The sequence below is a fragment of the Lentisalinibacter sediminis genome (assembly GCF_040706615.1).
Taxonomy (GTDB): Bacteria; Pseudomonadota; Gammaproteobacteria; order Steroidobacterales; family Woeseiaceae; genus Lentisalinibacter; species Lentisalinibacter sediminis.
The window spans coordinates 115,344-228,930 of the sequence record NZ_JAPDRF010000006.1; the positions used below are offsets into that span (position 1 = coordinate 115,344).

The following is a 113,587-nucleotide window of genomic DNA, read 5'->3' on the forward strand; positions in this document are numbered from 1 at the left end:
GATTGGAGTTGGCGAGGTAAATCCCGCCCCGCCGCAGCCGCATCGGCTAGAGCGCGTCGGCGTCGGCGGCCTCGAGTTCCCCGGCGATTCCGACCGCCTGGCGGCGCGTCTTCAGCGAGGCCTCCCGGATCCGGCGGCGAAGCGCCTCGCGGTCCAGCGTTTTCTGGTACTCACGGACGGCCTCGCGGATGACCGCGCTCCGGGTCGTACCGAGGCGCTCCGCGAGCCGGGAAAGCAATTCGTCGAAGTCCTCGTCGGCTTTCAGGGTGATGGTCCTGGCCATAGATAATTCCGTATTATCAAATAAAGTATATCAGCAGCCGATGGTCTGACGGGCAGACCGCAGCCAGGACAAACCTGGCAGCCTGCAGGCACGACAGCGGCCTGCATAACTGCTTGATGAATCTACATTCGGCCTCCGGACGAGGCCGCCCGCCTATCCCCCGAGACCGAGCCCCACGTCCAGATCCAGCGGCACCTCCAGATCCTCCGCCGCGGGCAGCACCACGTCGATGGTCACGTCATCGATCGGTCCGACGACGATGAGGTTGGGACGCGCGTTGCCAGCCGGGATGTCTACGCCCTCCGATCCCCGTGCCACGAGGCGCAGCGGCCTCAGCCCGTCGCCGTAGCAATAGAAGCGGCTCACCTTCTGCTGCGGCGTGCCGCTGGCCGAATCGAGACTGCAGCTGAGCTGCTCGCCATCCACATCGAATCGGATGCGACCGAAGCCATCCCCCTCCAGCGACACATTCTCCAGTGTCACGGTCTGCTCGCCGTCGCCGGCGACCTGCAGGATGAGGTTGCCGTCGAGAGACAGGGCGCCGGCACCCTTCGACGGTCGTGCCGCCGTGACCGCGGTAATCAGAATTGCGTCGCCTTCCCGGTTCACGGACACACGGTCGTGACGGATGTTGCCGATCACACGGCTGACGACCTGTCCCATGCCCATGTCGTCGGGCGGCGGCTCCGCCTCCTGCAGCAGATTCTTGCCCTTGTCGTCGTTCCAGGACTCGATGGCGGAGTCCTCCGACAGGCCGAGGATGCGTTCATCCGGGATGGCGATCTGGAACTGCACCAGGGTGACGTCCGGCTGAAACCCGTCGGGGCTGGCGCGGATGATCTCCAGGCCAATCACTTCAATGTCCGCGGCAGCGGAGGCCGGGGCGGCCAGCACCCACAGCGAGGCCATCAGCAGAATTGGGTTCATGTTGTTCATCTTATCCTCCAAGCATCAAGGCCTGTCATGGGCGCCGGAGAGCGCTTCCCTGCGCCTCCACCTTCCCTGGATCGCTCTGCAATCTAGGCGTTCGCGAGGGGCAAGGCTTGGAAAAATCGGACATCCCCGGCCGGGCAGAACGAATAATATCCCGCCACCACCGCTTGAACCGACCGGACGGAAGTGCTTAGGTCTGGCCGGTCGGAACCCGGGACAGGCAACAGCGCATGGAAGGAACCACAGACGACCGCGCGCCGGAGGTATCCACCCTGCCCTGCGCCGAGGACCTCGCCCCCTTCGTCCATCGGCACATGCACGGGACGGGCCGCGACAGACGGCCGGCCAGCCTGCGCATCCCGCCGACCGGGGGCATATTCCTGAGCTATGTGCCCGGCTCGCCGCTGGCGGTCCGGTTCAGCGACCGGACCTACGAAGGGCGGCCGCGGCTTTTCATCGGCGGTCAGCTGCGCCGCGAGCAGCCGCTGCTGGTGAGCGACGGACGCTTCGAGCTGATCGGCACGGAGCTCACGCCCACCGGTTTCTACCGGCTGTTCGGCCGGGACGCGAGTACTTACACCGACCGCATCCACGACCTCTCGGAGCACTTTCCGCAGCACGCGGCCTGGCTGGACGCGCGGCTGGACGACGGTGCACCGCTGCCGGAGCGCATCGCCGTCATCGAGGACTTGCTGCGGAGGCTCGCCGGAGACGCGAGGGAGACGCCGCGGGTGGATGCGGCTGTCCGGTTGATCGCCTCCCGGCGCGGCGTGGTGAGCGTGGGAGAGCTCGCCGACGAGGTCGGTCTGACCAGCCGCCAGCTGCACCGCCGCTTCGTGCGCGCGGTGGGCGTCTCACCCAAGCACTACGCCAAGATCGTGCAGGTGAACGAAGTGTTCGGCGCGCTGCTCGCCGGTGACTACGAACACATCCGCGCACTGGCGCTGGACCATGGCTACTACGACCAGGCGCATTTCATCCGCGACTTCCAGCGCTTCGTCGGCATGAGCCCGATACGCTTCCTCGACAGCGGCTCGGCATTTCTCCGGACCTATCTGGGCAAGGCCTCGCGGCTGGAGGCGTAGGAGGGCCTGGTAGGAGGGGATTTATCCCCGATCCCGTAAACAATCGGGCCTGAAGGCCCTCCTACCCTTCAGTTCCGCGTGACAGTGGCGCCCCGGACCGGCATGCCGGCAGCGTCCACCGGCTGGCCCGTGGCGGTGTCCTCCAGCTCCAGGGCGGTGAGGTCTGCCGTGAAGGTGACGGATGCCGGGGGCGGGGGTGGCGGCGGTGGTGGGGGGTTGGTGCCGCCGTTGTCGCCGCCGCCTCCTCCTCCGCCACCGCAGGCGGTGAGCAACAGGGCGACGGCGGCGGCGAGTGCGGGGCGCTTCGTGCTGTGGATCGTGATCATGTCGGCCACCTTCAGAAGTCGTAGCTGATCAGGAAGCGGGTGGTGCCCTGTGGCAGCTCGAAGGGCGAGCCGAGCTGCAGGTTCAGGGTGCCGTCGTCCGCCGAGTAGGTACCGGAGCCGAGCCGGGTGTCGCCGGCGTCGACCGCGCCGTCGCCGTCCGCGTCCAGCCACAGGCTGACCCGCTGCACGTCGGCGGCGTCGTCGCCGGAGCCGGAGGCGCGGAGCGTCAGGCGCCTCAGCACCACGTCGGCCGTCGCGCTCGCGAGCTCGAAGCGGAGCAGCGGCACATCGGCGGCGCCGGCGTCCACCTCCCGGTCGGCGACGGCGAGTCCGGCGGCATCCACCGAGGGACCCGTGGTCTGAATGGCAATGCCGCCCGGATCGACAATGGTGCCGTTGCGCTCGCCGTCGGCGTCGTTGGGGCCGCCGTCCTCCAGCGTGAGCTGCGCGCAGTGGTGGCCCTGGGTGAGCCCGGGCGTGTAGCGCGCGCTGCCCGGTTCGGGGCAGATGCCCGGCTCGCCGGCGGCGGAGGCCAGTGCGTTACGTGCGTCTTCCACGAAGTCCTGCCAGCCGAGGTTGGCCACGTACTTGCGCCAGACGGCACCGGCAGGCACCGGCTCGGGCAGGAGGATCACCACCCTTGCGGTGTCGGCGGGCCCAAAGGCGCTGCGCACCTCGAAGTCGTGGATGCCGAGCGGATAGTGATAGCGCTCGTCGTCCACGTTCGAGGCCGGCCCGCCGTCGCTGCCGTGGTTGCGGATGTCGGTCATGGTCACCCGGGCGTCGTCGCCGCTTGCGAGCGCCGTGCGGCCGAGGGAGAGGACGTTGCCTTCCTCCGCCTGCAGGATCGCCGGGGCGCCGGTCTCGGCCAGCAGGTGATGCCAGTCCTCGCTCGGGTCCAGCCAGGCGGGCACGCCGTTGCGGTTGCGGTCGGCGATGCCCTCGGCGGCGTCGGCGACGCCGTCGCCGTCCCGGTCTCCGTCTGCAGCCAGGGCCGGTGCGGCGGGCACCACCCGCAGGTAGCGGTGCACGGTGGCGGAGCGGGCCGGCAGGCCGTCGTCGGTGGCAGTCACGACGACGCGGTAGGTGCCCGCGGCCACGCCGGCCGGGTCGAAGGTGAAGGTCCACTCGTCGAAACCCTCGGACGGCACCAGCGCGCCGTCGCTGGCGCTCCAGTCATAGCCGACCGCGTCGTCGTTCGGGTCGCCGCCCTCCACGCTGACCCGCACCGTACCGCCGTCGGCGACCACGGTCGTGCGCTGCTCGCCGGCCTGCACGATGTCGATGCTCGGGGTGGGCGCCAGGTTGGCTTCCGAGATGGTGACGACGGCCTCGTCGCCGGCGCCGAGGACCGCGTTGCCAGAGTCGCCAGGGTCGCCGAGGCGGATGACGATCGTCTCGTCCGGCTCGGGGAGACCGTCAGTGAAGGTCCGCAGGGCAATGATGGTCTGCGTCTGATCGCCGGCCAGACCGCCGCCCTCGAACCGGATCTCGGACTCGCCGCTGTCGAACTCGTAGTCCTCGCCCTGGGTGGCCGTGCCGTCGACGGTGTAGGGAACGACCACCGGGTACTCCGGCGCCGGGCCGTTCAGCCTCACGGTGAGAACGCGCTCCGTGCCCTCGCCCATCGCGAGCGTGCGGGTGGCGAAGTTCACCAGCGGCAGCACATCCACCTGCTGGGTGTCCGCGGCCTCGTTGCCGGCCGCATCCGTCACCCGCCAGGTCACGACGTGGCGGCCCGGCGGGAACGGTCCCTGCCGGTCCGGCGTGGCCGTGAGTGCACCGTCGCGGGCATCGCTCGCGGTCGCCCCGCCGAGCTCCACCGGCGTGTGCGGGCCGATGGCGTCCACGACGATGTCGGCGGGGGCCGTGAGCTCGGGCGGCACGTCGTCGGCAGCGGGGTCGCCGCCGGCCCGGAACTCGTCCGCGTTGCTGCGGCCGTCGCCGTCGGCGTCGGTGTCGGCGTCCGTGGGAACCTCCGGGTTCAGGCCGTTGTCCGCCTCCCAGGCATCCGGCATGCCGTCGCCGTCGGTGTCGGCGCTGTAGCGCTCGTCCTCGGGGAACGCGTCGTCGGCGTTGGCCACGCCGTCGCCGTCGATGTCGTCGTCACAGGCGTCGCCGATACCGTCGCCGTCCAGGTCCGACTGGTCGTCGGCCGCCGTGCGCGGGCAGTTGTCGAAGTCGTTGCTGGTGCCGTCGCCGTCGATGTCGTCGTCGCAGGCGTCGCCGACGCCGTCGCCGTCGAGGTCGGCCTGGTCGGTGTTGGCCGTATCCGGGCAGTTGTCCGCGCCGGTGGCGACGCCGTCGCCGTCCGGGTCGTCGCCCGGGTCGACGGCCGTGAAGGCATGGCGGTAGATGCGCACATAGCCGCCGTCGGGGTTCGGGCTCTGGGCGGTGGCGATGTCCGGGGCGCCGCCGGCGATGTCGTCGACGCCGTCGCCGTCCACGTCGCCGGGGATGGCGACGTAGTAGCCGAGCATGTCGTAGTCGATGTCGCCCTCGCCGGTCTCCGGGTCGGCGGTGAGGCCGCCCGGCCCGCCGCGGTAGACCTGGACGTAGCCGGCATCGGCGAGCCCGCCCCGGTTGGCACCGACCACGACGTCGGCGTAGCCGTCCCGGTCGAGATGGCCCATGGCCACCCGCACGCCGAACTGGTCGCCGTGGGTGTCGCCGGCGCCGCTGCCGTCGTCACGGCCGGCGATGGTCTGCACCGGCGCTGTGGTGCTGACGATCTCGTCGACGTCGGCCACCCAGTACTGCGTGGTGCTATCGTAGATGTGGATGCGGCCGCGGCCGCCGTAGGCGCCGACCACCAGGTCGTCGATGCCGTCGCCGCCGATATCCGCGCCGCTGGCAATGCTGAAGCCGAAGCGGCTGGCGGACTCCAGGGCCTGCAGCTCGAAGGACGCCGCGGGCACGAGCGCCGGCGCCGCCCAGTCGTTGTCCGCGCCGAGATAGCCCGTGACCTTCTCGCCGCCGCCGACGAGCAGATCGGCGAGGTCGTCGCCGTCGATGTCGGCCACCGCGACGGCGGAGGCCGAGAGAACGTCCAGCGCGTGGACCAGCGGCGCGCCGTCCGGACCGCCGGTGGTCGAACGGTAGACGTACACCCGGGCGCGCTCGCCGGCGACGTTGGTCAGCGCCACCAGGTCATCGACGCCGTCGCCGTCCAGGTCGCCGCTGGCGAGGAACGTGCCCAGATCGGCGCCGGTCTCGAGGCCTGTGAGACGCAGGTCCGGCGTCTCGTAGATCTCGCCGTTGTTGTAGCGGATGTCTATGGCGTTCTCGCTGGCGATGGCCACGTCCGGGTAGCCGCTGTCGTTCCAGTCGCCGGCGGCGACGGCGCGGCCGTAGGCGGTATCGCCTGCCCCGGCTGGGAGTTCGGTGAGACCGGATGTGACGCCATTCTGCGAGCCCCAGGCGATGAACGCGGCGCCGGCACCGTCGTATCTCAGCGCGCCGATCAGGACGTCGGCGTAGCCGTCGCCGTTGAAGTCGCCGCCGGCGAGCGCCTGGCCGAAGCGGTCGTCGGCGCCGGTCTCGGGCGCGGTCAGCCGCGCGCCGGCCTCGGCGGCCGGGCGCTCGGCCAGTTTCGGGAAGCCGCGGGCGCGGTATTCCTCTGCGAGCGTCATGCCGTCGCCGTCCTCGTCGGCCGCGGCATCGTCCGCCGTATCCGGGTCGTAGCCGTAGTCCGCCTCCCACTCGTCGGGCAGGCCGTCGCCGTCCCGGTCGTCGGCGTAGTCGGGGTCGTCGGGGAAGGCGTCGTCCACGTCGATGACGCCGTCGTCGTCGGCGTCGGCCACCGAGACGGCCAGGACCGCCACGTTCTCGTCGCGGATCTTCGGCCCGTCGTCGAAGATCTCGACCTCGATGGCGTAGGACTGCTCCTCGCGGGCGGCCTCGAGGCCGACGTACCCCACGAGCTCGATGCGCGTGGCCTCGCCCCGGGCGAGATCACCGAGCTCGCACTCGAGCCGTTCGCCCTCGGCGCAGCGCGGGTCGACGGAGACGATGTCGAGGCCGTCCGGGATGCCGAGGGAGACTCGCACGTTGCCCGCGACCAGCCCCTCCCAGCCGTCGGGGCGCAGGTTGGTCACCGTGATCGGCAGTGGGAAGGGGATCTCCGGATCCACCGCGTCGACCGGTGCGCCGAGTTCCGCCGTCACGACGGTGGCGTCGATGACCTCGACGGTGGTGGTGGCGACGGTGTTGTCGAGGCCGAGATCCGGGTCGTTGAACATCGTGACGCTGAGTGTCTTCGGCCCGACGCTCTCCCAGGTATGGCCGGCGATCAGATAGCCGATGCCCGGCGCGGCGGGCAGGTGCGGGTCGATCTCCCGGTCGTTCAGATCGCGGCGGCCGGAGTTCGCCCAGTCGGGGCCGGTGGCACTCGTGCCGTCGCCCCATTCGATGGAGAGAATCTCCTGTTGCTCGTCCGGATCCTCGTCCGGATCGGAATAGTCCGCCGTGACGGTGCGGCGGAATCCGCGCGCCGCCTTCAGGTCGTCGGGCAGGTCGATTTCCACCGGATCCGGCACCGGCCGGATCTGCAGCCGCACCTCGGCGTCCGTGGCGGCGCTCGCCACGCCGTCGCTCACGTTCCAGGTGAATCCGTCGTCGCCGCTGTAGTCGGGGTCCGGTGTGTAGCGCAATACCACGGAGTTGTCCTGGGAGGCGATCTCGGTCAGCGTCCCGCTGGCCGGTGCGGTCTGCACGCTGAAGGTGTGGGTATCCAGACCGCCGGTGCTCACGAAGCCGTCGGGGTCGTAGGAGCTCAGGCGGACGAAGATCGTGCCGTCCTCGTCGAGCTCGCAACGGACCGGCTCCGCCAGCGTCTCATCGGCGTAGCAGCGGGAGCGCAGGCGCTCCGGCGGCCGGAAGGCCCGGTCGACGGTGACAGTCACTTGGGCAGGCGCGCTCTCGTCGATGCCGTCGTCGACGACGTAGGTAAAGCGATCGACGTCGTTGTAGAAGTCGAAACGGGAGACGTATTTCACCTTCGCGCTGGCATCGGTCACATCGTAGAACGGCAGCGTCTTGAACACGTGGACGAAGTCGTCGCCGTACTCGCTGTCCGGTTCGATCACGAAGAACGAGGTGGAGTTGACCGAGAGGCGCTTCGGCTGCCCCATATTGCCGAGGATGAAGCCGGGTTCGTCGCCCTGGTTGACGCCGGTGCCGGTGGACTCGGCCTCGCCGGCGAAGCTCCCGTCCGGCCCGAAACGCTGCACGCGGAAGTTCAGGGTATCGGCCACGTAGAGCCGGTCGTTCGGGTCGAGCTTGATGTCGCGCGGCCCGTCGAACTGCCCCGGGCCCTCACCGGCCGTGGCCCAGTTGCCGTCCGCATCCAGATCCTGAATGCAGGTGTCGTCCGTGCACGCATACCCCCGGCTGGTGCCGCTTGCCTCGTCACAGCCGTTGTAGGGCACGCCGGTGTCCGGGTCCGCCTTGTTGGCGGCACAGCTCCCCATCCAGCCGACATACTCGCCGAGCTGCCACTCGCCGAGGGCATCGCGGATGGTCGGCGCCCACTTGTGGATGCGGTTCTTGCGCGGCTCCAGCACATAGACATAGCCCTCGCTGTCGACGGCGATGTCGGTGCCGCGCAGCGAGGTCTCGGTCAGGTCCAGACCGCCGATGATCGGGATCGTGAGATCGACGGGCGGGTCCGGGTCTTCCTCCAGCGTCGCGATGCCGGAGACGTCGAGGATGCCGATCTTCTGCTCCTCGGCCGAGAGATCGGGGTCGTCCGTGGAGGGGCGCAGGTGCACGCCGTTGAAGTGCAGCTCGTACAGGAGATCCCAGCCGGACTCGCCGACGACGCCTTTCACCTCCCGGCCGTAGATGACGTCCGTCTCGCTGTAGGAGGAGCGGCCGTGGGCACGTAGGTCGCCGAGATCGGCGTCGAGGCTCCGGAAGTTCAGGCCCTGGCCGAAGGTCGTGACGATGTCCTCGAAGATGATCCAGAAGCGGCCGTTGTGGTCGACGGTGAACTCGTCCCGGGGCCACTCGTTCGAACCCAGGCCCGTGTCGTCGTAGGCCGGGTCGGCGGTGGGATACAGCGCGCGCATTGCCAGGAAGTTTCCGTTCTCGTCCCAGACGGATATGCGCGGGATGGCCGGCAGCTCGCCGGGGACGTCCAGGTGGTTGATCGGTGTCTCGCCGCAGACGAAGAACTTGTCGCGAATGTAGTAGACGTTGTCGTCACTCACGTACACGTGGCTCGGCTGGTAGACGAAATCCACCGGGATCACGTTGCCGAGGTCGTCGGCGCCGGGCGTGCCGGGCCCGGCCAGGCAGACGTTCTGATTCAGATAGGTGCCACGCTCGCCGGCGAGCGTATCGACGAAGCCCTGGGCCAGATCGCCCAGCGGGCTGACCCGTGTGATCTCGTCACCTTCGCGGCGCTCGCCGACCGGCGTGATGCGGAAGTCCTCGATGAAGTAGGGATACAGCGGCGCCTCGAAATAGCCGCTCTCCGGCAGGCTCGCGATGCGGAAGTCCAGCGGGTCGACGCGGCCGTCGATCAGGTCGGTGTCCTCGCCCTGCAGCAGTATCTCCACGGCCTGGGAGGTGATGGTGGAAGCGCTCGCCGACTTCGCCTCGGGCGGCGTGTTGCTGCCCGGCCATTTCAGCGTCACCACCTGGGTGTAGCGATCCGGGTCGTCGGGGCCCGGCTCCGTCCGGTTGCCGGAGGCGTCGGTGGCCCACCATTGCACGATATAGCGGCGGCCGCCCTCGTCTTCCGTGGGTGCCGCCAGGCGCTCACCCGCATCGTTCTCCGTCACGGGCGCGGGATCCGCCAGGTCGACCACCCGGGGCCGGCCGAGGGGAAAGGGCTCGGCCGTCAGGTCGATATCGGTCTCGGAATAGCGCGCGAAACCCGGCGGCGGCACCAGAATCGGCGCCTGGGTGTCCACCACGCGGATGCGCTGGGTGAGCGTGGTCACCACGTTGTCGCCGTTGCCGAGCCAACGCTGATTGGCGGCCAGGGAATGCTCGGCGGTCTGGTACGGGCCGCCGACGCGCTCCCGGCTCTCCCAGGTCACGATACTCTCCTGGTCGATCGGCAGCAGTCGCGCATCGCTCTCGTCGGTCTCCGTGAAGAACGCCTTGCCGCAGTCGTCCACCGGTTCGAATCGCTCCTGCAGTTTCTCGCGCACACGGCCGAAACGCACGCCGCCGAAATCCGTGGCCTCGAGTTCGACGAGCTGCTCCTCGATGGGCGCGCTGCCGGTTCCGGTGTCGCGCAGATACGGCAGGTGCGTGTCCCACACCTTCAGCCACTGGGTGCCGCGATTGAGCGCCGTGATCTCGGAGATGCGCTCGTTCCAGGCGGTGGCGCTGATGTCCTCGTCGGCGGCGGCCAGTCCGGCGTCGATGGCGAGCTCGTAGAGCGTCGTGACGACCCGGCCGGTGAATTTCGCCGCGCCCTTCTTCAGCGCCAGTTTCGCCATCGCCGTCTTGGCCACGCGGCTCTCCGCGTAGGAGGAGATGGGGATGAGCACGCTCGGCAGGGCGATGTCGAGGACCGGGTTCATGTACATGTCGGCCTGCCAGCTGAGACGGTGCAGGCCCTCCGGGAATTCCGGGTAGATGACGCCGCCGGCGAGATGCTCGTTACTGACCGAGACGGTGATGTCGCCCGACGGGTGGAACACGGACGGTGCACCCAGATCGGCCCAGACGTCATCCAGCGGGTTGTAGGGGATGAAGTAGGTGCTGGCGTAGCTCTCCTCGATGCCGTCGTCGTTCGCTTCCCCCTCCAGCGGCATCTTGAACCGGTAGACGCATTCGTTGGCGAACTCGGAACCGCTGGCCGGTGCGTTCGGCGTGAGCTCCAGGTCCGCGGGCAGGCGCAACGACGGGGGCAGGAATTTCATGCCGATGTCCGTGCCGTAGCCGACCACCTCCGCGATCTGGTCGAAGGGCGGCGGCGCCAGCCCCGCCGGCACGCTTGCCACGTGCGCGCCGCCCAGTGAGCCGAGCGCCGCATCGAGCGCCCCGTTGTCGTCGGGCGTGCGCACGAGCACCGCGCCGCCGGCCGACTGCATGGCCATGACCGTCAGCAGCGCGCTCGCCAGCAGGTGGGCCGAGCCGAGGCGATGCCCCGGTGCACGATTCGTAGTGGCGCTGGATTTCATGTCGCTTCCCCGGTTTTCTTCTGCCCTTGTCCATGAAGGCGCAGAAAGCGGGGGAATCGTCTACCAATAGCCTGCGAATGGTCTGCGAGTCGTCGGCGAGCGGGTCCGCGGACGACTGCCGGCGGCGCTCCCGTTACCGATCCGGATCGTTCAGACGGACGTGCAGCCAGGCCTTGGCGAGGGTGAGATCCTGGGCCAGCTTGGCGCGCGACACACCGCGGGCGGCGGCCGCCTCCTCGTAGGTGAGGCCGCCGAAGAAGACGAGCTCCACGGCGGTGACCAGGTCGGCATCCTTGTCCGCGAGTTCGGCCAGGGCCTCATCGAGGTCCAGGATGGCCGCGAGCGGCTGCTCCGCGGCCACGGCGGCCTCGTCCAGGGTGACGTCCCGGGCACCGCCGCCCCTTTTGGCGCTGGCTTTGCGGCGCGCATGGTCCACGAGGATGCGGCGCATGGTGCGCGCCGCCATGGCGAAGAAGTGGCTCCGGTCCTGGTAGTCGAGTTCGATGTCGGCGAGACGGAGGAAGGCCTCGTTCACCAGGGCGGTGGCCTGCAGGGTGTGGGGCCCGGATTCGGCGCGCATCTGCTGGCCGGCCAGGCGCCTGAGTTCGTCGTAGACGTAGGGTGCGAGCTCGTCCAGCGCGCCGGCGTCGCCTTCGCGCCAGGCGTGGATCAGTCGGGTGATGCGCCCTGTGTCGCTCATCGCTTGGCCCTTGTGGCCCCTTGGAAGCCCTGGTCTATGACTGGTCTATTACTGGTCTATGACTAGTCTATTATCGGGGGATGCAGCACGACGGTACAGTACGGGCATGGCGAGCGGGGGCGACCAGCACTGGAGCACGCTGAAGGCCATCTTCGCCGAGGCGATGATGCGCCCACCGGACGCGCGGGAGGCCTTCCTGCAGGAGCGCTGCGGCGGAGACGAGGCGCTGCTTGCGGAACTCCTCGAGCTCGTCCGCGCGGGCAGCGAAACCGACGCCGGACTCCGCGACATAGTGGCGGATGCTGCCGGCGATGTCACCGCCGCCGACGGCATGCGCAGGCTCGGCCCCTACCGGCTGGTCCGGCGCATCGGCGAGGGCGGCATGGGCACCGTCTGGCTGGCCGAGCGTGCCGACGACCAGTACCGCAAGCAGGTGGCGCTGAAGATCCTGCGCGCCGGCGGCGATGCTTCCCTCGTCAGCCGCTTCCGCACCGAGCGCCAGCTGCTGGCGGACCTCGATCACCCGAACATCGCGCGCCTGCTCGACGGCGGCGAGACGGAAGACGGGCGGCCGTGGCTCGCCATGGAATACGTCGAAGGCCTGCCGATCACCGACTACTGCGACCGGCACGCTCTCGGCATCGAGGCGCGTCTCGCGCTGTTCCTCGAGTGCTGCCGCGCGGTGCAGCATGCGCACCGCCGGCTGATCATCCATCGCGACATCAAGCCGTCAAACATCCTGGTGGACGAGCGCGGCACGCCGTACCTGCTCGACTTCGGCATCGCGAAGCTGCTCCAGGCCGGCGGGCTGCAGCACACGATCGCGGTCACGCAGGATGCGGCGCGGATCATGACGCCCGGCCACGCCAGCCCGGAGCAGGTGCGCGGCGAGACCGTCACAACCGCCACAGACATCTACTCCCTGGGCATCCTGCTGTACCAGCTCCTGAGCGGTCACTTCCCGTATCCGCTGGAGCGGTCGACGGCCGCCGAGCTCGAGCGCGCCATCTGCGAGCAGGAGCCGGCGAAACCGAGCAGCCGGGTGACCGCGGCGCAGCCGGCCGCGCATGGGGAGACGGAGGACGCCGCCGACGTCGGGCGCGCCCGCGGCACGACCGTCGGCCGGCTGCGCAGGGAACTCGCGGGCGACCTCGACAACATCGTCATGATGGCGCTGCGCAAGGAGCCGGACCGGCGCTACGAGTCGGTGAGCGCGCTCATGGCCGACGTCCGGGCTTACCTGACGAGCCGACCGGTGAGCGCCCGCGCGGATACCGCGGGTTATCGGCTGGCCAAGTTCCTGCGCCGCAACGCGGCAGGCATGGCCGCGGCCGCCGGGGTAGTGCTCGTCATCGCCGGCCTCGTCGGCTACTACACCTGGCAGCTCGCCGCAGAGCGCGACCGCGCCCGCACCGAGGCGCGCGTGGCCAACCAGGCGACGGACTTCGTCGTCACGCTGTTCAACGCAGCCAACCCGAAGATGACGAATCCCGGGGAGATCTCGCCGCGCTCGCTGCTCGAGGAGGGCCGGCGGCGCATCGACGAGGAACTCGCTGAGGCGCCCCGTGTGCGCGGCCGCCTGCTCGGCGTGCTCGGGGAGGCCTACCATTCGATGGGGGATCACGAGACGGCGATCGCCCTCGGCCGCGCGGCGGTGACCATCTATGACGAGGTCTATGCCGAGCGCCCGGCGGAGGCCGCGCGCGCGAAGGCCGCGCTCGCCCAAAGCCTTGCCCAGGCCGGACAACGCGAGGAGGCCGCCGCGCTGTTCGAGGAGGCGCTGGCGGCCCTCCGCGCCGATGCGGACGCCGACGACGGCGCGCTCTCCTCCACGCTCAACCGCTACGGGAGGCTGCTGCGAGAGCTGGGCGAATACGACCGCGCGGAAGCGCTGCTCCGGGAGGTGCTGGCCATGGTCGAGACCGGCCGCGACGTCTCCGCGCGCACGTCGGTTGCCGCCCTGGTGAATATCGGCACCGTCCTCGCCGGCAAGTCCCGCTACGCCGAGGCTCTGGAGTATCTGCAGCGGGCGGAGGCCCGCTACGCGCAGATCGGCGGGTCCGCCGACTACTCCCGGGCCGCGCTGTACCTGTCGATGGGCAACTACGAGTCGCGTCTCGGCAATGCAGAGGCGGCGCTTGCGCATCTCGACCGCGCCGTCATGCTCATGAAGCGGACGTTGGGGTCCGAGCACGAGGATTACGCGGCTGCCCGCCTCGCCCGCTCGAACGTGCTGGGCCTCCTCGACAGGGACGACGAGGCCGAGGCGGAGATTCGTGCTGCCCTGGCAGTGCAGCGCAGGGCACTCGGTCCGGACGACGCCCGCGTGGGCCTCAACCATCACTATCTCGGCAGTTTCCTGTGGCGCAAGCGGGGCGAGTACGAGGCGGCCGTGGAGGAGTACCGGCAGGCGCTGTCCATCTACGAGGCCGGGCTGAAGGCCGACCATCCCTACAAGGTGTTCACCCTGAACGCGATCGGCTCCATCCGGCTGGCGCAGAAACGCTACGACGAGGCCGTCCAGCGGTTCGGCGAGGCGCTGGCGCTGGCCGAGACCGGCCTGCCGCCGGACCACCAGCAGGTGGTGTACGCATACCGGGAACTCGGACGCCTCTACCGCGAGCGGGGCGACCACGAGCAGGCGCGCGCGTGGTTCGAAAAGGGTCTCGACCAGGCGCGCCGCGACGGCAGCTACCTCTACACCTTCGAACCGCTGCTGCAGGACTACGCCGAGCTGGCCGATGAGCTCGGCGACGAGAAACTGGCCAACCGGCTGCGGGAGCAACTCGCCGAACTCGACGAAGGCTCATGATCCGCACGCAGGAGGGCCTTCAGGCCCGATCGCGCTGTCGCGCCTGAAGGCGCTCCTACAGGGTGACAGTAGGAGGGGCTTTAGCCCCGATTCATTACTGAAGGCCCTCCTACGACGTTCTCGAGAGGCGGTAGAGAAGGCGCAGCGCGTCTCCCGCCGTCTCGTCGCCCTCTTTCGACTGCGCCAGCAGTTCGTCCCACGTGGCTTTCGCGTAGCCGGCCAGCGAGACGGAGTCCTGGTCCAGCTCGTCGGGGACCACGGCGAGGTCGGTGGTGCGCTCGCGCAGCCTGAGGCTGGCGAAGAGTTCCCGCCGCGTCTCCATGACCTCGTCCAGCGCGCCGGCGGTGGCCAGGTTCACGCTGCCGGTGAACCCCACCTTCACCGCCGTGCGTTCCTTGCCCGGCAGGTCGTCGAGCCAGGCGCCGAAGCGTTCCACGTCGTCGGCGTCGTCGACGGTGAAGTGCTCGGCCACGAAGTGCCAGTCGCCGACGGCCAGCGGCGTGACCTCGCAGCGCCCGGCATCCGCGTCGACGAGCAGCGCCTGGTTCGGGTCCTCCTCCACGAAGTCGGTGGCCACCGGCGCGCCGGAGTACCACACCCGGCCGGTCTCGCCCACGGGCGTCACCGAGTGGCGGTCGCCGAGGGCAAGGTAGTGGAAGCGGCCCTCGCGGAGGGCGGTCTCGGCGCGCGCGAGACCGATGATTGCGGGCTGGGAGAGATCCGGCGAGAGGTTATCGGTCTGGCCATGGCAGACGGCGATGCGGGTGACGCCAGCCGGCGCCGGGTCCAGGGCCGCGGCGAGCTCGGCGCAGAGGTCCGCGTTCGGGTGTCTGGTGCGCCAGGGCGCGCCGACCACCTCGACGCCTTCCGCGCCGGGCACCGGGATCGGCGTCTGATCGCGGATGACGATGATGTGCTCCGGCGCGTCGCGGAACTCCTTCGTCGAGAAGATGGAGGCGCCGTCCAGCGGGTCGTGGTTGCCCGGCAGCAGGAATACCGGCACGGGCAACTGCTTCAGCGCCTCCAGCGTGCGCACCAGCGTCTCCCGGGAGATCTGGCTGGACTCGAACACGTCGCCGGCCACGACGATGAACTTCGCCTGGTGTTCGGCGGCGAGACGGCCGAGCGTGGCGATGGCGTCGATGCGCGCCTGGCTGAAGCGGGCGGAGGCCTCGGGCGTGAGGAAGGCCCGGGTCATGCCGAGCTGCCAGTCGGAGGTGTGGAGGAAACGCATGCGATGATCTTAACAATGTAGGAGGGGCTGGTAGGAGGGGCTGGTAGGAGGGGCTTTAGCCCCGATTCATTATCCAATCGGGCCTGAAGGCCCTCCTACATGGCGCCCAGGATAGCGCCCATCACCGTCAGTGCCACCACGCAGTAGCCGCCGTTGACCAGCCACAGCGCGGCCGGTCGCTTCTCGAACAGGTAGATGACGCCAAGGAACGTAGCCACCCAGCCGAGGCCGGCGGCGAGCCCCGCCATGGTGGCGAAGGCCATCGTGGCCTCGGGGCCGATGAACATCGCCAGGTTGACGGCGGCCGCCAGCATCAGCAGGAAGGAGACGCCGAAGACGAGTGGCATGCTTCGCTTTGCCAGGTCTTCCTCGGAGTAGCCGTTGGCGTTCATCCACGCCTTGCCGAACAGCGGGCCGTACCAGAGGCCGCCGATGATGAAGGCCGAAGCGGCGGCTGCGAAGACGGCCAGCCAGTTGATGGCGGGTGCTGGGTCCATTTTTTTCTCCCCCTGCTCTTGGAATCGGGCCTGAAGGCTCTCCTACTGTTGGAATCGGGCCTGAAGGCCCTCCTACAGTCGGTCGTAGCGTAGGCGAAGCGGCCGTCTGCGGATTGTAAAAAATTAACCTCGGCGGTCGAGGGGGAAGAAATTGGTCTGGGCGTCGAAGCCCTGGCGGAGGAAGTCGGTCGGGTTGAAGCCGCTGAAGTGGCGAAAGTCCCGGATGAAGTGGGACTGGTCCGCGTAGCCGCAGTGATGAGCGACGGCGCTCCAGGCCACCGGGCCTTCGGTCTGGATGACGCGCAGCACGTCGTTGAAGCGCAGTATGCGCTGGTAGTACTTCGGCGTCACACCGAGGTAGCGACGGAACTCGCTGATGAGGTGCTTGCGGCTGCCGGGGTAGTCGGCGATAGCATCCGCGTAACGCTCGCCGGGTTCCGCGGCGAGGCGTTCGACCACCTCGTGTATCGCCGCGGGCGCTGTCAGGTCTTGCCGGTAGCGCTCGTGCAGCCATGCCTCCGCCACCGTGAACTTCGCCTCCCGGGATTCCGCTGCGGCCAGGCGGTCGCGGAGTGCGGGCAGTTCGCCGTCGAGCACCTCGTCACCGGGCACCACCCGCTCGCTGAATGCATCCAGCGATACGTGCAGGAATGGCCGCGCCCCGGCCGGCCGGAACTGGATGACGAGCATCTCCGAATCCGGGTGTGCGGAGATGGAGATGTAGTGGCGCAGCATGCCGGACACCCAGCCGCCGCGGAAACCGGCCGTCGGCCGCAGGGTGTCGTTGTCGTAGGTGTGGCGCTCGATGCCGTCGAGTTCGAAGATCAGGAACACGTGGCCGCTGGGCACCACACGTTCGATGGAGTGGTCGGGCTGCCAGTCGCGGTAGTGGAAGAGCGTCTCGACATGACTGTCGACGGGGGCGGCAGGGGTGTGGAAGGCGATGTCCATTCGGGCCTGAAGTAATCGGGCCTGAAGGCCCTCCTACATCTTCTGGTCAGCGCTGGACCAGCTCTACGCGGCGATTGCGTTCGCGGCCCGCGTCGGTGGCATTGGCGAATGCCGGCACCAGTGGCCCTACCCCGTGCGGCTCGATGCGGGCGGGATCGACACCGTGTTCCAGGCGCAGCGCATCCACCACCGCGCGGGCCCGGTCTGTAGAGAGCTTGCTGTTGTAGGCGAAGGTACCCACCGAATCCGTGTGGCCGACGACATAGAAGGACTTGTCCGGGTTGTCGGCCAGGTAGGTCGCGATGACGGTCAGCGCTTCCGCAGACTCCGGCTTCAGCGTCGCCTTGTCGTGATCGAAGAAGATGCCGTCGAGGACGACCCTGCCGTATTCGTCGATATCGGCGCCGATGGCTTCCGGGTCCACGGCGACCAGCCCGGTCTCGGCGGCCTGCACTTCCACGATGTCGATGAGCGTGCCTACGTAGTCCGCGGCATGCTGCTCGACGCTGATGACGGCGTAGACGGTGCCGGCCGCCCGCTCCTTCCGTGCCACGATGGAACCGGCGCCCCCCGCCGAGGCGCTGCCCGCGAACATCGTGTTCACCTCGCCGGGCTTGCCGGGCGGGTTCTCACGGTAGAGCACCTCCATCCACTGGCGGCTGCCCGCCGCCACGCCCTTGCGATCCTCGGAGATGCCTTGCGCCAGGATCTCGAAGTCCTGCGCCGTCAGCGAATCCAGGTAGTTCCTGTACACCTCGGAGAAAGAGCGCCCCTCACCCTGCAGCCGGTAGAACGTGCGCGTGACGCGACCCTCCGTGTCGATCCATTCACCGATGGCGCGGTAACCGGTGACGGGGCCGACCGGCACCCGGTAGGGCATGTAGTTCTCGATCTGCTGCCAGCGGATCTCCTGGCCGGGATAGCGGGAGATCATCGGGTGCTCGGTCACGCCGTCGATGTCCTGGGCGGCAGCGGTGGACGCGGCGAGGACGAGCAGCATAGCCAGTGCGCAGAGCTTGTTCATGTTCTTCTCCTCCGCGGGCATTCTAGCGGATTTCACGAAGACATCATTTGTTCGGGGTACGCTTCACGGCATGGCAAGACGTGGAATCATGCTGGCGGCACTGCTCGGGGGTCTGCTGATCGCGTCAGTGGTCCTGATGCAGGATGGGGACGAGGCAGGGCGCCCGGCGCCCTCACCTCCTGCGGCGCCGGACGCGTCTGACATTCCGTCCGCCGTGGAGTCGGAAGTGGCGACCTCGCCGGCCCTGCCTCCCCGCCCGTCCCTGGCCGATCTGCAACTCGCCCTCGAAGCGGCGACAACCGAGCGGGAACTCGCCGAGGCCGCAGTGGTGCGAGCCCAGTCGGCGCTGGAAGCCGCCGAAGAGCAGCTCGAGTTCCGGCTCGAGCAGGGTGAAGACGCGGACGCGCTGGCGGCCGACGCAGCCGCCATGATCGAGGAGCCGTTCGCCGAATTGCAGGACGCGCTCCGGCGGCTGGATCAGGCCGAAGCCAGCGAGACAGCCCTGCGCGACGAGCTGACACGGACCGCTTCCGACTGACTCTCGGCTCGTCCGCCGACGCCCGTAACCAGTCCGTCGCACTCCGGTGACCTGGCGGTCACGCATTCTTCATCGATCTTCAAGAATTGCTCCGTATTTTCGGTAATGGCTTGCCGGCGGCCCGTGCCTGCCGCCCTCCCTTTACGCCTCGGAATGCAGCACTCCAGGAGAGAGAGAATGACAACGAGCGAGAACCCCCCCGTACCGGCCTCGACCCGGGACGACGACTACAGCGACATGGTCGACCAGCCGGATGTGTCCCTGGTCCGGCGTCCCACGGCCGGTGAACCCTACGAGAAGATCTTCCAGCGCCGCCTGGCCCGCCGCGACTTCCTGAAGGGCTCGGCGACGGTCGCGGCCGGCGTGGCCGTCGGCGGCGCCGCCCTCGCGCCGAAAGATGCCGAGGCCTTCGGCTGGGGCTGGTGGCGCAAGCGCTTCGCGGACACCAGGGACACACTCACCTTCACACCCATCGACGGCAGTACCCGCGACGCCGTGCTGCTGCCGCCGGGCTACATGCAGGACGTCATCATCCGCTGGGGCGACAGCCTCGACCGCCACACGCCCGACCTGAACACCGATGCCATCCCGCACGGCGAGCTCCTGAAGCCCGGCGCCGGCGCCGCCCAGGCGAATCAGTTCGGCTACAACTGCGATGCCGTCGAGTTCTTCCCGCTCGTACCGGGCACGCCCATATCCAGCCGCGGCTTCGTCTGCTGCAATCACGAGTACACGCAGCCCGAGATGAAGTACCCCGGCTGGCCGCTGTTCGGCCAGCAGGTACTGGACCCCGACTCGAACGAGAACCGTCCGGAGAGGCCTGAAGAGACCGCGGAGCGCATCCGGCAGTACGTGACCGACAACCCGGAAGTGGTCAGCGTGGAACTCGCGGCACACGGGATCTCGGTGGTGCAGGTCGGCCGCTACGGCGGGCGCTGGAAGTACCGCAAGGGTTCGCGCTACAACCGCCGCATTACCGGAGAGACCGAGATCGAGATCACCGGGCCGGCCGCCGGTCATCCGCTGCTCAGGACCTCGGCGGATCCGACCGGCCGCAAGGTCAAGGGCACGCTGAACAACTGCGCCGGCGGCGCTACACCCTGGGGCACCTACCTCAGTGCCGAGGAGAACGTCGACCAGTACTTCGGCAACTTCGACGCGTTCGCGGCGCGCGCCACAACGCCCGAGGAGCTGAACGTCCTCGACGCTCATGCCCGGCTGCCGCTGCCCGGCGGCCAGTCCAACCGGGGCTGGGAGTACGTGGAGACCCGCTTCGACGTGGACGTGGAGCCGAAGGAGGCGCTGCGCTTCGGCTACATAGTCGAACTCGACCCCTACAATCCGAAACTGAAGGCGAAGAAGCGTACCGCCCTCGGACGCTTCAAACACGAGTGCGCCACGACGATCCTCTCGAAGGACAATCGCTGCGTCGTTTACTCGGGCGACGACGCGCGCATGGAGTACATGTTCAAGTTCGTCAGCAGGGACCGCTACGACCCCCGCGCGCCGCGCCACAAGGCCATGGATCTTCTCGATGAGGGCACGCTGTACGCCGCGCGGGTGAACGACGACGGCACCGGTGAGTGGCTGCCGCTCGTGTATGGCAACGGGCCCCTGCACGAGGGCAACGGCTTCGCGAGCCAGGCCGAGGTGCTGATAAAGGCACGCAAGGCGGCGGACCTGCTCGGCGCGACGCCGATGGACCGCCCGGAGGACTTCGAGGCCAACCCGAAAACCGGCAAGGTCTACTGCGCGCTGACCAACAACACCCGCCGGCAGAACAGCGATGCGGACGCCTCCCGCGGCTTCCAGGGCCGGGACGTCAATACCTTCCCGGACGCATCGAACCCTCGCGGTCCGAACCGCTTCGGTCACATCCTCGAGATCACCGAAGAGAACGACGACAACGCGGCCGAGCGCTTCACGTGGGAAATCTTCCTGCTGGCCGGCGATCCGCAGACCACTGTGGGAACCTACTTCACGGACCTCGACAACCTGGTCATCGACCCGGCCACCAATACCGCACCGGGCGAGAACGACGTGTACTACGCCGGCTTCGACGATCCCTCCCAGGTGGCCCCCATCGGCTCGCCCGACAACGTGGGCTTCGACAACGAGGGTAATCTCTGGATCGTCACCGACGGCTCCCAGCCGCGCGGCACCAACAACGGCGGTTTCGCGGTGCCGACGGAGGGGCCGAACCGCGGCAAGCTGCGGCAATTCCTCTCCGGTCCCGTGGACTGCGAGGTCTGCGGCGCGGAGTTCACGCCGGACAACCGCACGATGTTCATCAACATCCAGCATCCCGGCGCGACCTTCGCTGCCGCCGGCGAGCCGACCCTCGAGAACCCGTCCAGCTACTGGCCGGACAGCTCGCGGGACGGCGGACCGGTGAAGCAGCCGCGACCTTCCCTGATCGCGGTCAGGAACGGACGGTTCGGCTGGCGCCGCGTCGGCGAGTAGCCATGGAATCGGATCGCGGCACGAAGAGGGCGCCCCGGGGCGCCCTCTTCCCTTTCCGGGCAGCGGAACCATGAACGAGGCCGGCAACCGGTCCGGGGATTTGCTGCTGCGCGGCGACCGGGTTCCCGACTTCTCGCTGCCGAGCGCCGACGGGCGGACGCTGCTGTTCTACGAGTACGCCACCGGAGGCCCACTGCTGATCGGCGCCTGCGCCACGGGCTGGGATGCCGCAACGCGGACGGCCTTCGCGGCCGCGGTCCGCGAACTCGCCGAGGCGTGGAACTGGCCGAGCATCGTCGTCTGCGACAGCGGCAGCACCGCCAACGGATCTGCCGATCACATCGTACTGATCGACTCCGGCGCCCGCCTCCGTGCTCGTCTGTTCGGCGGCGTGCTGAGCGAGAACGAAGGCGTCTGCGCGGCCACCGATGCGAATCTGCGACTGCTCGACGGTTGCGTGGTCACCGCGGAAGAACTGGTGGGGGAGTCGCCGGCGCCCGAGATGCGCGCGATGGTCGCCGAGGCCAGCGGGCAACTTGCCGAGGACGAAGACGCCGGGATGGCGGCACCGGTTCTGATCGTGCCGCGGGTTCTTCCGGAAGCGCTTTGCGCGGAACTCTGTGACCGCTTCGCGGAATGGAACCCGCTCGAATCCCCGATGCCCGGTGACGACGGAGCGTCTTTGCGGACCGATTCCGCGCGCAAATCCCGGCGCGACGCCACCATCGACGATTCGGAACTCGAGCAGGAAGTGACCGCCTGCATCGCGCGCCGGGTACTGCCTGAGGTGTCGAAGGCCTTCCATTATCGGGCGACACGCTTCGAGCGGCCGAAGCTCGTGTGCTACGCCGCCGACGGCGCCGGCCACTTCGCCGCGCATCGGGACAACACCGCACCCGCAACGGCACATCGGCGGTTTGCACTCACACTGAACCTCAATGCCGGGCACTACCGGGGCGGGGCGCTGCGGTTTCCCGAGTACAGCCGCACCCGGGAATACTCGCCGCCGGCCGGCGGCGCCATTGTCTTCTCCTGCAGCCACGCCCACCGGGTCACGCCCGTCACCCGCGGCGAACGGTATGCGCTGGTAAGCTTCATGTTCGCAGACGAAGCGCAGCGCCGATAACCCCGCTGTAGGAGGGCCTTCAGGCCCGATCCCTGGCCCGATCCCTGTTCCGATCTCTGGCGCGCTCTCTGGTCCGAGCCCTCGTCCGATTAACCGGACCCGATCAAACCGGGCCCGGGATCGGGGATAAATCCCCTCCTACATTGATAAACTGCCGCCATGTTGTTCGTCATCATCGGCACTCTGCTCGGCGGGCTCTTCGGGGGCCTGAAGGGGCTGCTCATCGGCGCCGCCGTCGGCTGGCTGGTCGGGCGAGGCGTCCAGCGCTGGCTGATCGGCCAGCTGAATGTGGTGCAGTCGCAGCTGCTCGACTCCACGTTTTCGGTGATGGGTGCGCTGTGCAAGACCGACGGCGTGGTCACCCGCGAGGAGATCAACGCCGCCGAGCGCATCTTCGACATGCTGCAGTTGGGCGCCGACCAGCGCCGGGATGCCAAGGCCGCCTTCAACCGGGGCAAGCAGCCGGACTTCGACCTGGACGCGGCGGTGGACGCCTTCGCGCAGCTGAGCCGGCGCCAGGGGCCGCTGATCCAGCTGTTCCTGCAGCTGCAGGTGATGGCCGTGGCGGCCGACGGCAAGGTGGACCCGGCCGAGCACGACATGCTGGTGCGGGTGGCGCGGCGGCTGGGCGTCGGCGAAGGCGCCGTCGCACAGCTCGAGGCCCTGCTGCGCACCGCGTCGGCGGGGCCTTCGGGCGCACCCGGCGGGCCGCCCGCCGGCAAGCGGCTGGAGGATGCCTATGCGGCGCTGGGGATATCGAAGGATGCCGGCGATGCCGAGGTAAAGCGTGCCTACCGCAAGCTCATCAGCGAGAACCACCCCGACAAACTCGCCGCCCGCGGCCTGCCGGAGAGCATGCGCGCGGTGGCCGAGGAGCGCTCGCGGGAGATCAACGCCGCCTACGACCTCATCAAGGAAGCGCGAGGCATGTAGGAGGGGCTGGCAGGAGGGGCTGGTAGGAGGGGCTTCAGCCCCGATTCCGCAAGAAGCAATCGGGCCTGAAGGCCCTCCTACCTCTCGAATTCGATGCGCCAGGTCTCCGTGCGGGGCCGGTATTCGCCGGCGTCCATGTCGTAGGTGGAGACATCCAGGTCCACCGTCAGGGTGACGGCATCGCGCGGCTGCTCGAGGAACAGGTACTCGATCAGGTCCTTGTAATGCATGTGGTCGAAGGCGGAAGGGTCTCGCAGCCGCAGGCCGCGCCAGCGCTCGGCGAAGATCTCGTCCACGCCGACGCCGTCTATCTCCGTGATCATCATGTCCGGCGCGAAACCCATCTCGTGCAGGTAGGGTCCGTGACCCGTGAAGTGGATGCCCGCGGGCCAGGTATTGCCGTCGATACCGGACAGCCGGGCGGTGGCGAAGCCGCCGGGGCCGTTGCCGCCGATGTAGGGTGTCGCGCGGATCTCCGCCAGGCGCTCGGCCGAAACCTGCAGGGTACGGTCGGCGCCGGGGCCGCAGGCGGCCAGGGTGGCGGTGAGGATCAACATCAGTAGCACGCGCGCGATCATATTCCTGCCCGATAGTACAAGTACGGACCATATAACCTCCCACATTCGGAGGACTTCAGTTGTGACGGAATGCCGAATCCCCGGAATTTGACGTAATGCAGACTTTTGTCTTGACCTGGACATCGGCTTTTGCCAACTTCAGATGACAACTTGCACAAGAAAATCGGCGTTCGCGCCGGTGCACTTTGAGGGGGAACCAATGAAGAGCGATAAGCGATATCGTCGCGTCGTGTGCGCGTCACTTGCGTTGCTGGCGTCGGTAGTTTTCGTACCGACACAGAGTCTCTTGTCGGCGCCGAACAGGCCCGATGCAAATGCGAACTGGCCTCACCTTTCGATCGAGGTTGTCTCCAGCGCGCCTGATCAGGTAACGGGCGGCGACGCCCGTCTGCATATCAGGGTTCCGAAGCGGGCTGATCCAGACGATGTCCAGATCCTGGTCAACGGGGACGACCAGAGTGACCGGTTTGCGCGATTGCCTGGTTCGCGGATCCTGTCAGGCGTGATCGATGGCCTCGCTCTGGGTGAGAACACGGTAATGGCGGAGCCAACCGGCAAACGCCGCGGGCGTTCCGAACAGGTGTCGGTCACCCTCGTGAATCACCCCATCACCGGCCCGGTGTTCTCCGGACCCCACCAGGAGCCTTTCGTCTGCTCGGTGCAACGCCATGGCCTCGGCGAGCCGATCGTCGATAACCAGGAAGAGGGTTTCACCGTCTTCGACGACGAGGGCAACATCGGCGGCTACAGCAAGGACTGCAGTGCGGACACCCTGGTGGTCTACGTCTACAAGTCGACCGACGGCAACTTCAAGCCCTACAGGCCCGGCGATCCGCGCCCGGCCGACATGGCAATGACCACCACGATGGACGGCAAGTACGTCGATTACTTCGTGCGCTGGGAACGGGGCACGATCAACCGCTTCATCTACAGCATCGCCATGCTGACGCCGTTCAGCGAACAGCCTGAAGGCCTGGATACGTCTTCCTGGAATGGCAAGCTGATTTATCACTTCCAGGGTGGTGTTGCCATCGGCTATGGCCAGGGTGACCCTAGCGGCAGCCGCATGCTGTTCGACACGGGTCTGTCGAAGGGCTATGCCATCGCCTACTCGACAGGCACCAAGACCGGTACCCACTACAACCTGGTGCTCGGGGGTGAGACAGCGCTGATGGTGAAAGAGCGGTTTGTTGAGCTATACGATACGCCGGTCTATACAGTGGGCATCGGCGCCTCAGGCGGCGGCATCCAACAATACGTCTATGGCCAGAACCACAAGGGACTGATCGACGCAGCCATTCCCGTCTACTCGTATCCCGACATGGTGACGCAGGCCGTGCATGTGGGCGACTGCGAACTGCTCGAGTTTTACATGGATACGGCCTCTCCCGAAGAGATCTGGGAAATCTGGTCGAACCGGACGCTGCTGGAAGGACTCAACGCCAGCAACACATTTCCGAACGACTACAGGGCCGGCTTACCTGGCAATACGGAGTGCATCAACGGCTGGCGGGGCTTATCGCCGCTGGTACTGAATCCGAACTACGGTGCGGTCGAGGACATGGAGCGCATCCACCCGATTACCGATCTACTCTCGGTTCAGTGGACCCACTTCGGCGACCTGGTGAATATCTACGGCATGGACGACGACGGATATGCACGGAATTTCTGGGACAATGTGGGCGTCCAATATGGTCTGCAGGCCGTTGCTAACGGCAAGATCTCGCCCGCGGAGTTCCTGCGGCTGAACTCGTTCATCGGCGGCTGGAAAAACGAGCCTGAGATGGTCCAGGAGGGAACGCCCTTCTACCCCTTCCCAGGCTCCTACGACCCGGATGACTACGACCCCTGGAGCTATCGCAATCAGGTCTTCAGTCCGGATCCGTCCAGCCCCGCGCACCGTACGGAAGGCAACATCGTGGCCATGAATGCCGCCTACGACGCGGGCCTGGTATTCATGGGCGATATGAAGATCCCGACCATCGACTGGCGTCATTACCTCGAGCCCGTGCTGGACATGCACAACTCGCATCAGTCCTTCGCCGCGCGTCAGCGCATGATCGACGGTCAGGGGAATGCCGATAATCAGGTGATCTGGTTCACCGAGATCGACCCGGCGGTAGATGATGATTATTACTTCGATCAGACGCCCCAGGCGTTCGAGGTAATCGACCAGTGGATGGAGAATTTACGCAAGTACCCGCACCTCGGTGTCGCCGGGAACAAACCCGCGGTCGCGGTAGATACCTGCTTCGACACGGAGGGCGAACCGATTGCCGCAGGCGATAACGTCTGGGACGGCATCCTCAACGAGAAACCGAATGGCGTATGCACGGAGCGTTTTCCACCCTACTCCACCTCCCGCATCGTCGCCGGCGGCCCGTTCAAGGGCAGCATCTTCAAGTGCGAGCTGCAGCCGGTGGAGACAGCCATCGACAAGGGGCTCTACGGCGTGTGGGACCCGTCACCGGAGGAGGTGCAGGCTCTGAAGCGTATCTTCCCCGATGGCGTATGCGACTTCGACAAGCCGGACGTCGGGCTGCCACCGGAGATGCGCCGCAGGCATCCCGGGGGATTCGACGGACCGCCACATAGAGGGCGGCCGGATCGCTGGCAGCGTTCGCACGAACGCGGCGACGCCGACGAGGACGATCGTCGGCACGGGCCACCGCAGCGGCACGCGAGGTCGTCCAGAGGAAAGGGCGGCTGAGTCTGAAGCCCCGGGATCCCGTGGATTCCGGGGCTTTTTGCTGGTCGGGCCTGAAGGCCCTCCTACAATTCGTGCTGGCGGGATAAACTCGCCTTCATGAAGTGGAAAGGCTACCGGCGCAGCACCAACGTCACCGACGCCCGCGGGCGGCGGATGGCGGGCGGCCGCGGCATCGGCGGGCTGGGGACGATCGTCAACCTGGTTCTGCGTACCTTCGGGCTGAAGGGGCTGATCGTCGTCGCCGTCGCCGGTGTCATCGCCTGGCAGGCGGGTCTGATCGATCCGGCCATGCTCACGGGCACGGGCGGCGGGCAGATGCAGGAGGTGGCCTACCAGGCCTCGCCGGAAGAGGAAGAGCTGTTCGACTTCGTCAACGTCACGCTCGCGATGACCGAGGACATCTGGACCCGGGAATTCCAGCGCATCGGCCGCACCTACCAGCCGCCGCGGCTCGTCATCTACCGCGACCGCCATCCCACCGCCTGCGGCGTCGGCGACGCGCGCATGGGGCCGTTCTACTGTCCTGCCGACCGGAAGATCTACATCGACCTGGGCTTCTATGACGACCTCGCCGGCCAGTTCGACGCGCCGGGCGACTTCGCCCAGGCCTACGTCATCGCACACGAGGTCGGGCATCACGTGCAGAATCTGCTCGGCATCTCGCAGCAGGTGGCCCGCCGCCGCGGCCAGCCGGATTACAACCAGTGGTCGGTGCGGCTCGAGCTGCAGGCCGATTTTCTGGCCGGCGTGTGGGCACGGCACAACCAGCGCTATCTGGACCGCGGCGACATCGACGAGGCCATGCGTGCCGCGAATCGCATCGGCGACGACGCCATCCAGCAACGCACCCGCGGCCGCGTGACGCCCCACGCCTTCACCCACGGCACCTCCGAGCAGCGCATGCGCTGGTTCGACCGGGGTTACGCGAGCGGCCGCATCGAGGACGGCGATACCTTCCGGATGCCCTACGCAGAACTGTAGGAGGGGATTTATCCCCGATTGATTGTCCAATCGGGCCTGAAGGCCCTCCTACATTATTCTTCGCCGAAGTTGTAGCGGAAGGTGACGCCGTACATGCGGGGCTCCTGGTAGACGGCGCGGTTGATGCCGAGAAAGGCCACGCTCTTGTAGATCTCGTCGTCGCTGTCGGCCAGGTTGCGGCCCCAGGCGTACACCGACCAGGTGCCGTCCAGAGACTCGTAGCCGACGCGGCCGTTCCAGAGCGTATACGAGTCCACTTCGTTCACCGGCTCGTTGTTCGGGTTGGTGAAGAAGTCGTCCCGATAGCTGTAATCCAGCTGCGCCACAAGCTCGCCGCCGGTGCCCACCGGGAAGCGGCCCTCGATGCCGAGGCCGTAGGTGGTCTCCGGCGCGTCCGGCAGCTTGTTGCCGTCGTAGTCCACTCCGGGACCGCCGCCGTCCTTGAAGCTGTCGAATTCTGCATCCGTGTAGCCGTAATTCGCCCACAGGGTGAACGCGTCGCTCAGGGCCCAGTTGGCGTCCAGCTCCAGGCCCTGCGATGTCACCTCACCCGCATTGGTGAGTGTGAGGATCGTGCCGCCGGTGGACAGCGGCACGAACTGGAAAACCTGGAAGTCGGTGTACTCCATGCGGTAGACGGCCGCGTTCAGGCGCAGCCGGCCGTCGGCGAGGGTCGACTTCACGCCGGCCTCGTAGCTGTCCACCTCCTCGTCGTCGAAGGCGATCTGTTCGAACGTACTCAGGAAATCCACGTTCCATCCGCCGCTCTTGAAACCCTTCGAGTACGAGCCGTAGAGCATGACTTCGTCGTTCAGGAAGTAGTTCAGACCGATCTTCGGCGACAGATCGTCGGCGTCACGGTCGTCCTGGAAGCTGCCGTTGGTGAAGAGGCCGGTGGTGTCGGTGATGGTGAAGTCGACCTCCTTCTCCTCGTAGGTGTAGCGCAGGCCGCCGGTAAGCTGCAGCTTGTCGGTGAGCTGGTAGTTGCCGTGGAAGAACACCGCCCAGGAATTCACATCCACGGTGGCGGGCACGGTCACCGCGCTGTTCGGCACCGGGAACAGCGCGCCGCCCCGGGCCGAGGTGGTGGAGTCGTTGGTCTGGTCGAAGTAGTACAGGCCCACCACGTAGTCGTAACGCTCGTCCGCCGGCGAGGCCAGCCGGAACTCCTGGGAGAAGTGATCGCTCTGCTCACCGATGGCGCTGGAGGAGATGTCGAGTGGCGCGTAGTCCTCGTCGGCCTGGTTCTGGAACTCCGTGTCGCGGTAGCCGCTGATGGAAGTGAGGGTATAGCCGTTCGCGAACTCGTGGTCGACGGTGACGCTGGCGCCGAAGAGATCGATCTCCTGCAGCGACGCCACGTCGAAGTTGACCTCGTAGATGGCGGGCGCGGCCGGGTCCGGCACCGCCTCGCGGCCGTGGAAGAGCGCATCGCTCTTCATGCCCTCGATGGCGAAGTTCACCTCGGTCGCCTCGCCCAGCCAGCGCAGCTGCAGGCGGCCGCCGGTGTCGTCCAGCCCGTTCAGGTCCTCGCCGTTGAAGAGGTTGGTGACGTAGCCGTCGCGCTGGGTGGTGTTGATCACCGCCTTGGCGAACAGCTTGTCCTCCACCAGCACCCCGTTGAGCATGCCGGTGACGGCGTAAAGGCTGTCGTTGCCGGCCTCCAGCTCCACGAAACTCGCGAACTCGCCCTCGGGCTTGCTGGTGGTGAGGCTGATGGCGCCGGCGACCGTGTTCTTGCCGAAAAGCGTGCCCTGGGGGCCCCGCAGCACCTCCACCCGCTCGATGTCCAGCGCGGCCTGGTTGGAGGCGGCCGAGCGGCCGACGTAGACGCCGTCCACGTACACGCTGACCCGGTTGTCGTAGCCCGGGTTACGGGAGAAGTCGGAGACGCCGCGCAAGCCGACGCGGAGGTTGGAGCGGTTTTGCGGGCTGATGGTCAGGTTCGGCGTCGAGTACTGCAGATCGGAAAGCCGGTAGGCATTGAGCCGCTCCAGGTCGCCCTCGCCGAAGGCGGTGATGGCGATCGGCACGTCCTGCAGGCTCTGCTCGCGCTTCTGGGCGGTGACCACGATCTCCTCGATGGTCGGGCCGTCGGCCTGCTGGGCCGCAACAGGAACAGAAGCCACGAATGCCGCCAGCGCTGCGGTAATGCCGCAGGCCCGTGAGAATTTGACACCCATCTGAAGACCCCCCGTCTTTGTGCCGGTGTGAGCGATGGATGATAATGACGGGACTTCGCCGACGGCCAATACCGTTTGCGCAGCGACCGGTAACATTACTGCATGAACAGGGGCGCGCATCCTTGGACCTGAAGTGGCTGGAAGACTTCCTGGCGCTGGTCGAGCACGGTAGCTTCACCAAGGCCGCCGAGGCGCGTTTCGTCTCGCAGCCGGCGTTCAGCCGCCGCATACGCGCGCTGGAGAACTGGCTCGGCGTCGAACTGATCGACCGCAACGCCTACCCCACTCGGCTGACCCGGCTCGGCGAAGACTACACCGACTCCATCCGCGATCTCGTTGCCCGCACCTATCGGCTGCGCAGCGAGATGCGGGCACGCGACGCTGCGGGCGACCGTCTCGTGGTCTCCACCCAGCACTCGCTGAGCGTCACGTTCTGCCCGCGCTGGTTCGGCGAGATCCGGCCTCTGCTTGGCGACAACAGCATCCGCGTGAAAGCGCACAACCTGCACGACTGCCTGGATCAGTTCCTGTCCGGCCAGAGCGATCTGCTGCTGTGCTATTTCTCGCCGGACGTCTATCCGGAGCTCGAGCGCAGCGACCTGGCCCGTCTTCAGCTGGGCACCGAGCAGTTGATCCCGGTGGCGGCACCCGCCCTCGCCGCGGCGGGCGGAGCGCGCTACCCGCTGGTGGGCTTTCCCACCGAGTCCTTCTTCGGGCGCCTGGTACAAACGGACTGCATCCCGGCCTCGATGGAGAGCGGCGTGGAGTTCGATCTGGTGTTCGAGACGGCGTTGTCCGAGAGCGCGCGGGCACTCGCGCTGGAAGGCACCGGCCTCGCCTGGCTGCCGGCGAGCCTGGTCCGTCGCGATCTCGAGGATGGCCGCCTGGTCCGGGTGCCCCACCTGCCGGCGGTACCCATGCAGGTGGTGCTGATCATGAACAGGGCCAACCAGAAGAAGGTGTTGCGCTCCATCTGGGAATACATGGAAAGCGACCATGCAGGAATGCTATCGGTCGCACCGTAATTGGCATTAGCCCGCCGCCGGCGGGATTCCTAGTATTGGCCCCCTGCGATTCGAAGGCAGGGGGCGCCACGACATGCATCTTTCCCGTTTTCCGCGGCTGCGGTTCGCGCATCTGCCCACACCGCTGGAACCGATGGACGAGCTGACCCGCCTGCTCGGCGGCCCGCGGCTGTGGATCAAGCGAGACGACTGCACCGGCCTGGCGGGGGGCGGCAACAAGACCCGCAAGCTCGAGTTCCTGATGGCGGACGCCGAACGCAAAGGCGCCGATACCATCGTGACCCAGGGCGCCACTCAGTCGAACCATACCCGGCAGACCGCCGCGGCCGCGGCGCGGCTCGGTATGGCATGCCACATCCTGCTGGAGGACCGCACCGGCAGCGCGGACGCCGACTACAATTACAACGGCAACGTGTTGCTGGAGCAGCTCATGGGCGCCTCGGTGACCCTGCATCCCGGCGGCACGGACATGGATGCGGCCATGGCGGAGCTGTCCGGTTCACTGGCGGCCGACGGCCGGCGACCCTACGTCATCCCCGGCGGCGGCTCCAACCCTGTCGGCGCGCTCGGTTACGTCAACGCAGCGCTGGAACTCCTCACTCAGGCCAACGACCGCAGGCTGCGCATCGACCGGGTGGTGCACGCGACGGGCAGCGCGGGCACCCAGGCCGGGCTGGTGACGGGCCTGTGCGCCAGCGGCAGCGGCATCCCGGTACTCGGCATCGGCGTGCGCGCGCCGGCGCCGAAGCAGCACGCGAGCGTGCTGCGGCTCGCCGAGGCAACGGCGGAGCACATCGGCTGCCCCGGCGCGGTAGGCGCCGACGACGTGCAGGTGAACTGCGACTACGTGGGAGAGGGCTACGGCATCCCCGCCGAGGACACGCTCGAGGCCCTGCGCCTCACGGCGCGCCGGGAAGGCATCCTGCTGGACCCCGTGTACTCCGCGAAGGGCATGGCCGGACTGATCGACCTGGTCCGGCGGGGGGAACTGGCCGACGACGAGAACATCGTCTTCCTGCATACCGGCGGCAGTCAGGCGTTGCCCGGCTATCGGCATATACTGGGCCTCGACGACTACCGGGCGGACTGATCCCGGCACCGCGGGGTAACCGGGCGCGATGGGCAAAGACGAGGCAGAAACGGAGACGGCCGGCCGCACCGGCGTGCCCATCTGGACGCGGGTACTGATCGGCCTCGTTGCCGGTGCACTCACCGGGGCCGTCTTCGGCGAGCGCATCCTCTGGCTGGATCCCGTGGGTCAGGCGTTCATCGCCGCCATCAAGATGCTGGTGGTACCGCTCATCTTCGTTTCGCTGGTCGGCGGCATCAGCTCCATCGGCGACCTGGGCCGGATGGGTCGCATCGGCGGGCGCACCGTCGGTTGGTATCTCGTGACCACCGCGGCCGCCATCCCGGTGGGACTCGCCATCGCCGTCTGGCTGCAGCCGGGCGCCGGCATGGGGCTCATGCCGCCCGCAGCAACGGCGGCGGCGGAGACGCCCTCGATGGCGGATTCGCTGGTGGCTCTCATCCCGGAGAACGCCTTCGCGGCGTTCTCTTCCGGGGACAACCTGCAGGTCATCGTTTTCTCACTGCTGTTCGGCATCGCGCTCGCGGCCGTCGGCGAGAAAGGCACGCCGGTGACCCGGCTCGTGGACGCGCTGGCCGCCGTCATTTTCAAGCTGACGGAAATGATAATCGCCGTGGCGCCCATCGGCGTCTTCGCACTCATCGCAGTGACCACGGGTCGCTACGGCATCGACGTGCTGCTTCCGCTGGGCAAACTGATCGCGGGCGTCTATGCCGGCTGCCTTATTCATGCGGTCGTCACGCTGGGCGGACTGCTCGCGTTCGTCGGCGGAGTCAGTCCGCTGCAGTTCTTCCGCGGCGTGCTCGAAGCGCAGATCGTCGCCTTCAGCACCACCACGGCCGCCGGCACCCTGCCGGTGACCATCAGCTGCGCGCGGCACAATCTCGGCGTATCCGAAGAAGTGTCGGGTTTCGTGCTGCCGATCGGCGCCACCATCAACATGGACGGCACGGCCATCTACCAGGCCGTCACTGCGGTATTCATCGCCCAGGCCTACGGCATCGACCTGACGCCGCTGCAGTACGGCACCATCCTCGTCGCCGCCGTGCTGGCCTCCATCGGCACCGCCGCCATCCCGGCCGCCGGCCTGATGGTGCTCTCCATCGTACTCACGTCGGTGGGCCTGCCGCTGGAAGGCATCGCCCTGGTGGCCGGCATAGACCGCATCCTCGACATGGCGCGCACCACGGTGAATGTCACCGGCGATGCGGCGGTGTCGGTACTGGTGGCGCAGGGCGAAGGTGAGCTGGACCTGGATATTTTCAACGAACGTCCGGAATAGGGACGGGAATAGCTTTATGAAACACGCAGCAAGACCACTGATAGCCCTTGCCGCGGCGACGATGCTTCTCGGCGCCTGTGGAGAGCGGCCGCCGGGGGCACCGATCGTCGATCGCTACGACCTCGTGCTGCACGGTGGCCGGGTCATCGATCCGGAGACGGGGCTGGATGCGGTGCGCGACGTCGGCATCCGTGACGGGCGTATTGCCGCCGTGTCCGAGACACCCCTGCGCGGCGACGAGACGATAGACGCCACCGGCCACGTGGTGGCGCCGGGTTTCATCGATCTGCACAGCCATACGCCGACGCCGCTCGGTCAGCGCTACCAGGCCCTGGACGGCGTGACCACGGCGCTGGAGCTCGAGGCCGGCGCCTATCCGGTGGGCGCACTGGAGGCATTCGTGGACGGGCGGCCGTTCATCAATTACGGCGCTTCGGTAAGCCACCTGGCGGCCCGGCTGCTCGTGAAACAGAGCATCGAGAAACCCCATCTCCTGTCGGGCATCGACTTCGTGGCGGCGCGGCCCACGTTCACCGAGCCGCTGACGCCCCGGGAGCTCGCCGCGTTGCGCGATCATCTCGAGCGGGGGCTCGCAGACGGCGGCCTCGGCATCGGCTTGTTGTTCGATTACCTGCGGGCAGCTGTCGGCCCGGAAGAGCTGGACATCGTGTTCGCTGTGGCGGCCGAGTATCGAGCGCCGGTGTTCGTGCATCTGCGCCGGGGGCTGCCGGGAGACACCGCGGGCCTGGCCGAGATGATCGAGCTAGCGCGCCGTCACGGCACAGGTCTCCACGTCTGCCATCTCAACGCGAATGCGATGAGCAACGTGGACGGTTTCCTGGCGATGATCGACGAGGCACGGGCGGCCGGGGTCGACGTCACAACCGAAGCCTACCCATGGAACGCGGGTTCCACGTCTATCTCCGCGGCTGTCTTCAGCCGCGACTGGCAGTCCATCTTCGGTATCTCCTATGAGGACGTCGAGTGGGCCGAGACCGGCGAGCGATTCGACGAGAAGATGTGGAACGAGTACCGGGAGAAGTACCCGGGCGGGACGGTCATCCACCATTACGGCCGCGAGGAATGGACCCGCGAGGCCATCACCGCACCGGGCGTGATGATTGCGAGTGACGCAATGCCGGTCACGGCACCAGAGGAACGGGTCCATCCCCGTGGCATCGGTACGTTCGCGAAGGTGCTCGGCGATTATGCCGGCGACGGTGAGGGTCGACTGCCTCTCGCCGAGACGCTGCGGAAGATGACACTGTTGCCTGCACAGCGACTCGCGAGCGTGGCGCCCGCATTTGCCCGCAAGGGTCGGCTGCAGGCGGGTGCCGATGCGGATATCACCGTGTTCGATCCGACGGCCGTCGCAGCGGCGGCCAGCTATCGGACACCGCTCAGGCCCTCCCGCGGCATCGGCCATGTGATTGTCGGCGGCCGATTCGTTGTACACGACGGAGAACTGGTGGAAGGGGCCGCCCACGGTCTCTTGATTAAGGGGGCAGTTAACTAAATGACTGACTAAGTGGATTATTCGCGGAATGCAGGAGGCCGAGCCATGGACATGATCATCGAATCCCCCGCCTTCGAGCACAATGGCGAGATCCCCTCTGTCTACACCTGCGACGGACGGGACATCTCCCCGGAACTCCGCTGGTCCGGCGTGCCGGAGGACGCGAAGAGCCTGGTGCTGATCGTCGACGATCCGGACGCCCCCGACCCGGACGCACCGAAGATGACCTGGGTGCACTGGGTGCTGTACGACCTCCCGACGGATGCGAAGGGACTGCCGGAGGACGTGGCGCCGGACGGTCTGCCGGACGGTACCCGCCACGGCACGAACAACTGGGAGCGCACGGGCTACGGCGGCCCCTGCCCGCCCATCGGTCGGCACCGCTACTTCTTCAAGCTCTACGCGCTGGACAAGGAACTGGGCAACCTGGGCGGCCCCACCAGCGAGGAGCTCGCCGAGGCCATGGAAGACCACATGCTGGCCGAGGCGGAGCTGATCGGCACCTACGCCCGCCCGTAAGGAGGGGCCTGTAGGAGGGGCCTGTAGGAGGGCCTTCAGGCCCGATTGTTTAATGCATCGGGGCTAAAGCCCCTCCTACATTCTGCGCCGAGTGCGGATGGCAATCGCGGGAAGCTTCGGCCACAGTTGACCGGTTTGGAGCACCTGCACGGTCCGCTGGCGATGGAACACCGATCCTTCCACCGACACCGCTCATGCCGGCCGCCGCGCCGGGGCGCGTGGCGTTCGCTTGCGGCACTCGCTCTCGCGGCGCTGCTCGCAGCCCACGACGCCCTGCCCCGCCCCACCGTCGGACTGGTGTTGAGCGGCGGCGGCGCCCGGGGCGGGGCGCACGTGGGCGTCATCCGGGTACTGGAGGAGCTGAACGTACCGGTGGACTACGTGGCCGGCACCAGCATGGGTGCCGTGATCGGCGGCCTGTATGCCTCGGGCATGAGCGCGGACGATCTGGTCCGGGTCGTGGAGACGGCCGACTGGAACGTGCTACTCACCGACCGTCCGCCCCGCTCGCAGCGCTCGTTCCGTCGCAAGTCCGACGACCTGGGCTTTCTGGTCGACTTCGATCTGGGCGTGGACAGGACCGGCCTGCTGCTGCCGGGCGGGCTGGTGCAGGGCCAGAACCTCGACCTCGAGCTGCGCCGGCTGACGCTGCCGGTGACCGCAGTGACGGATTTCGACGCGCTGCCCATACCCTTCCGCGCGGTCGCCACCGACATCGCCACCGGCGAGATGGTGGTGTTCGACTCCGGCGACCTCGTTTCGGCCATGCACGCCAGCATGGCGGTGCCCGGCATCTTCCGGCCCGAGCGTGAACGGGGCCGCCTGCTGGTGGACGGCGGCATCGCGAGCAACCTGCCCATCGAGGTCATGCGCGAGATGCAGCCGGACGTGATCATCGCCGTGGATCTGGGCTTTCCGCTGCAGCCGGAGTCCGAGCTCGGCTCCGCTCTCGCGATCACGCGCCAGATGCTCACGATATTGATCAACAGCCGTGCAGAGGACCAGCTGCGCCTGCTGGGCGAAGACGACATCCACATCGAGCCGGAGCTCGGCACCCTCGGCTCCCAGGCCTTCGACCAGCTCGCCGAGGCGATGGAGATCGGCCGACAGGCGGCGGCCGCGCAGGCGGACCAGCTGGCGCGCCTGTCTGTACCGGAAGCCGATTTCCAGGCATGGAAAGCACAGGTGACGGCAAGGCGGGGCGAGCCGCCGGTGATCGACCGGGTGCGGGTGAAGAACCGCTCCGGGCTGTCGCCGAAGGCGGTGGAGGCACGGCTGGACGATTTCACCGGCGGGCCGCTGGACGTGGCTGCCCTCGAACGCGACATCGCAGAGATCTACGCGCTGGATACCTTCGAGACGGTGACCTGGGACGTGCGCGAGGAAGGCACGCTGACCACGCTGGAGATCGAGAGCACGGGCAAGAACTGGGGACCGAATTACCTGCGTTTCGGCCTGAATCTGGAGGACGACTTCGAGGGCGGCAGCAACTACAACGCCGCGGCCCGGCTGACGATGATGGAGCTCAACCCGCTGGGCGGCGAATTCCGCACCGAGCTGCAGATCGGCAAGTCGCCCCGCCTGTTCGCCGAGTTCTTCCAGCCGCTGGACTACCGCTCGCGCTGGTTCGTGAACCCGCGGGTGGAGCTCAGGCGAACGGCGCGGGCTCTGTTCGACGAGGGCGCGCAGGTCGCGCGCCTCGACGCCAGCGAGGCCATCGTGGCGCTGGAGGGCGGGCGGCAGCTCGGCAACTGGGGCGAGCTGCGCGTCGGCGTGTCGCGCTCGCGCAGCGACGAGTCCCTGCGTATCGGCGATCCTGCTCTCGAGGAAGGCGAAGGCGACCTCGGGCTGCTGATTGCCGAGTTCGCCTGGGACACGGTCGACCAGGTGGACATTCCGCGCCACGGCACGCTGATGGCGCTCGGCTGGAACGGCTCCCGGGAGAGTCTGGGCTCGGATGGCGAGTTCGACGTGGCCAGCTTTTTCCTGCTGAAACCCTATACCTGGGGGCGCAACACGCTCCTGAACTGGTGGAATCTGGACAGCACCTTCCGCGACGAGACGGCAGGCGTGCAGCCGTTCACGCTGGGCGGGCTGTTCAGCCTGTCCGGCTACGCCATCGACGAGCTGCGCGGCAAGCACCGCGGCATCGCCCGGCTCGTCTATTACCGCCGCCTCGGTGACGAGTCTCTGCCGGGCCTCGGTACGCCGGTCTACCTCGGCGCGTCGCTGGAGGCCGGCAACGTGTGGGAGAGCGGCGACGACGCGAGCTTCGCGAATACCCTCACCGCCGGCAGCGTCTTCGTGGTGATGGACACGCTGCTGGGGCCGCTCTACCTCGGCTGGGGCATGGGCGAGGATGACCGGAGGTCGGCGTACCTGTTCCTGGGCCAGACCTTCTAGGATGTAGGAGGGGCTTTAGCCCCGATTGGTTAATGCATCGGGGCTGAAGCCCCTCCTACGAGCCCCTCCTGCCAGGCCCTCCTACCCTCGTTTTCTCAGGAGTTCCCAGGCGGCCAGGGCCGCCAGGCCGCCGACGACGCCGCTAAGATAGGGCGGCATGGCAGGCTCGAAGACGCGGGCCCAGACGAACCCGACGATCAGGCTCGCCGCGAACATCGCGACGAGGGCTATGAGGAGTCGTTGCCAGAGCTTCATGAATTGCCTCCATGGACTTCGACGGGTGGTGCCGAGCGGATATCGACGGCGGTCGTGACGTCGGTGCTGAAAGTCATACCCGCCCCGCGCAGTGCGCGCCAGCACGATGCCTTCACGTCGTAGCCCACGCCGACGGCAAACTCGGCCGTCGCAGGCATCCGCGGTGCGGATAGGAACGGAGCGCACGGTGCCGGTCAGATCGCCCGTCTTGATGAGGTCGCCCGGGACGAGGAAGGCTTTCCGGTCGGCGCGGAGACTTTCGAGCACGAAACTCATACGGGTGGACTATACTCCGCCAGTTCATAACAACCATAAACCCGAAGGGGAGCTACCATGAAGAGACTCTTGACGCGTGTGACGTTCGCGGGCGCTCTGACGTGCCTCGGCATGGCTGCTTACGCCGAGACCGCTTACGAGGAGGTCTGGACCTGCAAACTCGAGGAAGGCAAGACCATCGAGGAGGTCCAGGCGGCCAATTCGAAATGGCTGGCGATGGTCAGCAAGGAGATCGGCAAGGGCAAGATCCGCAGCAGCGTCGTCCGTTCGGTCGTCGGCAATGCAGACATCTTCCTGTTCGTCGATACCTATCCGGACCTCGCGACGTGGAGCGCCGCCAAGGAATTCCTCGGCAGTGACGAGGGCGGGGCGGCGGACGAACTGTTCGAAGGCATCTCCGACTGCAGCGAGAACCGCCTCTATCGCCGCGACTACACCGAATAGGAACAATGTAGGGGGGCTTGTAGGAGGGGCTTGTAGGAGGGGCTTCAGCCCCGATTCAACACACGATCGGGCCTGAAGGCCCTCCTACATCTTATTCGCCTACGGCCTGGAACTGGTACATGGCCTCCACGATCGGCGAGAGCGGCTCGCCGTAGCGGCCGAACCAGTCCTGGTAGAGGCGCCGGATGCGGGCCGAGCGGTACAGGTCCGCGAGTGCGCGGTCGGCGGCCAGACGGAAGCGCGTGTCGCCCCGCGGGACCATCAGCGCGTAGGGTTCGAAGGAGAGCACGCTGCGGGTCATCTCGTACTCGTTGCGGGCATTCCCGTCGGTGAAGACCTGGCCGATCAGCATGGCGCGGTCGGAAGCGAAGCCGTCCACTTTGCCGGCGTTCAGCAGCGACATGCCCTCGCCGTGGGTCTCCACCAGCGCCAGCTTCAGGCCGGTCTCGTTCACCTCGGCGAACTCCCGCAGCACGGCCTCGGTGGTGGTGTCCGGCATCACGGCGATCACCTTGTCGGCGAGATCGGCGGCACTGCCGATGGGCGCGGCCTTGCGGGACAGCACCGCGCTGCCGGTGATAAACGTCATCAGCGTGAAGTCGACCCGCTCGCGCCGCGACAGCGTCACGGTGGTGGCGCCGCACTCGATGTCGACGTCGCCCTGCTCCACGGCGTTCAGGCGGTCCTGCATGGAGACCAGCGGCACGAACGTGAACTCGAGTTTCGGCAGGCCTAGCTCGCGCTGCAGCGTCCGGCCGATGTGGCGGCACAGCTCGATGGAATAGCCGGCGGGCTTGCCGTCGGCATCATTGAAGGACAGCGGCGGCGAGCCGGTGGCATAACCGATGCGGAATTCCCCGCTCTCGGCGACCCGGTCGAGGACGCCGTCCGCGGCACCAGCCGGCGGCGTGGCAGACAGCCCCCCTGCGGCAACCAGAACCAATACCCCTGCCAGTTTCGACAATGCCGTCATCCCGCGTGCTCCTGATCCGCCCCTGGATGCGAACGAGTCTCCCAATTAGCACCCACGGTGTCTAGCACACGGTGCCGGGCAAACGGTGTATGGCGCGCGGCCGTGCGGTATGCTCGAGTGCGGATAAACCGGAACCGCGGGGTCGCCATGGACCGGAGCACATTGGGACCGTCGCCGGGCGCGGAACGCGCGCCGGACCATCGCATCGAGATTACCGAGACACGGGGCCGCTGGAAGGTGGCGGTGGACGGCGTACGGGTGGCCGACAGCACAAGCGTGCTGGCACTGGACGAAACCGGCTACGACCGCGTGCTGTATTTCCCGCCCGAGGATGTGGCCACCGAGAAACTGGCGGCCAGCGACACGCGTACCAGCTGCCCGTTCAAGGGCGAGGCGCACTACTACGCAGCGGACGGAGAGGATGTGGCCTGGTTCTACCCGGCGGTCTACGACGAGGTAGCGCCGATTGCGGGGTACGTCGCCTTCTACCCCCGCTGTGCGGAGATAGAGAGAATGTAACGAAAAACGGCCCCTCGCGGGGCCGTTTCCGGATCCAGGAATCGGGCCTGAAGGCCCTCCTACATCTAGGTGGCGTTACGCCGCCTGCAGGTTGCCGGCCGCGGTCTTACCGCGCTCGGTGACCAGCTCGAAGTTCACGCGCTGGCCTTCGGACAGCGTGTCCATGCCTGCAGCGTGAACCGCGGTGACGTGTACGAACACGTCTTTCGAGCCGTCTTCCGGCTGGATGAATCCAAAACCCTTGGCGGGGTCAAACCATTTCACAGTACCTGTAGCCATTCTGGCCTCCAATAACAGTAGTGCCGCACGCAAATCGGGTGCGGTGACGAACAATCCGGTCGCAATGGGTAGTCTCAAGAAGCCGTCCGAGGACCGGACGGGTAGTCGTAAGGCAGGCCAGAACTCTTGGATCGCCCCGGCATAATGGCGCATGCGCGCGCTAAACGCAAGCGATATCCATCATGTAGGAGGGGCTCGTAGGAGGGGCTAGTAGGAGGGGCTTTAGCCCCGATCCATTTTTCAATCGGGCCTGAAGGCCCTCCTACCCTCGTACCACGAAGACCGACAGATCCGTGTGGGAAGCCAGGAAGCCGGCATTGGAGTGGAAGATGTATTCGCGGAAGCCGGGCACGTGGGAGGCCATGACCACCAGGTCCACGCCGAGCTCGTGGAACTGGCTGTCGAGTGCCTTGTCCAGGTCGGCGACCGGATCGCCGATGACCTCGGCCTGCGCGTCCACCTCCACGCCGGATGTCTCACCCAGCTCGGCGGCGAAGGCATCAAGCTTCGCGCGAAACTCCTTCGGGTTGTGGGCGGCCTCCCCCGGCGCGGGACCGGTCACCGCCACCAGCGTCACCCGCGCTCCGTAGCACTTCGCCAGTTCCGTCGCGGTGGTGAGCGCCTTGCCGAGCTTGTCCCGGTGCGCCAGGTCCACCGGCACGCCGATATGCCGATACAGTTTCTCCGTCATCCGGCCTTCTCCCCTTCCGCCTGCTCCGTCTCGGCCTCTGCCTGCGCCTCCAGCAGCTTCACCTCCGCCGCGAGGCCCTTGTAGAGACTCACCGACATCAGCAGGATCACGATGCCGAACGGGAAGCCGGTGGCCAGCGCCAGTGCCTGTAGCGAGGACAGCCCGCCGCCCTCCATGAGCGCGATGCCGATCAGCCCGAGGAACACACACCAGAACACGCGCTGGGCGATGGGCGCGTCGATCTTGCCGCCGGCGGTCATGGTATCCACCACCAGCGCGCCGGAGTCCATCGACGTGACGAAGAAGATCAGGACCAGCAGGATGCCGATACCCGAGGTCAGCGTCGCCAGCGGGTATTCGGCCAGGAACAGGAACAGCGACAGCTCCGGCTGGAAGTTCCTGACCGTGTCGACGACGCCCTCGTAGCCCTGCAGGAAGTACTGGTCCATGGCGGCATTGCCGAAGACGGTCATCCAGACGATGAAGATGAATGACGGTGCGAGGATGGACACCAGCAGGAACTCACGCACCGTGCGGCCCGATGAGATGCGGGCGATGAACATGCCGACGAAGGGCGAGAACGCGATCCACCAGGACCAGTAGAACGTGGTCCAGTCGTGCATGTAGTACATGTCTTCACGGCCCACCCAGTTGGACAGCGCCGGCATGTAGCGGAAATAGGCGAGCGTGTTATCCACGATGGCGCCCAGGCTACCCAGCGTCGGGCCGACCAGCAGCACGAACAACCCGAGCACGGCGGCCATTGCCATGTTGCTCTCGGAGAGGACCTTGATGCCGCCGTCCAGGCCGCGCAGCACCGAGACGAGTGCCATGATGGTGATGACCACGATGATGGTGAGCTTCACCACGTGGCCCTCCGAGATGCCGAACAGGTAGGCGAGCCCGCCGGCGGATTGCTCGGCGCCGTAGCCGAGCGAGGTGGCCAGCCCGAACAGGGTGGCGAAGACGGCGAGCACGTCGATGACGTGGCCGGGCCAGCCCCAAACGCGCTCGCCGAAGATGGGATACATGGCAGAGCGCACGATCAGCGGCAGGCCCTTGTTGTAGGCGAAGAAGGCGAGCGCGAGCCCGACGATGCCGTACACGGCCCACGGATGGATGGCCCAGTGGAACACCGTGGCGGCCATCGCGAGCTCCCGCCGTGCATCCTCGCTGAGCCCCTCCATACCGAGTGGCGGCGTGAGCAGGTGGTTCATCGGCTCCAGCACGGCGTAGAACATGATGCCGATGCCGATACCGGCGGCGAACAGCATGGACACCCAGGAGACGTAGGAGTACATGGGCTCGGCGTCGGGCCCGCCGATGCGCACCTTGCCCACCGGCAGCACGATCAGCGCGATGCAGAACAGCACGAAAAAATTGCCCGCGGCCATGAAGAACCAGTCGAACCGGGTGGTCAGCCAGGGCCGCAGGTCGCCGAACCAGTGCTTCGCCAGCTCCGGGAAGGACAGCGTGAAGACCACGAAGACGATTACCGAGACGGCGGAAATCGCGAAGACGGGATTATGGAAATCGAGGCCGAGGGGCTGGACGTTGTCCTGCCCGACCTCGTAGTCGGATACGTATTCGTCGACGATTTCATCGACGAGTTCGTCGCCGGAGTCGGTGCTCTGCGCCAAAGTACTGTGACCTTTACGCAGCCAGGGTCGCGCGGGGCGTCCGCTACACCGTCCATCGACGTCACACGGGCATTATGTTCTCAGGCGCGACCTGACGCGCTGATGGGGATGCCGTCATTCTAGGCGCCTTCGCCGCGGGATTCCAAACCGGGGCTCGGCCGGCCCGGATGCAGGCGGCGGAAAAGCGTGTAGCTCGCCGCGAGCCCGATGGCCGCGAAGGCCGCAAGGAACAGGAAGTAGTGCCGGTGACCGGCGAGGCCGGGCGAGGCATCGAGCAGCAGCCCGCCGACGACGCCGACGAAGACGTCGGGCGTGAAGCCGATCACCGAGACCAGCCCCACGGCGGTGCCCGTCAGCGCGTCCGGCACCTTCGCCTCCTCGAACAGCGCGAAGTACAGGGCCCGCAGGCCGAACATGGCCGCCGAGGTGGCCAGCACGTTGCCGAGCAGCACCCAGGTCGCGCCGGCCACGGGCGTGTCGAAGGCGAGGAACAGGTAGGAGGCGAGCAGCAGCACGAAACAGGCGACGGTCATCCGGGCGACGCCGTAGCGGTCACCGAGGAAACCTGCCGCGACCGCGGCCACCGGCCGCATCCAGGCACCGATGGCGGCGATGCGGGCGGCATCCACGTCGCTCATGCCGTAGACCTCCACGGCATACAGGGAATAGTTGTCGAAGCCCTTGTAGGCGACGTAGGCGCACACCACGATCAGCGCCTGCAGCCAGACGGCGGGCATGGCCAGCACGCGGGCGATGTGGTGGCGGAGGCCCTCCTCCGCCGGCCGCCAGCGTTCGAGGTCCGGCTCCTCGGACGGATGAGCGTCCCGGATGACGAACCAGACGAACACACCGGCCAGCGCGGTGACCAGAGTGTAGCCATGGATCACCGTGACGAGGGCGGCCTTGCGTTCCTCGAAAGTGACGGCGCCCGTGCCCTCCGGGAACACGAGGCCGAAGAAGGCGACGGCGACCGAAGCCAGCGCCGCCGCCAGCAGGCCGCGGCCGCCGTCCAGCAGGCCGTAGGCGCGGCCCTGTTCGTCGCTGCCGCCCCAGTCCCGCGTCGCCCGGATCAGCGCCGCCCAGAAGAACAGGATGGTGGTGATGCCGAAGAAGCCCCACAGCACGAGCGCGCCCGTGTAGCCGGGGATGGTCGCCATGTACAGACCGCCGGCCGCCGTGGACCAGAGCGAAAAAGCGAGCAGCTTGCGCGCGGGGAAACGGTCCGCCAGCGGCCCGCCGGGGAAATAAGCCAGCATCGCGAGGATGCCGTACACGCCCTGCGCCGCGCCGAGCTCGGTGTTGGTGAGCTGGAAGACGTCCAGCACCGCCGGCCGGAAGAACCGCGCGATGTGGAATGGCAGCGCGAACACGGCCTCGCCGGCGAGGATGAGCCCGAACATGTAGAGGAAGCGATGCATCAGGAACCTCGATGGGCACGCAGGAGGACCTTCAGGCCCGATCTCTTCCGACCGGCCCCCCTTCTCTCGCGGCCGTCATGCGGGGGTCGGGCCTGAAGGGCCTCCTACCTGCGGTATTACGGGAGTGCCAGCGAGCGGGTCTGCTGGACGCGCTGCCAGTGGCGGGTGGAGTTGATGCTGTAGGCCGGCGGTTCGCGCCAGAGGCCGAGTTCGCCCAGTTGCCGGGACTGGTGGCGGCGCACCTTGTGGCCCGGCCGGTGCGGCGGGCGGGGATGCACCACCGGGTAGTAGACCTCGCGGCCGTAGCGCCAGCCGTAGCGGTCTTCCCGGCGTTCGTAGGACTCGTGTGCGAGATGCTCCTGCGCTGCCCGCCGGGCCTCGCGCCGCGCTTCCTGTTCCTTTGCCCGCTCCTCCGCGAGCGCGGCCCACTCGGCGTGGATGCGTGCGGCCTGGTTCATCACCGAATACTCGTAGTCGTCGGGGTCGTAGTCGTCCGGGGTGGACGTGGTGATTTCGCGGGTCTCCACCGGAACGGCTGCCTCGGCCGGCGGGGTCTGGCTGTAGTGGGCGACGCCGTCCTCATCCACCCAGTGGTAGATCTGGCCGGCGTGGGCGAGGCCGGCGGCGAGCAGGAGGGCGGGGATGAGGTGAATGCGGAACATGAGTTTTTAGACATTGTAGGAGGGGATTTATCCCCGATTTTTAATGGATCGGGCCTGAAGGCCCTCCTACCAGGCCCTCCTACGTTAGATTAGCATCGCTACCTCGTAACCTTCTCTCGTCGCCGCCAGCACGCCGCGGGGGGCGCGGGCGTCGCCGATGCACTCGACGGTGACGCCGGCGGCTTCCAGCGGCGCGCGCAGGGCATCGTCCGGGACGCGGGCATTCGCGTAAGTGATGGCGATGACGTCCTCCACCCCGCTTTTCGCGCCGCTCCAGACGTTCACCAGGCCGAGCGCGCCCTCCTCCAGCAGGTCCAGATCCCGGGGCTCGACGCTGGTGAGTATCTCGACGCCCTTCGCGAGCAGGCGGTGATAGATACCCTGCCGGTTGATCAGCGAGCAGTCGGCGGCGATGCGCTCGCGGGGCGTGACCAGCGTCACGCGCTCGAAGCGCTCGGCGAAGAGTTCGGCGGCCGCGTAGGTCATCTCGGTGTGGTCCCGGTCCACGAGGACGATACGGCCGGGTTCCCGGCCGGAGCGCTCCAGCATGTCGCGGGCCAGGGTGCGCAGATCCGGCACCAGGTCGTCCTCGGCGAATGCCGCCGGCACGAAGTCCGGCACCGCCATGCGGGAACCGGTGGCGAGCAGCACGTGGTCGGGCTGCAGGCTCAGGACGTCGTCGGCCCCGGCGAGCACGCCCGTCTCGTAGCGCACGCCGGCGGCCTTGCCGGCCAGGTACTGGTAGTCGTAGATGCTGGAGAGGTTCTCGCCGCCGGGCAGCTCCGCGTGCAGCCGCGTCTTGCCGCCGGGCTCGTCGGAGGCCGAGAACAGGGTCACCCGGTGGCCCCGCCGGGCCGCGGTGTGGGCCGCCTCCATGCCGGCGATGCCACCGCCGACGATGACGACGTGCTGCGGGCGCTTCGCCGGTGTCGGCCTCCAGGCGGCCTCATCCGGCGTGCCCACCCGGGGGTTGTTGTCGCACTCCAGCCGGCCGCCCTCGATGATGGTGCGCCAGCAGGTGTTGCAGGAGACGCAGTAGCGGATTTCGGCCTCGCGGCCATGCTCGGCCTTGGTGCCGAAGGCGGGATCGGTGATCAGCGGGCGGCCGAGGAAGACCAGATCGGCGGTGCCATCGGTGAGCGCACGCTCGCACTCGTTCGGGTCGGTGATGTAGCCAATGGCGCCGGCAGGGATCTGCGGTGCCACCTGTCTCAGCTCGCGGATGTGGCCGAGATACGGATGGCGCTCGCCGTGGGCATCCGGCAGGTGGCGCCAGAGCGAGTTGGCATGCGCGCCCCAGGCCCAGGTCCAGTAGTCCACCGCGCCGGTGGCGGCCACGATCTCCGAGATGCGCCGCGCCTCTTCGAGGTCGATGCTGCCGGGCACGCCGTCGTCGCCGGGCAGTTTGACGCCGATGATGAAGGGCCGTCCGCAGGCGGCGCGGATGGCCGCGATCAGCTCGGTGAGGAAGCGGGCGCGGCCGGCGAGGTCACCGCCGAATTCGTCCTCCCGGCGGTTGGACCAGGCGGAGAGGAACTGGTGGAAGAGATGACCGTGGCCGGCGGAGATTTCGACGCCGGACCAGCCGGCGCGCTTGAGCCGCGCCGAGCCCTCGGCCCACTCGTCGATCATCTGCCGGATCTCGTCCGCCGTGAGCACCCGCGGCACCGTCCAGCTGAGGTCGTCCGGCAGCGCCGATGCGCCTACGGCGCCCTCGTTGCGGCCGACGGCATGACGGCCGCGGCCCGAGTCCTGCACCTGCCCCAGCAGCCGGGTGTCGGCCCCTTCCACGGCTTCCGCGACACGCGCCAGCGCGTCGTACGCCTGGTCATCCCAGACCCGCAGCCGGTATGGCACGCGGTTCACCGAAGTCATGGCGACGGGCTCGGTGACGATCAGGCCGGTGCCGCCCCGGGCGCGGGCGCCGTGGTAGTTGATGAATTGTTCGGTGGGCTCGCCGTCGCGGACGAACTTCGTGAGGATGGAGGCGTGGGCCAGCCGGTTGCGCAGGCGCAGCCCGCCGATCTCGACCGGGCTGAAAAGGGTGGGATAGGCGGTGTCGCCGGCGCTCACGCGGGACGGGGCGCCGTCACGCGGCGCGGACCGGTTTCGAGTCTCCGGTGGAGTCTCCCTTGTTGCCGCTCTCTTCGCCGGCCGGCGCCGCTTCGCGAGCGTCGCGGCTGCCGGACTCGACCGTGCGCAGCACGGTGGAGAGCAGCCGCTCGCGTTCGGCGGTGAGCCAGGCGTCGTCTTCGTCCCTGACCTCGTAGCGCTCGATGCCCTCCCCCACGGGAAGGCCGTTCTGCTCGAGCACGCGCTCGGTGACGTAGAGCCGCTCGCGCAGCGTTGCCACCTCGGCGGTGAGCTCCATCACCATGCTCAGAAGCTCGTCGACGCCCTCGGCCTCGAAGAAGCGGTTGCGACGGCCGCGGGCCATGCGGGGTAATTCTGCAGACATGTCTTTCTCCTCTCGCGCGCTGGGGCGCGGCTCAGGCGGGCTTCCAGGCGCCGAATGCGTACCAGCGCGTGCCCTTCGGGTCCATGCGGCCGGTCTGGCTGTCGAACAGGGCGGGCTGGTCCACGCCCTCGCGGAAGGCGGCCTCGCCGACGAAACTGTAACGCGGCAGGGTGGCCTCGATGAAGTCCTCCGCCGCGAATCCGGCGCCGGTGCACAGCCCCTGGTAGTCCTGGTCGCGGAACGGTTTGTAGAAAGGCTCGTTGTTGTAATAGCTGTCCCAGTCCAGATAGAAGCTCTCGTAAGGCGCCATGCGGGAGTTCGGCGGCAGCTCCATGTTCCACAGCACGCCGCCCGGCTTCAGCACCCGGTACGCCTCGCGGAAGAAGGCGCGGATGTCGCGCAAAGGCAGCTCGTGCAGGAACATGGAGGAGAACACCACGTCGAAGCTCGCGTCCGGGTAGTCGAGCCTGGTCGCGTCCATCTGGCGGAAGTGCACGGGCACGCCCAGGCTCTTCGCCCGCGCGCTCGCATACCGCAGCACGCCCGGGGCGACGTCGATGCCGTGCACCTCGGCCTCCGGGAATGTCCGCACCCAGGGCAGCGTGTTGTGGCCGATCGTGCAGCCGCAATCGAGGATGCGTTCGGGACGGAACTCCGGGTACTTCAGCCGGATGTAGTTGGACAGGGTCTGGCCGATGTCGTCGAGTTCGCGGCCGAACTGGCCGAAGGCGAACACGTTGATGGAGTGGTCGTAGAGGGCGCCGGCCGCGACGTCGTCGTCGCCGTACTCGGCGTGGTAGCTGCCCGGCGCGAGATGCACGTCGATCTCCGTCACATTGCGGGGCACCTCGAAGGCCGGGTCGAGGGTGAGCGAGCCGCCGGCCCGGTCATCGTCCTCGCGCAGCGCGCGGGCCTGGTCGGCCAACTCCGCGATGCGGCGCTCCACGCCCGGAATGACCGAGGCGAACACCATCTCCTGGGCGTTCGTGCGCACGGCGCTGTAGAAGCGGAATGCACGCGTCCCGCGCATGGCCTTGTGCACCTCCGGACCGTCGACCGGAGGACGGCCGTGCTCGCGCTCGAACGCGGGCAGCACCTCTTCGTCGTATTCGGCCCGCATGTGTCCCGCCAGGCGGGTAAGCACGTGCCGGCGCAGCCCGGAGACGAATTCCTGCCGGGCCCGCTCGTCGCGGGTGGTGGCGGGCTGCAGGTCATGAGGCTGTGGCTGGATCATGCTTGGCGTCCTCTGCTGAGCGATCCCGGATTTTCTCGAAATTGGCTTTATGTTGTCAAACACAAAATCTTTTTGTATAAGAGGCTTGGAGTATTGTCCCCGGAGCCGAAGCCATGCCGACACCCGCCACCACCATCATCGTGCTGTTCAACCTGAAGCCGGACGCCGACCCGGCCGCCTACGAGCGCTGGGCCGCCGAAACCGACCTGCCGACGGTGCGCAGCCTCGCCACCACCGACGGCTTCGACGTCTACCGCACCACCGGCGTGCTCGGCTCCGACGCGCCGGCGCCCTACCAGTACGTGGAGATGATCCGCGTGAGCGACATGGCCGGGTTCGCGAGCGAAGTGGCCACCGAGACCATGCAGAAGGTGGCGAGCGAGTTCCGCAGCTTCGCCGATAACCCGGTATTCATGCTCAGCGAGGAGGTGGCGTGATGCGGGGACTGCAAGGCAAGGTCGCCGTCTGCACGGGCTCGGGTCGCCGGGAGGGTCTGGGCGAGGGCATCCTGCGCCGTCTCGCCGCCGAGGGCTGCAAGGTGGTGGTCACCGACCTCGGCCGCCCCGACGAGGGCCTCGACAGCGGCAACATCGGCACCACCGAGGAGATGGAAGCGGTGGCCGCGGGGCTGCGCGAGGCCGGCGCCGAGGCGGTGGCGCTGCCCTGCGACGTGCGCGACGAGACCCAGGTACAGGCACTGGTGGACGGCACCGTGGAGGCCTTCGGACGCCTCGACATCCTGGTGAACAACGCCGGCGTCGGCTACATGATGAGGCACACCGCCGACCTCACCCTGGAGGAGTGGAAGCTGGTGCTGGACGTGAACCTGACCGGTGCGTTCCTGTGCACCCGCATCGCCGCGGCGCAGATGCGCGCCCGGGGCGACGGCGGGCGCATCATCAACATCGCCAGCCAGGCGGCCAAGTCCGGCTTCCCGCACATGGCGCCGTATGTGGCTTCCAAGCACGGCATGGTGGGCCTGACGCGCACGGCAGCGATTGATTACGCCGGCGACGGCATCACCGTGAACGCCGTGTGCCCGAACCACGTCACCACCGGGCTGGGCAAGAAGCAGAACGAGTACTTCGCGAAGTACCGCGGCCAGACGGTGGAGGAGTACCGTGCCGGGCTCCGTAGCCGCATCCCGCTGGGCCGCGTCGGCCTGCCCGAGGACACCGCAGCGGCGACCGCGTTCCTCGCCTCGGACGACGCGGCATTCATCACCGGCGAGGCGCTGAACGTGAGCGGCGGCGAGGAGATGCACTAATCGCCATGTGGGAGGGCTTGCCTTTGTGGGAGGGTTTGCCTTTGTGGGAGGGCCTTCAGGCCCGATTCGTCAGACCGGGTCGGGCCTGAAGGCCCTCCTACCGGGTGCCTCCATGGAACTAAGGCAGCTCGAGCGGTTTCTCGCGGTGGTCGATCACGGCACGCTCGCCGCCGCCGCACGGGAACTCGGCCTCACCCAGCAGGCGCTGTCGGCAAGCCTGTCCGGGCTGGAGAAGGAGCTCGACGTGCGGCTGTTCGACCGCGGTCCCGGCGGCATCACCAGGCTGACCGCCTACGGCCAGGCGCTGGTGACCCACGCCCGCTCACAGATCGCGGCGGACCGGCGCGCGCGCGAGGCACTGAGGAGCCTCGCGGACGCGGAGACCGGCACGGTGACGGTGGGCATCGGCGAGACCTTCGCCGGTGACATCATCGCGCCGGCGGTAAGCCGCCTGCATGCGGCGCGGCCGAAGCTGCGCATCAACCTCATCGAGGGCTATTCAGAGCAGATCCTGGAGCGGCTGTACGACGGCGAGTTCGACTTCGTGGCCGTCGGCGTCGCGGACTTCGCGCTACGGGACGATTTTCGCGCCGAGGTGATCTATTCGGCGAACGACGTCGTGGCCTGCCGCCCCGGCCATCCGCTGGCGCAGAAGCGCGAAGTAAGCCTCGCGGATCTCGCCGACTATACGTGGGTGGTGCCCTACTCCCGTCCGTCGGACGTCGACGTGATCACCGAGACCTTCGTGGCCGCCGGCCTGCAGCCGCCGACCCGCTTCATCGGCTCCGACGCCTACCGCATCGGCATGAAGCTGCTGGCCGCCAACGACTTCCTGCTGATGACCTCGCCGGCGCTGGTCACGAGCCGGCTGGCGAAGGAGACCTGGGGCGTGCACATCCTGCCGGTCGACCGGCCCACCGTGCGCCGCAACGCGAGTCTGGTGACGCCGACGGAGCGGCCCATGACGCCGGCGGCCGCCGTCCTGCTGGGCGAGGTGCGGGAGGCTGCCGGCGACTACGGGGCTGTCTGATTCAGAAACCGCGGATCACGAAGAGACGGAAGTCGCCGTCGTCGGCGGCGTCGGAGACGCCGAAGAGATAGCTCGCGAGCAGCGACCAGTCGCCGCCGATCTTTGCCTTCAGCACCGGGCCGACCTGGTGTTCCTGCTCATCGAAACTGCCGGTATCCGCCGTGGTGTTCAGGTCGTTGAACATCTCCACGCCCAGGCGCATGCCGTTGCCGATGGTGCGGGTCACCTGCGAGCGGGTCTCCAGCAGCAGCCCCGGCGCGGCCCCGGCACCGGTCTGGCGCGCCACCAGCGCGTTCGCGCGCAACTGCCAGCCGCCGTCGAGGTCCAGCTTGCCGGTCCAGCCCACGCGGAACCGGTTCGGCCCTTCGTCGCCGGCCTGGGCCTCGAAGCGCAACGCCGCGTCCCAGCCCGCGTCCTGGTCTTCCAGGTACTGCCACTGCACCTCCAGGCGCGTATAGCCGAGATCAAGCGTGTCGCCGCCTACGCTGCGCTGGAAGGCAAGAATGCGGGCGCGCCAGCTGTCGTTGAAAGCCTGCTGATAGTGGAGCCGGTGGGAGAACACCTCGGGCGCCGGTCCGTCCTCCGGCACGAAGCTCACGCGGTATTCGGCTTCCCGCTCGCCGTCATCGACGTCCGGGCTGAAGACGTTGCTGGTATTGGCGGCCGCCATGGCGGGCAGCAGCAGGAACAGAATGATTATTCGGTTCATGAAAGCAGCTGACAGATGAATACAGCTTCGGGAGGCGGGGACAGTGACTCAGGCGCCGGAGCCGTCTGCTGCCCCCCCGGGAATCAAAAATCCGGTGCGGGACGGCAGGGCTGCCGTCCCGCGACCGGCTCCGCTATCCCTGCGGAGTAGACGGCCGGTATACCGACCTGGGGGACTCGATGCAGGCTGACGGCTATTCCGGAGCCACCAGCAGACGGCCGTTCAGCGGCAGCACGGGACGGGCGTTGTCGCCCATGAAGCCTTCCATGGCCGCGATCTGGGCGGCGCTGGCCTCGACGGTGTCCTCGACCACGTGCCAGTTCACGCCCTCGGAGCACGGCGGTGTGGTCAGGGAACCCATGTAGCGGAACACCTCGAGTTCGTCCGGCAGCATGCCGTTGGGGTCGAAGGAGGCGCCCTTGATGTCCTCGGCGTCGGCGCCGACCTTGCCGGCGTTGTCGATGAGCTTCTGCAGCTCGGCATTCGCCTCGCCTTCCTCGAACAGGATTCCCAGCACGCCGAGCTCGCCCTTGTCGGTGGCATGCACGAAGTGCGCGACCAGCGGATAGTGCTCACCGCCCATGGTGTGCTCGCTGGGCGTGTGGAAGTGCACCTGCACCAGCGCGAACACCTTGCCGCCGCTGGTCATGTAGGAGCCCTTGCCGAAGTTCGCCTGCACGGTCTTGCCGTTGTTGAACATGTTGAGAGGCGCCGCCTCCCAATCCACGGAGACCTCCAGGTCGCCGACGGCACCGGACTGGCCCAGATCGATGGGGGACTGCATCAGACCCTTCTTGCAGACCTCGTAGGCTTCGGACAGGTCGCCCCAGTTCTCGGGGCCGGTCTTGCCTGAATAGCCCCATTCGGCGGATCCGCCGGCGGCCCAGGCGGGCGCAGAGAGCAGCAGGGAGATCCCGGCACCGGCCAGGACGCGACTCGTTTTCTTCATGGCTTGTTGCCTCGCGAAAGTGTTGAGCAGGGGGGAATCTGACGCCGCATCCTACGGGGCCCGGCAGCACCCGCAAGCCGTTTCTGCCGATGGAAAAGACAGGCTCAGCCTGATGGACGGAATGCTTTCATCGATTTCTGCCGTAGTTTTCGTGGCTGCTGACCCATTCCTCGGCAATCACCGCGGCGCCCAGGGACAGCTCGCCGCAGAGCACGGTTGCGGCGATGATCTCGGCCAGCTTGCGGGCCTTGCCGGGACCGTAGCAGCCCAGCGATTCGAGGCACTCGCGCTGGGTGGCGAGCCCGGTGCCGCCGCCGTAGCTGGCGACGATCAGCGACGGCAGCGTGATGGAGTAGTAATAGTCGCCGGTGCGGGTGACCTCGGCGTAGGTGAACGCGGCGTGGGACTCCGCCACGTTCGCCTCGTCCTGCCCGGTGGCGATGAAGGTGGCGGCGATGCCGTTTGCCGGGTGCACGCCGTTGGAGACGGCACCGGCCATGAGCGCGCCGAGTTGGGATACCCGACGCGTTGCGTGCAACTGTTCCGCCGAGACCCGCATGCGGTCACGAAGCAGCGCATCCGGCACGGTCACCTCGGCGATCACCCGCTTGCCACGGCTGCGCAGCGAGTTGAGTGCCGAGTGCTTCTTGTCGGTGTCCATGTTGCCCGACAGGTAGTACTCCACGCGGCCGTAGTTCTCGATGATCCAGTGACAGGCGGCCAGCGTGGCCTTGCCCGCCATGTTCTGGCCGGCCGCGTCGCCGGTGGTGTAATTGAAGCGCAGATAGAGCATGCGGCTGGCCGCATACTGCTCGATGTCGCGCAGCGTGCCTATGCTCGTCGTGGCCTCCGCCGCTGCCTTGATGCCGGCGAAGTTCTCCGACACCCACTCGCCGAAGGCCCGGGCTTCCCGCGCACTGGGGAACAGGAACACCGGCGCGCGCTGCATGGCGTCGTCGGCGATGGTGGTGGTGATGCCGCCCGCCTCCCGGGTGAGGCTCATGCCCCGGTTGTAGCTCGCCACCAGCGTGCCCTCGGTGGTGGCCATGGGCACGTAGAACTCGCCCTCGGCGTATTCGCCGTTCACCAGCAGCGGGCCGGCGAAACCGACGGGCATCTGCGCGACGCCGGTGAAGTTCTCGACGTTGCCCCGCACGGTGGCGGGATCCAGGGAGTAGTGTCCGAGATGGTCGAGGCGGGTGCCGGTCTGCTCCTCGATGAAGTCCCGACGGCTCCGTACCGCCTCTTCCGAATAATCGTTGTCGCGATCGCGAGGGATTCTGGGCATGGGTGCCTCCGTTCTTGTTGTTTTGGCGAATTATATCTAATCAATATCCAATCGATATCGGATCGGGCCTGAAGGCCCTCCTACATGCCAAGTGAGGTTCTGCATGCGTCCAGCCGTTGCCATAATCACTGCCGTCGTTTCTTTGATGCTGACGGGGACTGCCATGGCGTACGAGGAACCGGAATACCGGGTGCTCGCCGAGCGCGAGGAGTACGAGATCCGCGCCTACCAGCCCTATCTGGTGGCCGAGACGGTCGTGGAGGGCGATTACGGCGAGAGCGGCAGCAAGGGCTTCCGCATCCTGGCGGGCTACATCTTCGGCGACAACCAGGCGTCGGAGAAGATGTCCATGACCGCGCCGGTCACCCGCGAGCCCGCCGAGAGCGTGAAGATGAACATGACCGTGCCGGTGATCTCCGAGCGCGTGGCCGGGGCGGAGCGCTACCGCTACCAGTTCGTGATGGAGCGCAAGTACACCCGGGAGACGCTGCCCGTGCCTGAGGACGAACGGGTGACCATCCGGGAGATCCCCGCACGCAGCATGGCCGTGCACCGCTACTCGGGGCGCTGGACCGCGTCCAACTTCGAGAAACACACGGCCATCCTGCTCCGCGCACTCGAGCGCGACGGCATCGAGATCGTCGGCACACCGCAGTCCGCCGCCTACAACGCGCCGTTCATGCCGCCGTTCCTGCGCCGCAACGAGATACTGGTGGAGATAGACCCGAACACCCTGTAGGAGGGGCTTTAGCCCCGATCCCTTGAACAATCGGGCCTGAAGGCCCTCCTACGGCCGTTACGCCGCCAGCGGCGTCGGATTCACCAGCCGCTCGAAATCCGCGTAAGCCATGCGGATCAGTTCGCTGTGGGAGCCGGCGTTGAAGGCGATCTCGTCGTCCTCCCGGAGTGCCGCCGAAACGAACACCTTCATGTCGTAGAGGTTGCCGAAGGGCGGCATCGCCCCGGTCTCGCAGTCCGGGAAGCGTTCCTTGAACTCGTATTCGCCGGCGAGTTCCACCTCGTCGGCGCCCAGCGCCTCCGTCAGATGCACAAGCTTCACGTGGTCCGAGGCCGGCACCACGATCATCGCCAGTTCGCCGTCGATCTTCACCATCACCGTCTTGGCCAGCTCCTTGCCGGGGATGTGCGCCCGTTCGGCGATCTCCTGGGCGGTGAAGGCGGGCGAATGGCCGATGGTGACGTACTTGACGTTCTCTCGGTCGAGGAATTCCTTCAGTCTGGTAACAGGCATGGCCGTCTCCTTGTCTCCCGCGGGAAACCGGGCAGGCCCGGGCCTGCCCGGACAAGACCAAGATAACGCGTTGTCGCCCCCCGGGAAACTCCCGGAAACTGCATAGGTGCGGCCGGCCGCATGCCCCGGTCAGCTCCCCTCCACCAGAAGCTGGCCGAGCATGCCGAGTGCGAAACCGAGCACGGCGCCGAGCGTGGGGCCCCAGTGACGCTCGAGACGGGACTGGGGCGCGATATCCTGGAACAGCAGATAGAGTATCCCCCCGGCGGCGAACAGCATCACCGCGCCCAGCGCTACCGGATAATCCGGGCCCCAGTACCAGCCGAGCAGGCCTACCGCCGGGCCCAGCAAGGTGAGCCAGGCCATTTTCAGCAGGGTACGCTCCGGGCCCGACTTGCCGGCAGCTGCCAGCTCCCGGTAGGCGTTGAAGCCCTCCGGCAGGTTCTGCAGACCGATGAGCAGTGCCAGCAGCGGTGCGGCGCCGGCGCCCGTGGCGAACATCCCGCCCAGCGCGAGGGACTCCGGCAGGTAGTCCATGAGCATCGCGCTCAGCTGAGGGGACTCACGGCGGCGTAGTCCGAGATAGCGCTCGACGGCGAAGAAGACGCCGCCGCCGGCGAGAAAGGCCGCGCAGGACAGCACCGCCGAATCCGTGTAGTGGCTGCCCTCCGGCACGAGGACCAGAGCCACGGCGGAGACGAGTACGCCGCCGCCGAACGCGATCACGCCGTGGCGGAATTCCCGCTCTAGCCATTGCGGCCGGATACGCTCCAGCCGGGCGAAAAGACCGCCGACGACGATGCAGGTGCCTGCACCGGTGGTGCAAAGCAGCATGATCACGAAGTCCCGCAACGGGCTGTTCCCCGAGGGCCTACTCCGCCGCGTCGGCGGGCCGGTAGCTGGCGTAGTAGTTCACCAGCGCGCCGATGTCGCCCGGCTCGAGCTCGGCCAGTTCGTGGGCCATGGCCGGCAGCAGGGCCTCCCGATCGCCGGCGAGATAGGCCTCGATGGCGAAGCGCAGATATTCCCTGCGCTGACCGTGCAGCGGTATGCAGATGGCGAAGTCCGCCTGCCTGCTGTCCGGCCGTGCATGGCAGGCCCCGCAGTGCTGGCGGTGCAGCGCGGCGCCCTCCTCGGCCAGTGCCTCGTCGAAGGTCTGGTCGAGCGCCTGGCGCTCCTTGGCGCCGTAGTAGTTGGCGATGGCGAACACCGTGTCCTCGTCGAGCTCTGCCACCGTCTCGCACATCTTCGGCTCCCGCACGCAGCGCCGTGCGCCGTCGATGTAGGCGAAGACGGCCTCCTCGATGTGTCCGGCGGGTATGCCGGCGAGCACGGGAATCATGGGATCACCCTTGCCCATGCCATCCGCGCCGTGGCATTCGGCGCAGGCATCCACCGCGTCGGGCCTGGCCGTTGCCAGAGCCGGCAGAGCAAATAGTGCGAGCAGGCAGAAGCGGAATCGCTGTTTCATGCTTCCCCCGAGACGTTGCTTCCCTTGTGAGACTGTAGGCAGGGAAAGAGCGCCGGGGAATAAGGGGATGACGCGGGTGGCGCTCAGGAACCCGCAAGGCCGGCGGCGGCGATGCCTCCGCCGGCGAGCAGCAGCACCGCCCCCAGCGGCTCGCCGATGCGCCGGCCCCAGCTCGCGTTCTTCTCCACTGCCATGATCAGCCCGAGCACGAACATCCACAGGAGATTCGCGCTGGCCGCGGCGAACATGAGCAGCATCAGCGCCCAGCAGCAGCCGGCGCAGAACAGGCCGTGATCGACGCCGATGCGCCAAGCCCGACGCACGTCTCCCGCGTTCGCGCTCCAGCGCGAAAGCACAAAGCCCAGCGGGGCACGGCACTGCTCCAGGCAGCGGTACTTCAGCGCCGAGAACTGGAAGGCGCCGGCCAGCACAAACAGGCCGGCGGCGGGCGCCCAGGCCGGGAGCGGCAGCTCCAGCAGGCCGAACGCCCGGCCCGCGGCAAAGACGAGCGCGCCGAGAATCGCCCACACGACCAGATAGCCGACGGTGAAGACGCCGACCAGGGCCGGCGCGTGCCGGCGGCGGCGCACCAGCCGTCGGAATATCTCCACCAGGGGGAACGTGCTCGGCAGCATCATGGCCACCGTCATGAGCGTCCAGCCCACCACGAATGCCGCAGCCGTCACTGGCAGCGGCAGGGCGTGGCCGGCATGGGCGTGCGCGCCGCCGTGGGCGTGGAACAGGGCGCCCCAGGGAGTCCGTTCCAGCCACCACAGCAGCGCCCATGCCGCCGCGACGGTCCCGCCGAGCGAGACCGCGAGCCAGCTCTGATAGCGGGTGTTCGGGTTCATGCGACGACCCTGCCGCGGCGCCCGGCCGCGGGACGGCGCGCTCTGCCGCCGGGTCAGGCGGCCTCGTCGTAGTCGAACACGAACGGGCCGGATATCGCGTTGTGGCCGGAGATATCGATGTCCTGGCCCAGCTCCTCGCTCTTCTGGCGGTAGCGGGTCGCCTTGCCGACGTAGGCAGGCGAGCCCGGGATGGTCGAGAAGACGGAACCCACCAGCTTGGTCGGCTCGCCGCTCGGGCCCACGTAGGGCTCGAGATCCGCTTCGACGACGTCACCGATGCTGAACCGGCCCTTGCCCTCTTCCACGTCGCAGACGATGGGCGCCCGGCGGACGTCGATGAGCTCGCTGACCAGTTGCGCGAGGTCGGCGATGGGCCCGCCGGCTTCGCCGAGGAAGACGCGGCGCAGCGCGGCCTCCTGCTCGTCGGTGGCGGTGTCGTTCAGATACGCGATCTCCCGCCAGTTGCCGTCGAACACGTTGCCGGGGATGTGGACCACGCCGACCCAGGTCAGGCCGGAGACGTCCACGCGGTCGATCTCGCCGCTGCGGATGTGGTAGGCCAGCGAGGAGTCGCAGGTGCCGCCGTCCGGGTTCTCGCCCACCCAGCACGGACACAGCGTTTCGCAGGTGCAGACCTCGAGGAGGTCACCTTCCAGGTGATAAGGCATTTGAGTTTCTCCCCCGCGCGTCACGGGAACCGCGCCTGGGCAGGTAAGTCCCGCGACGGATTACGCGGATTTACGTGTGTATGACCCGAGGCTAACGCCGCGTCGCCGGGCGGGTCAAGCGGGGCCGGCGCCGGATGTTAGCCCGCGGGCATGTATCCGCAAGCCACAGGATTCCGACCATGACTGTCCCCGTATGGGTATTGCTCGCCTTCGCCGGTTGGACGCTGCTGCACATCGGCACGAAGCCCGGCGAGTTCACCGCGGGGCCGCGATTCGCGTTCTTTCTTGTGCAGCTGGCGTGCATGGTGGCGACGGGCGGCATCGTGATCGCCCGGGCCCTGTAACGCAGGCCGTCTCAAGCAGTCCCTGGGAAGCATTCCCTGGGAAGCAGCCCCGGTGGATCAGCCGCCGAAGCCCTCGCCCTCGTCCGCCTCGCTCATGCGGATGAGCCGGCTGTCGGCCACCGCGGCCTGGCGGTGCTTCACGGCCTTCTGGTAGTCCGGGTCGGTGACCATCTCGAGGAAGGCGCCGGCCGTCGGATAGCGAGCCACGAACACCAGATCCCAGTGCTTGTCCGAGGGGCCGATCACCATCAGCTCCGGCTTCGCCCGCCAGACGATCTCGCCGCCGACGCGTTGGAAGATGGGGCCGCTGTCCCGGCCGTAGGCAGCATAGGCCTCGGCGCCGGTGGCCTCGCGGCCGTCCGCATAGGCGGCTTTGTCGCGGAAGCGCAGGAAGTTCAGCATCAGTATGGGTTGATCCCGGGGCAGATTCTTGAAGGCGTCGAACTGGTCGCGTTCCGGGTCGATGTATCCGGTCATGGTGCGGCTCCCACAGTCAGCGGAGTCGGCAGGATAGCAAAGCGGCGGTGGCACGCCGGCCTTGACGCAGTCGGGTGCTACCTCTATTCTTCACCTAAAAGTATTAATGATTGCCATGCGGACCAATGACCTTCTGGACAATACGATGATCGCCCTCGCCGACCCGGTGCGAAGACGCATCCTTGAGCGGCTCGAGGCGGGCGAGGCGCGGGTGACCGACCTGGCCCAGCCGTTCGACATCTCGCTCAACTCCGTCTCCAAGCACATCCGGCTGCTGGAGCGGGCCGGGCTGGTGCGGCGGCGGCGCGCCGGGCGCGAGCATTTTCTGTCGCTGGATCCCGCGCCGCTGGATGCGGCCGCGGCATGGATAGAGGAGCGGCGGCGGTTCTGGGCCGGACGGCTGGATGCCCTGGAAGAGGCGATCGCCGCGGACGGGCACGACACGGGGGAATGAAGCATGAACGAGTACGGTGAATGCCATGCACCGGGGTGCATCCGCTTCGAGCGGCTGCTGAGGGCGCCGGCCGATGTGGTCTGGGAGTATCTGGTGAATGGGGAGAAGCGCTCGCGTTGGCTTGCGGACGGCGAGTTCGAACTGCGCGCGGGAGGCCGGGCCGAGTTCCTGTTCCGGAACGGGAATCTCTGCCGGCCCGGCGACGAGCCGCCGGAGAAGTACCGGTCCCTGTCCGCGGAGGTTCGGCTCGAGGGCCGCGTGCTGGAGGTGGACGCACCGTCGCGACTGGTCCTCGAGTGGCCGTCGGATCAGGGGCCGCCGAGCATCGTGACGTTCGAGCTGGAGGCAAGGGGCAGCGAGACGCTGCTGAGACTGACGGAGACCGGACTGGCCGCGCGCGGCGACCTGCTCGGAGCCGCCGCCGGCTGGCATGCCCACCTCGACATACTGGCGGCGCTGGCGGGCAGTGGCCCGTCGCCCTCGTTCTGGTCGAATCACACCCGGCTGGAAGCCGAGTACGGACTCCGGCTGTCCTGAGCGTCCGAACCGGTCAGTAGCCGTCGCCGATGGGCGAGCCCGGCGGCACGGTGGTCTCGGGTAGCTGTTCCACGTAGGACGGGTCGGCGCCGAATCGCTCGATGTCCTGACGGGCGGCGGTGTAGGCGGCCCGCCAGCGCCCATCGATGCGCCCTTCCAGTCGGTCTTCGAGCCAGTCGTCGAGTTTGTCTATAGCGCCGGTGGCGAGCATGCGCACGGCGGGGTCGGTTTCATCGTCGGCGGCCAGGCGCATGAGGGCGTGCAGGGTCTGGCGATTGGTGCGGCGGAGGATGAGGCCCTCCATCCGATCGCGGCGCTCGGCGTACCAGGTACCTGCCAGCAAGGCGTCGACCAGTTCGGCGAAGCCGGGCAGGTCCGCGTCCGCGGCGTGCTGACGCTCGAGGCGGGCGGCGCGGGCGGGGTCGAGCAGCGCGGCCAGGGTGAGGGCTGCGGCGCTTTCGGCCGGCCCCGCGGGATCGAAGGTGTTGCCGGTCTCGCGGGGGAACAGCTCGCGGTTGGGGGCGTAGCCGGGCGGCCGGGGCGGGATCAGCTCGACGATGCGCTCCGGCAGGCGCAGGACGGCGGGGTCGAGCAATGCGATGAGGGCGTCGATGGCGGCGCGCTGGCGCGGCGCGGGCACGCCGGCGGTGATGCGCCGGCCGTCGCCGCGGAGCGCATAGTCGAAGTATCGGCCGCCGATGAGTTTGGAGACCGCGCGGATCTGGTAGCGGTGCAGGAGGTACATCGGCACGAGCACCTCCTCCAGCGTCGCCCAGGGACGGCCGGGGCGAATATTGCGCTCGCCGAAGCGCTCGAGAACAACCTCGCGGACGCGCAGGAGGTGCTCGAGTTCGGCGATGGCGTCGGCGCCGTTGTCCCAGAGGTTGCCGTCCGGGTGCGCGGTGCCGGTGCCGCGGGCGTCCTCGTCGGCGACGTAGGCGTAGCGGGCGGCGGTCTCCGCCAGGATGCGGTCGCGTTCGGCTGCGGCGTCGATGCCTGGGGGGAAGTCCTGGTAGGCATAGAGGATGACGCGCTCGTCCCATTCGCCGATGCCGGTGTCGTAGGCGGCGGAGAGATCGATGTCGCCCTCTTCGGTGAGGCGGATCAGCGGGAAGGGGTAGTCCATGACCGAGGCGCGGTCCTGGGTGCTGGCGGCGAAGTTGTGCTCGATGCCGAGGGTGTGGCCGACTTCGTGGGCGGAGAGCTGACGGATGCGGGCGAGGGCCATGGCGAGCATGGGGTCGTCGTCCGGGGAATAAGTTGGAAAAGTCTCAAAAGTTCGGTCCGGCACCTCATACGGGGCGAGCAGGCCCTCCGCGAGGAGGTAGTCCTGGCGTACGCGCAGCGAGCCGAGGGTGACATGGCCCTTGATGATCTCGCCGGTGCGCGGATCGAGGACCGAGGCGCCGTAGGACCAGCCGCGGGTGGAGCGGTGGACCCACTGGATGACGTTGTAGCGCACGTCCAGGGGGTCGGCATCCTCCGGCAGCAGTTCCACGCGGAAGGCGTCGCGGTAACCCGCCGCCTCGAAGGCCTGGTTCCACCACCGTGCGCCGTCGATCAGGGCGCTGCGTACGGGCTCCGGCGCGCCCCGATCGACGTAGTAGACGATCGGGGCGACCGGCTCGCTCATCGGTGCGGCCGGATCCTTCTTCGCCAGCCGGTGACGTCTTCCGAAGTTCACAAGCAGGGGGTCGCCGATGTCGGAGGCGTAGTCCACGAAGCCGTCGTTGCCGTAACTCAGACCGATGATGCCGCCGCGGGGATCGTAAGGCAGCGGCTCGTAACCCGGCGGCGGCAGCCGCACGAAGGAATGATGCAGGTGCACGGTGAAGCTGGTCGGATCCGGTGCGACGGTGGGCAGCAACTCTCCCTCGGGCTTGCCGGTGAACGTGACCATGGCCTCGGCCTCGCTGTTGTCCGGGAAGGCCTTGGTGCGTGGCAGATAAACAGCCGAGCGGGCGGCATCCACCGCGTAGGTGCCCTCCTCCATGTCCGCCAGGCGGCGGGCGATGCCGTGAGCGTCGCGGAGCAGGAACGGGGTGGCGTCCACGAATACCGCTCCGTCCTGCTCGCCCAGCACCTCGAATCCCCACAGTACGGAGATAGCGAAGGACTCTGCTGTAGCCGCGCGCTCCGGAGCATCACCGCCGAGCGCGCGGTAGGCCAGATTGTGCTGGACCAGCAGCACGCGGGGACCGACCCGGCGGAACTCGACAAGGCGAGTCGCCCCGAGCTGGCCCCGGTCCAGGCCGATGTCGTTGGAGCCTACGCCCCGCGCCAGCGAGGACTGGTAGATGAAGGGTTCGTCGAAGGCATCCAGCCCGAGCACCAGGCGGCCGCCGACTTCATCCCAGTACAGATCGATGAAACCGGGCATCGCCTGCCATGCGTCGATCGCGAGCGACTCGGCGGCCTCCCCGGGTGCGCGGTCGGCGGCAGGCTGCTCGGCGGCGGCGAGCACCGGAAAAGCGAGAGTCAGCAGGATCAGTGGCAGGAGGCATCGTGGCATCGTGGTTGTTCTCGTCGCGTTGATCGGGCCGTTATCTTGCCCGAGAAAGGCGGCTGACTCATCATCGCCGGCAACCGCGGCCGCGACATGCACTGACTTCCGTCGAGCGAATAAGTTGGAAAAGTTGCAAAAGTTCGGTCCGGCACCGGAGTATCGGCTCGGGTTGCCGGGCTGGGCGTTTCCCGGGTGGAAAGGGCGTTATTGGGATGCCCGCCCATCGCCGCTGGCTGACTATGCCCGCTTCTTCGGCACCGTGGAGGGCAATACCACCTTCTACCGCATTCCGGAGGAGAAAACGGTCGCCGCCTGGCGCGAGGCCGTGGCCGGCCGGGACTTCGAGTTCTGCTTCAAGCTGCCCCGCAGCGTCACCCACGAGCCGGCGCCCTCGCTGCCGGACCTCGACGCCTTCCTGCGGACGATCGAGCCCCTCGGCGACCACATCGGACCCCTGCTGGTGCAGTTCCCGGCCACGGCCGGCCCGACGGAGATTGCCGGCATGGAGACCGTGCTCTCCCGGCTTTCCCGCCACTACCGCTACGCCATCGAGGTGCGCCACCCGCTCTTCTTCTCCCGCCCGGAGCGGCTCGAGCCCCTCCTTGCCGAACACGACTGTGGCCGCGTCATGATGGACAGCCGGCCCATCTACCGGGGCGACACGGCGCACCCGGAGGTGCAGCAGGCGCTGCACGAGAAACCCGACGTGCCCGTGCTGGACACCGTCTACAACGGCCTCGCCTTCGTGCGCCTGGTGCTGCATCCCGATGCGGCCAGCAACGAGGTCTGGATCGCCGAGTGGTCCCGGCGGGTGGCTGGCTACCTGCGGGCCGGCCAGCAGGTCTACATGATGATCCACTGCCCGAACAACCTGCATTGCCCGCCGTTCGCACGCGCCTTCCACGAGACGCTGCAGCGCGAGCCGGGCATGCGGGAGCTGCCGGCGCTGCCTCCCTGGCCGCTGCCACGTCAGCAATCACTGCTCTGAACCGCGTCCGATCCGGCCGGCTGCAAGCATTACGTATTGCCGCCGCAGGGGCGTCTGCCACAGCATGATGAATGCAAGGAAAGACCGCGAGCGACCGGTTTGCACCGCGCGCGGCGGTGCCGGCGCGGGCAGTTTCGGGAGGAGACATGAATACGCGCAAGACCCCCTCACGGCCAGGGACATGGCCGCTGCTGTCACTCGTCATCGCGCTCCTCGTCGTCGTCTTCGCCGTCCCCGCCGAGGCGGAGAATCTGGTGAAGGCGTTCACCGGCTCGGGGCCGGATACGACACCCCGCTTCGAGGTGGAGGGCCCCTGGCGGGTGGACTGGGAGGCCGGGAGCGAGCATCCCCTGCTCTCCGCGTTCTACACCAACCTGTATGACGCTAAGACGAGCGAATACCTCGGCTTCATCACCCAGCTTCGGGGCACCGGTGCCGGCTCCAAACTCATCCGCGAGAGCGGCGAGTTCCGCATCGGCATCTCGGGCAACGACGTGGACTGGACGATCCGGATCGTCGAGCTGAGCAAGGACGAGGCCGAGGCGCTCGAAGCGGCGGCGGCCGGCCGGCCACGGGGTGCGGAGCTGCCTCCGCCGGCACGCCCGGCACCCTCGACACTCGTTGCCTCCGGATCGTTCATCGGCTGGAACGTCGTCGACGAGCGCACGCTGCACCTCGTCACCGGCGAGGACGGCCTCGTGCTGGAGGTGACGCTGGCCGAGCCGTGCCGCGGCCTGACCGAGACCGGAGAGGTACTCTTCGTGACGCCGGACAGCGGCGCGACGAATGTCTACAACTCGATCCTGCTGGACGACGGCACTCGCTGCTACTTCGAGCGGGTGGTGCCGCAGTACCGCTAGGCCCGCCGTGACGACGGGCCCGCGGCCCGGGCGTGCTCAATGACCCGGTCCAGGCGCTCCAGGTGGGACCCCGGCCAGTAGACGCGCCCGCAACCCGTACAGCGGCGGAAGTCGCGGTAGACCACGAATACCTGCAGCGGGACCTGCCGTGCAGCCTCCCGGCGGCGGATCGGCACGCACTCGCCGTTGCACTCCAGGCAGCGGGTGTAAGGTTCGAACTCCGGGCCCAGCTGCAGAGCCCGGACCACCTCCTCGAGCTGGGCCACCGGCTCGGTGGCGCGCAGCCAGTAGCCGTGGATCACCCGCCCGTTGCGCAGGATGCCGATGTCCCGCGTGAGGATGATCCGGTGCTCGGCGAGGGAGCGGTCGATGATTTCCTCGTCGCCGAGGTCGCTGCGCCAGACCGTGTCGTAGCCGAGCAGGCGGAGGTGGCGGGCCAGCATGCCGAGGTGCACGTCGGCGATGAAGCGCGTCATCCGCAGGGGCGCCGGGCGCAGCCGGACCAGGGGCGAGACGTCGAGGCACTCGAACACCGGATAGACGGCCACCCGCTCGCCGCCGCGCAGCCGGTGGCCGAAACCGACGGACTCGCCGTCGACCAGGATCACGTCGATCTCGGTATGGGGCACGCCCAGCGCCTCGACGGTGTCCTTCACCGAGGGCGTGTCGGTGAAGCGGTGGACGAAGCTGCACTTGCGCCGCGCGGAGGGCAGGAAATCGTTCAGCTCCTCGTAGAAGCGGAACTCGGCCGCGCGTACGGGTTTGGCATGGGGATCGTCGGTAGGAGCTGCCATGTGTAATGTAGGAGGGCCTTCAGGCCCGATGCTTTGGAAGGGGCCTTCAGGCCCGATGCTTTGGAAGGGGCCTTCAGGCCCGATGCTTTGGAAGGGGCCTTCAGGCCCGATGCTGTAGAAGGCCCTTCAGGCCCGATGCCCTGGCCACCGGAGTGTAGCCCACATGCAGGAGACCGCCGTCAACGTCGTCTGGTTCGGCTTCGCCGCGAGCCTCGTCGCCGGGCTGGGCACCGGCGTCGGTGCCGTGGGCGTGTTCTTCGTCCGCCGGCTCACGGATGCCGCCGAGGATCTGCTGCTGAGCTTCGCTGCCGGCATCATGCTCGCGGCCTCCTTCTTCTCGCTGCTGCTGCCGGCCATTGCCTACGGCGAGGCGGAGTTCGGCGGCCGGCAGGCGGCGGTCGCCGTGGTCATCGCGGGCCTGCTGGTCGGCGCACTGGCGCTGGCCGGCATCCATCGCTACGTACCTCACGAGCATTTCTTCGCCGGCCGCGAAGGCCCGGACACCGCGGCGCTGGAACGGATCTGGCTGTTCATCATCGCCATCACGCTGCACAACTTCCCCGAGGGCATGGCCGTCGGGGTCGGGTTCGCCGGCGGCAACGTCGACAACGGCCTGGCGCTCGCCACCGGTATCGGCATCCAGAACCTGCCCGAGGGCCTGGCCGTGGCCGTCTCGCTGATCGGTGCGGGTTACACACGCCTGCAGTCCTGGCTGGTCGCCTTCCTCACCGGTCTCGCCGAACCGATCGGCGGGCTGTTCGGCAGTGCGGCAGTGTCCGTCGCCGGACCGCTCATGCCCTGGGCGCTGGCCTTCGCCGCCGGTGCCATGCTGTTCATCATCAGCGACGAGATCATCCCGGAGACCCACCGGCGCGGGCTGCAGAACATCGCCACTTTCTCGCTGCTGGCCGGCTTCGTGGTGATGATGTTCCTCGACGCAACACTGGGGTAAATCCCCGGGCGCCACCTTGATCGCGCCGTATTCGCGCCCATGTCTGAGGGAGGAGCGCAGAAAAAGGAGTACTACGCATGGCCGACAAGAGTACCTACCAGAAGAAGCTGGAAGCCCAGCTCGAGGAATGGAACGCCGAGATCGACAAGCTGCAGGCAAAGGCGAAACGGCATCAGGCCGATGCCGAGGCGGACTATTCCGAGGCCATCGAGGACCTGAAGTCCCGCCGTGACGACATGAAGAAGCGGCTCGAGGCACTGAGAGAGGCCAGCGACGATGCCTGGGAGGACATCAAGGCCGGCGCCGAAAGCGCCTGGCAGTCGATGTCCGCCGCCGTGAAATCGGCCACGTCGCGCCTGAAACAGTAGACTGTCACCGGGGCGCCGGTCGGGTCCGGCCCGGCCGGCGCCTCTCTTTGTCCGCACATCGCTCACCGTCAGGAACGCAGTCAGCAAGGAGTCAGCAATGGGTTTGCTCGTAGACGGCCAGTGGAAGGACCAGTGGTACGACACGGAGTCCACCGGCGGGAAGTTCAAGCGCCAGGAACAGGCGTACCGACACTGGATCACCGCCGACGGCGAGCCGGGGCCCTCCGGCGAGGGCGGCTTCGCGGCGGAACCCGACCGCTATCACCTCTACGTTTCACTGGCCTGCCCCTGGGCCCACCGCGCGCTGATCGTGCGTGCGCTGAAGGGTCTGGAGGACATGGTCCCCGTCTCGGTGGTCCACTGGTACATGGCCGAGCACGGCTGGACTTTCGAGTCCGGCCCCGGCGTGATCCCGGATCCCATCCACAACGCGGAGCGCCTCTACCAGCTGTACCAGAAGGCCGACCCGACCTTTACCGGCCGGGTGACGGTGCCGGTGGTCTGGGACCGCAAGCGCGACACCATCGTGAACAACGAATCGTCGGAGATCATCCGCATGCTGAATTCCGCGTTCGATCATCTCGGCGCGGCGCCCGGCGACTATTACCCGGAGTCCCTGCGCGAGGAGATCGACGCGGTCAACGAGCGCGTCTATCACACGCTGAACAACGGCGTGTACAAGTCGGGCTTCGCCACCACCCAGGAGGCCTACGAAGAGGCGGTGTATCCCCTGTTCGAGACCATGGACTGGCTGGAGGAGCGTCTCGCCGGCTCACGCTGGCTGGTCGGGAACACGCTGACCGAGGCCGACATCCGACTGTTCACCACCCTGGTGCGGTTCGACCCGGTCTACCACGGCCACTTCAAGTGCAACGTCCGCCGGCTGACCGAATACCCGAACCTGTGGGGCTTCACCCGGGACCTGTACCAGTATCGGGAGATTCGGGAGACGGTGAACTTCGAGCACATCAAGAAGCACTACTACGCGAGCCACGAAACCATCAACCCCACCCGCATCGTGCCGGTGGGGCCAGACCTCGATTTCGAGGCCCCGCACGGGCGGGAGGGCATGTAGCCGCGGAGCCCGAGCCTTATTCCCCGGCGTCGGATGCCTGCCGCGTCGGGAACTGCATGAACAGGTCGTGCACCACGTCCTCGATCGCGGGCTTCGGGTTCTCCAGCGACTCGCGGGTGAGCCGGCCTTCGGCCACACCCTCCCAGATGAGCTGCCTGCGCTCGGCATCGACCACGTCGATGTTGGCGGTGCCCACCCGGTAGTGCACGGTGTCCACCTCCTGCTCGTACATCGGCCAGGCGGTGTAGAGGCCGTAGCGGTAGCCGTAATAGCCGACGCCCACGGTCATGGACGGGCGGCTGCGCACTTCGCTGCGCTCGCGCACCCGGGTGTAGAAGTTCACGATCAGGTCCGGGTCGGTTTCCACGTAGCGATAGCCGAGCCCCTCCATCTCGTTGCGCACCGCGCCCTGGAAGTGGCTGGTGATGAGCGAGGAATAGCCGGCCCGGTCGGTGCCCAGCTCCTCGGCGAAGCCGAAGGTCTCGTAACGGGTGAAGTCGACGCTGCGGTCGTAGTCGGTGCGCAGCTGCGGACCGGTGGCGCAGGCCGCGACGAGTACGCTGCAGGCGATCGCCAGAACCGTGAACAGTCTGCCTGTTCTCGCGTGCATGACATGCCTCCTTGGCATTGAGAGAAGTGGTGGAGCCGAGGAGGATCGAACTCCCGACCTTCGCATTGCGAACGCGACGCTCTCCCAGCTGAGCTACGGCCCCGTGTTTTCGGTAGCGCCCATTTTATCGCAGGCGGCGCCGGTATGAGCCATTGCCGACGATGGCAGTCGGTGGGCATCGGTGCCCGCCCGTCGCCATCAGCCGCCGGCGGTCGGTTCCCCGGGATCCGCACCGTCCTCCGGCGGCGGCTGCGCGGCGCCCGCCTGGCGGTCGGCGGTGAGAGTCACTTTCATGGCGACCCGGTCGTTGTCGGTCAACGACGCTTCGACCGCCTCCGTCACGAGTACCCGGCCTTCCAGCTCGCTGCCCGCGGCCAGTATGGTCTCGCGCAGATTCGCCGCCCGCTCGGCGGCGAGCGCCGCCAGGGCTCCCTCCTCCAGCGGCTGCAGGGGCACGAGTTCGTCCGCAAGGTCGGCGGCGTAGGCCGTGGCGTCGAAACGCGCCTCGCCAGACTGTCCAGGCTCACCCTCGGCCGTCTCCGCCACCCGGGTGTTCTGTGCGCGCAGCGCATCCAGCCGGGACTGCGGATCCTCCACGGTGGCCAGTTCCCGGTACAACGCCTCCAGCGCCTCCCGGCGCCGCTCCGCATACATGGCGGCGGCCTCTCCCTCGGCGGCGACGCCGATCACCCGCTCGGACACGGCGGCCTCCAGCTTCGCCTCGCGCAGCGCCCGCGCATCGGCCGCCGGTGCCTGCACCGGCGGCAGCTCCAGTACGAGCTGGGGACGCAGGGTCAGCGCCTCGGCCAGATTAGCCGCCTTCTCCACCTCCGGCGGCGTGAGATCGGCGCGGCCCGGCAGGAAGGTGACCTGCTCGAGCTCGCCGGCCTCCACGCCGAGCAGGTTGCCGAGCAGCGCGAACGGGGAGGTGGCGATCTTCACGATCAGGTTGCCCAGCGCCTTCGCCACGATGCCACCGATGCTGAACTCGGGGTCGTCGACCTCGCCGGTGATGGGCAGGTCCACGTCGATGGTGCCGCTCGCGTCCTTCAGCAGGGCCACGGCGAGTCCCAGCGGAAGGCTCATGGCGTCGGGGTGATCCACCTTCTCGCCCAGCTCGAATTCCCGCAGCACGATGTTGTTGTCGCCGACCAGTCTTCCGTCGGTGAGCCGGTAGCCGAGATCCAGGTCCAGCCGGCCGCTAGCGATCTTGCGCCCGGCGAACGGCACCGAGTAGGCCGAGAAGCGGGGCATGGCCACGTTCTCGAACTCCGCGCGCAGGTCCGTATTCTCGGCCGGCGCCAGCGGCGTGACGCTGCCGGTGATGCGCAGGAAACCGTACTCGTCCACCTTGCCCTCCAGCGACACCGAGGAGGGTTCGGCGCTGGCGGTGGCAATCGTGGAGAGTTCGCCATTCAGCTCCGCGATCTTCACGCTGAAAGGCAGCGGCAGAGAGCGGTCGGCAAAGTCGGCAGCACCGTCGGCGATCACCACCCGGCCCACCGTCACGCGGATCGGCAGCTCCTCGCCTTCCGCCGCGGGCGGCCCGGACTCACCGGCGGCCGCCCCGTCGCCGGCCGGCTCACTCGCATCGGCGTCGGCATCGGCCTCGCCCTTCGCCACCCGGCCGAGGTTCACACGCCCCTGTTCGGTGATGAGGATGTCGCCATAGGGCCGCTCCAGTCGCACTTCGGAGACTTCGAGATCCCGGTCCGCCAGGCTGAAGACGATGCCGCTGGCGGCCACCCGATCCCAGCTGCCGAGCCGGGTGCCGAGGTCGGTCTCGGTGATCAGGAAGTCGCGGATGGCGACGTCGCCCGCGAAACGCAGCGGATCGTCCGGGGAGGTGGCCAGCCGGGCATCGGCGTCGAGCACGCCGGAGTCCAGGCTGACGTCCGCGAGCGGCTGGATGTAGGGGTGGCTCCAGGCCAGCGGGATACTGTCGATGCCGAGGCCGAAGTCTGCCAGCAGTTCCGGCAGCACCGTGAGGGTGCCGTCCAGTTCCGCGCGGCCGCCGCGGCCGCTCTGCAGCGAGAGCGTCGTCGGGAAGGACGCTCCGGGCTCGTTGTCGAGGTCACGGATCTCCAGCTGGACGGCGTCGACTCCCATTTCGGCGGCCGGCTCCACGCTCTCGTCGCGCAGGCTCGCCGCGAGGTCGGCGATGCGGAATCGCCCGAGGGAGAGCCGCCAGGGTTCCGCTTCGTCCGCAGTCCCGTCGTCCGCCGTCTCGTCTTTCGCGGTGCCGTCTTCCGCCGTCGGCGCGGCTTCTCTCGCCGGCAGATTGCGCACGACGTCCAGGGTGCCCTCCGCGTCCCGGTGCAGCGCCAGTACGGCCCCCTCGATGTCGAAACTCCCGGCGGACACGCTGCGCTCGGGCCAGCGCAGGCGCCCGCCGGCCAGCGCGATCCGCGGCACCGACAGGAGTTCCCGCGGCTCGCGTCCGGGCCCGCCGTCGGCCGCCGCCGGGAAGGTGAGGATGCGCACGTCGTTGAAGACCACGTCGAGATCGTCCACGGTCGCGCCGAGGGCGCCGTCCGGCCGGGTCGCGACGTTGTAGGTGAAGTCGATGTCGGCCTCGCCGTCGGTGATGTCCAGGCCGGTCTCGTGGCGGATATAGGCCGAGAGCAGCTCGAAATGGGAACCGTCGATCGCCGCCTCCCCCGCGGCGCGGAACGGGTTCATCTGCAGGCTGCCCGACCAGGTGAGCGTGCCTTCGCTCGCGGTCCGGATCACCACCTGCTGGGTGCCGGGCTGTTCGGGCAGCGTGTTCAGCCCCTGGACGCGTACGTCCACGGGCCCGAAGCGGGTCTCCACGGGCTGGGGCGGCACCGCGTCGCGCCAGTGCAGGGCGGCGTCGGTCACCGCGGCGTCGTGCAAGATGAGGCGCAGCGGTCCGCCTTCTTCATCCGGTGGCGGCGATTCCTCCGCCGCCGGCGGGCGGGCCTCCAGCAGGCGGCGGAAGTTGAACGCACCGTCGCCCTCCCGCGAGACGAACAGCTCCGGGGCATCGATGCGGAACTCGGCGAAGGTCCAGGCCCAGCGGAACAGCGAACTCGTCTGAAAGTTGACGTGGATCTGCCGCACCCGCGCCAGCGGTTCGGCCGCGGGGTCGTCCAGCGCCAGGCCATCTATCGTGAGGCTCAGCACATACGGGTTGATGGCCACGCGCTCGAGGCGGAGTTCGGAGTCGAACTGTTCCGCCACCGCCCTGACCGCCTGGCGCTCGACCAGCCAGGGGGCCAGGAAGAAGCCGGCCAGGGTCCAGGCGGCGATCAGCCCCGCCAGGACGATCAGCAGGCGGCGGTGGCGTCGCAGGAGATTACGCATGGGCGGCTCCCTCCGCGGCTTCCTCCTGCTCGGTCTCCTCGTGCCACTCGAAGATGTTCATCTCGATGAAGATGAAGGCCACCAGCCACAGGAAGGCGTCCCAGAAGTCGAGGAAGTCGCCGTCGATGCCCCAGTAGATGGCGCAGGCGAACAGCACGGCGTAGAGGAAGCCCTTGATCCATTTGTTGATGGCCAGCAGGCGGTCGCTGAGCAGGCCTTTCAGCTGCAGCCACACCTCGGCTTCGAGCAGGGCCACCACGATGAGCCAGTCCCCGGCATTGATGATGTCCGTCAGCGCCAGCGACTTCGCCAGTCCGAGCTGCTCCGGCGTGCCCACGATCTTCGTGCCCGCGATCTGCAGGATGGGCTGGCCCTGCATGGCCGCGCAGGCCTCGGCGGTCAGGCGCGGGTACTCGTCCAGGGTGGCCACCCAGGCGTAGCCCTTGTCTGCCAGCGCGCACACGTTCACGCGGCCCAGCTCGACCAGGTCGGTGACGACGAAGTATTTGCTGACATAGCCGTAGAAGGCATAGACGATGAAGGCGTAGCAGACGCCGCGCACGGCGGTCAGTATCCACTTCAGCCGGCCCTCGAGCTTCTCGTCGGGGATGACCGCCGTCTCGAGCTCGAACAGGAGCAGCAGGACGACCCAGGCCATCGTGTCGACGGTGGCCGAGAACGCCTCCACCAGGTTGCTCCAGGTGACGCCGTCGACGAACACCTCCTTGCTGGCGGCGTAGTCGTCCAGGAAGAACAGCCAGACGTTCAGCGCCAGCAGGCAGTAGACGGTGTACTTGAAGGCGCGGAACCAGACATGGCCCGGTCCGAGCTTTGTCAGGGCGTTCAACGGCTCACTGCTCCTCTATCCGGCGGCGCATGACATCGGGCGGCATCACCGCTCAATCCTACCGCAGGCCCCGGCGGCGGCGCTCCTTCTTCTCCGCGCGGCGCCGGGACCGCTCAGCCTTCTTCTCCCGCTTCTCGCGCCGCCGCTCCGCCTTCGCCTGCCGCGCCCCGGCCAGTTCCGGCACGCGGGACTCGACCAGCGGGCGCAGGCCGTACTCGAATACGCCGTAGGCGGCGGCCAGCAGCCCGATGCCCCAGAAACGCAGCCGCTCCAGCACCCACAGCGGCCAGAGCAGGGCGAGGAAGCCGTTCAGGACGGACATGAAGCCCAGGCGGAAGACGAACTCGATGAGTTCGCCGACCAGGAAGTCCGTGACGCCGGCGCTCTCGGCCACGTCGTCGGCGATCATGCGCGCCTCCAGGATCAGGAAGCTCACCACCACGCCGAGGCCGTAGAGACCGCCGCCGCGGGCCGTCCACAGACCCACCAGCCAGCCGCGGATGCGCGTGATTGCCGTGCGCGGCTCGGCGCGCACCTCCCGCGCGATGCGCAGCTGGCGCGCGATGCGGCCCTCCTTCTTCGCCGTCCCCTCCTTCTCCGCCTCTGCCATGACCGTGCTCAGTGGCCCCGCCACCAGTCCGGCAGGTCGGCGACGGAATCGAGTACGGCGGCCGGCCGTACGTCGTCCGTCGACTCCTCGCCGCGATACTTGCCGGTGCGCACGAGCACGCCGCCGATGCCGGCCTCCTGCGCGCCGCCCACGTCGGCGCGCAGGTCGTCGCCGACCATCACGGTCTCGCCGGCCGCGCTGCCGAGTTTCGCAAGCGCCGTCTCGAAAAAGGGCACCGCCGGCTTGCCGAGCACCACAGGATCCGCCCCGCTGGCGTGGGCGAGGGCCACGACGAACGGCGCGGTGTCCAGGCGCAGGCCGTCCTCGGCCTTCCAGTAGCGGGTCATGCCGAGGGCGACCAGATGCGGCCGCGGCTCGGCCATCAGCAGCCGGAACGCCCGGTTCAGGCGGGCGAAGGTCCAGTCCTCGCCGAGATCGCCGACGATCACCGCACCGGCCGGGCCCTCGTCGTCGTCATCCAGCCGGCGGAACGCGGAGAACTCCGCCGCAGTCGCCTCGGGGACGAAGGCCGCCACCGTGTCCACCCCGCGTTCCTCCAGCCACGCCGCCGCCGCCACGGGCGGCGTGAGTATGTCGTCCTCGTTCGCCTCCAGGCCGAGGCCGGCGAGTTTCTCGATCAGCGCCGAACGCGGGCGGGACGTGGTGTTGGTGAGGAACAGGCGGGGGATGCCCTCGTCGCGGATCCAGCGGACCGTCTCCACCGCGCCTTCGACGGCGCGTTCTCCCTCGTAGATGACGCCGTCCAGGTCGATCAGCAGGGCTTTGCGGGTCGCGTCGCTCATGGCGGCAGAGTAGCCGGACTGCCGGGCGGGGTCGATGGCGCGAGCCGCGGCAGCGCCGGGCCGCGGCCGCGGGGCAGCGGCATGCCGCCGAGGCGGATGCCGAGCGTGAAGACCCAGCCGGCATCCACGGCGGTGTCGATGCGCCGGCCCGTGTCGTCGATGAAGCCGTGTTCGCGGCCGAACTCGCGGGCCACGCCGACATCCACCGCGAGGCCGTCCGCCAGCCGGACGCTCCAGGCGGCCCGGGCACGCCAGCCCTCCAGCCGGTAGTCGAATGCCGCGCCGAGTTCGTCGCTCACCACGTGCCAGCGCTGGCCGGCGGGGAAAACGTCGAGCACCACCGACTGGCGCTCCGTGACGGCCAGCTGCAGGGAGGGGTCCGGCCACGCGAGCCGCAGGCCGAGCGCGGCGGACGGGCGGTATTCCAGCCCGGCCACCGGCAGCGTGCGGCTCTCCCCCAGGCTGCGGTCGTGGGCCACGCCGAGCAGCCAGGCGCTGCGCGGGCCGTGCCGCAGCCGCAGCTCGATGCGGCCGGTCAGCAGGAAATCCTCTTCGGTGGCCCGGCTGCCCAAGTCCTTGAAGACGTTCGACGAGGTCGCCACGCCGGGAGCGAGCAGCGCGTCGATCCGCCAGTCTTCGCCCTGGCGGCGGACGGCCAGCGGGAGCTGCAGCCGGTGCAGGTCCCGGTCGCGTCCGGCCACACCGTCGTACTCGTGGCGGACGTAGGCGTAGTCCATGCCCAGATCGAGCCCGGAGCGGCTGCCCTCGACCGACAGGAAGCAGGCCGACAGCGTCGACTCGCGGGTGGCCACCGTCGCGCCCGGCGGCAGCGACAGGTCCTCGGCAGGCAGCACGGCGTAACCCAGCGCCGCGGACGGGCAATGCGATGCCGCGAGAACAGCGGCGCAGGGGAACAGCAGGCTCGAGGCGGAAATTACCGTGGCCATTGCTATGGCTGGTACCCCGGCCGCCGCTCGAAGGCTCACGGCGACCTCCGGTAGGGACCGTGCTGGTAGTACTTGGGGCGCCGGTCCAGACGGACGTGCAGCCAGGCCACGCCGGTGCCCGAGGTACTGAGCCAGAGGGGCGAGTCGTCCAGTCGGTCGAGAACGGCTGCCGCCGTGGCGCGCCAGAGCGCACGAACCTGCCGGGCCGGCCCACGGCGCAGGAATGCGGCCAGGTGCGGATAGGCATCGGCCGCGGCATCGGCCGCCGGCTCGGGCACGACCAGCAGCGCATCGCCGCCCAGGTTGGGGAAGGTGACCACCCCGTCACCGGCGCCGAAGTGGCCGGCGAAAGTCTCGGCGTCGGGCGGCACCGCGGCCAGCGCCGGCGCCTCGATCAGCACGAACTCCGCCGCACGCTCCAGCACGCCGGCGGCGAGCGGCGGGTTCTCCCAGAAGAACGCCGGCCAGGGCGCGGCGGCGAGCAACTCCGAATACCAGGCAGCGAATTCCGCGTCATCCCGGAGCCGCTCCAGGAAGCGCGCACGGCTGAGCGGGGCGCCCCGCTCCTCCAGCGTGTGGCGCCTGCCTCCCGGCACCGGCTCGGCCGGGGCCGACCAGACACTCATGCGCGGCTCCTTTGCATGCCGTGAACAGCATACCGCTTCGTCCGTCGCGGGCGCAGGTATGATGCGCTGCCATGGAGCTGCTCCGTGCCATCAGGCGGCTGGACTCGACGGCCGTCGCACTGATCCTGGCGAATCTCGTGCCGCTGTACGGGGTATTCGCCTGGGACTGGGCCGTGTTCCCCATCCTGTTCCTGTTCTGGTTCGAGAACATCGTCATCGGCTTCTTCAACGCAGCGCGCATGCTGACCGCGCGGCCGGCAGAACCCGTGCTCTGGGCCGGCAAGCTGTTCCTGGTGGCGTTCTTCTGTGTCCATTACGGGATGTTCACCGCCGTGCACGGCAGCTTCGTGCTGAGCCTGTTCGGCGACATGGCGGATCCGGGTGCCCTGCCCGACGTCGCAGGGGTCACGGACATCATCGCGCGCGAGCACCTGCTGTGGCCCGTGCTGGCGCTGGTCATGAGCCACGGCTATTCCTTCGTGGTCAATTTCATATTGCGGGGCGAGTACCGCGAAGCCTCGCCCAAGCAACTGATGGCAAGGCCCTACGGCCGCATCGTGCTGCTGCACGTCACCATCCTCACGGGCGGCGCGCTGCTGACCGCGCTGGACGCGCCGCTGGCCGGACTGGTCCTGCTGATCGCGCTGAAGATCGGGATGGACCTCAATTCCCACCTGCGCGCCCACGCGCGGGAGCTGCCCTGACGAGCCGTCCGACCCGACTGATGGGTGTCAACGGAATCCGGCGCTGCCGGCTTTCTCCGCCGCCACCGCCCGGCGCTCGGTCTCGACGTCCAGCAGCTCGCGCAGCAGCAGGATGAGGGGATCGTCGGAGGTGTAGCGGTGACCGTAGTCCAGGTTGAAGCGGTAGTCGAACCCCGGCGGATTGTCCCCCTGCGTGTGCTGGAGGATGGTCTCGAGCTTGTCCAGCGCCTTCGCCAGACGCGCCTCGGGCGTGCGGCCGGCCTCGTATTCCTCCCACAGGCTGACGATGTTCTCGCGCTGCCGCGGAGCCAGCGGACGGACCAGGGTCTCCAGATCGCGGCGCTCGCGCTCGCTCTTGCCCGGCGCGTCCTCCTGCTCGGGGGCGGGCACGTCGCCGCCGATGGCCTCGCCCAGGTCGTGGACGATGCACAGGCGGATGAAGCGCGCAAAATCGAGGTCCGGATACTCGTCGGCCACCAGCATCGCCATCAGGCACAGCCGCCAGCTGTGTTCGGCCACGCTCTCCCGCCGCCCGCCGGAGGTCCAGGCATGGCGCTCGGTCTCCTTCAGGCGCTCGGCGGCGCGCAGGAAATCGAGCAGTCCCTCCAGTTCTCCGGCGTCGGCTTTCAGCAAAACGGTCACTCCCCTGCGCATGGCCCGAACGGCAGACGCTAACCGACCGGCCCCCTGCTGTCATCCGCCCGCCTGCCCGGCCTCTCGGAAAGCCCGGATTGCCGCTCCCCGGGGACGCACCTAGCGTCGGCAGGACCGGTCACGGAGCAGGGCCATGGAGAGCACCGCCGCGAAGAAGAAGCCGCCGTTCCCCGCCGACGGCAGCGAAAAGGACCAGCTCGGTTTCCTGCTGGCTTACGCCATCCAGGCGCCTTCCGGTCACAACTCGCAGCCGTGGCTGTTCCGCCTGCACGAGGATGCGGTCGAGTTGTATGCCGACCGTCGGCGTGCGCTGCCCGTGGTGGACCCCCAGGACCGGGAGCTCACCATGTCCTGCGGCGCCGCCCTGGACCATCTCGCCGTCGCCGCGCGCTATTTCGGGCGGTCACCGGTGCCGGAGCTGCTGCCCGACGAGGGGGAACCGGACCTGCTCGCCGTGTTCCGCCTGGGAGAAGCGGTGACGCCGGACGAGGAGGACCGGGCGCTGTTCGAGGCCATCCCCGAGCGGCGGACGACGCGGCACGCGTTCGAGCAACGCCGCCTGCCGCCGGCGCTGCAGGCCCGCTGCCGGGAACTGGCTGGGCATCAGGGCGCCGAACTGACCCTGGTGGCGGACGAGACCACCAAGGCCGAGATCGCAGACCTCGTCGCCGAGGGCGACCGCACCCAGTTCGCGGATGCGGGCTTCCGCCGGGAACTCGCCTCGTGGGTGCATTCGCGCCGCTCCGAGAGCCGGGACGGCATGTCCGGCGAGGCCTTCGGGGTGCCTGACGTGCTCTCCCCGGTGGGCGCCCTGGTGATCCGCACGTTCGACCTCGGCAACGGCGTCGCCGCCGGGGATGCGAAGAAGATCATGGCCGGCTCGCCCCTGCTGGCCATTCTGAGCACGCCCGAAGACGACGTCGGCCACTGGCTGCGGGCCGGCCGGGCGCTGTCCCGTGTGCTGCTGCGCCTCGCCGCCGACGGCGCCACCGCGGCCTACCTCAACCAACCGCTGGAGACGCCCCAGCTCCGCCCCCTGCTGCAGGACGTGATGGGCACGGACCACGCGCCCCAGCTCCTGCTCCGTTTCGGCTACGGCCCGCAGACGAAGGCGAGCGTCCGCCGCCCCCTGAGTGAAGTCCTGATCTGATCCGGGCCGCTCGGCTCGCTGGCCGATGACGTTAACCGTCGCCGGAACTTGTGCGTATAGTGGCCCGGCGGCTCCGGCCGCCGACCAACACCACAATCAAAACCAATACCCGCAAGGGGGAGAGCGCAATGAAGACGAAGATCACCGGCCTTTTCGCGGCCGCAGTACTGCTGTGCCTGACTGCCACGGGCGCCATCGCCCAGGACCATTCCCGCAACTGGGAAGACGGCCACGTGGTGCAGATCACCCACGTGCACATCAAGCCCGGCATGTTCAATGCCTACATCAACGACCTCAACAGCCTGTGGCGCAAGTCCCTGGATATCCAAAAGAAGGACGGCCACGTCATCGATTACGCCATGTATTCGAACCCGAGCGCCCGCGAGGGCGAGCCGGACCTCATTCTGAGCGTTACCTACAAGAACTACGCGGCCTTCGATCTCGGTATCGAGTATTTCGAGAAGGTGTCCGAGCAGCTCAAGGGCTCCATGGAGGCGATGCGCAGCGCCGCCATCGACCGCGAGGAGCTGCGCACCATCGGCAGCACCATTATCCTGCAGGAAGTGAAGTTCGCGGACTGACGCATACCGCATAGCGGGCCGGCACGCTCCGATGGGCGTGCCGGCCCTTCTTCGGGTAGGCTACGGCCGGGGCGACCTCGAGAGCCGTAGCCATGAAACTCACCCGACGCCGATTCGTCACCCACGTGCTGCCCGGCGCCGCGCTGGCACTGGCGCTGCCGCCGGCGAAAGCCAGCCCGGCCGCGAGCTTCGTCCACGGCGTCGCCAGCGGCGACCCGACCGCCACCGGCGTCCTGCTGTGGACCAGGGTGACGCCCCGCTTCGAGGCCGAGACGGAGGTGGCCTGGGAGCTGGCCGCCGATCCGGACTTCGAACGCATCCTGCGCCGCGGCACGGCGGCGGCACTGCCCGCGCGCGACTTCACCGTCAAGGTGGAGGTGGAGGGCCTCGATCCGGGCCGCCACTACTACTATCGCTTCCGGGCCCTGGGCGCGGTGTCGCAGACCGGGCGCACGCTGACCCTGCCGGTGGGTCCGGTGGACCGCTTCGTGGTGGCGGCCTGCTCGTGCTCGAACTACCCCGCCGGCTACTTCAACGCCTATCGGGCCATGGCGCAGACCGACGACATCGACGTCGTGCTGCACCTCGGCGACTACATCTACGAGTACGAGGCCACCGGTTACGCCTCGGCCCGCGCCCGCGAGCTGCACCGGGCATCCGTGCCGGGCCACGAGGTGGTGAGCCTGCACGACTACCGCCTGCGCCACGCCCAGTACAAGAGCGATCCGGACCTGCAGGCCGTGCACGCGCGGCATCCGTTCATCGTCAGCTGGGACGACCACGAATCCGCCAACGACGCCTGGCGGGACGGCGCCCAGAACCACGACGACAGTGAAGGAGAGTGGCCGCTCCGGCGCCGGGCCGCCATGCAGGCCTATTACGAGTGGATGCCCATCCGGGAGCCGCGCGGCGACGACCCGTCGGCCAACTGGCGGGCCTTCGAGATCGGCGACCTGGCCACGCTGGTCATGCTGGAAACCCGGCTGTCGGCGCGCAGCCCCCAGCTGGACATGCCGGCATCCGTCGAGGCCGACACTCTGGCGGCCGACCTGGCGGACCCTGCGCGTCGCCTGCTGTCGGACGAGCAGCGCCGCTTCGTCGCGAGCCGTCTCGCCGGCTCCCGCGAGGCGGGCAAGCCCTGGCAGCTGTTCGGCAACCAGGTGCTGATGGCCCAGATCACGGCGCCCAACCTGGCGGAGAACATGAACGCTGCCGAGATCGGGGCGCTGCCGGATTACGTGCGTCCGTACGTGGACTTCACCCGCCTCGGCGTGCCGCTGAGCGCCGACAGCTGGGACGGCTACGCGGCCGAGCGGGCGTGGTTGCTCCAGCAGTGCCGGGCGACGGAGGCGAGCCCCGTGGTGCTGAGCGGCGACTCCCACGCCGCCTGGGCGCTGGACGTGCTGGACCCGGCGAGCGGGAAACCGGCGGCCGTGGAATTCGGCGCCACTTCCATCAGCTCACCGGGCTATCCGGAGACCCTCGGCCTCGCGCCGTCCCGCATCGAGCAGATGCTGCGGCAGGCCAACGGCAACCTGCACCACACGGATGCCGCCCACCGCGGCTTCCTGGCGCTTGAGCTCGGCCGGGAGCGGGCCGAGGCCCGCTACCACGTCGTGGACACCGTGCACTCCCGCCGCTACCAGGCCTCGGTCTCCCACCGGATGGCGATCGCCCCGCGCCGGGGCAAGGCCCCGGCCTGGCAGTAGGAGGGCCTTCAGGCCCGATCCGACTGTGGGAAGGCCTTCAGGCCCGATACCCTTCTATTGTGGCCGCCCTGCGGCCGCCTCGCCGTGGCCGAGAGGATCCGCCAGTCAGTGACGCCAACTGACTGGTGCCAAGCCTCTCGGCTACGAGCCCGCCATCGGGTGGACAAGGGTTGCGGGGTCGTCCGGGCCGACCGGAGCCAATAGACAATGTTAGGAGCGGCTTCAGCCGCGATTGATCGGGCCTGAAGGCCCTCCCACATTGCCGTTATTGCATCCGGTAGTTCACCGTCAGGCCGTACGTCCGCGGCATGCCCCACAAGTCCACCGTACCGGCGATGTTGCTGATGATGGTGTGAGTGCGGTACTCCTCGTCGGTGAGGTTCTTGCCCCACGCCGTCACGTCCCAGGCGCCGCTCGCGCTGGTCCAGGTGAAGCCGGCGCGTAGCAGGCCGTAGCCGTCCTCGCCGGAGCCGTTGGCATTGCTCGGGTCGTGGAAGAAATCATCCTGATACGCGTAGTTCAGGTTGAAGTCCATGCTCGAGCCGCCGGCCAGGTTGAAGGTGTAGTTACTGGTTACGCTGAAGCTGTTCTCCGGCGCGCGGGGCAGCCGGTTACCGGTGAAGTCCTCGCCGCCGGAGATGAACTGGTCGTACTCGGCGTCCAGGTAACCGTAGTTGAAGTTCACGACCCAGTTGTCCGTCAGCAGCGCCGTCGTATCCAGCTCCAGGCCCTGGCTGGTGGCCTCCGCGTTGGCGGCAATCAGCAGGGAGCCGTCGAGCCGGAAGACCTGCAGGTCCTCGTAGTCCATACGGAAGACCGCCGCGTTGACCCGCAGCCGGTTGTTCAGGAACTCGCTTTTCACGCCCAGCTCGTAGTTGGTGGCGATCTCCGGATCCAGCGGCGTCGCGGCCGCCTGCGGCGTGGCGGTCTGGCTCACGAAGGCGCCGCTCTTGTAGCCGCGTGCCGCCGTGAAGTAGACGAAGCCGTCGTCGTTGAACTGATAGCTGACGTTCGTCGAGGGCACGAACTCGCTCCAGCTCTCGTCCGCCGTGGTGTTGTAGGGCGTGTTCAGAACGCCGGGATTACCGGTGTTGACGAAGGTAAGCAGCTCGGTGGGTCCGTTGACCGGTATTCCGAGCACGACGAGATTCACCGGCACGCCGAGCAGCTGGCTCAGGAAAGCGCTGTCGAACGCGGGATCCTCGAAGTTCTCGACGGCCTGCTCGATCTCTTTCTCGTCGCGGGCGTAGCGGGCGCCGATGCTCCAGGTGAGGCGCTCACTGATGTACCAGTCGATCTTGCCGAACAGGGCCGTACTGGTGGTCTCGTTGATCTGGTTGAACTGCACGTCGCCGTTCAGGAGCGCGAAGCCCTGAGCCGCGAGGGGTGCATGGAAGGAACCGATGTAGCGCTCCTTCCGATCCACGTCCTCCGTCATGTAGAACGCGCCGACGAGCCAGTCGAATGTCTCGCCGCCGGTCGAAGCGAGCCGCAGCTCCTGACTGATCTGGTCGGCTTCCTCATCCACGGTATCGGTCAGGTTGAACGGGGTGTCCCCCAGCGGCATGCCGGCCAGGTCCTCCAGCCAGGCGTAGTCGGTCTCCCGGTAGGCGGTGATGGAGGTGAGCGTGGAGTTCGCGAAGTCGTGGTCCACGCGAAGCAGCGTGCCGAGCATGTCGCGCTCCTGGAAGGCATCCGCCTCGGAGGCGCACTTGCGCACGTCGCCGCCGGTGGTGGCCGCGATCACCGGCGGGTAGAACACGGCCAGCCCGAGCGGGTCGTTCTTGTCCAGGTTGTTCACGTTGCGGCAATTGCCGGCCTGGTCGTCGGTGGTCCAGTCGAAGCCGACCAGCACCTCGGTGGCGTCCGACACCGTGAACAGGAGCTGACCGCGGGCGCTGAAGTTGTCCTCGTCGTGGTATTCCTCGCCGTCCACCACGTTATCCACGTAGCCGTCGCGCTGGCGGCGGCTGACGGAGAGCTTGCCGGAGACGTTGTCGGCAATGGCGCCGTTGACGAAGCCGCGCAGCACGGTCTGGGAGTAGTTGCCAACCGTCGCGCCGAACTTCGCCTCGAACTCGGGACTCGGCTTCTTCGTGATGATGTTCAGCGCGCCACCGACCACGTTCTTGCCGAACAGGGTGCCCTGGGGCCCGCGCAGCACCTCCACACGGTCCAGATCGTAGAGATCCATGGCGGTGCCCGCGGAACGACCGATGTAGACCTCGTCGATGAAGGTCGCCACCGCCGGGTCGCTGCCAGCGGAGTCGAGGGAATTGCCGATACCCCGGATGTAGTACTGGGGCTCACCGATGTTGAACTGGGTCATGGTGAAGTTCGGCGTTTCCAGCGCCACGTCCTGCACGCCGGTGATCTTCCCTTCCTGGATGGCCTGCTCGCCGATGGCGGTCACCGAGATGGGCACCTCCTGGAGACTCTGCTCCCGCTTCTGCGCGGTCACGATGATCTCTTCGAGCATGCCCGCTTCCTGGGCGATCACGGGCTGGGTGGTGAGCAACAGGCAAGCGCTCGCGCAACTGGCGAAAAGTATTCTCGGCTTCATGGACTATCTCCCCTCTGAGATGGCGTCTGCGTCTAATTGTGCAAGATACCCGGTCGGGGTGGCAACTGGCAGTCATTTTTTCGTCAGTGTTGCCGCGACGTGCAGACCGGGTCCGGCTCTCCCTCGTTCCCTGCGGCCACGGCGGGGTCCGGCCAGGGACACAACAGCGCCTCCGTCACACGGGCGGCGCGCGGATCCGCGGCGGTGGCCGCGATGCGTTCGGGCGGGCGACCCTCCTCCACCCAGCGCTCGAGCACGCGGATGGGGTTGAAGCGATCAGGCGTCTCCGCCGGCAGTTCCCAGCAGTGGCCGTGGCCGGGGATCATGAAGAGGCGCAGGAAATCGTCGATACCGCCGCCCGCCGCCGCGGCGACCCGGCGGTGATAGTCGACGCTCTGGTCGGGCAATACCAGCGGATCGGCCCAGCCGTGCCACATCAGGAGCTTGCCGCCGGCGGCGCGGAATTCGGCCAGGTCCGGATCGGTGGCGTTCAGCAGGGAGGCCGTCTGCACGAGTCGCGCCGGGTCCGCGTCGAAGTCGAAATCGAGCGCGCTCCAGTCCTCGCCGACGCGGCCGGCAAGGCCGAGATACTTCGGGTAATCACTGCCGAGCGCATTGCCCGGCGCCGTGCGCCCGCCGGCATCCAGGAACCACACGGCCCAGTAGCGCTCGCTGCCGGGCGGCATGCCCGGGTAGAGCTGCCGGCCGGCGGAATCCCGCGGGCCCGCGTACCAGCGTTCCAGCACGCGGCGCTCGGCGGACGTGAAGCAGACAGCATCGTCGGGCGCAGCCGCATCGCGGCAGGCGGGCAGCGCCTCGACGTCCGGCGTGCAGGCCCGCGGCGCGGAGATCAGGCCGTCGTCCCGGCCGTCGGCGCCGTCGCATTGCGCGAGCACCTCGGCGGCCAGCGCGGGCAGCTTGTGGACGAAGTTCTCCCGGGTGAGGATGCGCGCGCCGTCACTGTCCGTGTTCGATTGCACCACCCAGGGCCCGTAGATGCCGCCGTTCCCGGAGAGGTCCAGCACCGAGCCGCCGGCGAGGATACCGTCGAACAGTGCGGGGTAGCGCTGCGCCGCCATCGCGCCCATGCGGCCGCCGTTGGAACAGCCGCCGAAGTAGTCGTAGCGGGGCCCATCGCCATAGTAGCGGGCGACCAGCGCGGTGCCGAAACGATGGGTGAGCGGAATCGCGCGGTGGGCGTAGACCTCGACGGCTTCGGCGTCGTCCGCCGCCCAGGAGGCGTCGCCCAGATCGCCGCTGTGGCCGGCGTCCGTCGTGATGGCGGCATAGCCGAGCTTCAGCGCCTCGTTGATGGTGTTGGAGAAGCCGGGCTTGTCGGGGAGGACGCTGCCGCAGAACCCGCCACAGCCGGCCTGGTAGTACCTGCCGTTCCAGCCGGCGACCGGCAGCCGGGCCTCGAAGCCGATGCGGGGATCGATGACGCCGCGCACGCGGCAGTAGGCGGGGAGTCCGTCGTCTTCTTCGACGACATCCGCGGCGGTGATCGTGCCACCCGGCACGTGCCGGCCCGCGAGGGCGGTGCAGTCGGTTGCGCGATCGGGTGCTCCGGCGCAACCGCCGAGCGCGACGAAGACCAGGAGGAGAAACCCGCGGTTCATCGCACCGCAGGAGGGCCTTCAGCCCCGATCGCGTTCAGGCCCGACCATGGACCATGACTCGCGGCCGACGCGGGGTCGGGCCTGAAGGCCCTCCTACCGTCAAAGGCCGCGGTCAAAGGCCCAGCGTCTGCTGCGCCTTGCGGATGTCCTCGCCGTGTGCCCAGGTGGCGTGCGTGCCGCTGGAGATGCGGTGCGGCAGGATGATGCGACAGACCGGTCCCGCCTCGAAGTCGGTGGCGTCGATCAGCAGGGCCTCGGAGCGGTCCTCGTTCAAGTCGGAGACGAAGGTGACCAGATAGCCGTCGTCCTCGGACTTCGCGCCCACGCGGGGGGCAAAGCCGGCCTCGCTGCCGTAGCGGCCTTCGCCGAGCTCCACGGTCGAGGAGGCGCCCGTCTCCATATCGTGCTTGGTAAAGCCCTTGAACATGAACCAGCCGTCGACCGGCACCGCGCTGTAGCCGTAGCGGTAGGCGCGGCCGCCGTGGCGCTGGTTGATGGTGCCGAACTCCAGCGTGCGATCGTCGAGGCGCTCTTCCTTCGTCTCGCCGGTCTTCATGTTGAAACGCCAGCGGTGCAGGCGCGGCATGAGCAGGCCTTGGTCGAGATAGGCCATCATGCGCTCGAAGCCGGAAGGCGCGCCGTCGTAGTTGGCCGGCTCCGGATGCTCCTGGAAGTAGCCGTCGAGGACCACCTCGTCGCCCTCCTCCCGGGCGTTCAGCCAGTGCAGCACGTAGGTGGGCTCGGCCTCGAACCATTTGATGTCCTCGGGCTGGCCCATGCGCGGGATCACGGCGAAGCGGGTCGGCGTGTCCTTGTGCATGCGCACGGCATGCACACCGCGCTCCAGCATCTTCTCGTCCCAGTACAGCGGCATGTCGTTCAGGATCGCGTAGTTCTCCGTGAACGCCATGTCGTGGGGCAGGCGCGGACCCGGCAGCGGGACCGGCACGTAGTGCTTGAGCTTGTTGTCCGGCCCCACCACGCCGTAGTGCATGTAGGGCGGATGCTTGGAGTAGTTGAAGAACAGGAGTTCGCCCGTCTGCTCGTCGAGCTTGGTGTGGGCGGAGATGCCGTCCAGCGGCACCCAGCCCTCGGTGCCGAACTGCTCCAGCGTGTAGGGGTCGAGCCGGTAGCCCTCACCGCACTGGTAGAAGGTGGAGAGCACGCGGCCGGCGTGCACGATGACGTCGGTGGAAGAGGAATCCTTCAGCCATTCCTGGGCACCCCAGCCCGGGCGCGTGGAGGAGGACGGGTGCTCCATGAGCCCCGCCCACAGCGAACGGCCGGCCTCCTGTTCCGCCATGAAACCCTTGGTGCGGACGAAACGGTTGCGGTACTCCGCCTTGCCGTCGGCCAAGCTGATCATGTGGATCATGCCGTCACCGTCGAACGGGTGATAACGGCCGATGGGCTCGTGCACCTGGTTCTCGGTGTTGCGCAGATAGACGCCGTCGACGTCGGCGGGGATCTCGCCGATCACTTCCATGTCGGTGGCGTTGTACTCGTCGTAGTTGGGCCGCCACCCTTCCTGCAGATTCAGGTAGGGGTGATCCTCGGTGCGGACGGTGGACTCGATGTGTGCGACGCGTTCGACAGGCATGGTCAGTCCCTCGATATTCCCGTGTAAGTCTTGTTGAACAAGCTACCATCGGCAATCGGGGTCTGCAATACCTCCCGGGGACGACTATCGCGCACTAGCGCGGACGCCGATAGCCGCCCTCCACGCCCCGCGGCGACAGCACCAGCTGCCAGAGCTGGACGTCCCGGGCGCGAAAAGCGCCGGCGCAGGACAGCAGGTAGTACTTCCACAGGCGGTAGAAGGTCTCGTCGTAGCGCTCCCGCAGCGCCGGCCAGGCGGCGTCGAAGTTCGTGAACCAGGCCATCAGCGTGCGGTCGTAATCGGCACCGAAGTTGTGCACGTCCTCCACCACGAAGCGGCCCTCGCAGGCGGCCGTGAGCTGGCGCAGGGACGGCAGATGGCCGTTGGGGAAGACGTAGCGGCTGACCCAGGCGTCCGCCGTGGGGGTAGTCCGGGACCGGCCGATGGTGTGCAGCAGGAACAGACCGTCGGGCTTCAGGCAGCGCCGCGCCACATCCAGGAATGTCCCGTAGTTCTTCACCCCCACGTGCTCGGCCATGCCCACCGAGACAATGTGATCGAAGGGCTCGTCCAGCTCGCGGTAGTCCTGCAGCCTGAGCTCCACGGGCAGGCCGTCGCACAACTCGCGTCCGAGCTCCACCTGCTCCCGGGAGACCGTGACGCCCACCGTCGGGACGCCATAGCGCTCGGCGGCGAAGCGACAGAAACTGCCCCAGCCGCAGCCGATGTCGAGCACCCGCTGACCGGCGCGCAGGCCGAGCTTGCGGCAGATGAGGTCCAGTTTCTGGCCCTGGGCGGCATCCAGGTCGTCCACGCCATCCCAGTAGCCGCAGCTGTAGACCATGCGCTTGTCCAGCATGGCCCGGAACAGGTCGTTGCCCCGGTCATAGTGCGCCTCACCGATCTCGAAGGCCTTTCCGGCCCGCTGGGGGTTGGTGAGCCATTCCCGCAGGGCGAGCTTCAGCACCTGCCAGCGGCCGAAGCCGCCAGGCAGCCCGGCCCGGAGCAGCCGGTAGAACAGGTCGGACAGGTCGCGGGAATCCCACCAGCCGCGCATGTAGGCCTCGCCGGCGCCGAGGGAACCGCGGCGCAGAATCTCGGCGCAGGCCCGCTGGTCCCGGATCACCGGGTCCCACGGCTCGTTGCCGTTCAGGGTCAGGCCGGCCGGTTCGATGAGGCGCTGCAGCGCGCGTTCTCCGGAGGATTCGGTGGCAGCCTGCGGCGTGTAGCGCTCGTCGGCACGCGAGCGCCAGTGATGGTGACGGGTCGTAGCCATGTCCGCGCTCCTCGGAGCGGTCCCCGCGGAGCGCCTTCGGTGCCGGGGCCGGCACTGGCTGCGGCGGCCGCTCTCTCCGTTTCCCCGCCCGGCGGGCGGAGCATTTCTGGCGGCGCCGGGGCGCACGGCGGGCGGGTCCTTGCCCCGCACCGGCGCCTTATGTTCAGTCGTACTAGTCTGACAAACGGAAGGGGTCTGCGTCCAGATGGAAAGGATATTCCCGACGGAAAGTGCGCAGGGCCTCGAGAGACAGGACGGTGGTGGTCACGCAGGGCGCCTGCCCGCAGTCCTGCAGCGTGGCGCCGAGGAAGTCGAGGGCGGCGCTGCCGCCCCGGTAGTCGAGCCCGTTGCCGTCGCGCCCGGCCCGGTTCACGCCAATCACGTAGCACTGGTTTTCGATGGCCCGGGCCCTGAGCAACGTCTCCCAGGCGAAATGCCGGGCCGCCGGCCAGTTGGCCACGTACACCAGGGCGTCGCAGTCGTTACGGTGGCGGCTCCAGACCGGAAAGCGCAGGTCGTAGCAGACCATCGGCGCGATGCGCCAGCCCCGGTGCTCCACCACCACCCGGTCGCTTCCGGCGCCGTAGTGCTCCGTTTCGCCGGCGTGGCGGAACAGGTGGCGCTTGTCGTAGTGATTGACCGTTCCCTCCGGCGTCGCCCAGATCAGGCGGTTGAAGTAGCGCGCTTCGCCGAAGCGCGTCTCCCGGATGATGACGCTGCCGCAGATCACGGCATCGCGACTGCGGGCATGCTCCTGCATCCAGGCCACGGTGAGCCCGTCCATCGTCTCCGCGTGCTCGGCGGCGGCCATGGTGAAACCGGTGGTAAACATCTCCGGCAACACGATCAGGTCCGCCGGCGGCAGATGCCGCAGGTGCTCGTCGAACCGGCGCCGGTTGGCGGCCGGGTCGTGCCAGTCGAGCTCGTCCTGGATGATGGCGACTTCTAGATCCTGCACAGTACCTCCGCGGCCCGGGCCAGCGTCTGTTCTTCCTTCGCGAAACAGAAGCGTACGAGACACGCGTCCGGCGGGCTATCGTAAAAGACCGAGACGGGGATGGCGGCCACGCCGTGCTCCGTAGTGAGGCGGCGGGCGAACTCCATATCCGGCTCGTCGGAGATGCGGCCGTAGTCGGCCAGCTGGAAATAGGTGCCGGCACAGGGCAGCAGCTCGAAGCGCGACGGCGCCAGCATCTCGCGGAAACGGTCCTGGCGGGCCTGGTAGAACGCGGACAGCCCCCGGTGGTGTTCGGGATGCTCGCGCAGCATGTCCGCCAGCGCCCACTGCATGGGCGTGCTGGTGGTGAAGGTGACGAACTGGTGCACCTTGCGGAACTCCCCCGTGAGCGCGGGCGGCGCCACGGCGTAGCCCACCTTCCAGCCGGTGGCGTGGTAGGTCTTGCCGAAGGAGAACACGGCGAAGCTGCGATCCCGCAGCGTGGGCTCCGCCAGCACGCTCGCGTGGGCGGCGCCGTCGAAGACGATGTGCTCGTAGACCTCGTCCGCCAGCACGTAGCACTCCCGTCCCGCCAGAAGGCTGCCGAGCCGGGCCAGGTCTTCCGCTGCCAGCACCGCGCCGGTGGGGTTGTGTGGCGAGTTGACGATCACCAGCCGGGTGCGGGGCGTCAGCGCCTGCTCGAGCGCGGGCCAGGGCAGGGCGAAGTCCGGTGCCGCCAGCGGCAGATGCAACGTGCGTCCGCCGGCAAGCCGCACCGCAGGCTCGTAGGCGTCGTAGGCGGGGTCGAAGACGATCACCTCGTCACCCGGCCGCACCACGGCGTGAATGGCGCAGAACAGCGCCTCGGTGGCACCGCTGGTGACGGTGACCGCGGCTGCCGGGTCGACGGCCGCGCCGTACAGCCCGCGGATCTTCTCCGCCACGGCCTCCGTCAGCGCCGGCACGCCGGCCATGGGCGCGTACTGGTTCCTGCCCGCGTGCAGATGGTGGGTGACCCGGTCCAGCAGAAAGCCGGGCGGCTCGAAGTCCGGGAAGCCCTGGGAGAGGTTGATGGCGCCGTGTTCCGTAGCCAGGGCGGACATCACCGTGAAGATGGTCGTGCCGACCTCGGGCAGTTTGCTCTCGGGGGTCATCGCGGGATGGTAGCAGCCGGCGGCTCGTGGTCGTCGCCGTCGCCGCGGTCATCGTCATCGTCGGCGGACGGGCGCCTGTACAGCTCCATCATGGTGGCGCCCTGCAGCACGTCCACCATGGCGTGGGCGACGATGGGCAGCCAGAGCGAGCCGCTCAGCAGGTACAGCAGCGCGAGCAACAGTCCCATGACGCCGGTCTTGGCGATGCCCGCAGGGCCCTGGTAGACATGCGCGAGGCCGAACAGCAGCGAGGAGACCAGGACGGCCGCGGTGAGCGGCATCCACGCCTGCAGGTACCAGATGAGCCAGCCCCGGAAGAGGGTTTCCTCCACCACGCCTGCCGTAATCGAGAGCGCGACGAACGCCCCGTATTCCCGGCCGTCGCGCGGCATCATGTGGCCCAGTTCGGCCAGCTGCTCGCGGTAGCGCCGGCGGTCCGCCGCATCGGCCCGCGCCATGCCGCGCCAGGACTGCAGGAAGACGCCCGTGGCGAGCGCCACCAGGACGGCGCCCAGCCAGAAGCCGGTGCCGCCGGGCGCGGTGAAGCCGAGCGGCGCGGGTGAGCGGCCCAGCCACCACCAGCAGGCGGCGAGCACGCCGAATACGAGCCAGAGTTGCGCCAGGCTGCCGAGATAGAGCCGCAACCGCCGCGGCCGCTGGCCGGCGGCCAGCTTTGTCAGCCAGCGCCGCCATGACCAGGCGCTGTAGAGCGGCAGGCCGACCACGAGCAGCAGCAGATAGAGATGGTCGAGCGGATGCATGAGGGTGGCGGCCCGGTGACGGGAAAAGCGCATGGTAGCGCCACGATCGACGGTGGCAAATTGCGCAAATGGCGCGATTGGCGCAGCGGGCGCCGGCGCGGCGGCGGTCAGGGCAGAGGGAAGCCCGCCCGGGCCAGCCGGCGGCGGCTGCGCTCGAGGTCCGCCTCGTCCTCGTACAGCAGCACCACGCGGAACTCGGCGGCACCCGCGCGGAACCAGTCCACCGCAAGGCCGCCCGGGTCCTGCTCCAGCGCGGCAACGAAGGCCTGCGCCCGATAGGGGGCGGCGAAGCTGATGAGCGTGAGCTTGCCCTGCTCGCCGTAGTCCTGCGGCGGCTTGCCCGCCGGCGTGCTGCGGCCGAGCACGTACTGCAGGTGGCGGTAGATGTAACCGCTGTACCAGACCGCGCCGGACGGGATGACGCCGGACTTCGGGATGCGGCTCGGGCCGTAGTTGTAAGCGGCCAGCGCCAGGTGCAGGTCGCCGTCGTAACGCGCCAGCAGCTCCTTCAGGTAGCGCGCACCGGCATCGATATTCTTGCACGGCTCGTAGAGATCGGAGAGCAGATACAGCCCGAGATGGCGCGCCGTGCCGGGCCAGAGTATCTGCATCACGCCGTGGGCGTTGGCATGGGAGCGGGCCGTCGGGTCGAAATCGCTCTCGCCCCGGGCCACCGCCAGCAGCAGGGTCTCCGGCAGCTGGTTGACGATGGCGGCACGGCGGAAACACTCGCCGTAAGGGAATTTCGCCGCCGGCTCCCGGTGCGCGTGTTCAGCGACGTACTGCTGCCAGGCCACGGCCAGCTCGCGGCCGTTCGCCTCGCTGCTGGCCAGACCGGCCGGAGCCCAGAGCGCGAGGCACAGCCCGGCGATGACGAGCCCGGCCCTCACAGCACCCGGCTCCGCAGCACGAGACCCGTGGCCTCCTCGATAGCGGCGAGGTTCTGCTGGCGCTCGGCCTCGTCCTGGTAGGCGAAGGCCACCTGATACTCGCCGGGCCGCGGCGAGACGACGCGGTAGTCGAGGCCGGTCACGCCCTCCAGCCGCCGGCGGAAGCCCTCGGCGGAGATCTCGCTGTGGAAGGGCTGCCAGAAGGCGTGCCACTGGCGGGCGGACTCGCCCGCGTCGTCGGCGGCCGTGGCGGCCGTGGCGGCCGTAGCGGCGATAGCAGCGTGGTCGTCGCCCGAGTCTTCCCCGGCGCCCGCGGCGACTGCCGCCGCGGGCGCCGGCGCTGGGTCGTCCACCGGCGGCAGTGTCTCGACCGGGGCCGGTGGCATAACCGGCTGTTGATCTGATTCCGGCGGTGCCGCCATGGCGCTTTCATCACGAATCGTGCCTCCGGCATCCTCGCCGCCGGACAGCCAGGTCGGCGGATGCTCCAGGGCGACGAACCCGAGGGCGGTCACCAGCAGGAGACCCGACAGGAATCCGAGCAAGCGCATCATGGCCTCATTCCCTCCTCGCCGTCTGGCGGCCCACCGGGACGTCCAGCCGGCGCACGGAGATCGCCGCGCTCGTCAGTCGGTCCAGGCCCGCCAGCCAGGCATCGGCGTCGACGGACGCGCCGTCCTCCGCCGCACAGTCGTCGGGCAGTCGGGCCAGGTGGCGGCGCAGATCGGCGGAACCGGCATCCGCCGGCAGTGCCAGAGCGATCCAGCGCTCGCGCATCGCGGCGCGGGGCGGGCGCAGCGCGTGCGCCCGACCGGCAGGCGCCGACGGGAATCGCAATGTGGCCTCGCCGTAGGTACGCCCGGGCACCCGGCCGTGGCGGCCGCAGCGGCCCGGCATCATGCGCACGAGTCCGGCCGCGGGGTCGCGGCGCAGCAGGAAGACCTCGGCGTCGCCGCTGACCTCGATCTCCAGCGCGAAGCAGTCGTCGTCGGCCAGGCTCTCGCCCGGGCGCAGCACCCTGGCGCCGCGGCGCCAGGGGTCGGTACGGCGGCACATCCAGTAATCGTTCGGCGTCAGCAGCCGCAGCGCGCCCAGCTCGACGGGGCCGGCGGAGCCGAAGCCGGCATCCCGTGCCGGCGGCGCGGCGGGCAGTGCCTCGTTCGCGGCCGGCGCAGCGGACGGCACATCCGGCGGCGACCGCCGGGCGAGGCGGCCGGGCATGGACGTTTCGACGTAGGCCGCCACGTCGGTGACCGGGAAACCCGCGCCGGCCGTGGCAGGGCGGGCCTGCACCCAGAACTGCTGCAGATCGCCGTCGATGGCATACAGTCGGCCGCTCAGGATCAGGTTCGCCGCGGCCGGATCCGGCACGCTGCGGATGTGCGGCGAGCGGGCCAGATTGTTCGCGACCAGCTGGACCGTGTCGGCAACAAAGTCGTCCTGGCCGGCGGCCTCCGCGTGCACCACCAGCGGCTCGCCGACGAAGCCGCAGAAATCGCCAGCCAGTTGCGCCGCCAGCCGTTCGGCCAGCAGATCGCCTTCGTCCTCGCGGAAGGGGTCGTCGCGCAGGCCGCGGGATTCCGCGGTGGCGGCGGGCTGGCGGGAGCGCGCGTACTGTCCGCGGGTGAGCCGGCCGTTCCATTCTTTGCCGAATCCCGTGACCCACAGCCCCTCCTCCCGGTCCAGGGCACGGATGGCGAGACGGTGGGAACCGGGGCCGCTCTGCTGCAGGTCGACTGCGATGACGTAGTGAGCGTCTTCCCGACGGACGCAGTCGCCCGCGCTGCGGCCGCCCTCCCATATCAGGTTTACGCCCGGCGTCGATTGCAGGAAGCGCGTCAGCCGCAGCGACAGCGCCCGCGACAGGGAATCCGTTGCCGCCTGCGGCTCGTCGCCGCGCATGACGGCGACGGTGACGGTCTCGCGGCGGAAGCGGGGATGGCTGGTCAGCGTCTCGGCCAGGTAGGGTTCCAGGTCCTGGTCGAACCAGGCCTCCAGGGACGACTCGTCGTTGCCGGACCAGGCGAATGCGCCGTAGTCCGCCGTGGCGCAGCCGGCAGCGGACAGTGCCAGAACGACCAGCCCGGCGAGACGCCGAATCCGCGCGCCCGCGTTCACGAGGGATCCTCCAGCCGCAGGAATCCGTCGGCGTCGATTACGAGCTCGCCGCCGTCGTTGGTGGCGATCACGCGGCCGAGGGCGGCAGCGGTGGCCGGCGGCAGCGTCACCCCCCACCGTACGCCGCCGGGCGGGACCACCGCATTGCGGCGCAGCGTATCCAGCACGGCGGCGGGCACCGTCTGCGGTGTCATTTCGTGCACCTGGCCGGGGGCGGCGGCGGTGCGGAAGGCGGGCCGGCCGTCCACCATCATGAAACGCCAGACCCGGTCCCGGGCGAAGGCGTAGAGCGCCACTTCCCTGCGCTCCACCAGGCCGACCAGGGCCGCGTCGGAATCGAAGCGCAGGGAGAAGCCCGGCTGCGGTTCGGCGGCGGGCACCGCGGGCGCAGCGTCCGGCCGTGTCTCAGGCGCCGGTTGCGTGGCCGGTTGGGGCGATGGCTCCGACGTCGGCTGCGGCGGCGTCTCGAGCCGGGGTTCGGGCACTGTCGCGGCGACGGGTTGCGGTTGGGACGCGGGCTCCGGCTGCGGTGCCGGCTCGGGTCGGGGCTGCGGCTCCGGCCGCGGTACGGCCTCGGGGGGCGCAGCCGGTGCGGGTTCGACCGACTGCGGCGTAACTGAACTTACGGTGTCCGGCACCTCTTTTGTGCGTTTTGCAACTTGTTCGGGGACGCTTTGCACCAGCGCAAAGATGGCCACCAGACAGAACGCGAGGATGGCCATGAAGCGCATCACGTCCGTCTCGAGGTGCTCCATGCCTCCCTCGCCGCTAGCCGCGCCGGGGAAAGGCGAGCCCGTCCACGGCTGTCTGCCCATCTCCCTCCTCCTTGCGGCCGGCAGGCGCCGCCAGCACGGCCAGGTGCCCCTCGATGCGCGCGAGCGCCGCCAGCATCTGCGCGCCGGTCTCGCCGGCGGTCGCCTCGTAATAGCGGCGCAGCGGCGCGCCGACGGTGAGCGTCTTCACCACCCGCATGAGGTAACCGCCGATGCCGCCGAAGATGGTGGTGGAGAGCGCCACCAGGATGCCGCCGTTCACCATGCGCTGGAGCACGGCGAAGGCGCCGTCGTCCACGCTGGCCGCGGGATCGCCGAGCGCGTAAAGCAGAGCGCCGCGCATGCCGATCGCGGTCCAGATCACGCCCACGCCGAAGAACAGGCTCGTCCAGGTATCGGTGAGCTGTTCGGCATGGGCCACGGCATCGAGAGACGCACCGCGCGCGACCCGGCGGCGCAGCCGGGACAGGCTACGCACGTACAGCCCGAGCACGACGGCAAATACCGGCAGCGACAGCCCCAGGTTGCGATACGCCCAGTCCAGCGCTTCGGCCAGCGTCCAGGCCGGCACGCCGCCGGCGGGGGCAAGCGCATCGGCGGCGAGTATCATGCCGCCGGCCGCCACCAGCCCCGCCAGCACGCCGGCGGCGAGACCGCTGGCGAAACCGCCGTTGCCGACTGTGGCCGTCACCACTGCCTCCTACCGTGCCGCGCAGGCCGTGCAGGTGGCCTCGAGCACGAGCTCGGTCTCCTGGTACAGCCGGTCGGCCCGGTAATAGCCGGGCGCATCCTGGCTCACCCTGAGCAGGCCCTGCTCCTTGTCCAGCAGCTCGGCTTCCATGGCGGTCAGCACCTGGCGCTTGCGCGGGCAGGTATAGGCGCAGTTGTTGTAGTCGCCAATGAGCGAGACGTACTTCACGTTGAAGTAACGGTTGTACGCACGCTCCGCCTGACGCTTGGACAGCAGTCCCTGATCCGCGGCCGTCAGCAGGAAGTCGGAGAACTTGCGCTTGTTGTCGGGGCCGGGGTCGCCCTCGGCGATGCCGAGCAGCTCGGCGTAGTAGCGGTCGAACTCGGCCTCGCAGCCGTCGGCCAGCTTCGCCTCGGCCGCGTCCATGGCCTGATCCAGGCTGGCCGTGCGCGGCAGGCTGCAGTCGGCGGTGGTGGTGGCGCAGCCGGCCAGGGCCAGTGCGCCGAGGGCCATCGCCAGCATCAGGCCCGTGCGGATGTTACTCGGATTCATGTCGCTCCTCCTCGGCCGCGGGGTTCCGTCAGAACTCCAGCGGGCTCGTGTATTCCTCTTCGAAGGTCCCCGGCGGGGGTGCGGCGATCTGCGGGCCCGGCTCGTAGTCGCCGAAAAGAATGGCCTTCACCCCGTCCACCACTTCCTGCATCTCCGGCGTGATGACGCCGAAGGACTGGTTCAGCTGCTCCATCAGCGTGGCCCGGGCGATCTCCTCGCGCGTACGGGCGATGAGATCCGACGCCTCGGCCATGTCCAGGTACATGTCCGAGGCGATCACCGCCAGCGAATGGCTATTGCGATTCACGGACGAGGTGGCCACCAGCTTGTAGTACTGCTCGAAGCGCTGGGACAATCGGATGCCGGAACGCCCGCGCAACACCGGCGCCGGTTCCGCCTTCGAGGCTTCGCCCGCGCCGAGCAGGGTCTCCTGCAGGGTCCAGGAGGTCATCTTGTTGCCGAGCTCGCTCCTGAGCCGGCGCTCCAGGCTCGCGTGCGTGTTCTGCACGGAACGCTCCATGTCCGGCAGACGCTCGGACATGATGTTCAACATCTCCAGATAGGTGGCGCCGAGCTGCTTGGCGATGCGCTGGCAGCCGGGGTCGTCCTCCGCGCCGTCGCACTTGGCCTCCTGGTAGAGGCGGCGCTGCTGGTCCAGCCGGCTGATGGCGTCCTGCAGGCCGGTCTCCATCTCGGCCGCCACGTCACCGGTCTGGCGGATGTCCTCCAGCACGGTGGTGGGGAAGAGCTGGATGGTGGGCGCCGTGCCGGCGAAGCTCAGCGCCGGCAGGACGACGAGTGCGACGGTGGCGGCGAGGTAGTGCCAGAAGGCGGCGGGATGCCGTGCCTCCCGTGCCCCCGTGCGACCACCGTGCGACGTTGTGGTTCTCGGCTCCATGGTCGTCTCCCTTTGATCGGGAGAATCAGGCTAGACGGGGAGCGCTGAACGGAAGCTGAACGGGGGAATTGCGACGGAATTGCCACGGAATTGCCACGGAACGGCGGAGGATTTCTTGGCTCGATTACGCCGTGATCGCCGCGAGGACCGTCGGCAGCCCGGGCAGCGACGGCAGGTCGAGGACACGATCCCGCAGCGAGCGGACGGCGGGCCTCGCAAGCGCCCGCCCGGCGTTGTCCTCGAACTTGGCGACGATATCGGCGCGGGACAGCGGCCGCTGGTCCGCGCCCCGATTCACGGACTCGTGATGGCGCAGCTGCCGCCCGTCCCGGGTGTGGACGACCACCTCGCCCGGGAAATAGCGCGGGAAGGTCGACTCCGGATCCACCTCGTAGCTGCAGCGGTCCGCCAGCGCGAGGATGTCCGCGTCCGTGAGCACCTCGTCCGCGAGTTCATCGAGAGTGAAGCGACCTTTGACCAGCGTCGCAGCCATCAGGTACTGCACGCTGAACTTGGCCTCGTAGTCGCTCTGCGGCCGGCGCTTGCGCGCCTCGGGTTCGCAGACCACGTCCACCTCGTCGGTGTGCACCCTCGCCACCATCCGCTCCACGTCGTCCGGCGTCACACCGCGTTCCGCTGCGAGTGCCAGTACGCAGTCGGCATACGCGTGGTTGTAGTGACAGACGGGATACGGCTTGATGCCCACGCGCAGCATCTCCCAGTGCTCGCCGAGATCCGTCAGCCGCGCAGCCAGGGCGGAGCCGTCGTCCTCGCCGTCACCCTCACCGAGATAGGTGCGGTACAGGCCGAAGCGGCCTTCGTAGGCCTGCGCGGGGCCGGTAAAGCCGCCGCGGGCGAGCCCGGCGGCCTGCAGCCCGCAGGCGGCGGCCCAGCCGGGGTGGATGCGTTTCGTCCAGGCACCGTCTTCCAGGAACTGCAGCGTGCCGCCGGCGAGACTCAGCGTGATGCCCTGCGCCCGGGCGAGGGCGGCCGGGTCCATCCGCCAGAGGCGTCCCGCCGCCAGCGTGGCGCCGAAGGCCCCGACCACGCCGGTGGGATGGAAGCCCCGCTTCTGGAACGCACCGCCGACGCTGCCGATGCGGGCATCGGCTTCCACCGCCACCAGGTAGGCCGCCACGGCCTCGGCCCCCGTGGCACCCGCGTTCAGCCCCGCGGCCAGCACGGTGGGCACGGCGCTGGCGGAGACATGCACGATGCTCTCGCCGTGGGTGTCGTCGAAATCCAGGCCGTGGATCAGGAAGCCGTTGGCGATGGCCGCATCCCGCATCGCGAAGCGCTCCGGGCGGCCGATGACCGGGTAGTCGCCGCCGCCCGCCATGCTGCCGATCGCCGCCAGGCCGCGGCGGGCGAAGGGGTAGGTGGTGGCCGCCAGGGCAACACCCAGCGCATCGAGGATATGCAGGCAGGCGCGCTCGGCGACCTCGGCGGGGATGCCGGACGGATCGAGGCCGAGGGCGAAGTCGGCGAGTGTGGATGCGGCGTCGGTCACAAAAAACGTAGGAGGGCCTTCAGGCCCGACCGGATCCGTCCGGAATCGGCAGCGATTCGGTCGGGCCTGAAGGCCCTCCTACATCCATTTTTCCTGGAGCTTTCTCAGCACCTCTGTGCCCGGGCCGAGCTTCTCGTAGGGGATCGAGTTGAGCGGTTGCTCCACCGTGTTGCCGACGGCGTGCATGTCGCCCTTGCGCTCGTGGATGTAGAGCAGCCCGGTGACGACTTCGCCCCGGTTGGCGTGTTCGCGCAGGAAGGAGAAGGCCTTGGCGCGGCTGGTGGGGTCGTATTCCTTGTCCACCTTCTTCAGCACCACGCGGCTGCCGTCATGGAGTTCCACCGGCATGGCCTCGCCTTCCTCGTAGGCCGTCTTGATCTCCTCCGCCGGCGGGATGAAATCCGTGCCCACCACCTGGTGGTAGTACTTGCGGGTGTGTGAGTAGCTCTTGGTGGAGCCCACATGGTCGTTGAAGGTCACGCACGGGCTGATGACGTCCAAAAGCGCGAAGCCCCGGTGGGTGAGCGCGCCCTTGATCAGTGGCACCAGCTGCGTCTTGTCGCCGGAGAAGCTGCGGGCGATGTAGGTGGCGCCGGTGGCCAGCGCCAGCAGACAGGGGTCGATGGGCGGCTGCTGGTTCTCCTCGCCCTTCTTGGCCTTGGAGCCCACGTCCGCCGATGCCGAGAACTGCCCCTTGGTGAGGCCGTACACGCCGTTGTTCTCGATGATGTAGCACATGTTGAGATTGCGGCGGATGGCGTGGGTGAACTGACCGAGGCCGATCGACAGCGAGTCGCCGTCGCCGGAGACGCCCAGGTAGACCAGGTCCTTGTTCGCGGCGTTCGCGCCGGTGGTCACGCTGGGCATGCGGCCGTGCACGGAGTTGAAGCCGTGGCTGGGCCCGACGAAATACGCCGGCGTCTTGGACGAGCAGCCGATGCCGCTCATCTTGCCCAGCCGATGCGGCGGGATGGAGAGTTCGAACACCGCCCGGATGATGGCGTTGGTGATGGAGTCGTGGCCGCAGCCCGCGCACAGCGTGGAGACGGTGCCCTCGTAGTCACGCTCGGTGAGCCCGAGGTCGTTCTTCGGCAGGCGGGGGTGGGCGACTTTGGGTTTGGGTATGTAGGTCATAGCGGTTGCCTCGATGGGCATGCAGGAGGGCCTTCATGCTGCCTCATGTTTGTTCCGGTCCTCGCGGATGCGGTCGACGACGAAGCCGGCGTGCATCGGCATGCCGTTGTAGTGCAGCACCGGCACCAGCTTCTTCTGGTCGATGCCCGCATCGAGGATCAGCAGGGAACGGAGCTGCGCATCCCGGTTCTGTTCGACCACGTATACCCGGTCGTGTTTCGCGATGAAGTCGTGCACGGCCTCGCCAAACGGGAAGGCCTTCACCCGGCAATAGTTGAGCTTCACGCCGTCTTCCGCCAGCCGCTCCACCGCCTCGTGGACGGCCGCCTCGCCGCTGCCGACGGTGAGCACCGCGGTCCGGTTGAACTTGGAATACTCGATGACCGGCTCCGGTACCAGTTCCCTCGCCGTGTCCCACTTCACCAGCAGCCGGTCCACCACGTCCTGGTACTCGTCGGCGTCCTCGGTGTAGCCGCCGTATTTGTTGTGGCCGGAACCGCGGGTGAAGAAGCTGCCCTTCGGGTGCTCGCCCGGCAGCGAGCGGTACGGGATGCCGTCGCCGTCGGTATCCAGGTAGCGATGGAATCTCTCGATCTTCTCCAGATCCTCGGCGTGCAGCACCTTGCCCCGGTCCGGCTGATAGGAATCGTCCCAGGTCAGCTCCGGCACCATCCAGTCGTTCATGCCGATGTCGAGATCCGACAGCACCATCACCGGTGTCTGCAGCCGCTCGGCGAGATCGAAGGCCACCGGTGCCATGGTGAAACACTCGTGCGGGTCCGCCGGGAACAGCAGCACGTGTCTGGTGTCGCCATGGGAGGCGTAGGCGCAGGACAGGATGTCGGACTGCTGGGTGCGCGTGGGCATGCCGGTGGACGGACCGGTACGCTGCACGTCGAATATCACCACCGGCAGCTCCGCGTAGTAGGCGAAGCCGATGAACTCGTTCATGAGCGAGATGCCCGGGCCGCTGGTCGGCGTGAAGGCGCGGGCGCCGTTCCAGGCCGCCCCCAGTACCATGCCGATGGCGGCGAGCTCGTCCTCGGCCTGCACGATCAGGTAGTTGTTCTTGCCCGTCTCCGGGTCCACGCGCAGCTGCTTGCAGAAGCGGCTGAATGCATCCATCAGCGAGGTGGACGGCGTGATGGGATACCAGGCACCGACGGTCGCGCCCGCGTACACGCAGCCGAGCCCCGCGGCCGTGTTGCCGTCGATGACCACATGGCCCTTCGTCTTGTCCATCTTCTCCACGGTCAGCGGCAGCGGACAGGGGAAGTTCTGCATCGCGTAGTCGTAGCCCAGCTTCACCGCCTCCATGTTGGAGTCCGCCAGCGCCGGCTTCTTCGCGAAGGTGTCGGCGAGATTACTGCGGATGATGTCCAGGTCCAGGTCGAGCAGTGCGGCCAACGCTCCGACGTAGGCGATGTTCTTCATCAGGATGCGCGCCCGCGCGCCCTCGAAGTGCTCGTTGCACATCTTCGACAGCGGGATGCCGATCACCGTGACGTCGTCGCGGTCGAGGAGCTTCGAGCGGGGCCAGGTGGAGTCGTAGATGAGGTAGCCGCCCGGGGCCACCCCGGCGAGATCCTGCGCATAGGTCTGCGCGTTCATCGCCACCATCACGTCGACGTGGCCGGCGCGGGCCTTGTGGCCGGCGCCCGTGACGCGCACCTCGTACCACGTGGGCAGGCCCTGGATATTCGACGGGAAGTAGTTCTTGCCCACCACCGGGACGCCCATGCGGAAGATTGACTTCATGAGCAGGCCGTTGGCGCTGGCGGAGCCGGTGCCGTTCACGGTCGCGATCTTGATCACGACGTCGTTGACGCGTTTTTCGGTCATATTGGGATCGGGCCTGAAGGCCCTCCTACATGCAAATCACCGGCGGCGACGTTCATCCCGCCTTGACCAGTTTCGGTTCGCCCCGCGCGGCCTCGTCCGCCGCGTGGGGAATCAGGATCTGCGACTTCTGCATGTCCCAGGCGCCCGTGGGGCAGCGCTCGGCACAGAGACCACAGTGCACGCACAGGTCCTCGTCCTTGATCATGACGCGCCCGGTCTGCGGCAGGGCGCCGGAGACAAAGAAGGGCTCCTCCAGATTCTCGGCGGGCGGCGACAGGCTCTGGCGCAGTTCCGCCTCGCCGGCGTTCGGCGTTATGGCCAGACAGTCGACCGGGCAGACGTCGATGCAGGCGTCGCACTCGATGCAGAGCTTATCGATGAACACCGTCTGGATGTCGCAGTTCAGACAGCGCTCCACTTCGGCCAGCGTCTGCTCCGGGGTGAAGCCCAGCTCCACCTCGATGTCGATCTTCTTGAACCGCTCCGCGAGATCCACCGCCGGCATCAGGCGCCGTTCGGCCGGGTTGTAGTCGTTGGAATAGCTCCACTCGTGGATGCCCATCTTCTGGCTAATGAGGTTCATACCGTCCGGCAGACGGTCGTTGACGTCCTCGCCCTGGCAGTACTTGTGGATGGAGATGGCGGCCTGGTGGCCGTGGGCCACGGCCCAGATGATGTTCTTGGGGCCGAAGGCGGCATCACCGCCGAAGAATACCCCCGGCCGGGTGGACATCATGGTGGTCTCGTCCACCACCGGCGCGTCCCATTCATTGAAGTCCAGGCCGATGTCGCGCTCGATCCAGTCGAAGGCGTTCTCCTGACCGATGGCGAGGATGACGTCGTCGCAGGGGATGAAGATCTCCTCCAGCGCCGTGCCCCGGTCGATGCGGCCCTGCTCGTCGACCTTGTACTCCATCAGGTCGAACTTCATGCCGGTGAGTCGGCCGTCCTCGATCACGAACTCCCTGGGTGAGTGGTTCACCAGGATCTCGACATTCTCCTCTTCGGCGTCCTCCAGCTCCCAGTCGGAGGCCTTGAAGTAGCCCCGCGGCTTGCGGGCCATCACCTTGACGTCCTTCGCGCCCAGCCTGAGCGAGGTGCGGCAGCAGTCCATGGCGGTGTTGCCGACGCCGATGATCAGCACCCGCTCGCCGATGGACTCGGTATGCTTGAATGCCACGGACTCCAGCCAACGGATGCCGATATGGATGCGGTCGGTGTCATAGCGGCCCGGCAGCTCCAGCTCCTTGCCCTTCGGCGCGCCGGAGCCGACGAACACGGCGTCGAAGCCACCGTCGTCCAGCAGTGCCTGCAGGCTGCCGATGGGGTGGCTCAGCTTCAGATCGACGTCCATGTCCAGGATCATGCCGATCTCCTCGTCCAGCACCTTGGGCGGCAGCCGGAACCGGGGGATGTTCGTGCGCATGAGCCCGCCGGTCTCGTCCAGCGCCTCGAAGATGGTGCACTCGTAACCGAGCGGGGCGAGGTCGTTGGCCACCGTGAGCGAGGCACAGCCGGCTCCCACCAGCGCCACCTTCTTGCCGTTCTTCTGCGTCGGCGCCTGCGGCAGCCGGTCGGTGATCTCGTCCTTGTGATCGGCGGCGACCCGCTTCAGCCGGCAGATGGCCACCGGCTCCTCTTCCACCCGGCGGCGGCGGCAGGCCGGTTCGCAGGGCCGGTCGCAGACGCGGCCTAGGATACCCGGGAAGACGTTGGACTCCCGGTTGACCAGGTAGGCGTCGGAGAAGCGGCCCTGGGCGATGAGACGGATGTATTCGGGAACGTCGGTATGCGCGGGACAGGCCCACTGGCAGTCCACGACCCGATGGTAGAAATCGGGGTTTGAGGTGTCGGTCGGCTTCATTTCCTGTGGTGTGAGTCTCTCCCCCGGAGAGGAAATCAGCACCCTTGCACCGTGTAGGTGCGAAGGGTACTAAAGGCAGCGGAAATCGCAACGCTTTTCATTACTTTCGTGAAATGCGTCATGGGATTTCTCAACTGGCCGGCCGTTCGGAGCCCGCACGCAGGGGGCTTCGGCTACACTCTGCGCATCGTCGCACGGGGAGACAGACGGGTGAGCGAACGCTATACCGCCCTCGCACTGCAGATGGGCACCGACTGCGTGAACGGCTGTACGGACCGGGCGTCGGCCCGGGAGCGGATGCAGGCGAATCTGGCCGACGCGCGCCGGCTGATCGCAGGCAGCAAGGCCTTCATCAAGCAGTTCGCCGGCACCGACGTGCGCCTGGTGGTGTTGCCCGAATACTTCCTCACGGGCTTCCCGATGGGTGAGAGCGTGGCCGAGTGGCGCGACAAGGCGGCGCTGGCGCCCGACGGTCCGGAGTACGAGGCGCTGGGCGATATCGCGCAGAGCTTCGACATCTACCTGGCCGGCAACGCCTACGAACAGGACGAGCACTTCCCCACCCTGTTCTTCCAGACCTGCTTCGTCATCGACCCGTCCGGCGACGTGGTGCTGCGCTACCGCCGGCTGATCTCGCTGTCCGCGCCCACGCCCTGGGACGTCTGGGACCGCTACCTCGACGTCTACGGCCTGGAGGCGGTGTTCCCCGTCGCCCGGACCGAACTCGGCAACCTCGCCGCCATCGCCTCGGAGGAGATTCTCTACCCGGAGATCGCCCGCTGCCACGCCGTGCGCGGCGCCGAGGTCTTCCTGCATCACACCAGCGAGGTGGGCAGCCCGGCGCTCACGCCAAAGGACGTGTGCAAGCGGGCGCGGGCCGTGGAGAACATGGCGTACGTGGTCTCGGCCAACTCGGCGCGGCTGGGAGAGATCCCCATCCCGTCCGAGTCGTCGACGGGGATGTCGAAGATCGTCGATCACGGCGGCAGGGTGCTCGCCGAGGCCCCGCCTTCGGCGGAGAGCATGGTGGCCCATGCCACCATCGACCTGGCGGGACTGCGCGAGGCCCGCCACCGCGCCGGCATGAGCAACCTGCTCTCCCGCCAGCCCCTGGAACTCTATGCCGAGGCCATGACCGGCATACGCATGCGGCCGAAGAACCGCTTGCTGAAAAACGGTCAGGTGGTGGAACCCGGCCGGGGCCAGCTCGCGGCAATGCAGCGCGAGGACATCCTGCGGCTGGCCGACGAGGGTCTCCTCTAACCTGAATCGAGGCTGAACGGCGCGCGAATATTTGTTTTGATCGGCCGGACCACCGCGCTATCATCATTCCCAGGTTCGAAAAAACTGGAGTCGGAACCATGAGAAAACTGATAACGCTCGTCGCCCTTCCGCTGGTCTTCTTCGGCGCTTCCGCCTCCGCGGACGGCCACATGGAGGCCGGCAAGGCCAAGTTCGAGGCAGTGTGCGCGGATTGCCACTACAACGACGACTTCGCGGGCACGCCCAAAGACGAGATCAAAGGCATGATCAAGGCCGTGGCGGCCGGCGAGGTAGAGCACGACGAAGACCTCTCGGGCCTCACCGACGAGGAGATCAAGGCGCTGGCGGCGTACATGGCCAGCGCAGAGTAAGCGTCACGGCCGACGGGGCATCGCCCCGTCCCGCCGGCGAACGCCGGGGCCGGCAGTGCCATGCGCTGCCGGCCCTTTTTCGTCCCGGACCGACAGGCCGCCGCGGAAACTACGGATTGCCGCGCCGACCGCCGGCAGGGACTCTTGGCGCGCCCCGGCCAGCTGAATGCAGGCTGAACAACGCAGCAATATTGTCTTTATGCGGCAATGGAGGCGCGTTAGGATTAAGACGACCCAACACAAGAGTGGAGGACCCACGATGAGGAAGATTTGGATCGCAATGGCTGCGCCGCTGATGTTCTTCGGCACCGCCGCATGGGCTGGTGGCGACGCGGAAGCCGGCAAGGCAGTGTACGACGACCAGGCCTGCGCAGATTGCCACTACGAAGACGACTTCGCCGGCATCCCGGCCGACGAGATCGAGACGATGCTCAAGGAGGCGACGGATCACGATCCGGATCTGTCCGGTCTGAGCGACGAAGAGATGGCCAATCTCGCCGCTTACTTCGCGAGCGTCGAATAAAGCGGAACTCTCATTTCCCCGGCTTGCGCTGCCGGGGAAAGAATGAGAAAAACGGGCTGACGGCACTGCGGTGCCGCCAGCCTTTTTATTGCCCATGCAATCTCTCCTGACACCACTGCTGCGGCGGATGAACCGTCGCTACATGAGCTTCGAGACGGCCCCCGTCACGAACGCGCTGCCGGAACCGACCCCCGGCCGTGTCTATCTCCTGTACCTGCACATCCCGTTCTGCGATGTGTTATGTCCCTTCTGCCCCTTCCATCGGGTGGAGTACCAGCCCGAGCGCACTCGACGCTACTACTCGGTGCTGCGCAAGGAGATCCAGCGCGCCACGGACCACGGCTACCGTTTCGGCGATCTGTATGTGGGCGGCGGGACGCCGACGGTGCTGCCCGAGGAACTCGCGGAAACCATCGAGCTGGTGCGCCGGGACCACCCGGTGGCCCGGATCTCGGTGGAGACGAACCCGGACGATCTCGGTGACGAACGCCTTTCCATGCTCCGCAGCGCCGGCGTCAATCGACTCTCGGTGGGTGTCCAGAGTCTCGACGACGACATCCTGCGCGACATGCAGCGCTATGAGAAATTCGGCAGCGGGGAGCAGATCTGCGAGCGGATCGCAGCCGTCCGGGACCTGTTCGACACCATCAACGTGGACATGATCTTCAACCTGCCCCGCCAGTCGGACGAGAGCCTGGCGCGCGACATGCACACGCTCACCGACGAGTTGGGGGTTGATCAGATCTCCTGGTATCCCCTGATGACGGCGCATGCCACCCGGAAATCGATGGAGAAGCACATCGGCGACGTCGATTTCTCCCGCGAGGGCGAGCTGTATCACCGCATCGTGCGGCACATGCTGGATGCGGGTTACGGGCGCTCCTCGGCCTGGTGCTTCTCCCGCTCCGACTCGGCGATGATCGATGAATACATCACCGAGGAGGAGGAGTACCTGGGCCTCGGCAGCGGCGCCTTCAGCTACATGGGCGGCACGATGTACGCCAGCACCTTCTCCATCAATCACTACCTGAAACTCGCCGACCGGGGAGGCACCGGCATCGTGCGCAGCCGTCAAATGGGCGAGCGCGACCAGATGCGCTATTACCTGCTGATGTTCCTGTTCAGCGGTTCGCTCGATCTCGACGCTGCCGAGAAGCGATTCGGAGGGCGCTTCCAACGCGTGCTGTTCGCGGAGCTGGCCGGCCTGCGGCTCCTGCGCGCCGTGCGCCGGCGGGGATCCAGACTCGAGCTCACCGAGCGCGGCTACTATCTGTGGGTGATGATGATGCGGGAGTTCTTCATCGGGGTGAATATCTTCCGCGACGAAATGCGCCACCTGATCAGGCACGAGGCGGTCCTGGTCAGCTGAGACCGCCTCCGGCCGGTGTCGCCGCGAATGCCGGCTGCGGTATTCCCCGATTGCCCGCCAACCCCCCTTTCGCCTATCAAGGGCGTGGTCCCGGCGCCTATGGGTGTCCGGCGCCGCTGCGGGCTGCGGTCTTGAAGGAAAATAAAATGCGCAAGCGTGTCACATTCTGTCTGTCGATAGTCTCGGCAATGATGGTCTTCGTCCTGTTCTCGCCGCTGGCGAACGCCCAGGAGGAAGCCCGACCCATCAAGTGTGGGGGCTGTCACAAGGACGTCGAAGTCCTGTCCACTGCGCATCCGGACACAGACTGTCAGGCCTGTCACAGCAACGTGACCAGCCGCCGCCACCGGGCGGAGGATCTGGCCGACCTGACCGGCAACGCGGTCTGCGCCCAGTGCCACAAGCTCTCCGACCGCTCGCTGAGCCGCAGCGTCCACCACGAGAACGCCAACTGCCTGGACTGCCACGGCGAGGCACATGCGGTGCACAAAGTGGACGATCTCGCCTCCGAGGTCTCGCCATTCCACCAGGTCGAAACCTGCGGCCAGTGTCACAGTGAACCTGAGGGCCTGATCGACGGTTTCATCGACAGCGTCCACGGCCGCGGACTGCTGCGCTCCGGTCTCGTGGCCGCGCCTTCCTGCAGCGACTGCCACGGCGACCACCGCATCTTCGCCATCGACAACGAGCGGGCACCCACCTCGCACAAGAACTCACCCGAGATGTGCGGCGACTGCCATGTCGGCGTATTCCAGACCTGGCTCAACGAGAACAAACACGGCGAAATCTGGCAGGCAGGCGACATGGACGGCCCGGTCTGCACCGACTGCCACAGTTCCCACGATATCCAGGACCCGAACATCGGCGAAACCCGCCTGATGATGTCCGGCGAGTGCGGGGACTGCCACGGCGACCTGTACAACAGCTACGAGTGGAACTTCCACGGCAAATTCACTTCCCTCGGCCTGGAAACGGCGGCCACGTGTTCCGATTGCCACACGCCGCACAGGAATCTGCCGGCGGACGATCCGCGTTCGAGCATCCATCCGGATAACCTGGGCGAAACCTGCGGAGCCTGTCACGAGGGCGCCTCGGGCAACTTCCTGAAGATCGACGTCCACAACAATCCGAGCGACCCGCAGGACAATCCGTGGGTCTTCTACATCTACATGTTCATGCTGGTGCTGCTGGTCGGCGTGTTCGGCTTCTTCGGCATCCACGACCTGCTCTGGCTGCAGCGTTCCTTCGTCGGCACGCTGAAAGGCGAGTACGGTGCACTGAAGAGCCATGTCGCCGAAGGTCAGTACGTCCGGCGCTTCTCCGGCGTGTACATATTCATGCACATCGTGATCATCGTCACCTTCCTGCTGCTGGCGCTCACGGGTCTGCCGCTGAAGTTCCCGACGGCACCCTGGGCGCAGAATCTGATGAATCTGCTGGGCGGCGTCGAGGCGGCCGGCATCATCCACCGCATCGCGGCGATCGGCACCTTCGGCTACATGGGCTTCCATGTGGTGCACCTGATCTTCCGTCTGGTGATGAAGCACGAGCGCGGGCTGTTCTGGGGGCCGAACTCCATGACGCCGCAGCTGCAGGACGTGAAGGACCTGACAGCCAACCTCCGCTACTTCCTCTACATCGGTCCACGTCCGGAAGGCGACCGCTGGACCTACTGGGAGAAATTCGATTATCTGGCGGTGTTCTGGGGTGTCATGATCATCGGCCTGTCCGGCCTGATGCTGTGGTTCCCGCAGTTCTTCACGAGCTTCCTGCCGGGCTGGAGTATCAACGCCGCGCTGGTGGTGCACAGTGACGAGGCCCTGCTGGCCACGGGCTTCATCTTCCTGTTCCACTTCTTCCACACGCATCTGCGTCCGGAGAGCTTCCCGATGGATCCGGTGGTCTTCACCGGCCGGATGCCGCTCGAGAAGTTCAAGGAAGAGCGGCCCAGGGAGTATCAGCGCATGGTCGAGAACGGCACGCTGGAGCAGAACCTCAGGCCCGCGCCGACACGCTACGAGATGATGTGGGTGTACATCTTCGGCTTCATGATGCTGGCCATCGGGCTGGCACTGGCCGTGGCCATCTTCGTGGCCCTGTTCACCCATGGGCTGGGGGTGCCCTAGCCACTGAGCGTGCCGCGACGGCATTACGGAGAACCCTTACTCCCCTGACGGCGGGGCTGCCGTAGCATCTTCCGGTGCTGCGGCAGCTTCGTCTGCCGCGGCGACGTTTTCTTGACCGGGGGGACCCATGTCCAGACACTTCTTCGCCTCCATCACCCGTAACTGGATCAGTCTCGCCGGATGTGCAATCGCGCTCGTGAGCGCGGTGCTCATCATCACGCTGTATTTCGTCGAGTCGATCGGCCATCAGGGCGGGCCTTACCTGGGCATCCTCACGTTCCTGATCCTCCCGGCGATCTTCGCGCTGGGACTGATCCTGGTGCCGGTCGGCATCTATTTCGAGCGGCGGCGGCTGCGCAAGCATCCGGAATACGAAGGCCGCGGGCCGTTCCCGGTCATCGACCTCAACACGCCGAAGACCCGTGGCGCGCTGATGGTGTTCCTCGGCCTGACCGTACTGAACATCGTCGTGCTGGCCGGCGCCACCTACAAGGGCGTGGAGGTCATGGAGTCCGTGGAATTCTGCGGCATGGCCTGCCACAGCGTCATGGAGCCCGAGTACACGGCCTATCAGCGCTCGCCCCACTCACGAGTGACCTGCGCCGAGTGCCACATCGGCCCCGGCGCCGACTGGTTCGTCAAATCCAAGCTGGACGGCGCCTGGCAGATGGTCGCCGTGGCCTTCGACCTTTATCCGCGGCCCATCGAGACCCCGCTGCACGACCTGCGTCCGGCCCGGGAGACCTGCGAGCAGTGCCACTGGCCCTCCAAGTTCCACGGCGACAAGCTGGAGATCACGACCACCTACGACGACAACGAGGAGAACACCGAGCTGAAGACGGCCGTCCTGCTGAAGGTGGGCGGCGCCAACGGCCGTGAATCCACCGGCATCCACTGGCACGTGGCGCCGGAGAACGAGGTGCGCTATCGCTCGGACAAGACCCGCGAGGATATCTACGAGGTGCGTCTGGTGCGCCCGGACGGCACCGAGAAGGTGTGGCTGAAGGCTGACGCGCCGGAGGACGACGGCCTGTGGCGCACCATGGACTGCGTCGATTGCCACAACCGGCCCAGCCACCAGTACCGCCAGCCCGAGGAAGAAGTGGACAATGCCATCAACGACGGCCGCATCGAACAGTCGCTGCCGTTCGTGAAGCGCGAAGGCGTGCGCATCATCGACCAGCAGTTCGAGAGCCACGAGCAAGCCCGCACCGCCATCGCCGCGGAGCTGGTCGCCTTCTACGACGAGAACTACCCGGAGGTCGCCGCCGAGAAGGCGGGTGCCATCGAGCAAGCCGGCGAGACACTGGGCGATCTGTACGCGGTGAACGTATTCCCGCACATGAAGGTGTGGTGGAACACGTACCCGGACCACATCGGTCATCAGCAGTCGCCGGGCTGCTTCCGCTGCCACAACCGCGAGCTCGAGACCGTCGAGGGTGACCGGATCACGCGCCGCTGCTCCACCTGCCACACGGTGCTGGCGCGGGAAGAGGAGAATCCGGAGATCCTCACCGAACTCCGGCGCTAGCCGGACAACCCGACCGCCCGCAGGCCCGTCATGTTGTAGCATGGCGGGCCTTTCTCTTTCCGGGGCAGACAAAAGGAGCGACGATGGACAACCTCTTCGACCTGGCGGGCCGGGTGGCCGTGGTCACCGGCGGCTCCCGCGGCATCGGCCGCATGATCGCCGAAGGCTTCGTGCGCAGCGGCGTGCGGACCTACATCACCGCCCGCAAGGCGGACGCCTGCGAGCAGGCAGCGAAGGAGATGAGCGAGCACGGTGAGTGCATCGCCCTGCCCCATGACCTCTCCACGCTGCAGGGTATCGACGCCTTCGTCGCCGACGTCCATGCACGGGAGGATCACCTGGATATCCTGGTGAACAATGCCGGCGCGGCGTGGGGCGAAGAATTCGACAAGTTCTCCGAAGAAGGCTGGGACAAGGTGATGGACCTGAACGCAAAATCCCTGTTCTTCCTCACCCAGCGCTGCGCGCCCATGCTGCGCAAGGGGGCCGCCGGAGACCGACCGGCGAAGGTCATCAACATCGCCTCCATCGACGGCCTGCGCACGCCGGACCTCGAGACCTACTCCTACGTCACCAGCAAGGCCGGCGTCATCCACCTGACCCGCCGGCTGGCCAAACGGCTGATAGCGGACAATATCTGCGTGAATGCCATCGCGCCCGGCGCCTTCGCCAGCGACATGAACATCTGGGCAAGGGACAACCCGGACGTAGTCAGCCAGCACATCCCGGCGCGGCGGGTGGGTACCGCCGAGGACATGGCCGCGGCCGCCGTCTTCCTGGCTGCCCGCTCCGGCGACTATCTGGTGGGCACCACCCTCACCGTCGACGGCGGCGTGACCTTCGCCAGCTGAGCCGGTGTACGTCAACCTGCTCATCGCGCTCGCTTTCGGGCTGGCCTACGTCCAGCTCACGACCTATGCGGCCATCTGGGTGCCGGTTCCCTTCGCGGAGCGAGCCCTCGGCTTCGAAGGTGGCATCTACTGGGCCCAGGCGCTGTGGCAGACCTTTCTGACCGCGCTGCTGGCGGTCTGCGCGGGTTATCTGGTCACCTGGCTGAAGCCCCGGCACCTTGCGGCCTATACCGCCATGTTCCTGGTCCCGAGCCTGGCCGCAGCCGGCTGGGCCATCGGCACCCGTGGCAACTACACCGGCGCCGCCTTCTGGGCCAACCTCAGCACCTACGCGGCGCAGATCGTGCTGCCGGTGCTGGCGGTGATGGTGTGGGGGCGGGCGACGGGGTCGCGGATTCCGGGGGGGAATCAAACGGGGGATCGGGGCTGAAGCCCCTCCTACATGCTCCGGCGGCGTCATCGAAGCATGTAGGAGGGCCTTCAGGCCCGATCCGGCGAATCAGCCCCCGCCCAATTCTTCCCGCAGCTCGAATTTCAGCACCTTGCCCGCCGGGTTGCGCGGCAGCGCTTCGACGATGTGCAATCGCAGCGGCAGCTTGTAGCGGGCCAGCTTGCCGTCGGCGAAATCGCGCAGCTCGTCCAGTGTGAGTTCGGCGCCTTCGTTCAGCGCTACGACGGCGGTGACCGCCTCGCCCCATTTATCGTCTGCCAGGCCGATGACCGCTACCTCGGCCACGGCCGGGTGCTCGTACAACACGCCCTCCACCTCGGCGGGATAGACGTTCTCGCCGCCGCTGATGACCATGTCCTTCACCCGGTCGCTGATGAACAGGAAGCCGTCCTCGTCCAGGTAACCGGCGTCGCCGGTGTGGAACCAGCCGTCTTCGTCGATGGCCTCGGCCGTGGCCTCGGGGCGGTTCCAGTAGCCCTTCATGACGTTGGGGCCGCGGTAGAGAATCCCGCCCACTTCGCCGGGCGCCAGGCTGTGGCCATCCGCGTCCGCGATGCGCAGTTCACCGAACAGGCCCGGCTTGCCCGCGGAACCGAGCTTGTCTGCCGTGTACTGGGACTTCAGGAAACTCACCAGCGGGGAGGTCTCCGTCAGGCCGTAGCCCTGGTCCAGGTTCACTCCGCGGTTGCCGTAGATCTCCAGCAGGGACTTCGGCACCGGTGCGGCACCGACCACCAGCGAGCGCAGGCTCGAGAGGTCCGTGTCGGCAAACGGGGGCTGCTGGGCCATGAACAGAAACATGGCCGGCGCCCCGAACATGGTGGTGCAGCGGTAGCGGGCGATGTCCTCCAGCGCCTTGACGGGGTCGAAGGCCCGGTGCAGCACCACGCACGCCCCCACCTGCATGGCTAGCAGCGTGGTCACGTTGAGCCCGCCGATGTGGAACAGGGGTGCCGCGGTGAGCGTGATGTCGTCCGGGTTGGACGACAGCGCGAAGGCGGCGCTCACGTTGTTCCAGAGCAGGTTGCCGTGCGTGAGCATGGCTCCCTTGGGACGGCCGGTCGTGCCCGACGTGTACATGATGACGGCGGTGTCGTGGGGCGCGGCGGCGATGTGGCCCGGGTACGCTTCGGCGCTCGCGAGCAGGCCCTGGTAGTCCTCCCACCCGTCGGCGGCGCTCTCCGCGCCGATGTAGCGGCGCACGCAGAGTGACTCGCGCACGGGCTCGATGACCGGCCGCAGCATGTCGTCCGCGATCAGCGTATGCACGCCGGCGTCGTTGATGATGAACTCGAGCTCGGCCCCGGTCAGGCGGAAATTCAGCGGGACGAAGACCGCGCCGAGAGTCGTCGCCGCCAGCAGGGTCTCCAGGAAGGCGGGATGGTTGACGCCGAGATAGCCCACCCGGTCGCCCTGGCACACGCCGCCGTCCTGCAGCACGGTGGCCAGGCGGCGGATGCGCTCCACGAAATGCGCGTAGGTGTATTCCGTCTCCTCGAAGACGATCGCGCGATTGTCCGGGTCCAGTTCCGCGCGTCGCAGTATGGTCTGGGCCAGACTGTAGTCGACCTGTGGCAAGTGCAGCATGGTCTCTCCCCGCCGTGCTGAAACATTGAGCGCAGCATGATAGGGGCCCGGCGTCCGGGCGGCAATCAGCCCCGGACGATGCCGGGATCAGGCATGGCCGGGGAAAGGAATGCTAGCGGGTCGGCGGGCCGAAGCTCATGCGCTGGCCGCCCGGATCGCCGACGATGCGCCCGTCGTCCCAGACGACGCGGCCGTTCACCAGCGTGGTGCGGATACGCGAGCGGAAGGTCACGCCCTCGAACGGCGACCAGCCGCACTTGTAGAGCAGGTTATCCGCCGAAACCGTCCACGGGTCGTCCATGTCGACGATGGCCAGATCGGCGTAGTAGCCCTCGCGCACGTAGCCGCGATGCTGCACCCCGAAGATATCGGCGATGGCGTGGCTGGTGCGCTCCACCACGAACTCCAGGCTGTAGCGGCCCTCGTGCACGTGCTCGAGCATGCTCGGGAGCGCATGCTGCACCAGCGGCAGTCCCGCCGGCGCGCCGAAGTAACTGCTCGCTTTCTCCTCCGCGGTGTGGGGCGCGTGGTCGGTGGCCACCACGTCGATGCGGCCGTCGGCCAGCGCCTGGCGCAGCGCGTCCCGGTCCTGCCGGCTCTTGATGGCGGGGTTGCACTTGATGAGCGCGCCCAGGCGCTCGTAATCCGATTCGTCGAACCAGAGATGGTGCACACAGACCTCGGCGGTCACGTGCTTCTCGCCCCGGGGCGCCGTCGAGAACAGCTCCATCTCCATCGCCGTGGTGAGGTGCAGTACGTGCAGCCGGGTGCCGTGGCGGCGGGCCATGTCGACGGCATAGCTGGACGACTTGTAGCAGGCCTCCGCCGAACGGATGTGTGGATGCTCGCTCATCGGGACGTCGTCGCCGTATTTCTCCCGGGCGGCGGCCTCGGCCTCCCAGATCATCGGCGAGTCCTCGCAGTGGGTCACCACGATCACCGGCGCATCGCGGAAGATGAGTTCCAGCGCGTCGGGATCGTCCACCAGCAGGTTGCCGGTGGAGGCGCCCATGAACACCTTGATGCCGCAGGCGGTGCCCGGCGCCAGCGCGCGAATCTGGCTGATGTTGTCGTTGGTGGCGCCCAGGTAGAAGGCGTAATTCGCCCGCGACCGGCCGGCCGCGCGGTCGTATTTCTCCTCCAGCGCGGCGACGGTCGTGGTCTGCGGGTCGACATTCGGCATCTCCATGTAACTGGTGATGCCGCCGGCCACTGCCGCGGCGGATTCGGTGGCGATGTCGCCCTTGTGGGTGAGGCCGGGTTCGCGGAAATGGACCTGGTCATCGATCATGCCGGGGATGAGGTAGCGGCCGCCGGCGTCCAGCACCTCGGTGCCGGCGCCGGCCTCGATGGAGGCGGCGATCTTTTCGATGCGCTCGCCGTCGATCAGCACGTCGGCGTCGCGGATCTCACCCTCGTTGACGAGGCGGGCGTTGGTAATCAGCAGTTTTTCCATGGTTCGGACCAGATTCAGGCGAAGGTATCCGTGGCGGTGACGAGTTCGTGGACATTGCCCGGCTCGAAGGCCGAGTGGCCGGCGTCCGGCGCGATGCGCAGGCGCGCCTCGGGCCAGGCCCTGTGCAACTCCCAGGCACTGGTGGCCGGGCAGACGACATCATAGCGCCCCTGCACGATGACGGCAGGGATTTTGCGGATGCGACCCACGTCGCGCAGCAGCTGACCGTCCTCCAGGAAGCCGCCGTTGACGAAATAGTGGCACTCGATCCGCGCCATGGCCAG

At 67.9% G+C, this 113,587-nt stretch carries 102 protein-coding genes and 1 tRNA gene (2 of these 103 only partly in view); 40 read left to right on the forward strand and 63 right to left on the reverse strand.

The features are described from left to right. The 3 genes from ACJMKX_RS14525 to ACJMKX_RS14535 form a co-directional block, all read right to left on the reverse strand. A protein-coding gene (locus ACJMKX_RS14525; RefSeq protein WP_405226925.1) for a type II toxin-antitoxin system PemK/MazF family toxin crosses the window boundary here: on the reverse strand, positions 1–43 show its 5' portion. Its footprint begins 308 nt before the window's first position; the window shows 43 of its 351 coding nt (coding positions 1–43); its start codon is at positions 41–43; the stop codon falls past the left edge of the window. Positions 44–46: 3 nt separating this feature from the next. Next, a complete protein-coding gene (locus ACJMKX_RS14530; RefSeq protein ID WP_405226928.1) occupies positions 47–283 on the reverse strand; it encodes a ribbon-helix-helix protein, CopG family in 237 nt (78 codons plus the stop codon). Between the two features lie 153 nt (positions 284–436). Then, positions 437–1,210 (reverse strand): hypothetical protein, encoded by a 774-nt coding sequence (locus ACJMKX_RS14535; protein ID WP_405226931.1) that lies wholly within the window; start codon positions 1,208–1,210, stop codon positions 437–439. Between the two features lie 236 nt (positions 1,211–1,446). On the opposite strand from ACJMKX_RS14535, the gene ACJMKX_RS14540 reads away from it, so the two are divergent. After that, on the forward strand, positions 1,447–2,301 hold the full coding sequence (locus ACJMKX_RS14540) for a helix-turn-helix domain-containing protein (protein WP_405226934.1): 855 nt from the start codon (positions 1,447–1,449) through the stop codon (positions 2,299–2,301). Between the two features lie 68 nt (positions 2,302–2,369). Here ACJMKX_RS14540 and ACJMKX_RS14545 read toward each other — a convergent pair whose 3' ends face one another. From ACJMKX_RS14545 to ACJMKX_RS14555, 3 genes are all read right to left on the reverse strand, one after another. After that, positions 2,370–2,627: a hypothetical protein gene (locus tag ACJMKX_RS14545; RefSeq protein ID WP_405226937.1), complete on the reverse strand. Its 258-nt coding sequence runs from the start codon at positions 2,625–2,627 to the stop codon at positions 2,370–2,372. A gap of 11 nt (positions 2,628–2,638) precedes the next feature. Continuing rightward, complete coding sequence (locus ACJMKX_RS14550; protein WP_405226940.1) at positions 2,639–10,771, reverse strand: choice-of-anchor U domain-containing protein; 8,133 nt, start codon at positions 10,769–10,771, stop codon at positions 2,639–2,641. A 133-nt stretch (positions 10,772–10,904) separates the two neighbouring features. Next, the gene (locus ACJMKX_RS14555) at positions 10,905–11,471 is read right to left on the reverse strand and encodes an ECF-type sigma factor (RefSeq protein WP_405226943.1); all 567 of its coding nucleotides are present in this window, start codon (positions 11,469–11,471) and stop codon (positions 10,905–10,907) included. A 106-nt stretch (positions 11,472–11,577) separates the two neighbouring features. Between ACJMKX_RS14555 and ACJMKX_RS14560 the strand changes: the two genes are divergently transcribed. After that, positions 11,578–14,283, forward strand: coding sequence for a serine/threonine-protein kinase (locus tag ACJMKX_RS14560; RefSeq protein ID WP_405226946.1), 2,706 nt, complete (start codon positions 11,578–11,580; stop codon positions 14,281–14,283). A 109-nt stretch (positions 14,284–14,392) separates the two neighbouring features. On the opposite strand, the gene ACJMKX_RS14565 is transcribed toward ACJMKX_RS14560, so the two are convergent. From ACJMKX_RS14565 to ACJMKX_RS14580, 4 genes are all read right to left on the reverse strand, one after another. Then, complete coding sequence (locus ACJMKX_RS14565) at positions 14,393–15,517, reverse strand: metallophosphoesterase family protein (protein ID WP_405226949.1); 1,125 nt, start codon at positions 15,515–15,517, stop codon at positions 14,393–14,395. Between the two features lie 95 nt (positions 15,518–15,612). Next, positions 15,613–16,014, reverse strand: coding sequence for a DUF1761 domain-containing protein (locus tag ACJMKX_RS14570; protein ID WP_405226951.1), 402 nt, complete (start codon positions 16,012–16,014; stop codon positions 15,613–15,615). A 123-nt stretch (positions 16,015–16,137) separates the two neighbouring features. Further along, positions 16,138–16,965 (reverse strand): helix-turn-helix domain-containing protein, encoded by an 828-nt coding sequence (locus ACJMKX_RS14575; RefSeq protein ID WP_405226954.1) that lies wholly within the window; start codon positions 16,963–16,965, stop codon positions 16,138–16,140. 46 nt (positions 16,966–17,011) lie between these two features. Continuing rightward, positions 17,012–18,025, reverse strand: coding sequence for an OmpA family protein (locus tag ACJMKX_RS14580; RefSeq protein ID WP_405226957.1), 1,014 nt, complete (start codon positions 18,023–18,025; stop codon positions 17,012–17,014). 34 nt (positions 18,026–18,059) lie between these two features. Between ACJMKX_RS14580 and ACJMKX_RS14585 the strand changes: the two genes are divergently transcribed. The 4 genes from ACJMKX_RS14585 (at position 18,060) to djlA (ending at position 23,049) form a co-directional block, all read left to right on the forward strand. Beyond that, the gene (locus ACJMKX_RS14585) at positions 18,060–18,527 is read left to right on the forward strand and encodes a hypothetical protein (protein WP_405226960.1); all 468 of its coding nucleotides are present in this window, start codon (positions 18,060–18,062) and stop codon (positions 18,525–18,527) included. A 177-nt stretch (positions 18,528–18,704) separates the two neighbouring features. Further along, positions 18,705–20,990, forward strand: a complete 2,286-nt coding sequence (locus ACJMKX_RS14590) for a PhoX family protein (protein WP_405226963.1) — start codon at positions 18,705–18,707, stop codon at positions 20,988–20,990. 70 nt (positions 20,991–21,060) lie between these two features. After that, positions 21,061–22,116 (forward strand): 2OG-Fe(II) oxygenase family protein, encoded by a 1,056-nt coding sequence (locus ACJMKX_RS14595; RefSeq protein WP_405226966.1) that lies wholly within the window; start codon positions 21,061–21,063, stop codon positions 22,114–22,116. Between the two features lie 159 nt (positions 22,117–22,275). After that, positions 22,276–23,049: a co-chaperone DjlA gene (djlA, locus tag ACJMKX_RS14600; RefSeq protein ID WP_405226969.1), complete on the forward strand. Its 774-nt coding sequence runs from the start codon at positions 22,276–22,278 to the stop codon at positions 23,047–23,049. A 77-nt stretch (positions 23,050–23,126) separates the two neighbouring features. Here the strand turns inward: djlA and ACJMKX_RS14605 are convergent, their stop codons facing one another. Continuing rightward, on the reverse strand, positions 23,127–23,606 hold the full coding sequence (locus tag ACJMKX_RS14605) for a hypothetical protein (protein WP_405226972.1): 480 nt from the start codon (positions 23,604–23,606) through the stop codon (positions 23,127–23,129). Positions 23,607–23,826: 220 nt separating this feature from the next. On the opposite strand from ACJMKX_RS14605, the gene ACJMKX_RS14610 reads away from it, so the two are divergent. Both ACJMKX_RS14610 and ypfJ read left to right on the forward strand, forming a co-directional pair. After that, on the forward strand, positions 23,827–26,337 hold the full coding sequence (locus ACJMKX_RS14610) for a DUF6351 family protein (RefSeq protein ID WP_405226975.1): 2,511 nt from the start codon (positions 23,827–23,829) through the stop codon (positions 26,335–26,337). 96 nt (positions 26,338–26,433) lie between these two features. Further along, positions 26,434–27,318, forward strand: coding sequence for a KPN_02809 family neutral zinc metallopeptidase (gene ypfJ, locus ACJMKX_RS14615; RefSeq protein ID WP_405226978.1), 885 nt, complete (start codon positions 26,434–26,436; stop codon positions 27,316–27,318). Between the two features lie 53 nt (positions 27,319–27,371). Here the strand turns inward: ypfJ and ACJMKX_RS14620 are convergent, their stop codons facing one another. Next, positions 27,372–29,501: a TonB-dependent receptor gene (locus ACJMKX_RS14620; protein WP_405226981.1), complete on the reverse strand. Its 2,130-nt coding sequence runs from the start codon at positions 29,499–29,501 to the stop codon at positions 27,372–27,374. 122 nt (positions 29,502–29,623) lie between these two features. Here ACJMKX_RS14620 and ACJMKX_RS14625 point away from each other — a divergent pair, with 122 nt between their 5' ends. The 6 genes from ACJMKX_RS14625 (at position 29,624) to ACJMKX_RS14650 (ending at position 37,336) form a co-directional block, all read left to right on the forward strand. Continuing rightward, entirely contained in the window at positions 29,624–30,526 is a 903-nt protein-coding gene (locus ACJMKX_RS14625; RefSeq protein ID WP_405226984.1) for a LysR family transcriptional regulator, read from the forward strand. A gap of 73 nt (positions 30,527–30,599) precedes the next feature. Then, positions 30,600–31,616, forward strand: a complete 1,017-nt coding sequence (locus tag ACJMKX_RS14630) for a D-cysteate sulfo-lyase (protein ID WP_405226987.1) — start codon at positions 30,600–30,602, stop codon at positions 31,614–31,616. 28 nt (positions 31,617–31,644) lie between these two features. After that, entirely contained in the window at positions 31,645–32,898 is a 1,254-nt protein-coding gene (locus ACJMKX_RS14635) for a dicarboxylate/amino acid:cation symporter (RefSeq protein WP_405226990.1), read from the forward strand. A gap of 16 nt (positions 32,899–32,914) precedes the next feature. Further along, entirely contained in the window at positions 32,915–34,414 is a 1,500-nt protein-coding gene (locus ACJMKX_RS14640) for an amidohydrolase family protein (protein WP_405226993.1), read from the forward strand. A gap of 45 nt (positions 34,415–34,459) precedes the next feature. Continuing rightward, entirely contained in the window at positions 34,460–34,933 is a 474-nt protein-coding gene (locus ACJMKX_RS14645; protein ID WP_405226996.1) for a YbhB/YbcL family Raf kinase inhibitor-like protein, read from the forward strand. Positions 34,934–35,059: 126 nt separating this feature from the next. Beyond that, positions 35,060–37,336, forward strand: coding sequence for a patatin-like phospholipase family protein (locus ACJMKX_RS14650; RefSeq protein ID WP_405226999.1), 2,277 nt, complete (start codon positions 35,060–35,062; stop codon positions 37,334–37,336). Between the two features lie 81 nt (positions 37,337–37,417). On the opposite strand, the gene ACJMKX_RS14655 is transcribed toward ACJMKX_RS14650, so the two are convergent. Then, on the reverse strand, positions 37,418–37,867 hold the full coding sequence (locus ACJMKX_RS14655; RefSeq protein WP_405227002.1) for a hypothetical protein: 450 nt from the start codon (positions 37,865–37,867) through the stop codon (positions 37,418–37,420). A 57-nt stretch (positions 37,868–37,924) separates the two neighbouring features. On the opposite strand from ACJMKX_RS14655, the gene ACJMKX_RS14660 reads away from it, so the two are divergent. Next, positions 37,925–38,311: a hypothetical protein gene (locus tag ACJMKX_RS14660; RefSeq protein ID WP_405227005.1), complete on the forward strand. Its 387-nt coding sequence runs from the start codon at positions 37,925–37,927 to the stop codon at positions 38,309–38,311. A 91-nt stretch (positions 38,312–38,402) separates the two neighbouring features. Here the strand turns inward: ACJMKX_RS14660 and ACJMKX_RS14665 are convergent, their stop codons facing one another. After that, positions 38,403–39,284, reverse strand: coding sequence for an amino acid ABC transporter substrate-binding protein (locus ACJMKX_RS14665; protein WP_405227008.1), 882 nt, complete (start codon positions 39,282–39,284; stop codon positions 38,403–38,405). Positions 39,285–39,431: 147 nt separating this feature from the next. Here ACJMKX_RS14665 and ACJMKX_RS14670 point away from each other — a divergent pair, with 147 nt between their 5' ends. Further along, positions 39,432–39,803 carry a DUF427 domain-containing protein gene (locus ACJMKX_RS14670; RefSeq protein ID WP_405227011.1) on the forward strand — a complete coding sequence of 124 codons (372 nt, stop codon included), beginning with the start codon at positions 39,432–39,434 and terminating at the stop codon, positions 39,801–39,803. A 75-nt stretch (positions 39,804–39,878) separates the two neighbouring features. Here ACJMKX_RS14670 and ACJMKX_RS14675 read toward each other — a convergent pair whose 3' ends face one another. The 8 genes from ACJMKX_RS14675 to ACJMKX_RS14710 all read right to left on the reverse strand — a co-directional run bounded on the left by ACJMKX_RS14675 (position 39,879) and on the right by ACJMKX_RS14710 (position 48,185). Continuing rightward, positions 39,879–40,082, reverse strand: coding sequence for a cold-shock protein (locus ACJMKX_RS14675; protein ID WP_405227234.1), 204 nt, complete (start codon positions 40,080–40,082; stop codon positions 39,879–39,881). A 262-nt stretch (positions 40,083–40,344) separates the two neighbouring features. Further along, positions 40,345–40,773 carry a universal stress protein gene (locus ACJMKX_RS14680; protein WP_405227014.1) on the reverse strand — a complete coding sequence of 143 codons (429 nt, stop codon included), beginning with the start codon at positions 40,771–40,773 and terminating at the stop codon, positions 40,345–40,347. Further along, the gene (locus ACJMKX_RS14685) at positions 40,770–42,413 is read right to left on the reverse strand and encodes a BCCT family transporter (protein WP_405227017.1); all 1,644 of its coding nucleotides are present in this window, start codon (positions 42,411–42,413) and stop codon (positions 40,770–40,772) included. Before ACJMKX_RS14685 ends, ACJMKX_RS14680 begins: the two co-directional genes overlap by 4 nt. A 119-nt stretch (positions 42,414–42,532) precedes the next feature. Next, complete coding sequence (locus ACJMKX_RS14690; RefSeq protein WP_405227020.1) at positions 42,533–43,831, reverse strand: MFS transporter; 1,299 nt, start codon at positions 43,829–43,831, stop codon at positions 42,533–42,535. 116 nt (positions 43,832–43,947) lie between these two features. Beyond that, positions 43,948–44,493, reverse strand: coding sequence for a DUF4124 domain-containing protein (locus ACJMKX_RS14695; protein WP_405227023.1), 546 nt, complete (start codon positions 44,491–44,493; stop codon positions 43,948–43,950). Positions 44,494–44,577: 84 nt separating this feature from the next. Continuing rightward, positions 44,578–46,566 (reverse strand): FAD-dependent oxidoreductase, encoded by a 1,989-nt coding sequence (locus ACJMKX_RS14700; RefSeq protein ID WP_405227026.1) that lies wholly within the window; start codon positions 46,564–46,566, stop codon positions 44,578–44,580. A 16-nt stretch (positions 46,567–46,582) separates the two neighbouring features. Then, positions 46,583–46,951 carry a hypothetical protein gene (locus tag ACJMKX_RS14705; protein ID WP_405227029.1) on the reverse strand — a complete coding sequence of 123 codons (369 nt, stop codon included), beginning with the start codon at positions 46,949–46,951 and terminating at the stop codon, positions 46,583–46,585. A 31-nt stretch (positions 46,952–46,982) separates the two neighbouring features. Further along, entirely contained in the window at positions 46,983–48,185 is a 1,203-nt protein-coding gene (locus ACJMKX_RS14710) for a class I SAM-dependent methyltransferase (RefSeq protein ID WP_405227032.1), read from the reverse strand. Between the two features lie 113 nt (positions 48,186–48,298). On the opposite strand from ACJMKX_RS14710, the gene ACJMKX_RS14715 reads away from it, so the two are divergent. The 3 genes from ACJMKX_RS14715 (at position 48,299) to ACJMKX_RS14725 (ending at position 50,482) form a co-directional block, all read left to right on the forward strand. Continuing rightward, the gene (locus ACJMKX_RS14715; RefSeq protein ID WP_405227035.1) at positions 48,299–48,622 is read left to right on the forward strand and encodes an REDY-like protein HapK; all 324 of its coding nucleotides are present in this window, start codon (positions 48,299–48,301) and stop codon (positions 48,620–48,622) included. Further along, positions 48,622–49,452 (forward strand): SDR family NAD(P)-dependent oxidoreductase, encoded by an 831-nt coding sequence (locus ACJMKX_RS14720; protein WP_405227038.1) that lies wholly within the window; start codon positions 48,622–48,624, stop codon positions 49,450–49,452. The genes ACJMKX_RS14715 and ACJMKX_RS14720 overlap by 1 nt, the downstream gene beginning before the upstream one ends. A gap of 112 nt (positions 49,453–49,564) precedes the next feature. Continuing rightward, a complete protein-coding gene (locus ACJMKX_RS14725; protein WP_405227041.1) occupies positions 49,565–50,482 on the forward strand; it encodes a LysR family transcriptional regulator in 918 nt (305 codons plus the stop codon). Position 50,483: 1 nt separating this feature from the next. Here the strand turns inward: ACJMKX_RS14725 and ACJMKX_RS14730 are convergent, their stop codons facing one another. The 3 genes from ACJMKX_RS14730 to ACJMKX_RS14740 form a co-directional block, all read right to left on the reverse strand. Further along, on the reverse strand, positions 50,484–51,191 hold the full coding sequence (locus ACJMKX_RS14730; RefSeq protein ID WP_405227044.1) for a transporter: 708 nt from the start codon (positions 51,189–51,191) through the stop codon (positions 50,484–50,486). Positions 51,192–51,384: 193 nt separating this feature from the next. Then, positions 51,385–52,140 (reverse strand): carbonic anhydrase, encoded by a 756-nt coding sequence (locus tag ACJMKX_RS14735; protein WP_405227047.1) that lies wholly within the window; start codon positions 52,138–52,140, stop codon positions 51,385–51,387. Positions 52,141–52,267: 127 nt separating this feature from the next. Beyond that, positions 52,268–53,428 (reverse strand): hydroxymethylglutaryl-CoA reductase, encoded by a 1,161-nt coding sequence (locus ACJMKX_RS14740; protein WP_405227050.1) that lies wholly within the window; start codon positions 53,426–53,428, stop codon positions 52,268–52,270. A gap of 163 nt (positions 53,429–53,591) precedes the next feature. On the opposite strand from ACJMKX_RS14740, the gene ACJMKX_RS14745 reads away from it, so the two are divergent. Continuing rightward, positions 53,592–54,167, forward strand: coding sequence for an SOUL family heme-binding protein (locus ACJMKX_RS14745; RefSeq protein WP_405227052.1), 576 nt, complete (start codon positions 53,592–53,594; stop codon positions 54,165–54,167). Positions 54,168–54,224: 57 nt separating this feature from the next. Here ACJMKX_RS14745 and ACJMKX_RS14750 read toward each other — a convergent pair whose 3' ends face one another. From ACJMKX_RS14750 to ACJMKX_RS14770, 5 genes are all read right to left on the reverse strand, one after another. Next, on the reverse strand, positions 54,225–54,680 hold the full coding sequence (locus tag ACJMKX_RS14750; protein WP_405227055.1) for an aminoacyl-tRNA deacylase: 456 nt from the start codon (positions 54,678–54,680) through the stop codon (positions 54,225–54,227). A gap of 129 nt (positions 54,681–54,809) precedes the next feature. Continuing rightward, a complete protein-coding gene (locus tag ACJMKX_RS14755) occupies positions 54,810–55,514 on the reverse strand; it encodes a ZIP family metal transporter (RefSeq protein WP_405227058.1) in 705 nt (234 codons plus the stop codon). Positions 55,515–55,551: 37 nt separating this feature from the next. Then, positions 55,552–56,151, reverse strand: a complete 600-nt coding sequence (locus ACJMKX_RS14760; protein ID WP_405227061.1) for a c-type cytochrome — start codon at positions 56,149–56,151, stop codon at positions 55,552–55,554. An 83-nt stretch (positions 56,152–56,234) separates the two neighbouring features. Next, a complete protein-coding gene (locus ACJMKX_RS14765; RefSeq protein ID WP_405227063.1) occupies positions 56,235–57,002 on the reverse strand; it encodes a DUF2182 domain-containing protein in 768 nt (255 codons plus the stop codon). A 53-nt stretch (positions 57,003–57,055) separates the two neighbouring features. Next, on the reverse strand, positions 57,056–57,670 hold the full coding sequence (locus ACJMKX_RS14770; protein WP_405227066.1) for a DUF1326 domain-containing protein: 615 nt from the start codon (positions 57,668–57,670) through the stop codon (positions 57,056–57,058). A 179-nt stretch (positions 57,671–57,849) separates the two neighbouring features. Between ACJMKX_RS14770 and ACJMKX_RS14775 the strand changes: the two genes are divergently transcribed. After that, entirely contained in the window at positions 57,850–58,014 is a 165-nt protein-coding gene (locus tag ACJMKX_RS14775; RefSeq protein ID WP_405227069.1) for a hypothetical protein, read from the forward strand. Positions 58,015–58,071: 57 nt separating this feature from the next. Here ACJMKX_RS14775 and ACJMKX_RS14780 read toward each other — a convergent pair whose 3' ends face one another. Beyond that, on the reverse strand, positions 58,072–58,491 hold the full coding sequence (locus tag ACJMKX_RS14780; protein WP_405227072.1) for a DUF1330 domain-containing protein: 420 nt from the start codon (positions 58,489–58,491) through the stop codon (positions 58,072–58,074). Between the two features lie 115 nt (positions 58,492–58,606). On the opposite strand from ACJMKX_RS14780, the gene ACJMKX_RS14785 reads away from it, so the two are divergent. Next, positions 58,607–58,945 (forward strand): ArsR/SmtB family transcription factor, encoded by a 339-nt coding sequence (locus ACJMKX_RS14785; RefSeq protein ID WP_405227075.1) that lies wholly within the window; start codon positions 58,607–58,609, stop codon positions 58,943–58,945. A 3-nt stretch (positions 58,946–58,948) separates the two neighbouring features. Further along, a complete protein-coding gene (locus ACJMKX_RS14790) occupies positions 58,949–59,482 on the forward strand; it encodes an SRPBCC family protein (protein WP_405227078.1) in 534 nt (177 codons plus the stop codon). Positions 59,483–59,495: 13 nt separating this feature from the next. On the opposite strand, the gene ACJMKX_RS14795 is transcribed toward ACJMKX_RS14790, so the two are convergent. Further along, a complete protein-coding gene (locus ACJMKX_RS14795) occupies positions 59,496–61,994 on the reverse strand; it encodes a zinc-dependent metalloprotease (RefSeq protein WP_405227081.1) in 2,499 nt (832 codons plus the stop codon). Between the two features lie 115 nt (positions 61,995–62,109). On the opposite strand from ACJMKX_RS14795, the gene ACJMKX_RS14800 reads away from it, so the two are divergent. Continuing rightward, positions 62,110–62,976 (forward strand): DUF72 domain-containing protein, encoded by an 867-nt coding sequence (locus ACJMKX_RS14800; RefSeq protein ID WP_405227084.1) that lies wholly within the window; start codon positions 62,110–62,112, stop codon positions 62,974–62,976. A 146-nt stretch (positions 62,977–63,122) separates the two neighbouring features. Then, complete coding sequence (locus ACJMKX_RS14805; protein ID WP_405227087.1) at positions 63,123–63,836, forward strand: hypothetical protein; 714 nt, start codon at positions 63,123–63,125, stop codon at positions 63,834–63,836. Here ACJMKX_RS14805 and ACJMKX_RS14810 read toward each other — a convergent pair. Further along, a complete protein-coding gene (locus ACJMKX_RS14810; RefSeq protein WP_405227090.1) occupies positions 63,833–64,630 on the reverse strand; it encodes a Mut7-C RNAse domain-containing protein in 798 nt (265 codons plus the stop codon). The two genes, ACJMKX_RS14805 and ACJMKX_RS14810, sit on opposite strands and share 4 nt — an antisense overlap. Positions 64,631–64,793: 163 nt before the next feature. On the opposite strand from ACJMKX_RS14810, the gene ACJMKX_RS14815 reads away from it, so the two are divergent. The 3 genes from ACJMKX_RS14815 (at position 64,794) to ACJMKX_RS14825 (ending at position 67,025) form a co-directional block, all read left to right on the forward strand. Further along, positions 64,794–65,582, forward strand: a complete 789-nt coding sequence (locus ACJMKX_RS14815) for a ZIP family metal transporter (protein ID WP_405227092.1) — start codon at positions 64,794–64,796, stop codon at positions 65,580–65,582. A 77-nt stretch (positions 65,583–65,659) separates the two neighbouring features. After that, positions 65,660–65,950, forward strand: coding sequence for a sll1863 family stress response protein (locus tag ACJMKX_RS14820; protein WP_405227095.1), 291 nt, complete (start codon positions 65,660–65,662; stop codon positions 65,948–65,950). Positions 65,951–66,047: 97 nt separating this feature from the next. After that, a complete protein-coding gene (locus tag ACJMKX_RS14825; RefSeq protein WP_405227098.1) occupies positions 66,048–67,025 on the forward strand; it encodes a glutathione S-transferase family protein in 978 nt (325 codons plus the stop codon). Between the two features lie 16 nt (positions 67,026–67,041). On the opposite strand, the gene ACJMKX_RS14830 is transcribed toward ACJMKX_RS14825, so the two are convergent. From ACJMKX_RS14830 to ACJMKX_RS14865, 8 genes are all read right to left on the reverse strand, one after another. Then, positions 67,042–67,635 carry a DUF4136 domain-containing protein gene (locus ACJMKX_RS14830; RefSeq protein ID WP_405227101.1) on the reverse strand — a complete coding sequence of 198 codons (594 nt, stop codon included), beginning with the start codon at positions 67,633–67,635 and terminating at the stop codon, positions 67,042–67,044. Positions 67,636–67,662: 27 nt separating this feature from the next. Next, positions 67,663–67,738, reverse strand: a tRNA-Ala gene (locus tag ACJMKX_RS14835). A 95-nt stretch (positions 67,739–67,833) separates the two neighbouring features. Then, on the reverse strand, positions 67,834–70,962 hold the full coding sequence (locus ACJMKX_RS14840) for a DUF748 domain-containing protein (RefSeq protein WP_405227103.1): 3,129 nt from the start codon (positions 70,960–70,962) through the stop codon (positions 67,834–67,836). Continuing rightward, a complete protein-coding gene (locus ACJMKX_RS14845; protein WP_405227106.1) occupies positions 70,955–71,809 on the reverse strand; it encodes a hypothetical protein in 855 nt (284 codons plus the stop codon). Before ACJMKX_RS14845 ends, ACJMKX_RS14840 begins: the two co-directional genes overlap by 8 nt. A 58-nt stretch (positions 71,810–71,867) precedes the next feature. After that, positions 71,868–72,419 (reverse strand): hypothetical protein, encoded by a 552-nt coding sequence (locus ACJMKX_RS14850; protein WP_405227109.1) that lies wholly within the window; start codon positions 72,417–72,419, stop codon positions 71,868–71,870. A gap of 8 nt (positions 72,420–72,427) precedes the next feature. Then, positions 72,428–73,222 carry a TIGR01458 family HAD-type hydrolase gene (locus ACJMKX_RS14855; protein ID WP_405227112.1) on the reverse strand — a complete coding sequence of 265 codons (795 nt, stop codon included), beginning with the start codon at positions 73,220–73,222 and terminating at the stop codon, positions 72,428–72,430. Continuing rightward, a complete protein-coding gene (locus ACJMKX_RS14860; protein WP_405227115.1) occupies positions 73,219–74,169 on the reverse strand; it encodes a hypothetical protein in 951 nt (316 codons plus the stop codon). Before ACJMKX_RS14860 ends, ACJMKX_RS14855 begins: the two co-directional genes overlap by 4 nt. 35 nt (positions 74,170–74,204) lie before the next feature. Next, positions 74,205–74,795, reverse strand: a complete 591-nt coding sequence (locus ACJMKX_RS14865) for a DUF6940 family protein (protein WP_405227117.1) — start codon at positions 74,793–74,795, stop codon at positions 74,205–74,207. A gap of 71 nt (positions 74,796–74,866) precedes the next feature. On the opposite strand from ACJMKX_RS14865, the gene ACJMKX_RS14870 reads away from it, so the two are divergent. Continuing rightward, complete coding sequence (locus ACJMKX_RS14870; protein WP_405227120.1) at positions 74,867–75,499, forward strand: DUF6498-containing protein; 633 nt, start codon at positions 74,867–74,869, stop codon at positions 75,497–75,499. Positions 75,500–75,526: 27 nt separating this feature from the next. On the opposite strand, the gene ACJMKX_RS14875 is transcribed toward ACJMKX_RS14870, so the two are convergent. Next, entirely contained in the window at positions 75,527–76,132 is a 606-nt protein-coding gene (locus tag ACJMKX_RS14875; protein WP_405227123.1) for an HD domain-containing protein, read from the reverse strand. Between the two features lie 154 nt (positions 76,133–76,286). On the opposite strand from ACJMKX_RS14875, the gene ACJMKX_RS14880 reads away from it, so the two are divergent. The 3 genes from ACJMKX_RS14880 (at position 76,287) to ACJMKX_RS14890 (ending at position 79,593) form a co-directional block, all read left to right on the forward strand. Continuing rightward, on the forward strand, positions 76,287–77,303 hold the full coding sequence (locus ACJMKX_RS14880) for an Acg family FMN-binding oxidoreductase (RefSeq protein WP_405227126.1): 1,017 nt from the start codon (positions 76,287–76,289) through the stop codon (positions 77,301–77,303). 128 nt (positions 77,304–77,431) lie between these two features. After that, positions 77,432–77,884, forward strand: coding sequence for a hypothetical protein (locus tag ACJMKX_RS14885; protein ID WP_405227128.1), 453 nt, complete (start codon positions 77,432–77,434; stop codon positions 77,882–77,884). A gap of 92 nt (positions 77,885–77,976) precedes the next feature. Continuing rightward, positions 77,977–79,593, forward strand: a complete 1,617-nt coding sequence (locus ACJMKX_RS14890; RefSeq protein ID WP_405227131.1) for an alkaline phosphatase D family protein — start codon at positions 77,977–77,979, stop codon at positions 79,591–79,593. A gap of 265 nt (positions 79,594–79,858) precedes the next feature. Here the strand turns inward: ACJMKX_RS14890 and ACJMKX_RS14895 are convergent, their stop codons facing one another. From ACJMKX_RS14895 to ACJMKX_RS14980, 18 genes are all read right to left on the reverse strand, one after another. Beyond that, a complete protein-coding gene (locus ACJMKX_RS14895; protein WP_405227134.1) occupies positions 79,859–82,156 on the reverse strand; it encodes a TonB-dependent receptor in 2,298 nt (765 codons plus the stop codon). Positions 82,157–82,239: 83 nt separating this feature from the next. After that, positions 82,240–83,775, reverse strand: coding sequence for a tannase/feruloyl esterase family alpha/beta hydrolase (locus tag ACJMKX_RS14900; RefSeq protein ID WP_405227137.1), 1,536 nt, complete (start codon positions 83,773–83,775; stop codon positions 82,240–82,242). 112 nt (positions 83,776–83,887) lie between these two features. Then, on the reverse strand, positions 83,888–85,375 hold the full coding sequence (locus tag ACJMKX_RS14905) for a carotenoid oxygenase family protein (RefSeq protein WP_405227140.1): 1,488 nt from the start codon (positions 85,373–85,375) through the stop codon (positions 83,888–83,890). A 94-nt stretch (positions 85,376–85,469) separates the two neighbouring features. Further along, positions 85,470–86,651, reverse strand: a complete 1,182-nt coding sequence (gene cfa / locus ACJMKX_RS14910) for a cyclopropane fatty acyl phospholipid synthase (RefSeq protein WP_405227142.1) — start codon at positions 86,649–86,651, stop codon at positions 85,470–85,472. A 172-nt stretch (positions 86,652–86,823) separates the two neighbouring features. Then, on the reverse strand, positions 86,824–87,609 hold the full coding sequence (locus ACJMKX_RS14915; protein ID WP_405227144.1) for an amidohydrolase: 786 nt from the start codon (positions 87,607–87,609) through the stop codon (positions 86,824–86,826). Then, a complete protein-coding gene (locus tag ACJMKX_RS14920; protein WP_405227146.1) occupies positions 87,597–88,742 on the reverse strand; it encodes a pyridoxal phosphate-dependent aminotransferase in 1,146 nt (381 codons plus the stop codon). Before ACJMKX_RS14920 ends, ACJMKX_RS14915 begins: the two co-directional genes overlap by 13 nt. Continuing rightward, positions 88,739–89,536: a CPBP family intramembrane glutamic endopeptidase gene (locus ACJMKX_RS14925; RefSeq protein WP_405227149.1), complete on the reverse strand. Its 798-nt coding sequence runs from the start codon at positions 89,534–89,536 to the stop codon at positions 88,739–88,741. The genes ACJMKX_RS14920 and ACJMKX_RS14925 overlap by 4 nt, the downstream gene beginning before the upstream one ends. A gap of 74 nt (positions 89,537–89,610) precedes the next feature. After that, positions 89,611–90,393 (reverse strand): lytic transglycosylase domain-containing protein, encoded by a 783-nt coding sequence (locus ACJMKX_RS14930; RefSeq protein WP_405227151.1) that lies wholly within the window; start codon positions 90,391–90,393, stop codon positions 89,611–89,613. Next, positions 90,390–90,947 (reverse strand): hypothetical protein, encoded by a 558-nt coding sequence (locus tag ACJMKX_RS14935; RefSeq protein ID WP_405227154.1) that lies wholly within the window; start codon positions 90,945–90,947, stop codon positions 90,390–90,392. The genes ACJMKX_RS14930 and ACJMKX_RS14935 overlap by 4 nt, the downstream gene beginning before the upstream one ends. A gap of 4 nt (positions 90,948–90,951) precedes the next feature. Then, positions 90,952–92,511: a hypothetical protein gene (locus ACJMKX_RS14940; protein WP_405227156.1), complete on the reverse strand. Its 1,560-nt coding sequence runs from the start codon at positions 92,509–92,511 to the stop codon at positions 90,952–90,954. Continuing rightward, a complete protein-coding gene (locus ACJMKX_RS14945; protein ID WP_405227159.1) occupies positions 92,508–93,326 on the reverse strand; it encodes a hypothetical protein in 819 nt (272 codons plus the stop codon). Before ACJMKX_RS14945 ends, ACJMKX_RS14940 begins: the two co-directional genes overlap by 4 nt. Beyond that, positions 93,280–93,975 carry a hypothetical protein gene (locus ACJMKX_RS14950; RefSeq protein WP_405227162.1) on the reverse strand — a complete coding sequence of 232 codons (696 nt, stop codon included), beginning with the start codon at positions 93,973–93,975 and terminating at the stop codon, positions 93,280–93,282. The genes ACJMKX_RS14945 and ACJMKX_RS14950 overlap by 47 nt, the downstream gene beginning before the upstream one ends. A 9-nt stretch (positions 93,976–93,984) precedes the next feature. After that, a complete protein-coding gene (locus ACJMKX_RS14955) occupies positions 93,985–94,527 on the reverse strand; it encodes a hypothetical protein (RefSeq protein ID WP_405227165.1) in 543 nt (180 codons plus the stop codon). A gap of 28 nt (positions 94,528–94,555) precedes the next feature. After that, positions 94,556–95,425 (reverse strand): hypothetical protein, encoded by an 870-nt coding sequence (locus ACJMKX_RS14960; protein ID WP_405227168.1) that lies wholly within the window; start codon positions 95,423–95,425, stop codon positions 94,556–94,558. Positions 95,426–95,549: 124 nt separating this feature from the next. Beyond that, the gene (locus ACJMKX_RS14965) at positions 95,550–96,935 is read right to left on the reverse strand and encodes an MmgE/PrpD family protein (protein ID WP_405227170.1); all 1,386 of its coding nucleotides are present in this window, start codon (positions 96,933–96,935) and stop codon (positions 95,550–95,552) included. Between the two features lie 78 nt (positions 96,936–97,013). Further along, positions 97,014–98,069 carry a 2-oxoacid:ferredoxin oxidoreductase subunit beta gene (locus ACJMKX_RS14970; protein ID WP_405227173.1) on the reverse strand — a complete coding sequence of 352 codons (1,056 nt, stop codon included), beginning with the start codon at positions 98,067–98,069 and terminating at the stop codon, positions 97,014–97,016. A gap of 33 nt (positions 98,070–98,102) precedes the next feature. Beyond that, positions 98,103–99,911, reverse strand: a complete 1,809-nt coding sequence (locus ACJMKX_RS14975; protein ID WP_405227176.1) for a 2-oxoacid:acceptor oxidoreductase subunit alpha — start codon at positions 99,909–99,911, stop codon at positions 98,103–98,105. 52 nt (positions 99,912–99,963) lie between these two features. Beyond that, a complete protein-coding gene (locus tag ACJMKX_RS14980) occupies positions 99,964–101,775 on the reverse strand; it encodes an FAD-dependent oxidoreductase (protein ID WP_405227178.1) in 1,812 nt (603 codons plus the stop codon). A gap of 210 nt (positions 101,776–101,985) precedes the next feature. Between ACJMKX_RS14980 and ACJMKX_RS14985 the strand changes: the two genes are divergently transcribed. The 8 genes from ACJMKX_RS14985 (at position 101,986) to ACJMKX_RS15020 (ending at position 110,239) form a co-directional block, all read left to right on the forward strand. After that, positions 101,986–103,038 carry a nitrilase-related carbon-nitrogen hydrolase gene (locus tag ACJMKX_RS14985; protein WP_405227180.1) on the forward strand — a complete coding sequence of 351 codons (1,053 nt, stop codon included), beginning with the start codon at positions 101,986–101,988 and terminating at the stop codon, positions 103,036–103,038. Positions 103,039–103,136: 98 nt separating this feature from the next. After that, on the forward strand, positions 103,137–103,409 hold the full coding sequence (locus tag ACJMKX_RS14990; RefSeq protein ID WP_405227183.1) for a c-type cytochrome: 273 nt from the start codon (positions 103,137–103,139) through the stop codon (positions 103,407–103,409). A 259-nt stretch (positions 103,410–103,668) separates the two neighbouring features. Next, the gene (locus ACJMKX_RS14995; RefSeq protein ID WP_405227186.1) at positions 103,669–103,932 is read left to right on the forward strand and encodes a c-type cytochrome; all 264 of its coding nucleotides are present in this window, start codon (positions 103,669–103,671) and stop codon (positions 103,930–103,932) included. A 127-nt stretch (positions 103,933–104,059) separates the two neighbouring features. Further along, the gene (locus tag ACJMKX_RS15000; protein WP_405227237.1) at positions 104,060–105,301 is read left to right on the forward strand and encodes a coproporphyrinogen III oxidase family protein; all 1,242 of its coding nucleotides are present in this window, start codon (positions 104,060–104,062) and stop codon (positions 105,299–105,301) included. A 146-nt stretch (positions 105,302–105,447) separates the two neighbouring features. Then, positions 105,448–107,427, forward strand: a complete 1,980-nt coding sequence (locus tag ACJMKX_RS15005) for a cytochrome C (RefSeq protein ID WP_405227188.1) — start codon at positions 105,448–105,450, stop codon at positions 107,425–107,427. Between the two features lie 127 nt (positions 107,428–107,554). Next, a complete protein-coding gene (locus ACJMKX_RS15010; protein ID WP_405227191.1) occupies positions 107,555–108,958 on the forward strand; it encodes a cytochrome c3 family protein in 1,404 nt (467 codons plus the stop codon). 83 nt (positions 108,959–109,041) lie between these two features. Further along, the gene (locus ACJMKX_RS15015) at positions 109,042–109,809 is read left to right on the forward strand and encodes an SDR family oxidoreductase (RefSeq protein WP_405227194.1); all 768 of its coding nucleotides are present in this window, start codon (positions 109,042–109,044) and stop codon (positions 109,807–109,809) included. Positions 109,810–109,813: 4 nt separating this feature from the next. Next, on the forward strand, positions 109,814–110,239 hold the full coding sequence (locus tag ACJMKX_RS15020) for a hypothetical protein (protein ID WP_405227197.1): 426 nt from the start codon (positions 109,814–109,816) through the stop codon (positions 110,237–110,239). 69 nt (positions 110,240–110,308) lie between these two features. Here ACJMKX_RS15020 and ACJMKX_RS15025 read toward each other — a convergent pair whose 3' ends face one another. From ACJMKX_RS15025 to pip, 3 genes are all read right to left on the reverse strand, one after another. After that, positions 110,309–111,847 carry an acyl-CoA synthetase gene (locus ACJMKX_RS15025; RefSeq protein ID WP_405227200.1) on the reverse strand — a complete coding sequence of 513 codons (1,539 nt, stop codon included), beginning with the start codon at positions 111,845–111,847 and terminating at the stop codon, positions 110,309–110,311. Positions 111,848–111,959: 112 nt separating this feature from the next. Further along, the gene (locus tag ACJMKX_RS15030; RefSeq protein ID WP_405227203.1) at positions 111,960–113,303 is read right to left on the reverse strand and encodes a dihydroorotase; all 1,344 of its coding nucleotides are present in this window, start codon (positions 113,301–113,303) and stop codon (positions 111,960–111,962) included. 14 nt (positions 113,304–113,317) lie between these two features. Then, positions 113,318–113,587: the 3' end of a prolyl aminopeptidase gene (pip, locus tag ACJMKX_RS15035; RefSeq protein ID WP_405227206.1), read on the reverse strand. It continues 693 nt past the right edge of the window; the window shows 270 of its 963 coding nt (coding positions 694–963); its start codon lies beyond the right edge, outside the window — the gene reads right to left on this strand; the stop codon is at positions 113,318–113,320.

Excerpts from the sequence above, each read along its gene's own strand:
- ACJMKX_RS14780 (WP_405227072.1), bottom strand. The coding sequence starts at position 58,491 with ATGACCGGATACATCGACCCGGAACGCGACCAGTTCGACGCCTTCAAG.
- ACJMKX_RS14765 (WP_405227063.1), bottom strand. The coding sequence starts at position 57,002 with ATGAACCCGAACACCCGCTATCAGAGCTGGCTCGCGGTCTCGCTCGGC.
- ACJMKX_RS15025 (WP_405227200.1), bottom strand. The coding sequence starts at position 111,847 with ATGCTGCACTTGCCACAGGTCGACTACAGTCTGGCCCAGACCATACTG.
- ACJMKX_RS14730 (WP_405227044.1), bottom strand. The coding sequence starts at position 51,191 with ATGAACCGAATAATCATTCTGTTCCTGCTGCTGCCCGCCATGGCGGCC.
- ACJMKX_RS14895 (WP_405227134.1), bottom strand. The coding sequence starts at position 82,156 with ATGAAGCCGAGAATACTTTTCGCCAGTTGCGCGAGCGCTTGCCTGTTG.
- ACJMKX_RS14630 (WP_405226987.1), top strand. The coding sequence starts at position 30,600 with ATGCATCTTTCCCGTTTTCCGCGGCTGCGGTTCGCGCATCTGCCCACA.
- ACJMKX_RS14945 (WP_405227159.1), bottom strand. The coding sequence starts at position 93,326 with ATGGGCAGACAGCCGTGGACGGGCTCGCCTTTCCCCGGCGCGGCTAGC.
- ACJMKX_RS14920 (WP_405227146.1), bottom strand. The coding sequence starts at position 88,742 with ATGACCCCCGAGAGCAAACTGCCCGAGGTCGGCACGACCATCTTCACG.
- ACJMKX_RS14810 (WP_405227090.1), bottom strand. The coding sequence starts at position 64,630 with ATGGCAGCTCCTACCGACGATCCCCATGCCAAACCCGTACGCGCGGCC.
- djlA (WP_405226969.1), top strand. The coding sequence starts at position 22,276 with ATGTTGTTCGTCATCATCGGCACTCTGCTCGGCGGGCTCTTCGGGGGC.
- ACJMKX_RS14790 (WP_405227078.1), top strand. The coding sequence starts at position 58,949 with ATGAACGAGTACGGTGAATGCCATGCACCGGGGTGCATCCGCTTCGAG.
- ACJMKX_RS14760 (WP_405227061.1), bottom strand. The coding sequence starts at position 56,151 with ATGAAACAGCGATTCCGCTTCTGCCTGCTCGCACTATTTGCTCTGCCG.
- ACJMKX_RS14735 (WP_405227047.1), bottom strand. The coding sequence starts at position 52,140 with ATGAAGAAAACGAGTCGCGTCCTGGCCGGTGCCGGGATCTCCCTGCTG.
- ACJMKX_RS14955 (WP_405227165.1), bottom strand. The coding sequence starts at position 94,527 with ATGAATCCGAGTAACATCCGCACGGGCCTGATGCTGGCGATGGCCCTC.
- ACJMKX_RS14665 (WP_405227008.1), bottom strand. The coding sequence starts at position 39,284 with ATGACGGCATTGTCGAAACTGGCAGGGGTATTGGTTCTGGTTGCCGCA.
- ACJMKX_RS14855 (WP_405227112.1), bottom strand. The coding sequence starts at position 73,222 with ATGAGCGACGCGACCCGCAAAGCCCTGCTGATCGACCTGGACGGCGTC.
- ACJMKX_RS14740 (WP_405227050.1), bottom strand. The coding sequence starts at position 53,428 with ATGCCCAGAATCCCTCGCGATCGCGACAACGATTATTCGGAAGAGGCG.
- ACJMKX_RS14775 (WP_405227069.1), top strand. The coding sequence starts at position 57,850 with ATGACTGTCCCCGTATGGGTATTGCTCGCCTTCGCCGGTTGGACGCTG.
- ACJMKX_RS14860 (WP_405227115.1), bottom strand. The coding sequence starts at position 74,169 with ATGGCCACGGTAATTTCCGCCTCGAGCCTGCTGTTCCCCTGCGCCGCT.
- ACJMKX_RS14870 (WP_405227120.1), top strand. The coding sequence starts at position 74,867 with ATGGAGCTGCTCCGTGCCATCAGGCGGCTGGACTCGACGGCCGTCGCA.
- ACJMKX_RS14655 (WP_405227002.1), bottom strand. The coding sequence starts at position 37,867 with ATGAGTTTCGTGCTCGAAAGTCTCCGCGCCGACCGGAAAGCCTTCCTC.
- ACJMKX_RS14975 (WP_405227176.1), bottom strand. The coding sequence starts at position 99,911 with ATGACCGAAAAACGCGTCAACGACGTCGTGATCAAGATCGCGACCGTG.
- ACJMKX_RS14820 (WP_405227095.1), top strand. The coding sequence starts at position 65,660 with ATGGCCGACAAGAGTACCTACCAGAAGAAGCTGGAAGCCCAGCTCGAG.
- ACJMKX_RS14720 (WP_405227038.1), top strand. The coding sequence starts at position 48,622 with ATGCGGGGACTGCAAGGCAAGGTCGCCGTCTGCACGGGCTCGGGTCGC.
- ACJMKX_RS14680 (WP_405227014.1), bottom strand. The coding sequence starts at position 40,773 with ATGACGGAGAAACTGTATCGGCATATCGGCGTGCCGGTGGACCTGGCG.
- ACJMKX_RS14970 (WP_405227173.1), bottom strand. The coding sequence starts at position 98,069 with ATGACCTACATACCCAAACCCAAAGTCGCCCACCCCCGCCTGCCGAAG.
- ACJMKX_RS14715 (WP_405227035.1), top strand. The coding sequence starts at position 48,299 with ATGCCGACACCCGCCACCACCATCATCGTGCTGTTCAACCTGAAGCCG.
- ACJMKX_RS14585 (WP_405226960.1), top strand. The coding sequence starts at position 18,060 with ATGGCAAGACGTGGAATCATGCTGGCGGCACTGCTCGGGGGTCTGCTG.
- ACJMKX_RS14645 (WP_405226996.1), top strand. The coding sequence starts at position 34,460 with ATGGACATGATCATCGAATCCCCCGCCTTCGAGCACAATGGCGAGATC.
- ACJMKX_RS14745 (WP_405227052.1), top strand. The coding sequence starts at position 53,592 with ATGGCGTACGAGGAACCGGAATACCGGGTGCTCGCCGAGCGCGAGGAG.
- ACJMKX_RS14605 (WP_405226972.1), bottom strand. The coding sequence starts at position 23,606 with ATGTTGATCCTCACCGCCACCCTGGCCGCCTGCGGCCCCGGCGCCGAC.
- ACJMKX_RS14535 (WP_405226931.1), bottom strand. The coding sequence starts at position 1,210 with ATGAACCCAATTCTGCTGATGGCCTCGCTGTGGGTGCTGGCCGCCCCG.
- ACJMKX_RS14755 (WP_405227058.1), bottom strand. The coding sequence starts at position 55,514 with ATGCTGCTTTGCACCACCGGTGCAGGCACCTGCATCGTCGTCGGCGGT.
- ACJMKX_RS14540 (WP_405226934.1), top strand. The coding sequence starts at position 1,447 with ATGGAAGGAACCACAGACGACCGCGCGCCGGAGGTATCCACCCTGCCC.
- ACJMKX_RS14905 (WP_405227140.1), bottom strand. The coding sequence starts at position 85,375 with ATGCCTGTCGAACGCGTCGCACACATCGAGTCCACCGTCCGCACCGAG.
- ACJMKX_RS15000 (WP_405227237.1), top strand. The coding sequence starts at position 104,060 with ATGAACCGTCGCTACATGAGCTTCGAGACGGCCCCCGTCACGAACGCG.
- ACJMKX_RS14565 (WP_405226949.1), bottom strand. The coding sequence starts at position 15,517 with ATGCGTTTCCTCCACACCTCCGACTGGCAGCTCGGCATGACCCGGGCC.
- ACJMKX_RS14695 (WP_405227023.1), bottom strand. The coding sequence starts at position 44,493 with ATGTTCCGCATTCACCTCATCCCCGCCCTCCTGCTCGCCGCCGGCCTC.
- ACJMKX_RS14815 (WP_405227092.1), top strand. The coding sequence starts at position 64,794 with ATGCAGGAGACCGCCGTCAACGTCGTCTGGTTCGGCTTCGCCGCGAGC.
- ACJMKX_RS14555 (WP_405226943.1), bottom strand. The coding sequence starts at position 11,471 with ATGAGCGACACAGGGCGCATCACCCGACTGATCCACGCCTGGCGCGAA.
- ACJMKX_RS14640 (WP_405226993.1), top strand. The coding sequence starts at position 32,915 with ATGAAACACGCAGCAAGACCACTGATAGCCCTTGCCGCGGCGACGATG.
- ACJMKX_RS14900 (WP_405227137.1), bottom strand. The coding sequence starts at position 83,775 with ATGAACCGCGGGTTTCTCCTCCTGGTCTTCGTCGCGCTCGGCGGTTGC.
- ACJMKX_RS14825 (WP_405227098.1), top strand. The coding sequence starts at position 66,048 with ATGGGTTTGCTCGTAGACGGCCAGTGGAAGGACCAGTGGTACGACACG.
- ACJMKX_RS14935 (WP_405227154.1), bottom strand. The coding sequence starts at position 90,947 with ATGATGCGCTTGCTCGGATTCCTGTCGGGTCTCCTGCTGGTGACCGCC.
- ACJMKX_RS14980 (WP_405227178.1), bottom strand. The coding sequence starts at position 101,775 with ATGAAGCCGACCGACACCTCAAACCCCGATTTCTACCATCGGGTCGTG.
- ACJMKX_RS14840 (WP_405227103.1), bottom strand. The coding sequence starts at position 70,962 with ATGCGTAATCTCCTGCGACGCCACCGCCGCCTGCTGATCGTCCTGGCG.
- ACJMKX_RS14610 (WP_405226975.1), top strand. The coding sequence starts at position 23,827 with ATGAAGAGCGATAAGCGATATCGTCGCGTCGTGTGCGCGTCACTTGCG.
- ACJMKX_RS14785 (WP_405227075.1), top strand. The coding sequence starts at position 58,607 with ATGCGGACCAATGACCTTCTGGACAATACGATGATCGCCCTCGCCGAC.
- ACJMKX_RS14890 (WP_405227131.1), top strand. The coding sequence starts at position 77,977 with ATGAAACTCACCCGACGCCGATTCGTCACCCACGTGCTGCCCGGCGCC.
- ACJMKX_RS14590 (WP_405226963.1), top strand. The coding sequence starts at position 18,705 with ATGACAACGAGCGAGAACCCCCCCGTACCGGCCTCGACCCGGGACGAC.
- ACJMKX_RS14575 (WP_405226954.1), bottom strand. The coding sequence starts at position 16,965 with ATGGACATCGCCTTCCACACCCCTGCCGCCCCCGTCGACAGTCATGTC.
- ACJMKX_RS14850 (WP_405227109.1), bottom strand. The coding sequence starts at position 72,419 with ATGGCAGAGGCGGAGAAGGAGGGGACGGCGAAGAAGGAGGGCCGCATC.
- ACJMKX_RS14750 (WP_405227055.1), bottom strand. The coding sequence starts at position 54,680 with ATGCCTGTTACCAGACTGAAGGAATTCCTCGACCGAGAGAACGTCAAG.
- ACJMKX_RS14705 (WP_405227029.1), bottom strand. The coding sequence starts at position 46,951 with ATGTCTGCAGAATTACCCCGCATGGCCCGCGGCCGTCGCAACCGCTTC.
- ACJMKX_RS14675 (WP_405227234.1), bottom strand. The coding sequence starts at position 40,082 with ATGGCTACAGGTACTGTGAAATGGTTTGACCCCGCCAAGGGTTTTGGA.
- ACJMKX_RS14885 (WP_405227128.1), top strand. The coding sequence starts at position 77,432 with ATGAAGACGAAGATCACCGGCCTTTTCGCGGCCGCAGTACTGCTGTGC.
- ACJMKX_RS14710 (WP_405227032.1), bottom strand. The coding sequence starts at position 48,185 with ATGATCCAGCCACAGCCTCATGACCTGCAGCCCGCCACCACCCGCGAC.
- ACJMKX_RS15010 (WP_405227191.1), top strand. The coding sequence starts at position 107,555 with ATGTCCAGACACTTCTTCGCCTCCATCACCCGTAACTGGATCAGTCTC.
- ACJMKX_RS14670 (WP_405227011.1), top strand. The coding sequence starts at position 39,432 with ATGGACCGGAGCACATTGGGACCGTCGCCGGGCGCGGAACGCGCGCCG.
- ACJMKX_RS14995 (WP_405227186.1), top strand. The coding sequence starts at position 103,669 with ATGAGGAAGATTTGGATCGCAATGGCTGCGCCGCTGATGTTCTTCGGC.
- ACJMKX_RS14660 (WP_405227005.1), top strand. The coding sequence starts at position 37,925 with ATGAAGAGACTCTTGACGCGTGTGACGTTCGCGGGCGCTCTGACGTGC.
- ACJMKX_RS14690 (WP_405227020.1), bottom strand. The coding sequence starts at position 43,831 with ATGCATCGCTTCCTCTACATGTTCGGGCTCATCCTCGCCGGCGAGGCC.
- ACJMKX_RS14960 (WP_405227168.1), bottom strand. The coding sequence starts at position 95,425 with ATGGAGCCGAGAACCACAACGTCGCACGGTGGTCGCACGGGGGCACGG.
- ACJMKX_RS14865 (WP_405227117.1), bottom strand. The coding sequence starts at position 74,795 with ATGAGTGTCTGGTCGGCCCCGGCCGAGCCGGTGCCGGGAGGCAGGCGC.
- ACJMKX_RS14545 (WP_405226937.1), bottom strand. The coding sequence starts at position 2,627 with ATGATCACGATCCACAGCACGAAGCGCCCCGCACTCGCCGCCGCCGTC.
- ACJMKX_RS14550 (WP_405226940.1), bottom strand. The coding sequence starts at position 10,771 with ATGAAATCCAGCGCCACTACGAATCGTGCACCGGGGCATCGCCTCGGC.
- ACJMKX_RS14725 (WP_405227041.1), top strand. The coding sequence starts at position 49,565 with ATGGAACTAAGGCAGCTCGAGCGGTTTCTCGCGGTGGTCGATCACGGC.
- cfa (WP_405227142.1), bottom strand. The coding sequence starts at position 86,651 with ATGGCTACGACCCGTCACCATCACTGGCGCTCGCGTGCCGACGAGCGC.
- ypfJ (WP_405226978.1), top strand. The coding sequence starts at position 26,434 with ATGAAGTGGAAAGGCTACCGGCGCAGCACCAACGTCACCGACGCCCGC.
- ACJMKX_RS14570 (WP_405226951.1), bottom strand. The coding sequence starts at position 16,014 with ATGGACCCAGCACCCGCCATCAACTGGCTGGCCGTCTTCGCAGCCGCC.
- ACJMKX_RS14595 (WP_405226966.1), top strand. The coding sequence starts at position 21,061 with ATGAACGAGGCCGGCAACCGGTCCGGGGATTTGCTGCTGCGCGGCGAC.
- ACJMKX_RS15030 (WP_405227203.1), bottom strand. The coding sequence starts at position 113,303 with ATGGAAAAACTGCTGATTACCAACGCCCGCCTCGTCAACGAGGGTGAG.
- ACJMKX_RS14635 (WP_405226990.1), top strand. The coding sequence starts at position 31,645 with ATGGGCAAAGACGAGGCAGAAACGGAGACGGCCGGCCGCACCGGCGTG.
- ACJMKX_RS14880 (WP_405227126.1), top strand. The coding sequence starts at position 76,287 with ATGGAGAGCACCGCCGCGAAGAAGAAGCCGCCGTTCCCCGCCGACGGC.
- ACJMKX_RS14560 (WP_405226946.1), top strand. The coding sequence starts at position 11,578 with ATGGCGAGCGGGGGCGACCAGCACTGGAGCACGCTGAAGGCCATCTTC.
- ACJMKX_RS14770 (WP_405227066.1), bottom strand. The coding sequence starts at position 57,670 with ATGCCTTATCACCTGGAAGGTGACCTCCTCGAGGTCTGCACCTGCGAA.
- ACJMKX_RS14805 (WP_405227087.1), top strand. The coding sequence starts at position 63,123 with ATGAATACGCGCAAGACCCCCTCACGGCCAGGGACATGGCCGCTGCTG.
- ACJMKX_RS14620 (WP_405226981.1), bottom strand. The coding sequence starts at position 29,501 with ATGGGTGTCAAATTCTCACGGGCCTGCGGCATTACCGCAGCGCTGGCG.
- ACJMKX_RS15015 (WP_405227194.1), top strand. The coding sequence starts at position 109,042 with ATGGACAACCTCTTCGACCTGGCGGGCCGGGTGGCCGTGGTCACCGGC.
- ACJMKX_RS14530 (WP_405226928.1), bottom strand. The coding sequence starts at position 283 with ATGGCCAGGACCATCACCCTGAAAGCCGACGAGGACTTCGACGAATTG.
- ACJMKX_RS15005 (WP_405227188.1), top strand. The coding sequence starts at position 105,448 with ATGCGCAAGCGTGTCACATTCTGTCTGTCGATAGTCTCGGCAATGATG.
- ACJMKX_RS14990 (WP_405227183.1), top strand. The coding sequence starts at position 103,137 with ATGAGAAAACTGATAACGCTCGTCGCCCTTCCGCTGGTCTTCTTCGGC.
- ACJMKX_RS14925 (WP_405227149.1), bottom strand. The coding sequence starts at position 89,536 with ATGCGCTTTTCCCGTCACCGGGCCGCCACCCTCATGCATCCGCTCGAC.
- ACJMKX_RS14830 (WP_405227101.1), bottom strand. The coding sequence starts at position 67,635 with ATGCACGCGAGAACAGGCAGACTGTTCACGGTTCTGGCGATCGCCTGC.
- ACJMKX_RS14795 (WP_405227081.1), bottom strand. The coding sequence starts at position 61,994 with ATGCCACGATGCCTCCTGCCACTGATCCTGCTGACTCTCGCTTTTCCG.